The organism is Salmonella sp. SAL4457 (assembly GCF_046548235.1).
Classification (GTDB): domain Bacteria; phylum Pseudomonadota; class Gammaproteobacteria; order Enterobacterales; family Enterobacteriaceae; genus Salmonella; species Salmonella enterica.
In genome coordinates this window covers 690,093-805,435 of record NZ_JBGDZO010000001.1, presented here as the reverse complement: position 1 = coordinate 805,435, position 115,343 = coordinate 690,093, and the positions used below count along the sequence as shown (strand labels likewise).

Here is a 115,343-nt window from a genome sequence, read left to right as displayed (position 1 = left end):
AGCAGCATAGCGACTGGGGCTATTATGAGGTTAATCTTATTGGCGGCGAACAACAGATTGCCGATCTAAAGCAGCAGGATAACCTCTATACCGTGGCGGAGATGTCGGCGGAAGCCTGGACGGCGCGTGTGGTGGGCGTCGTCAAAGCGGCGTTGCATGTCCAGGTTGATGGTCTGGAACGTGTGCTGGCGGCGATGTGCGAACCGCAAATAGCGATTGTGTCTCTGACCATTACCGAGAAAGGGTATTGTCATTCGCCAGCCACGGGCCAACTTCTGCTGGAACATCCCATGATTGCCGCCGACCTGCAAAATCCGCATCAACCGCTAACGGCACCGGGTATTATTGTCGAAGCGTTAGCGCGTCGTAAAGCCGCAGACTTACCGGCATTTACCGTGATGTCCTGCGATAACATGCCGGAAAATGGGCATGTGACGCGTCAGGTTGTGACGGCTTACGCCCGGGAGGTGGATGCGGAACTGGCGATATGGATCGAGCAAAACGTGACATTTCCGTCAACGATGGTTGATCGGATTGTCCCTGCGGTCACGCCGGAGACGCTGGATAAAATCGAACAACTGACCGGCGTGCGCGATCCGGCGGGCGTCGCCTGCGAACCGTTTCGTCAGTGGGTGATAGAAGATACGTTTGTGGCGGGTCGTCCGCTGTGGGAAAACGCGGGCGCGACGTTGGTCGCCGACGTGGTTCCGTTTGAAGAGATGAAACTGCGAATGCTTAACGGCAGTCATTCATTCATGGCTTATCTGGGGTATCTTGCCGGCTATCAGCATATTAATGACTGCATGGCTGACGACAACTATCGTCTGACCGCGCAGGCGTTAATGTTACGCGAGCAGGCGCCCACGCTGAAAGTCCAGGGGGTAGATTTACAGCGTTATGCCGATCAGTTGATTGCGCGTTACCGTAATCCGGCGCTGCGTCATCGTACCTGGCAGATTGCGATGGATGGCAGCCAGAAACTTCCGCAGCGTATGCTGGACTCCGTTCGCTGGCATCTTGCTAATCATAGCGATTTTGATTTGCTGGCGCTGGGCGTAGCGGGGTGGATGCGTTACGTTGGTGGCGTGGATGAACAGGGCAAGGCGATCGACATTAGCGATCCGCTATTGCCGGTTATTCAGCGCGCCGTGGCAAACAGTGAAGAAGGCGCCAGTCGTGTTAAGGCGCTGCTGGGAATGGCAGAAATTTTCGGCAACGATTTGCCGCAGGCGGCGCGGTTTACGCAAAAAGTGCAAGAAGCCTATGACAGTTTACTGACATATGGCGCGAAAGCGAGCGTGGCGAAATATGCCGAGCGGTTGAAGTAGCGCAACAGAGACCCGGTAGCATTATGCTACCGGGAAGGCCGGAGCGGTTATTAGCGGCCAGTGGTATCAGTTCATGCCAAGACGAATCAGTTCGACCGGCGCGAATTTACCTTCACAACCTTCGACAATCACCGTTTTGCCGCGGCGAATTTGACCTGCATCCAGACCTTCGCTCTCAATGGCTTTGATAATCCCGGTATGACCTGTGCCGCTTATCATGACCCGGCTACCGGTAGTGATTGCGTTACGGTTACGATCGTATGTCATCATGGTGTTTTCTCCTTTCAAACTTACTGCCAAAGCCCGCAGGTTTCCCCGCATGACGGGCGACATATAAATACGCTTATCGTTGCGAATTTTTTTTGTTTTTGATCAAGCTCACGGCTTTTTAGGCGGGAATGTGCAGGGTGAGAAAGCGAAGAAGGCGTCTCACCCCGACGTTAAAGGGAGTTACTCTTCGCTAAACCAGCCGCTGTTTTCCTGACGGATAAGCTGAACGGATTCGCTAATTTCTTGCAAATGCTGGGTCATTGCGCTCTCAACCGCATTGCCGTCACGATTTTCCAGCGCGGAGAAAATATCATGGTGCTGGCGCAACAACATCTCCGGCGGAGAAACATGATCCAGACTCATATAGCGAACCCGGTCGATTGTCGCTTTGATATTTTCAATGGTATCCCACGCTAACTGGCAATCGGCGATCTGCGCCAGCTTTTGGTGGAAATCGTCATCAAGCTGGAAAAAATCATCAATCTGTTTGCGCTCGATAGCAATATGTTGCAGGTGCAGGTTTTGCGCCAGTTGATAGCACTGGTTGTCGGTGATCATCGCCGCCGCACGGCGGACCACCGCGCATTCGATCGCCTGCCGAACAAAGCAGCCATTCTGTACCTGAGAAAGCGAAATCTTATTCACATAACTACCGCGCTGAGGGCGGATCTGAATCAACCCATTTTCCGCCAGCTTTATAAAAGCCTCGCGCACCGGTTGACGCGAAACGTTAAAACGGGTTGAGACCTCTTTTTCTGATAGCGGCGTGCCAGGCGGGATAAGACAATGCACGATATCACGCCGAAGAATACGGTAAATTTGCTGGTTGACAGGCTGTGTAGGGTTAAGCTGCGTTTCGACGGTCATTCATTCTTACTTTTTAGGCGGTTGACCCGGATACTCTACCACTTTTCCGTGGCGGTCTATACCGATCATGTTTCTGGTTGCAGATACGTTTGCCAGGGATTACCCGGCCCGCAGACCGGGTATAACCCCTTAGCTACGGTGGACGCTGAGCCCTGCGAAGGATTGGGCAACAGGCATCATTTCAACGGTATTAATATTCACATGCGCGGGGAGTGTGGCCACCCACCATACCGCTTCGGTAATGTCTTCTGGCGTGAGCGCGGTGGTATTTTCGTAGGTTTTACCCGCTTTCTCATCGTCGCCTTTGAAACGGACGCTGGAAAACTCGGTACCGCCAACCAGACCCGGTTCAATGTCGGTCACGCGAACCGCCGTGCCGTGTAAATCCGTGCGCAAATTCAGGCTAAACTGGCGCACAAAGGCTTTCGTCGCGCCATAGACGTTGCCACCAGCATAAGGCCAACTGCCGGCGGTTGAACCGATGTTAATGATATGACCGCGATTACGTTCGACCATTCCTGGCAGCACGGCGCGGGTCATATAAATTAAGCCTTTATTATTAGTATCGATCATAGTTTCCCAGTCTTCTACGCTGGCTTTATGCGCCGGTTCAAGACCCAGCGCCAGACCGGCGTTATTGACCAGCACATCAATATCGCGCCACTGCGCAGGCAGAGAGGCCATCATCTCTTCGATGGCCGCGCGGTTGCGCACGTCCAGTTGGGCGGTCAATACGTTCTCGCCAAGCTCATCTTTTAACGCTTGCAGGCGTTCATGACGACGTCCCGTGGCAATGACTTTATGTCCATTCTCAACAAAACGGCGTGCAATGCACTCGCCAAACCCTGCGGTTGCTCCAGTTACTAAAACGATCATCACACAGTTCCTCAACGCTTTTTGTGTTGTATTACCATAGCACGCGGCGTTTATGAAAGGGTAATCCTGGTTAACACGGTTGCGGTCAGCATAGGGGGAAGCTTACTCTTATGATCAACCTATTTTCAGGAGTGAAAAATGTCGACGAATCCTTTGTTAGACCAGAGTATGTTGCCCTATCAGGCACCGCGTTTTGATCGGATCAAAGATTGCCATTATCGTCCTGCTTTTGATGAGGGCGTGCGGCAAAAACGCGTGGAAATCGAGGCCATCGTCAATCATCCGGCGGCCCCTGATTTTACGAATACGCTTCTGGCGCTGGAGCAAAGCGGGGCGCTTCTGTCACGCGTCACCAGCGTTTTTTTCGCGATGACGGCCGCGCACACTAACGATGAACTCCAGCGGTTGGATGAGGCCTTTTCTGCCGAGCTGGCGGCGCTCTCCAACGATATTTATCTGAATAGCGCGTTATTCGCTCGCGTGGATGCCGTCTGGCAACAGCGTCACTCACTGGGGCTGGATGATGAGTCGCTACGGTTGGTCGATGTTATCCATCAGCGTTTTGTGTTGGCAGGCGCGCAGCTTGCCGAAGAGGATAAAGCGCGACTGAAGGTATTGAATACTGAATCCGCGACCTTAATGAGTCAGTTTAATCAGCGTCTGCTGGCGGCAAGTAAAGCGGGCGGGCTGGCGGTAGATGACGCGCATTGCCTGGCAGGATTAAGCCCGGAAGAAATGACCGTCGCTGCTGAAGCGGCGCGTGAAAAAGGCCTGGAGGAGCGCTGGTTCATTCCGCTCCTTAATACGACGCAACAGCCTGTGCTTGCTACGCTGCGCGATCGCCAGACCCGCGAAAATTTATTCGCAGCGTCATGGACTCGGGCGGAAAAAGGAGATGCCCACGATACCCGCGCTATCGTTCAGCGTCTGGTAGAGATTCGTCGCTGTCAGGCAAAACTGCTGGGTTTCCCCAATTATGCCGCATGGAAAATGGCCGATCAGATGGCGAAAACGCCGCAAGCCGCACTGAGCTTTATGCGTGGCATTGTGCCGCCAGCGCGTCAGCGTGTACTCAATGAACAGGCGGAAATTCAGAACGTCATTGATGGTGAGCAGGGCGGCTACACCGTTCAGGCCTGGGACTGGATGTTCTATGCCGAACAGGTACGGCGGGAAAAATATGCGTTAGATGAAGCGCAACTGAAGCCCTATTTTGCCTTAAATACGGTGTTGCAAGAGGGGGTTTTCTGGACCGCCAACCAGCTATTCGGCATCACCTTCGTCGAGCGTTTTGACATTCCGGTGTATCACCCTGATGTTCGGGTGTGGGAGATTTTCGATTCCGATGGTGTCGGCATGGCGTTATTTTATGGCGACTTCTTCGCGCGGGACTCGAAAAGCGGCGGCGCTTGGATGGGGAATTTTGTCGAGCAATCCACACTCAATGAAACCCGGCCCGTTATATACAATGTATGTAACTATCAGAAACCGGTTGATGGGCAGCCTGCATTACTGCTTTGGGACGACGTTATTACGCTCTTCCATGAGTTTGGTCATACGTTACATGGTTTGTTTGCCGTCCAGCGCTATGCCACGCTTTCAGGTACCAATACGCCCCGCGACTTTGTCGAGTTTCCCTCCCAGATTAATGAGCATTGGGCGAGCCATCCACGCGTGTTCGAACGCTACGCGCGTCATGTCGACAGCGGTGAAAAAATGCCTGCTGATTTACAGGAAAGAATGCGCAAGGCGAGTTTATTTAATAAAGGTTACGATATGACTGAATTGCTCGGCGCCGCATTGCTGGATATGCGCTGGCACATGCTGGAGAAGAGCGTAGCAGAGCAGTCTGTCGCTGAGTTCGAGCAGCAGGCGCTGGCCGCCGAGCATCTTGATTTACCGGCGGTGCCGCCCCGCTATCGCAGCAGTTATTTTGCCCATATCTTCGGCGGCGGCTACGCAGCGGGATACTACGCCTACCTGTGGACGCAAATGTTAGCGGATGACGGTTATCAATGGTTTGTAGAGCAGGGCGGCCTGACGCGTGAAAACGGGCAGCGTTTTCGTGATGCTATCCTTTCCCGGGGGAATAGTACTGATTTAGAAACGCTTTATTCAGCCTGGCGTGGACATGAACCGCATATTGACCCCATGTTGCAATATCGTGGGCTCGATCGCTAAGCTGATACGGTTGTTCGGCACTGTCGAACAACCGCCTGAAAATGAATCCTGCATTTCTGATGACAGCCAGTTAAATTTATGGGGTTAAATTGTCTGAATATAACGAGGGCGTGCATTCGGATTTTTCTACTTATTTTTCCGTGGTGGCTTGATTGCCAAAGATTTATTACCGCTTCGCTGTTGATGTTTTCAAAAAATATATTTTCCGCCATGTGGTGGTATTATGTAAATAATGCAGAAATGAATTTGACACTGCGCACAGGGCGACTAGATTTAGAACTGTATCACATGATATGAGAAGACATATCATATTTAAAACGCAACATCATCATGAGGATTATATTATGGCAGAACATCGCGGCGGTTCCGGTAATTTTGCAGAAGATAAAGAGAAAGCCTCAGAAGCAGGTCGTAAAGGCGGCCAGCATAGCGGTGGGAACTTTAAAAACGACCCACAGCGTGCATCTGAAGCGGGTAAAAAAGGTGGCCAGAATAGCCACAGTGGCGGACGGAAATCCGGCAATTAATTTTACTCCTGATATTTCGTAAATATATTCTGAAATATTGCGCATACGATGCGGGCCATAGGCTCGCATTTTTTTAGAGTTGTTCTGACCGGTCAGATGAAATTATTGTTTATGCTTTCTTCGTTAACAGAAAAAGCAATTCAGCGAGGGCGAAGCGTACGCATTTTTCCAATACTTCCTGACAATCTCCGTTGAAATGTTGTCGGCTTGTAAAAGTTGTATTGTTAATATTCCAGGCAAACCAAACTGTGCCCGCCGGCGTGCCATCTTCGCCGCCTTCCGGACCGCCATAGCCGCTGATCGCTATGCTGATATTGACCTCAGCCTGATCCTTAGCGCCCTGTGCCATTTCAGTAACGACCGCTTCGCTGACGGCGGTATGTTCGGCAAGGCTGTGGCGTTGTACGCGTAAGATTTTTGCTTTGGCTTCATCAGTAAAGGTGACATAACCCACACCGTAAAATGAGGGCGTATCTTCTGCTGCGCACAATGCTGAAGCCAGTTTCCCGCCAGTGCAGGATTCTGCAGTGGTCAGACGGAGTTTCTGGTTAACCAGTAAATCACCAAGTTTTTTTGTCAGGCTATCGACGGATTCGGCTTCATCAAGGGTGACAATATCGTGCTGTTCTAATCTCATCGTTTATTTTTCCGTTACAGAGACAAATGAAATCTGTTCGTTCTTCTCAAGTATGGCATATTTATTTTATGACATTGTCAGTGAATGATTATTTTATCCAGTTACCAACAAACCCGCTGTTGCATAACTTGCTTACTTTCTTACGGCGATGACTGTCATTGATTATGCGTAAGGCCATTATCCTCAAAAAATAAAGCCGATTATTCTGAATTGCTATCAAGACGTTGATGCATATGACTTCAGCTATGTGGCAAGTTAACTATTACGCCGTTACGCTTTCGCGCTCACCGGCGCTGATATCGGTTGCATATTAATCCGGATGGGTTGATTTTATTGCTTAATATTCTGCGGGTAAATTCATGTTTGTAAAAACTAAAAATAGCGGCCAGACTTAATACGTCAAATAGACGTTATTAAGGAGAGAGCATGAAACTACAGGTGGCTGCATTTCTAAGTTTTCTGATAATGCCTTACGCGCTAGCGGATGATCAAGGGGGATTAAAAAAAGACGTGGCACCGCCGCCGCCTCATGCTATTGAGGATGGTTATCGCGGTACGGATGATGCAGAAAAAATGACCATCGAACAGGCAAAAACCCTGCATGATGGCGCGACCGTTTCGCTGCGCGGCAACCTTATTGATCATAAAGGTGACGATCGCTATGTATTTCGTGATAAATCCGGCGAGATTAACGTGATAATTCCTTCCGCCGTATTTGATGGGCGGGAAGTTCAGCCGGATCAAATGATCAACATTAACGGTAGTCTGGACAAGAAAGCGAAGGAACCGCTTGTTCGCGTGAACCGACTGCAAAAATAACGCGCGTTAACCGGCAATATCCAAGTCAGCCATACGGGGCATGCGGCTGGCCTGATACTATGGGTCTTGTAAAAGCGCCCTGGGGACAAAAGGTCCCATAATGTCTTATTCAGGTCTGGTTGCGTATCGTTTAAGCTTCATTGATATTGACGGTGCTACAGTCGTTAGAGATCCGTTATCCTCGCAAGAATTTGCCCGATAGCGTATAAGCAAAACACAAATCTATCCATGCAAGCATTTACCGCTGGTGAACCGGCGGTTTTTTTTGCCTGCCATCCAGACAAAAGCGGCCCCTTGCGCAACGATGCAGCAAGGGGCCAGCTCTGCGAGGGATTATCTCCGTTCATTAATCATCCCATTTGTGACTGAACCAGGCGGCCAGAAATCCGGAAAATAAAATAATTCCTAATACAACGATAAAAAGGTTAATACTGCCTAACATCTCGTTTCTCCTTATTTTAGCGTGCATCCTCTTTTTTAAAAAACCTCGTACAGACTATAGTACTAATTTATACTTAAGCAAAGTCTGAATTGCGTATTTATTTTACTGGAAGGGTAAAGCATTAGAATATTTTCGTCAGCGCCCAGGAATATTCCTGAATTACCGCAGTGACAGCAGATAATTAGCCTGCAATATATAGGGTTAACCCGGTGCGCCAGAAACAGCGCACATGACTGGCTGCAGATAATTAACAGGTGATAGCCTGTTGCGTAGGGGTAATCCGCATTCCTTTTAACATCAGTGCCCAGGCGAACACAATGGCGATTATCAGGACAACGAAAAGCGACCAGGCGGGAAGCGTCGTCAGGATGACGCCGCTGGCCAGCGGGTTTACCGCCGCACCCAGCCAGCCCAGCGATTGCGCTGAAAAATAGCTGGCTTTCATCCCGGCAGGCGCAATGTTGTCAATTAACATATATTCGCCGGGGGCATAAATAATTTCGCCAATCGTGAATACTGCCGCCGAAAGCCCCCAAAAAAACAGATTGTCGCCTGAAAAAATAAATCCGATGAGCCCGGCGATAAAAAAGACGGTGCCGGTCGTCATCATTGGTCGAATATTGACGGCGGTAAGTCGGCGGCCCACGGCGTATTGCAAACTGACCACAATAACCGCATTAACCGGCAGGACGACGGCTACCACTTTTTCCGCGAAGCCGCTATCGGCAACGACCATAACGTACTGTGAAATACAGGACGCAAAGGCGCCCCCCACAAAGGATGCCAGAAATGCCGAAAGCGTAAACCACAATAATGCTTTGTCGCGCAGCAGAACGGAGGGAGACCAGATAGCGGCATTTTTCCCCTCGCTGGCGGCAACCGATCGTGTCACCCATACCTGAATAAAGACCAGCGGGAATGCGGAACAGATGGCGGCAAGCCAGAAGGGTAAATTGATGCTTTGCATCACCAGCAGCGTGCCGAGCGGCGGGCCAACCGTCCAGCCGATGTTGAGTACAGTATAGTTGAGCGAAAAAATCCGTGTTTTTGTTGTCGCGGTGAGGTTATCGGCGAACCAGGCCTTCAGTACGGTAGAAAAAACCGAATAGGCGCAGTTAATAAGCGCAAAAAGCAGGACAACCAGTACGACATTATGCACCATTGGGATGGCGATAAATCCGCAGGCGAAGGCGATAATTGCGAGTAACATGTAGCGCTTTTTATCAAACTTGTCCGCCAGAATTCCAAAGCCAAGACTAAAGACGACGCCGATTGTTAACGCGCTGGTCAGCGCGTAGCCAATCAGATCCACGCCTAAGCCGTACTGACGGTTAAGATAGATGGTCATAAAGGGGAGCGTGGCGCCGCGTCCAATTGTCAATAACAGCGATGAGGCGAGTAGAGCCAACGTCGAACGTCTCAATCCTGGATTCATTTTTCCTGCCTGAAATGGAGGTTACGTATCGGGACGTTTTAATCTACCGTGCCCGCAAAAGCATGATGTCTATACGCTATAGCGTAGTCTTAACATACCATAACGCAGGATTTTGCCCATCGTGTGTTGTTCAATGCCATGCTCACGGTAAAAAGAAAAGTCCTGTTATGGCGCACTGATTTCCGATAACTTACCTTTTTACAAAATTTTAATAATGACAGGGGCCGATGATGTCGCGTAAAGACGGTTTTTTGGCGTTACTGGTGGTTGTCGTATGGGGGCTCAATTTTGTTGTCATCAAAGTAGGCCTGCACCATATGCCGCCATTATTGCTGGCAGGATTACGATTTTTACTGGTAGCGTTTCCGGCAATTTTCTTTGTCGCCCGGCCTCAAGTCCCGCTTACGCTGTTGCTGGGCTATGGCCTGACGATAAGCTTTGGGCAGTTCGCCTTTCTCTTTTGCGCGATAAAGTTTGGTATGCCCGCAGGACTGGCGTCGTTGGTATTACAGGCGCAGGCCTTTTTTACCATGGCATTGGGGGCGTTTGTTTTTAGCGAGCGGTTACAACGTAAGCAGTTGGCGGGGATTGCCCTGGCGATTATAGGTGTACTGGTATTGATTGAAGCCAGTCTCAACGGACAGCATATAGCGATGTCGGGATTTATGCTGACTCTGGCGGCGGCATTTAGCTGGGCCTGCGGCAATATCTTTAATAAAAAAATTATGCAACATAGCCCGCGCCCGGCGGTGATGTCGCTGGTGGTCTGGAGCGCGCTGATCCCGATCCTGCCGTTCCTGCTGTCATCGCTGCTACTGGAGGGGGCGGATCACATTACGCAAAGCCTTATTACCATTGATATGACGACGATATTGTCGCTGCTGTATCTGGCTTTTGTCGCCACTATACTTGGCTACGGCATCTGGGGCGCGTTACTGGGACGTTATGAGACCTGGCGCGTAGCGCCGTTATCATTGCTGGTGCCGGTAGTCGGGCTGGCGAGCGCCGCGGTGTTACTCGGGGAAACGTTGACCGGGATGCAACTTGCGGGCGCAGTACTGATTATGGCTGGACTCTATATCAATGTGTTTGGATTTCGTGTGCGCCGTACTGCGCGTGTCAGGGGATGAGGCATTATGTTACTAAGAAGACAAACGCTAATTTCAGACCATGCCGCGGGGTAATAGCGGCGGACTTGTCATAGCCAGACGGTACTAAAAAAATGCCCCGCAAAACGGGGCAAAGAGGTTAAAGGTGTTGGTCGTTATAATAGGGCACGCCTAATTCATCTGACTTATCGCTGTTCACGCTCACGGGGTGAAGGTCATTTGGCGGATCGCCTACACAGGGCAGCAGCATCACATCGCGGCTATTTTGCGCCACAGGTAACAAAGTTTGTTCTGCAATGCCATATCCGGAGGCGATAAGTAACAGACCCGGCAGGGCGGGAAACAGCATTTTCATAGTGCTCTTCGCGTGGCGCATAAACAAACTAGTAGTTGCCATGGTTCAGCGGCAGCATATACCGTGATTCGCCATGCATATTGGTGATCCGGTATTTGTGTGGCGGCACATCAAAATAGTTTTTGAACGTCCGGGTCAATGTTTGCTGTGACTCAAAGCCATAGCGTTCCGCCAGATAGAGAATGGGCTCGTTGCTCTCTTTTAATTTTTGCGCGATTTCCGTCATTTTACGGCTGCGGATGTATTGGCCTAATGAATGACCGGTCTCTTTTTTAAACATCCGTTGCAGGTGCCATTTGGAATATCCTGAACGCTCAGACACTTTTTCCAGTGAGAGCGGCGACTCCAGGTTATCCTCGATCCAGTCCAAAATGCTATGAATAGTAATAGCGTCAGTGTTGCGTCTGGACATCGTCATACCTCTTTTTTGTCTACGGCAGAATTTTCTTGAGCAAATACTCAAGCGTTGCCACTTCGTCCGCCGTTAAGTTTTTTGTTAATTCCTGATGCAGGTCTTGCCCTGGTCGTTGATGACATTGCTCACAAATTGCCGCGCCGTCCGGCGTTAGCTTCACCAGTACGCCGCGTTTGTCATTAGGATTCGGCAGTCTTTCGATCCAGCCTTTGCACAGCAGGCGGTCGAGCATTCGCGTCAATGCGCCGAGATCGACAGACAGCACTTTTTTAAGTTCAACCGGGGTAATACATCCCGCGCAGCGTATCGAGCAAAGCACTTTAAACTGTGTTGCGGTGATATCCAGCGGGGATAAATAGTTATTTAACAGGCGATCTTTTTTTTGATTTACCATGTAGATCAAGCGACCCAGCGGAATGATTTCATTGAACAGATCACTGGTGCTTTTCAAAATGGTTGCCCCGGCAAGTAATTAATTTCGTCAGATACTATTGCCCAGGCAAGTATAAGTCAACTAAATGAATTGGCCGATGCCACGATTTGCTAAAAGGCGTCCGGGGTATTGTGCTGTGATAACTTGTAACTAATTGATAATTACAGGTTATAGGTTGTAGAGGATATTAACTTGCACACTGGCGAAATGGCGCGCCTGGGCAATTTCACTTTATACTTCCGGTTCATGAAACGCTGATGGGTAAGAGATAGTATTATGATGGATTTGTTTAAAGCGATTGGATTGGGGCTGGTCGTACTGCTCCCGTTAGCCAATCCGCTAACCACCGTGGCGCTTTTTCTTGGCCTTGCGGGCAATATGAATAGTGCGGAACGCAACCGGCAGTCCTATATGGCTTCGGTTTATGTCTTCGCTATTATGATGGTGGCGTACTACGCCGGGCAGTTAGTCATGAACACCTTCGGTATTTCGATTCCAGGGCTACGGATCGCCGGGGGGTTAATCGTGGCGTTTATCGGCTTCAGAATGCTTTTTCCGCAGCAGAAGGCGCATGAGTCGCCGGAAGCGAAAAGCAAATCGGAGGAGCTGGCAGACGAACCGACGGCCAATATTGCGTTTGTTCCACTGGCTATGCCAAGCACCGCAGGACCGGGGACCATCGCAATGATCATCAGTTCCGCTTCCACGGTGCGTCATGGCGGCGAGTTTCCCGACTGGGTCATTATGGTCGCGCCGCCGATTATTTTTCTTGCCGTGGCGGTGATCCTGTGGGGATGCTTACGCAGTTCTGGCGCTATTATGCGGCTGGTGGGTAAAGGGGGGATTGAAGCGATCTCCCGCTTAATGGGATTCCTGCTGGTGTGTATGGGCGTGCAATTTATTATCAACGGCGTGTTGGAAATTATTAAAACGTACCACTAAGGCGCATTGTCGTCTGCCGAAAACCTGTTCCCGGCAGACGAATGTCTTAATGCGGTTGTTCTTCCAGCGTCACTGGCCATTTGCGGAATATGAGCACAGCCCATACCAGCGCGGCACAGGCGGGTATGGCGCCAATATAGCCGATGGCCGACATTGACCAGTGCAAACTCACCTGATTGCCTACCAGCGCGCCAGCGCCAATACCAATATTAAAGATGCCTGAAAATAGCGCCATTGCGACATCGGTCGCGTCCGGGGCCAGCGCCAGTACTTTCACCTGCATACCGAGCCCTATCACCATAATCGCGATGCCCCAGAAAATGCTCAGTATGGCCAGATGCGCTTCGCTATCCGCCGCAGGCAGCAGCAGAAGCAGACAGACAACCAGCAGGGCAATAGCGATACTGACGAGCGACGAGGCATGGCGATTACCCAGTTTACCAAACACGAGGCTGCCGATGATCCCGGCGCCGCCGAGGATCAGTAACAGGACGGTAGCAAAATTCGCACTGAGCCCGGCGACATTCTGAACGAACGGTTCAATATAGCTATAAGCTGTGTAATGCGCAGTCACCACAACGACGGTTAGTACATAGAGGCTCATTAGCGCCGGGCGCCGGAATAGCAAAGGTAAACTTTTTAGTGAGCCGGAATGCTCGCTCGGCAATTTCGGTAGAAGCTTAATCAGACATAGCAGCGTAATTAATGCGCCCATGCCGATGGCAAAAAAGGTGGTGCGCCAGCCAAAATACTGACCAACAACGCGACCTATCGGCAGCCCAAGCACCATGGCCAACGCGGTGCCGGTCGCTATCAGACTTAATGCCTGCGCGCGTTTCCCGGCAGGGGCCAGGCGGATCGCCAGAGAGGCGGTTATCGACCAGAAAATAGCGTGGGCGAAAGCGATGCCAATACGGCTAATGACCAGTACGGTAAAGTTCCATGCCAGGAAGGAGAGCACATGGCTGGCAATAAACAAAACAAACAGACAAATGAGTAGCTTACGGCGCTCCATTTGACTGGTAAGAAGCATAAAAGGCAGCGACATGACGGCAACTACCCAGGCGTAAATGGTTAGCATGATGCCGACCTGCGCGGTTTGCATATGAAAGCTTTCAGCAATGTCTGACAGCAAACCAACCGGCACAAATTCTGTGGTATTGAAAATAAAAGCGGCAATAGCAAGCGTAACTACCCGTAGCCACGCGACCTTGCGGGAAACTGGATTGATTGTCATAAAAATATTTCGGGTTAGTTGCGAGAAGGTGAGGCCGCGATCTTAAAACGTTTACTGGCGAAAAGACAATCATTTTGTGACCTGCTTCTCATTTACTTCGCAGGCCGTTTCGTCTTCAGTCGACGCTCGCCAGTTGGGCGTTAAGTAACTCGATAAAGGCCTCAAGCTGACGCGTCATCGCCCCGCGCCGCCACATTAGCCATGTGTTAAGCCAGCGCCACTTCTCCGCCAACGGCCAGGCTTCCACCTGATGATGTCCTGGCATACTGTTGAGCATACTTGCTGGCATCAGCGCAATACCTGCGCCGGCAATTACGCACGCCAACATTCCATGATATGACTCCATTTCGTGAATCGTACCGGGGGTCGCGCCATCGGCATGAAACCAGCTTTCGAAATGCCGTCGGTAAGAACAGTTGGCGCGAAAAGCATAGATGTTACAACCATTCACCTCGCTGGCCCGCGAAATGACGGAATGGCCGTGTGGCGCGACGATCATCATCTCTTCCTGGTAAACCGGTATACCTTGCAGCCCCGGATGCATTAGCGGGCCATCAATAAAGGCGGCGTTCAGCTTTCCTTCGAGCACGCCATCTAGCATGGCGCCGGAAGGACCGGTCGTTAACGCGAACTGAATTTTAGGGTAACGCTGGTTATAACCCGCCAGCAGCGCGGGGATACGTACGGCGGCAGTACTTTCTAACGCGCCGAGTGAAAACAGTCCTTGCGGTTCCTCTCCGGCAACCACCATGCGGGCTTCATCGACCAGCGCCAGGATCTGCTGGCTGTAACGTAAAAAGTTATGCCCGGCTGGTGACAGCCTGAGTCGCTGGTTTTCGCGAATAAACAGAGAGACGCCCAGGTCGGCTTCAAGCTGGCGGATACGCGTGGTCAGATTGGACGGAACGCGGTGCACTTTTGCCGCCGCCTGCGTAATGCTGCCCGTCAGAGCGACAGCGTTAAACATTTCCAGTTGCGTCAGGTCCATGGTTTTCTCAGTTCGTGAATAGTCTGGTTAATATTATTCATTTTTCAGAAAGGGTAAAGGGCGTCATGATGGTACAACTCCCCTGATAACGAGAGAAAGAACATGACCATGATGACTGCAACACAGGCGTTATCCGTGAATCCTGCGACCGGCCAGACGCTGGCGGCAATGCCCTGGGCTAACGCGCAAGAGATTGAACATGCGCTGAGTCTGGCGGCGAGCGGTTTCAAAAAGTGGAAAATGACATCAGTAGCGCAACGGGCGCAAACATTACGCGATATTGGTCAGGCGCTTCGCGCTCATGCAGAAGAGATGGCGCAATGTATTACGCGTGAAATGGGTAAACCCATAAAGCAGGCGCGTGCGGAAGTGACGAAATCCGCCGCGTTATGCGACTGGTATGCGGAACATGGCCCGGCAATGCTGAATCCTGAGCCTACGCTGGTAGAAAATCAGCAGGCGGTGATTGAATACCGTCCGCTGGGCGTCATTCTGGCGATAATGCCGTGGAATTTTCCTTTATGGCAGGTGTTACGCGGGGCAGTGCCGATACTGTTGGCGGGGAATAGCTACTTGTTAAAACATGCGCCCAATGTCACGGGTTGCGCGCAGATGATAGCCCGAATCTTGACGGAAGCCGGTACTCCCGCTGGCGTCTATGGATGGGTGAACGCCAATAATGAGGGCGTGAGTCAGATGATTAACGATCCGCGAATCGCGGCGGTGACGGTGACCGGTAGCGTGCGCGCCGGCGCGGCGATTGGCGCTCAGGCTGGGGCGGCGCTGAAAAAGTGCGTACTGGAACTGGGTGGCTCGGATCCGTTTATTGTACTCAATGATGCCGATCTCGAGCTGGCGGTAAAAGCCGCGGTTGCCGGACGCTATCAAAACACCGGACAAGTCTGCGCCGCCGCCAAACGTTTTATTGTCGAAGAGGGCATTGCGCAGGCGTTTACCGATCGCTTTGTGGCGGCTGCCGCAGCATTAAAGATAGGTGATCCTCTGGTTGAAGAGAATGACCTGGGGCCGATGGCGCGCTTTGATTTGCGTGATGAACTCCATCAACAGGTGCAGGCTTCCGTCGCCGAAGGCGCACGGCTACTGTTGGGCGGAGAGAAAATCGCCGGGGAGGGCAACTATTATGCCGCGACCGTTCTGGCGGATGTCACACCTGACATGACTGCATTTCGTCAGGAGCTTTTTGGGCCTGTTGCCGCCATTACCGTTGCAAAAGATGCGGCGCACGCCCTCGTGCTGGCGAATGACAGTGAGTTTGGCCTGTCGGCGACGATCTTTACCGCCGACGATACGCTGGCCGCGGAGATGGCGGCGCGTCTTGAGTGCGGTGGGGTATTCATTAATGGTTACAGCGCCAGCGATGCGCGTGTGGCATTCGGCGGGGTGAAGAAAAGCGGCTTCGGTCGCGAGCTTTCGCACTTTGGTTTACACGAATTTTGTAATGTGCAGACCGTCTGGAAGAACCGCGTCTAATCGCCCTGACGTCGCGTGGCACCCTCTGCTATACTCGCAGGCCTTTTCAGACCTGCGAGCAAGGAGCATGTTGTGGCCAGGGCCATGGATAATGCAATTTTAGAGACGATTTTACAGCGCGTTCGCCCCCTCATTGGCCAGGGCAAAGTCGCTGAATATATTCCGGCATTAGCGTCCGTCGAGGGTTCAAAGCTGGGGATAGCGATTTGTACCGTGGACGGGCAGCATTATCAGGCGGGCGATGCGTACGAACGCTTCTCTATTCAGTCCATTTCGAAAGTGCTTAGTTTGGTGGTGGCGATGCGTCATTATCCGGAAGAGGAGATCTGGCAGCGTGTCGGAAAAGATCCTTCCGGCTCGCCGTTCAATTCGTTGGTTCAGTTAGAGATGGAACAAGGCATCCCGCGTAATCCATTTATTAATGCGGGCGCGCTGGTGGTATGCGACATGTTGCAAGGGCGGCTTAGCGCGCCGCGTCAGCGAATGCTGGAAGTTGTGCGCGCGCTTTGCGGCGTATCGGATATTACGTATGACGCTACGGTCGCGCGTTCTGAATTTGAGCATTCCGCCCGTAACGCCGCTATTGCCTGGCTGATGAAATCATTCGGTAATTTTCATCATGATGTGCCTACCGTGTTGCAAAATTACTTTCACTACTGTGCGTTGAAAATGAGCTGCATGGAACTGGCGAGGACGTTTGTCTTTCTGGCGAATCAGGGCGAGGCGTTTCATCTCGACGAGCCGGTAGTTACCCCCATGCAGGCCCGACAGATTAATGCGCTAATGGCGACCAGCGGGATGTATCAGAATGCCGGCGAGTTTGCCTGGCGGGTGGGATTGCCCGCTAAATCCGGCGTGGGCGGCGGTATTGTCGCCATAGTGCCGCATGAAATGGCGATTGCCGTCTGGAGTCCGGAGCTGGATCCTGCGGGAAACTCTCTGGCAGGTATCGCCGCGCTTGAGCAATTAACACAAACGTTAGGACGTTCGGTATACTGATGAATGCGCTTGAACCGCTCTTTGCCCGCCTGGCGCGATCGACATTTCGTTCGCGTTTTCGTCTCGGGATAAAAGAAAGACAATATTGCTGGGATAAAGGCGCGGAGGTGATTGATAAACACGCCGCCGATTTTATCGCCCAGCGACTGGCGCCAGCTCACCCGGCGAATGATGGTAAGCAAACGCCGATGCGGGGCCATCCGGTATTTATCGCGCAACATGCGACGGCAACCTGCTGTCGCGGGTGCCTGGCGAAGTGGCACCAGATACCTCAGGGAGAACCGCTGAGTAAAGCGCAGCAACAGTATATTGTCAGCGTTATCCATTACTGGCTGGTCATACAAATGAATCAGCGGTAGAGCAGCGCGTCGTTGCTGACGCTTTCCCTGATAAATTACCCTCATACCACTGATAGCAGCCGTTGACCGTCATATATCTCATGCGCTGAAGCGCATATTTAGTTACAACATACAGTTAGTTGTTTTTTTTTTCAACGCCTGTCAGCACTGTGCAAAAAAATGTTCTACAGGGCAGGGAACCCGTGTATCACCAGAAGCTTGCAACCTTGATCTGGATCACGTTTAATGACAGTGCTTTTTTACCTGCTGAAGATAATCATGATCGTTAGACCACAACAGCACTGGATTCGCCTGATATTTGTCTGGCATGGTTCCGTGTTATCTAAAATCTTTTCACGACTGCTCCTTAACTTTCTTCTTTCTATCGCCGTTATTATCATGCTGCCCTGGTACACAATGCTGGGTATTAAGTTTACCCTTGCGCCGTTTAGCATACTGGGCGTCGCTATCGCCATTTTTCTGGGGTTTCGCAATAATGCCTGTTATGCGCGTTACGTCGAAGCCCGACATTTGTGGGGGCAGTTGATGATCGCTTCACGCTCAATACTGCGTGAGGTGAAAACAACCTTACCTGATGAACGCGGTATCGAGGATTTTGTTCGATTACAAATCGCTTTTGCCCACTGTTTGCGTATGACATTGCGTCGACAGCCTCAGACGCAAGTTTTGGGCAACTATCTTGACCAGAGCGCGTTACAGAAAGTTGTCGCTTCCCATTCGCCCGCTAATCGTATCTTATTGCTGATGGGAGAGTGGCTGGCGATTCGCCGCCGCAGCGGAAAGCTTTCCGATATTTTATTTCATAGCCTCAACAACCGCTTAAATGATATGTCGTCAGTATTGGCCGGCTGTGAGCGCATCGCCAACACGCCGGTGCCTTTTGCCTATACGTTAATTTTGCATCGTACGGTTTATCTTTTCTGCATTATGTTGCCATTTGCACTGGTGGTTGATCTGCACTATATGACGCCGTTTATTTCGGTGCTGATTTCTTATACGTTTATCGCGCTGGATGCGTTAGCAGAAGAGTTGGAAGATCCGTTCGGTACTGAAAATAATGATTTACCGCTGGATGCGATATGCAATGCGATAGAAATCGATTTACTGCAAATGAATGATGAAAGGGATATTCCGGCAAAACGGATACCGGATAAACGCTATCAACTGACCTGAGCTCGACTTAACTGGCGCAGAATGTTCATCTGCGCCATAACCTGAATAGCAAAGTTTAATAGCCTTCTCCAACGCCGGTTTTGGCTGGACCGGAGTAGTGGACATGAACGATTCGCCATCCTGTGTTTGGTATCTTCGCCCACACCTGGCTTTCGCGGCCTGTCGTGTGTTGAGTCTGCCCATTATCACGGCGTACCGCGGTAAAATGCCAGTCGAACTCTGCAACGGCGGCATTGCCATACACATGAATAGCCGGGGGAGCGTCCAGTTTTAACGTGCGTTTGCTGAAGGTTTTACCCATAGTGGTGCCATAAAAATTTTCAGCGATCTGCGACCATCCGCGTTCGTGACCGCGTGGATGAATAAAACTGGTTTCCGGTGAAACATAAAAGAGCTGCTTGCCTAACGTTGGGTCTGCCTTATCTATTGAATAAAGGTAACGGTTAATGCCTTCTGTAATTTCTTGTTTAACGGTCGACGTAGCTTCATTTTGTGCGGCGGTTGGCGTTGCCGCTGATGCCGATGACGCCATCAGAGTTAACGTTATCGCGGCGGCCGAAAACAATAGTGACGTTTTTTGCATAATAGTTATACCCATATGGTCTGTTTTTGAGACGCTTTATCTTTCCTGTTACGTTCACCTTTATACTAAAGGAGCATGACTCACGAACAATAAAAAACATCCTTCTATAAAATTACCCCGAAAAGGGAGTAGTGCAATTAAGAATATCGTATTTGTTTGTAACGGCATGACTCAAAATATCAACATTTAGAGTTTCAGTATTGTTGTTGTCCATTGACTTACTTTTATGTTTATTACCACTGGTAAATAGTTAATCTTATGAATAGTGATACACAAATGACCGTTTGCGCTATGTGATAATTAACCATAGTAAAAATACACGAAGCGAAGAAGTGCTATTTCAGTAGTACTGATATTTTCATAACGCTAATTTAAAAATAAATGTAAACGTAACAAATTATACACAAAAATAAGAAGGGCTGTGGCCTCAACTGACTTGATTATGATTCCGTCTTAACGAATGCCAGCCGAGTGTTAAGTGCCATTCTCGCCCTGGCATCCCCGACCGTAAGCCAGTTCTCTACTGGTAACCCCCTTGTTATTACAGCAGAAAACAGGGTATATCATTGATGTAGTCATGCTTAACTTGCATTTTAACATCACTAATACATAGCAAGCTAATATTACACTTTGAAACTTAACGCACGGTAATTGTTAGTGATATTGTCCTGGACAGTTCCGCGAGCAGGTTTTGCGGAAAGTCCAAAAATAAGACAAATAAGGCATATAAAATGAAAAAAGTAGTGGTGTTATCTGCGGTAGCCGCAGCCGTGATGATGGCTGGAGCCGCCAACGCAGCAGAAATCTATAACAAGGATGGCAATAAACTGGATTTGTATGGCAAGGTCGACGGCCTGCATTATTTTTCCAGTAATCATAGTACGGATGGCGATCAATCTTATATCCGTATGGGTATTAAAGGCGAGACTCAAATTACCGATCAACTAACCGGTTTTGGACAGTGGGAGTATCAGGTCAACGCCAATCGTCCTGAAGATGGTGACTCCAGCGGTTCCCCGCAAAGCTGGACGCGTCTCGGTTTTGCTGGTTTGGCATTTGCCGATATGGGGTCTGTTGACTATGGTCGTAACTATGGCGTGTTATACGACATTGGTTCATGGACTGACGTACTGCCTGAATTTGGTAATGATTCGTATGAAGCTTCCGATAATTTTATGACCGGGCGCGCGAATGGCGTTCTGACTTATCGCAATAATGATTTCTTTGGTCTGGTTGATGGTCTGAATATTGCGTTGCAGTATCAGGGTAAAAATGACGGCCTGTCGAAAGAAGGCGATCCTTTAAGTAATAATGCCAGAAAAAGTATCGCGTACCAGAATGGCGATGGTTTCGGGGCATCAGCGACATATGATTTGGGCATGGGGGTGAGCCTGGGGGCAGCCTATACCAGTTCCAAACGCACGCTTGATCAGATGACGCAAGATAAATACGACAATGGCGACCGCGCTGAAGCCTGGACTGGCGGCGTGAAGTATGATGCCAATAATATTTACCTGGCGGCAAACTATACCCGTACTTATGATATGACCTATATGGGCGATACATTGGGCGGCTTTGCACATAAAACCGATAACTGGGAAATGGTAGGGCAATATCAATTTGATAATGGCTTACGCCCGTCACTGGCATTCCTGCAATCCAGAGCCAATGATGTTGATGGACTGGGTTCGTTCGACCTTGTGAAATATATTGATGTGGGTTCCTATTACTACTTCAATAAAAATATGTCCGCGTATGTTGACTACAAAATCAATCTGCTAAAAGATGGCAACCCATCGAATCCTAATACAGACAACACCGTGGCGCTCGGCTTAGTCTACGAGTTTTGATAAAACTTGCTGATTAAGACAGTTTAGGGATACCCTCCTTTTCCCAAAACTGTGTCACTGCTTAACCTTTATTATTGTCAGTTTATTCTTTTATTATTTCAGGACGCTTCTGGCGTCCTTTTTTATTGCCTATTCGTTGACTATTCGACTTCGATCTCGCGAATGCGCATTCTGCTACTGTCATCTATCTGCACTTTGCCTGAATGACAAAAGGGACAACAGAGTGTGGATGTTTGAGAGGTGAAGGGTTGATTACAGGACAGACACCAACCTTGCGCCGGTGCGATAGTAATGTGGAAACGCGCATTGTCAGCAAGGGTATGACGAGCGGCGACGTCCAGGCCAAAATGCAGCGCCGGCACCTCAACACAGGCCATAACGCCAATCTCCAGCCAGACTTGCTTTACCTTGCTGAACTGGTGATTTACTGCCTGTTCCTCCAGCAATTCGATAATATTTTGCGCCAGGGCTAATTCATGCATGGGCCAGCTCCTTCATTCAACAATATTTACGGCGACACAAGGATCAATTACCTGTAACTGTTGCGACCACAATGAGAGTGGAATAGTGGCCAGTTCGCGAGCAATGACGCCGTCAGGTTGGGCGTGACGTGTGGTAGGCGAGATAATACGGTAATCAAGAATATTGCCTGACGTCGTCAGTCTGGCCTGATGAACTAACCATCCTCGCGCGGTTTCCACTACCGCTATTTTCCATTCGCCATCATCAAAACGATTCCAGCGCAGGGTGGGAAGGGCGCTCAAACTTCGGGCGAGCGTAATGCAGCGGGCCAGCAGACGTAGCGCAGTCGTTTTACCGCTAAGACAACAGGCTGACAGCAGCGGATATTCGATAGCCAGAGGCGAGACATCCAGGGGACCATGGGTTATTAACGTATGGTCCGGGGACGATGCCATCGGTAGTGTAGGTGTAATGATATTCTGTACTGCCGCCAGCCAGCGGGCGGTTTCAGAACGCTCTTGCAAAAACCAGGCTTCCCAGCCCTTTACGCCAGCGGCAAGCCAGGTCTGAGGATCATCGTCAAAAAAGATTGTGCTTGCCAGCGGGGATAACTCTCCGCGACGTAACAACGCCCATTCTTCAGCGGTTGCCTGTCGGTGGCTAAACAGGGGGAGCCAGTCTGTCAACGCGCGACGGAGCGTTTCTCGCGCCAGCTCTTGTTGTGCGGCCTGCATATCTGGCTTCTTTTCAGGAAACAACAGTAAAGCCGCCGCCGCGCTGTGCGCCTGAGCGCACAACGTAAACAAACGTGAAATAAGCGTTTTTGCGTATACCGGCGTTGCGCCCTGTAACAAACGACCGATCGGCGCCTCCTGCCAGATAATCCGTAGCGGGTGAGAATAGACGGTCAATCTTTGCACGAACTATTACCTTCATCGATCACCATAAACCCGGACTTACTGGTTTCGCAAACCGGACAGCACCAGTAATCAGGTAACTGGCTGAAGGGCACGCCGGGTGGAATTTGCCATACATCATCGCCCAGCGCAGGGTCGTAAACCCACCAACATACTTTGCACTCCATGCGCACCACTGGCTCATTTTCTGTAACCGGGTATTCTTTCAACCATTCCAACGTATTTTTTAGCCCCGCGTAGGCATCTTCGATATCATCGATGCCTGCAACGGCGATATCAGGAATGTCCGCTATCTCAATCATATCTTGCAGTAATGTGTTCATATCATTGAAATAATTGACCCGCCATACGCCGGGAAAATGCGTGCTTACAATCCGGCATTTACCATATCCGCGTGAAAAAATAGCGCTACAACCTTCGCCTAAAAAATGATCCAGATACTCGCGATCGGCATCGTTTACTGGCAACAGCGTTAAGTTAATGATATGCGGCTCTTTTACCGGCTGTTTTACGCGCTCGGCTATTTCATGCGCGATAAAGGCACCATTCATCAATCCCGCCGGTTGTGGCGGCAATTCTGGCGTAATCGGCGGCTGCGGATGCGTCTGCCAGATGCTCTCTGGGATCGGGCCAATGATAATTTCATCGGCAACCCGTTGCTGGTCAGCGTTATATTCACGCACACGCCAGACGCCCGTAAAAACCGTCTCCTGAATACGCTGTTCTTTTCCATCGGATAATAGTACCCGGGCGGAGATTTCACCTTCGCCGAGCAGTTGATCCAACAAACCGCTATTCTGTTGCTCAGTGGCATTCAGCTTATAGCTCAGGGGAAAGGGGAGCGTTGCCACCGGGTTATCCATATCGCGAATAAGCGTAGTCAGGACGTGTCTGGCAACACGAAGCTCAGCGGGCAGCGCCTGTTCCGGTAAAACCGGCGTCAGTGGGAGATTAATGCCGGCGGGGATGGGAAGAAAGTTAAAGTCTTCCTCTTCTGGCTGCGAGCCTGGTCCGGCAATATTAACGACTGGAATAGTTCTGGAATGATTCACGTGTGTTACCTTTCATTCTATTGCGTGATAACGGGAATATCCTGACGATAGCCCGGTGTGGTCAGCAATGCGGCCACCCGCTGAGAGTATTCTTGCCAGCTATATAATCCCGCCAGACTGCCGACAAAACGGTGCTGGCGAAAGAAAAGCAGCGCCGGATATTTCAGAATGCGATACTCCCGGGCGATCAGTTCACTCTGTTCGCTATCCGCAAATGCCGCGGTATAAGACGTCGCCGGAAATTGCTTGAGTATCTCCGGGATAATGACCCAACTGTCGGCGACCTCCGGATGTTTGTTGGGGTCGCTTTGCAGCAAAACCAGCACAGTCGGATGCGCATTAATCAACGACGGGAGCGTTTGCGCATCGGTAACCAGAAAGCCTTTATCCGCCAGTGGACAAACAGGATTTTGGGGTGAGATAGTCATTTTTTTAAATGCTCCGGTAATTCAGGCGTGCGAGACAATAAATCGGCAAAACCGGTCAGCGGATCGCTTTGCGTGAGCATGGCCTGTTCCAGTGAGTCCAGCGCCGCCAGTACCTCAGCGGCTTCCGCTTCGTCCATTTCTCGTCGTGCTGCGCCGCCAAATGTCAGCAGCCATGCGCCTGCTAAGGGGGGAGCCACAAGCCGAATATCAACGTCGATAAGCTCGCCGTGTCGGTCGCGGCATTTGGCGAACCACTGACCGGGTGAAATAACCTGCACAGGAACGCCAATACACATTATGATTTCTCTCTCTGTAGCACCCGAATATCGCCGACCCGGCAAGCGCTTTGCGCATCTGGGCGTTCATCTTCGTAGCGTTCCATACACAGGCTGTAATGATTGAGTCTTTCAGTGGGCAAGGCCGCTGAAGAGGCGGTGATACCCCATTGCGCCAGCACTTCCTGCGCGAGATAGACCGCAGGCATCAGTTGCGCCTTTACCTGCGGCGTAAGACTCCCGCCATAGTCATCCAGACATTCCGGCTGCACGCCAATCAGCACAATCTCCGATAACTGGCCACCGGTTAATTGCAGCAATGCCAGCACTTCAGAAAAACTGGTCTGATGTAAACTGAGTTTTTTCGCCGTCAGATAGGCGGGAACCTGTTCATCACGAAACATCGCCAGCGAACCTGGCGCCATACCAAAATCGATAGCATCCATGATTAACAGTTTTTCTGTCTGTTGCAGCCAGGGCAGCAGCGCCAGCCCCTGCGTACCGCCATCAACAACGTCAACTTTCTCGTTATCGGCATACTGTTCAAACAGCTTTTCCGCCGCTCTGACGCCAAACCCTTCATCTGCCCAAAGCAGGTTGCCAAGCCCTAAGATTGTTACTTCTGCCATTGTTATCACCTGAACCAGCGCCAGCCGCTTATCATGACGGAAATCACGCTTTGTCGGCTCATAATGTCTTCACGGATAGCGGTATAAACATGCGCAATGACGAAGGCGATAATGAACCACATGCCCAGCCGGTGCCAGAAATGCAGCGCGAGGCTATCGTTGCCAGTCAGGCGAATCATCCAGCCAAACAATTGATACGCCCAACTGTCTGTTCCAAGCCCTTCGCCATAGAGCGCAAAGCCGCTACACACCATCAGTACGGACATCCAGAAATAGAACATTACCGCCAGTCCCGCTACCGGATTATGTCCATAGTAACGATGGGCCTCTTTTTCGAGGAAAAAATACCAGCGGATTTCGCTGATAACGCCTTTACGCCAGGCGCGGCGCCAGAACGGAACCAGAAACATCTCCCTGGCGTACTCATTGCCGACACATGCCCAGTAAATACGAAACAGCAGCGCGACAGTAAAAATATATGCCGTGGTAAAATGGATCAGTCGTATCCAGCCCATCCAAAACATAAAGGTCGCTTCACCTTGAATCGATGGCAGGGGGCGGCCAATGAAATATCCTGTAACAGCCAGGACGACAATGGATAACGCCGTGATCCAGTGCCATAAACGGACCGGCGCTTCATAGATATAGTACCCCTGGCTGGTTATTTCTTTGAGATGCATTGAGACCTCCGAATCGTCGTCATCGTACCTGAACCCTGACCTGCTCCCCTCCATGATTATCAATAACATGGGTGGAGCAGGCCAGGCAGGGATCGAAGCTGTGCAGAGTACGTAAAATCTCCAATGGTTGATCGGGAACGGCGAGTTTAGTCCCCATTAACGCCGCTTCGTACGCGCCAATTTGACCTTTATCGTCACGTGGCCCGGCATTCCAGGTTGTCGGTACCACACACTGATAGCTGTCGATTTTCTGATTTTCAATTTTTATCCAGTGCCCCAGCGCGCCGCGCGGCGCCTCGCTGAAACCAACGCCTTTTGCCGATGTAGGCCAGGTATCGGGTTCCCAGAGCGTGACGTTTGCCGTCGCCGTATCGCCGGACTTGAGGTTACGCATCAGACGATCGAAGAAATATTGCAGCGTATTGCCTGCCCATACGGATTCCAGCGCACGCGCGGCAGTACGTCCTAATGTAGAAAAGAGCGCTTCTTTAGGCAGCTTTAATACACTAAGCAGTTGATCCACAGGTTCTTTAAATTCCGGTTTATTTTGATGATATCCAATCAGATAACGCGCCAGCGGACCTACCTCCATCGCATGTCCCTTCCAGCGCGGCGATTTAATCCATGAATATTTAGCGGACTCATCCACCTGTTCGATAAAGGTTTTTGTGCCTTTATAGTGTTCGCCCATGACCAGTTGCGGTTCGGTCAGACCATCCCACGGATGCAGGCCTTTATCGTTATTGCCGTTACCATAGGTATACCAGGAGTGAGTGACAAACTCCTGAATTTCATCGGGGGCGGTTAAATCGACAGGATGAATTTCGTCGAAACGACCGTTAATGATAGCCCCACGCGGAAGCAGAAGATTACTGGCGGAATAATCGTTAGGGTTATCCGGAAACTCGCCATAAGCCAGCAGGTTCATGCTCGATAACCCGCCGCCGATTTTTGCCCAGTCTTTGTAATAACTGGCAATCAGCAAGACGTCCGGAAGATAAACCTGTTCGCAGAACTGGCGAGCTTTTTGGATGATGGAACTGACAAAGTTCAGGCGTTCCATATTCACTGCGCCGACCGCGCCCGTTTCGTCAAGGTTGATGGCGCAAGGAACGCCGCCCACCAGCCAGTTAGGATGCGGGTTTTTACCACCGAAAACGGTGTGAATTTTTACGATCTCTTTTTGAAAATCGAGCGCTTCAAGATAGTGGGCGACCGCCAGCAAATTGGCTTCCGGCGGAAGTTTCATCGCCGGATGTCCCCAGTAGCCATTACGGAAAGGGCCAAGTTGACCGGACTCGATAAACCGCTTCAGTCGATTTTGCAAATCGCGGAAATATCCCGGCGAGGATAGCGGCCATGCGGAAAGGCTTTGCGCGATGGCGGAGGTCTGATGCGGGTCGGCTTTCAGGGCGGCAACTACATCGACCCAGTCCAGCGCGTGCAGATGATAAAAATGCACCAGGTGATCGTGAACGTGTAGCGTAGCCTGCATCATATTACGGATACAGTTTGCGTTGTCCGGAATCGCGATTCCCAGCGCATTTTCTACGGCACGGATTGAGGTCAGAGCGTGTGTACCGGTGCAGACGCCGCAAATGCGTTCAACAAATGCCCAGGCGTCTCGCGGATCGCGACCTTTCAGGATAACCTCCAGGCCGCGCCACATGGTGCCGGTCGACACGGCGTTAGTAATGACATTATTACTGTCGATATTCACTTCGCAGCGCATATGCCCTTCGATGCGAGTAACCGGATCGACCACAATTCGCCGTCCGCTATTGTCCAGCGTAAAACCCTGAGTCTGATAAGGATATGCCATAATTATTTTTTCTCTTCCGGAGCGTTTTCTGATGACGTGTTGTTTTTATTGCGGGCATGTTTTATGGCGCTCACCGTGGCGTGAGCGATGGCGGCAGCGCCCGCGACGCCAGCAACGCCCAGTCCGATTTTATCGGCGGTAGCCTCAATGCCGGTTTGCGGAATGCCCGTTGCCCGGCTGTAAAAAGAACCGTAATCCCAGAATCCATCTTCCGAACATCCGAGGCATCCATGACCCGACTGGATAGGAAAAGACACGCCATCATTCCAGCGAACGGTTGAACAGGCGTTATAGGTGGTCGGGCCTTTACAGCCCATCTTGTACAGGCAATACCCTTTTCTGGCGCCTTCGTCATCCCACGCTTCCACAAACTGACCGGCATCGAAATGCGCGCGTCGGTAGCATTTGTCATGAATTCGCTGGCCATAAAACATTTTTGGTCGTCCAAGACGATCAAGGGGAGGGATGCGATCAAATGCCAGCATATAGGTGATAACGGCGGACATCACTTCAGGTATAGGCGGGCAGCCTGGCACTTTAATAATGGGTTTATCGGTAATTAATTTGTGAACCGGCGTGGCTTTAGTTGGGTTGGGACGGGCTGCCTGCACGCAGCCCCATGATGCGCAGGACCCCCAGGCGATAATCGCTTTAGCATCCGCGCTGACGCGTTTTAACTTCTCCAGGAACGGCTCGCCAGCCAGTATGCAAAACATCCCATCTTCATTCAGCGGCGCGTTACCTTCCACAGCAACGATATAATTTCCTTTGTACTCACGCATCACATCCGCCAACGCCTGCTCAGCTTGTTGCCCTGCGGCGGCCATAATGGTGTCGTCATAATCCAGGGAAATGAGCGACAAAATGGCATCTTTTGCCAACGGGTGCGCAGAGCGAATGAAAGATTCGGTACAGCAGGTACATTCAAGACCATGCAGCCATATCACTGGCGTACGCGGTTTATTCTCCAGGGCATAAGCTATTTGAGGAATCATCGAACTGCTCAGGCCTAAAGACGTTGCGGTAAGGCTGCAAAACTTGAGGAAGCTACGCCTTGTCACGCCGTGTCTACGCATAACTTGATAAAATGTATCTTGTGTTTGCATAACGTTTATCCCAAACCACTATAGTTAGTGTGGGCATCATATGTTGCATTTCTTGTCTTTCTCAACGTGTTTTAGTAGCAATTATGTTTCTAATTCGTAACAACTGATTACATGTGTGCTACTCACATTACTCAAAAACATAAATTAATTTAATGTTATTGGTGATGTTGAGTAAATATAGCGTTGTGATGGCATCTCTTAATGTTGATAAGAAACCGTGTTTTTTATTTATAACATGATGGGATTTTTTTAAATGGTCACACGGATAACGCGTTTTCATGTTAGCTCGCTCTGTTTAACTCTCCTTTAAACCCGTCAGTTAAATTTATTAGCTTGTAAAATAAGATCACAATTAATTACGTGCCGCATAACCATTGATAGGTTTAATTTAATATATTCGTCCAATCCATTTTACAAACAAGGAGAGCATGATGAACAAAAGTAAAACAATGTTATTTATCGCTCCGGCGCTGTTTTCATACGCCCTGGCTGCACAGGCCTGCACAACCCTTGCTATTCAGGATAAACAAGGCGATATTTTTCATGGGCGTACGCTGGAGTATATGCAGGATTTACCCTCGTGGTTAACGTATTACCCGGCGGGAACACAGTTTGATAAAAAAACGCCGGATGGCAGCCAGGGGATAAGCTATCAGGCGAAGTATCCGATACTGGCCATTACTTCCACCATTACTGATGGCGATAGCAGAGACATACTTGAAGGCATGAATAGCGCGGGATTGTCATTTAGTGAAAACATGATCATGAATGCGCAGTTGCCGCCATTGCCTGCGAGTGAATATAAACAGGCAATTCCTGTCACCTCGTTGGGAGAATGGGCGCTGGCCCGTTTTGCTAATGTCGGCGAGGTAAAACAGGCAATAAAAGAGGGCAAATTCTGGTCACCGGAACTGCATCGGTTTGGCGATCTGAAATCGCCATTTCATTACGCGTTTTACGACAAGAAAGGAGGGAGCATTGTCGTTGAAGTGGAAAATGGCAAATTCCATGTCTATGACAATCCCACTCGCGTGATGACAAATGGTCCCGCATTCCCCTGGCATCTGACAAATCTGAATAATTATACGCAATTAACCAATGTGGACCGCTCTTCAGGCACATTGGGCGGGATAAAAGTGATGCAGCCTGATAGCGGGATTGCTATTGCAGACTTGCCATCGTCCGATACGTCGGTTTCCCGTTTTATACGCGGCGTTTATTACACCACATATGCGCCGCAAGCGACATCCGCCCACGACGCAATGAATACGCTTGCACATATTATGAGCCGTTTCGATCGTCCGAAAAATATTACGGTTGACTATATGGGGAGTGAAGGGGAAGGCAACGCCACCCGCAAACCGGTCTCAGAATATACGGTCTGGACAACGCTGTCTGACTTAACGCACGGTGAGATGATGGTGCGCGGCTACAATGATATCAACTATAAAACCTGGTCTCTTTCTCAGTTTAAGAACGCGACAGCGCCCGTGTTCGAGAAAATCAACGTCAAAGGATAAATCGCTCGTCTCGGTTTAGTTTCCCCGGTAGTCTCGGCGAAGGTAATGGAGACTACCGGCGGTTGCTTCTCTTTATCATGCACGGTAATTAATTATCACGATCACCAGCGCCAGGATGGTATGCTAAATCCATTCAAAATCCCCTGGATATGGATTGGAGGGCGCATGGTTATACCTGAGGTCAGGCAGGAGAGGCTCTATCAGAAGATAGCCAACCTCATCATTAAGCTGATCAATGATAATATTTTTCCCCCGGGAACTTTTTTACCGCCAGAACGCGAACTGGCAAAACAGCTTGGCGTGAGCCGCGCCTCCTTGCGAGAAGCCCTTATTGTACTGGAGATCTCCGGATGGATCGTGATTCAGTCCGGTAATGGGGTTATCGTTTCAGATAAAAAACACCTTGCCAGCGACTATACCATCGAAGAAATTCTCTCTACTCGCGAGCTGGTCGATAGCCATTGTGCGCGCTTAGCCGCACAAAACGATAACGTTGACGTCATCAATCAAATAGAGGCGATTTATCATCGTATGGATCAAGCCATTAACGATAATAACGTCCACGGCTTTTACTCGCTGGATAAAGAGTTTCACCTTGCGATCTCTGAGGCCAGCCGTAACCGGGTGTTGTTCGATATGTCCCGTATGTTATGGGAACAACGGATTAATATCCCTTATGCTGGGCTCGACGAGCAGTCTGGAGACAGAAATGTTTTACTTAATCTCAACAAACAACATAAAGCGATAGTGGATGCGATGCGACAGTCTGATGCTGACAGCGCCTATGAGGGATCGCTGGAACATTTACGCTATGTGAGAAAGATTGTCGGCGGCTAATTTTGTCGATGAATAACACCGCATGGCGGTCATGCCATGCGGTGGAGCTTGCCGTAAATCAATGGAAAACAGCATTAATCTTTAAGTAGCGCTCCGGATAGCGATCAAGTTCTTTAACTGCATCAGGGATCTCATCAAGATTGACGACCTTACTGACGACATCTTGCGGATTAATCTCCAGCGTAGACAGCATACGTAATGCCTCATCAAATTCACCGGCACTGGTGCGGGAACCGCGTAAATCCAGTTCTTTATAGGTGATCAGGTTCGTCGGCAGCGACGTTTCCTGTTTTGGCCATCCGGTAAACGAAATACGACCAGCAAACGATGCTAAATCAAGCGTATTTCGAATAGCGCTATTTGCGCCGGAAGCTTCTATCACGACCTGCGCCATGGTGCCGTGGGTGATATTTTTAATAGCGTCGATAACCTGATCGTCAGCGGCGTTCAGCACATAAGGAACGCCAAGCTTTTGCGCATAGCGTAGCCTTTCTTCCACAATATCGATCAGAATAGGCGTTGCCTTGTAATGACGCGCGCTTAATGCCGCCATAAGACCAATGGCCCCCGCGCCGATGATGGCAACATATTCCCCGGCCTTAACGTTTGCCCGATGCAGCGCGTGCAGAGCGATGGTCAGCGGTTCTGCCAGCGGCGCCATTTCAGAAGGCACATTATCTGGTATTTTATGAATTAAATGTGCGGGATGAGTAACCACCTCCTGCATTGCGCCATCGACATGCACGCCAATGACGTTTAAATTTTCACAACAATTAGTTCTGCCGACAGAGCAAGGGTAGCAGTGACCACAATAAATATAGGGGTCAACAATTACGCGGTCACCTTCTTTAATATTGTCCGGCATTCCGGCGCCTTCCTGAAGAACAATTCCGGTCACTTCATGCCCAATAATTCTTGGGTAAGTAACCAGTGGGTTCGTTCCACGAAAAGCCCCGATATCCGATCCGCAAATGCCTGCAGCATCAACCTTAATTAATACTTCATTTTCTTTCTTATGGGGATAATCCACCCAGCGGGTTTCAACTTCACCAGGCTTATTAATGAACACAGCTTTGACTTTCATTGGCTTTGAATCCTTTACTTTTTACAAACACGAAGACCAACAGGCTTGAAACGATAGCGATAGCACCAGCCAGATAGAACGCATAGTCATATTTACCGCTAAATTGAACGATAAAACCGGTGACAAGCGGACCGATAATGCCGGATATATTAGCCAGGCCATGCATGGCTCCGCCGACGCTCCCTACCTTATCTTTATGAACAACATCCTGAATAACCGCCCAATAAATTGGGCCCGTTAAATAGAGCAGGAAGAGTGAAACTGACATGAGCGTAATTGCGCTACCAATAGTGCTAACAGTACCGGAAACGGCAACACATACCGCTGCGCCTGCCAGACATACGCCCAGAATAAGTCGACGTGAGAGCAGAGCATTACCGGTAATCCGATAAATTACATCGGAACAGACGCCGCCGAGTACCATACCAATGGCGCCGATGACCCAGGGAATTACCGTGGCGATACTAATTTCTTTAATATCGAGATGTAACGAATGGTTCAGGTAACTTGGGAACCAGGTCAGGAAGAAAAAAAGAATATAGTTGTAGCTGAAAAAAGCCAGAGTTGTCGCCCATACCATTGGTTGTTTCATGTAATAGCCGAGTGAAGGCGTAGCCCGGCCATCATCAGATAAAATAACGTCCTCATGATTTTCAAAATCAATGCGTTCTTCCGGCGCCAGGCGTTTACTCATTGTTGGCTTATCGCTAACGATAAAGTACCACAGTAGTACCCAGACCAGGCCAAATAAGAAAATAATGCCAAATGCGGGGCGCCAGCCTAAGGATAACGCCAACAGGCCCACAATCGGCCCGGACACCGCGCCGCCGAGCGGGGAACCGGCGCTAAAAATTCCGATCGCCGTGGCAGACTCCTTTCGGGAAATCCAGTTATTGATGATTTTATTTCCGGCAGCGCTGACCGGCCCTTCAGCCATACCGAAAAGAACGCGCACGATAAGCATTGTCCACAATCCGGTGACTAAACCAGTTAAGCCACAAAATACAGACCATAGTAACGCTGCGATGAGAAAAACCGTTTTTGGCCCAACTTTATCGCTGGCCCAGCCACCAATAAAATTAAACAGGGCGTATCCGATAAAAAACGCGCTGAAGATCATCCCCATCTCCGCGGCGTTAAATCCTAACTCCTTTTCGATCAAGGGGGCAGTTATCGACAATGCTGAACGATCCATATAGTTGAGCATGTAAACTATAAATAGAAGAAAAACGATAAGCCATCCCATTGTTTTTCTTTTCATGATTAATCCTCTTATTGTGGTCTAGCGGCCTGACCACAATATTTTAAGGTTATTTTCAAATCACCTCTCTTGTGGTTAGAACGTGATCAATATAACAAAAATTTATCACAGGGGATTTTTATCCATCGCAAGTGTGATGGATTAAATTCTTTAAAATCAGTTGATTAATTGAAAATTCAATCGGAGCTATCGTTTTCCCCTAATCCACGCCCCGGTAAAGTTTGACATGCGGCTTTAACGGAAGGTGGCGCTGTCTGTGGGTATTTTTCATCGGGCGTAATATAAACCTGACTCGTGGCGACATAGCCATCATTAAAAGTTGCTTCGATATAGGTAGCTTCCCAACCTGTCTTCGGTTCATTTAGCGTAATACTGATCTTATTGTTGACGGGACTATCTATTGTAAGCGGCTGATAGCGGATACCACAGGCATAACGAAAATCACGCGCATTTGGATTGTTGGCTGTCCAGCGAACGACTTTTACCGGCGCTTCTGAGAAATAGACCGTAAGAAGGTGGTGGTGAATAAGGTCGATCAACTGTGGTAATGTTTTTTTACTTTGAAACCGGTTAATAAATGGAACGAGGCTTCCTTCAGCGAACTGGTTAATTGAGTAGTGGTTCATATTAGGCACTATACGTAATGATTTTACGCCAAGAAGTTTGCTATAATAAAAGCGAGTATTGTCTGGTACGAAGAAATCATCGCCACTTGCATTAATAATATATTTCGGTATTGCAAGGCGGGGTTGGTAAATAGTGTTGAGATATCTTAACGGATCTATTATTTGCCTTAGCTGGGTAAATGCGGGGGATTTTATTTTCTCATCTATGCCTTGCTGGTAGTAGGGGTAGAATGTAATGGGCCAATTTCCACCGTATGATTGATAAATATGCTCAAGTGAAGCATCAATATCAAGTAGATCAATGGCGAAGGGAACAATTGCTTCAACATCAGGATCGGCAATAGCTGACAACCAGGTGGTCCACCCACGCTTTGAAATACCTGTAATGATAAAGGAATTTATATTCCATTGCGTTAACTCCTTTTTTGCTAATCTCATCGCTTGCGATATGGCAGTGACCATAGGAATATTTAAAGGCATTAACTTACGTTGCTCCGGCGCTTCCATAAATAATGCCCAGCTTCGGGAAACGCTTTCGTCCTCTTTCAGTGGTTTTTTATCATCCTGAAAGGTTAAATATTGGTTAGGTATATCACTCACTGATATTACGATGGTATTCGTATCACGGGAGATGCTTGCCAGTGTTTCCTGGGGGAAATCACCGGGTTTACCAGTGATTTGTACGCCTTTATCATAATTAATTCCGTTGTTTACAACCACCAAAGCATGGTGCTCTTTTGCCGTTTCAGGGATATAAATATCAACGTTATGTCGCCATTGCGCAGGGGTTACCATGTCATCTGGCGACCAGTGTTGCGATAATAATTCATAGTGTCTGACTACCACCTGTGCTAATGGAGCTGTATTAATCAAGGTATATTTTAGCGGTGTGCCTGAAATCTGCTCCCGGTAGTCGGGGAGAACATGAGACAAATCACACTCCGGGCTGTTTCGACAAAAGAAGATGTTGTTATGAAGTAGTGTATAAACTTTTGTAGAAATGAAAAACAGTACGATAACAACGAGATATATTTTTTTCATGCTTTCCCCGCGCTTTACAAGGGCAAATGCCAGCCAGCATAATTTCCATAAATACCTCTTAAACATTCAATATAAGTACAATACTTTTGATAAATAACGGAAGAAGGGAACAATAATGTTTGTGACGTTGTCACATTATTCTGTTTCTGGTTTCACTATTAGCACTGAACTTTTTGAAAGGTAAATCATTGCCGTCACCAGACCAATAATGGCGACAGAGATAGCTATACCGATCCAGACGCCATACAGAGCATAACCCAGGACAAATCCGCCCAATACGGGGGATATAAAATCAGCGATTGCGATTAATGCCTGCGCCGTTCCGATGACGATACCTTGTCGGGCAGGCGATACATGGATGGACAAGGCGGCAAGATAAGTGGGTTTGGCTAGCGCATCAGCGATGCTAATACAAACGATAGCAAAAACAAGCACAGGTATGGTCGTGGCGATACCCGCAGTGAGAAATCCAGTACAAAGAAGGGCGAAGATGAGGATAATTAGCTTTCGCTCCGAAAAATATTGGCTCACCCAACCTAACAGAAATAGCTGAACGAAAATATTAATAACCCCGTCCGCCATTAACAGATAGCTTAACGCTTTTGGCCCAAAGGGAAGCCCATTCCAGATGAAGGTGTCAGAAAGAAAAACAGGTAATTGTGAAGAGTACATGCCATAGGCGAAGAAATGACAAAGCATTACGATGATTAAGACGCGAAGGACAGGCATCTTTAAAATAGCGCGGGCAGAGAACGCCGCTATTTTATCTGTGGTACGTGATGTTGTGGAAGGGTCTTTTAACCCCCAAATCGCGACCAGGGCAGACCCAAGGACAAGTATAAAGGCGGCGTAGATCGGCGCGCTCAGACTGATACGCGATAACCACCCGGAAACGCCTGCCCCGACAATACCGCCTAAACCAATGCAGCCTGTGAGGATACCGATTGCCTGACGCCGATTTCTGACGTGCGTACAATCGGCAATATAGGCTGCGGCGGCTGACAAATTTCCGGCGCTAATGCCAAAAAGCGTGCGGGCGAGCAGGATAAACAGGATACATTGCGCGTTGGCGAGTAATAGTAAACTTATCGCCGCAATAGCCAGCGTGACAATCAGTATTCGCTTGCGGCCAACGCGATCGGAAAGGTGGCCAATCAGGGGCGCCGCACAAAATTGGCTAAAAGCTTCAGTGGCGATGATGATTCCAATGATAAGCGGCGAACCGCCCATCTCGCGGATATAAAAAGGCAGTACCGACATTACAGCCGCGGTACTGGCGGCATAAAGGCCGACAAGCAGGAAAACAGGCAAAATACGCCGCTTGTTGAGCGGGGTGATAGTTTCGCTGTCGGTGTTCTCATAGACATTAGTATTCATCTTTAATCCCTATGGCAAAACCAGAGAGATAATTTTCAATATCGTTGCTCTGTTTGCCGTGAAAGAATGCGCCGACATAGCCATCGGGTCGGATCAGCACGCATTGACCCGGGGCCAGATGATAGGACTCCCGGAAGTGCCCCAGGGTATCGATGAGCTCGTCCTGCTCGCCAATGTGATGAATACGCAGTCCTCGCCGCGCATCGATGACCTTACCGTGGGTTTCGTAGGCCAACAGATTCCAGTCCGGACCTTGTAGTAACTGAAATAATCGTAATGATTGGCCGCCAGCGCCCAAAAGAGGAGCATCCGGAGCTCTTTCTCCCGCTTGTAACCCATGCTGACGTTCGGGCAACGTGTGGGCTAAGGGGGAGTTGGTATACTGGATGTCAAGTTGTTGAACGTCGCGTTCTCGTTTGATGCCACCCTGTTTTTGAGAGTCAAGTAATCGGGTAGAAAGGTGGAGCAGTGATTCGGCTACCGGGCGGCGTTCCTGTTCATAGCTATCGAGAAGCTCTTCTCCTGCGCCCCGCAGCGAGGCTGCCATTTTCCATCCCAGGTTATAGGCATCCTGGATGCTGGTATTTAACCCTTGCCCACCCGTCGGCGGATGCACATGAGCAGCATCACCGGCTAAAAATACCTTACCCACACGGTAATGTTCCGCTATGCGCGCATTCATCTGGTACTTCGATACCCAGGGAATCGAATGGATGCGAACATCCGTCCGCCCGATTCGCTCAGTAAGAAAAGCCGTGAGCACGTCGGCTGAGAAATTCTGCGAGTCGTCCGGGGCCAACAACGCCTGGATTTGAAAGAGCTGCGTGCCGGCGAGAGGGCAAATCGTTATCATCCGCGTCATATCGCCATCGTTAAAATGGTGCCATACATCCCGGTTTAGACCGGAAAGCGAAGCGTCAGCCACAAGCGCATGGATTCCCAACGTACGGCCGGGGAAGCTGACGCCTAATTTTTTTCTGACAAAGCTTCCGCCGCCATCCGCGCCTATCAAATAATGCGCGATGATGACCTCTTCTCCAGCCGGCCCGGCAACATACGCGGTGACCGTGCGTGAGGTTTGCGCAAAATGTCGTAATTCGCAGCCGAACTCCACCCGATGTCCCCATGCTTTTAATTGCTCCCGCATAATCGTTTCTGTCACGTTCTGTGGAACCATCAATGGCAGATGGTAGGGTTCGGCGTGGGTCGGTTTTGTATGATGCGCAATATCTGAATCTACATAGCTTCCGTCATGACGGTAGGTTCGTAATCGGGGATAGAGCCCGCCGGCGGCGACCACGTTATTGAGTATCCCAAGATCCTCGAAGATTTCTTGCGTTCGCGGCTGAATACCTTTACCGCGGGAACCGGTAAAAGGCGTCGTTCTTTTCTCAATCAGGCGAAATGAGACCCCGTGACGCGCCAGTTCGATGGCTAAAGTAAGCCCGGTAACGCCAGCGCCGCAGATCAGTACATCTGTAGTGGTGTATGTTGTCATCGTCTCTCCATTATGTGTATTATGCACATAAGAGGAGACATGCTATGTCAGAAAATAAAAATGTGCAAGATACACATATTTCCGAGCAAATGAAGGCTCTTCACGGTGCGTTGATTCGCGTGGTGAGCGCGCTCAACCGGCCTCGTAATGATGAGAAATTAATTGCAGAGGCGGGCATTCAACTCGATCGCGCGCTATTTTCGATCCTTATTAGTATCGAACGTTTAGGGCCGATTGGCGTTGTTGAGTTAGCCGAACGTGCCGGTCGTGATTATACGACGGTAAGCCGACAGGTCGCTAAACTGGAGAAGCTGGGGTTGATAATACGGCAGCATAATGCCATCGATCGTCGTATACGCGAGGCCGTTATCTCCCGTACAGGAAAGGCGATGACGGAGCGTATAGACGCTGCGCGAGAGCAAATGGGCAAAGTTGTTTTTAAAGACTGGCCTCAGGATGAACTTGATGTCTTTGTTCGGTTAATGCAAAAGTTTGCCGATGCAATGGATAGCGATGCTTCAATACCGGAATAAGCAAAAGAAAAGGGCGGTCAAATCCGATCGTCCAGGTTAATATCGGTATCTGACATTGATTAAATAGCCAGCAAAGTAAATATAACAACAACATTTATCGAGTTAATTTTCACCCTTTGAAAGGCCAACGTATACTGCAGAATACGGCTATATAACAATCGCCGTATCAATGGTTTTTCAAAGGGTAAATATATGCTTACCGAAAAATATGATTTTCGCATTACCGATCAGATGACTATCCCCCTCAGACCTCATTGGATAGCCAATGATTCATACAGGGAAAAGTGTAAAATGCTTGTCCTCAACCGGAGTAAAGGGGAAATTCATAAGGTAGACTTTAGTAAAGTAACAGATTATATCAAAGAAGGTGATGTAATCTGTTTTAACGACAGTACTATAATAAACCATATGTTTATCTGTAAAACAAGACGGAATAGGTTAATTAAAATTGTTTTAGAGGGATTTTTACCAAATAATAGAGTAATTATTTCCGGACTTTTAAAAGAAAGGCTTAACGCGAATGATGTTTTCTATTTGGTTGATAACCCTGAAATTTCCATTAAGATAGAGCAAAGGTTTAGCGAGGATAGCCAGTACCGGGCCGTTGTAGAAAATCATGAGGCCTTAATTTGCTATTTAGCCAGTCATGGTGAGCGTCTTGATGAGTATGTGGACTCCAGCTTGTTTTATAAATATCCAGATGCTTACCGTTCCGTTTTTTCTAAAAAGTATGGCTCTTTGGAAATACCTTCTGCCGGCATTCATTTTACCTGGGATCTTATCCAAAGAATCAAAGATAAAGGTGGGTTAATATCCTTCATCACTTTACATGTTGCATCAACAGAAATGTTGTCCAACAGAAAAATACAAACAAAATGTGTAGAGGAAGTGACTATCAACGAAGAATACTACGAGGTTCCGCAAGCAACAGCGGATATCATTAATACTGCGAAGCAAAATGGCGGACGTATTTTTGCCGTAGGAACTACCGTTACACGATGCCTGGAGTCCGCGTATTCGAGGGAGCACAATTGCCTCAAAGCAAGTTCTGGTTGGACTGCGCTTTATATACATCCAGGTTATCAACTGAAAGTGGTTGACTGCCTGCTAACGAACTTACATCAGCCAAAAACGACGCATATGGTGTTAACCGGTCAGTTTGCTGGGGTTGATCTACTCATGAAGGCCTATGCCTCAGAAGATATCCAGTCATGTCAGTTCGATATGTTTGGTGATTGCATGTTAATCATACAGGATGAAGGGCAGGGATGAATAAAATAAAACCGGTACATATAATGCTACCGGTTTTACCGAGAATAAGCATCAGGGGATTCGGGCAATAACCTTTATTTCGAAATCAAAGCTGGCCAGCCAGGTAACGCCAACAGCGGTCCTGTTAGGATAAGGGGGATGGGCAAATATCTCCTGTTTCACCGCCATCACGTCGTTAAGTTGTTGCTCTGGATCGGTATGGAAGGTGGTGACATCCACTATGTCATCGAATGTGCATCCTGCTGCAGTCAGTGTTGCTTTCAGGTTTTCAAAAGCAAGCCTCACTTGTTTTTGAAAATCAGGCTCCGGCGTTCCGTCTGTGTGACTGCCTACCTGGCCTGAAACAAACAGTAAATCACCAGAACGGATGGCTGCGGAATACCCATGTTCCTCATACAGAGAATGGCGGTCAGCAGGAAAAACCGCGATACGTTGCGTCATAATGTTATCCTCAGATAGCGTAAACACTTCGGGCGGGAATAAAATGAATGTCACATACACAACGTAGGCCATAGTTTCATATACGTGGCATATGTCAAGGTGCCGTCACATAAAAGAACTGAGCCTGTTTGTCGTATCGTTTGACGGGAAAGAGAGCATTTTCTGAGTGATTAGCTTCTGTGTCGTGTCATTTTGTAGACGGCATCATTTTCACGCTTTCCAACACCAATGACAGTTACCGTGATAATTTCATCTTCGACGCTGTACACCAGTCTGTATCCTGCACCACGCAGCTTAATTTTGTACTGATCCTTTCTTCCATGTAATTGAGAAGCCGGAACCCGAGGGTTTTCAAGCCGTTCCCGTAACTTTTTTTTAAACTGTTCCTGTATAGTATGTCCCAGCTTTTTCCACTCTTTTAGTGCAGATTCGTTAAATGCCAGCTTATAAGTCATCAATGTTGACCTCAATGACGCGTTCATTCGCACGCTCATCGATAATACGACCGAGTTCTTCATCCTCAAGAATATCCATAAGATGAGCATAAAGTGCCGGAGGCACACAGTAGAAAGCCGGTTCATTACGGTTAAGAATGGCAACTGGAGCGCCATCTCCGGCATTGAAAGTTCCCATTGGGTCACGTTTCAGTTCTGTAATGCTTGCTGCAGTAGTCGTTAAAATTTGAAATGCCATAATTTACCTCCTGGTTGATGACTAAATATAGCACCTTTAATAGTACTAATAAAAGCATCCTTCACGAAGGGGATTCAGCTCCAGCCCGGTCAGTGATGCGGGCAGCTGACGGTTTTTTCAAGGCTAAGTTCAGATGTCCAGAACCTAACTTATGACCACTGAAACCGGCGTCAATAACTCGCCAACCCTTATCAAGCGTGATGTAACAACCGAAGTCAGCCTTGCAGATGGTGATATTATTTTACTTGGTGGCCTTGCTGAACAGTCGGATGGATTATGGACTTTTGCCAAAACATTTTATTGTCATCAGATGATGAACTAGTCCGCACCGGATTGATTACGCTATGTGATAAGCATCTTGAGTGGACTGATTTTCATAATAGCGATAAGCGTTGTTGCTTGACTGGCTATGAAATTCAGCGTCAGGATCTATTACTCTGGCCATTTGAATATCAGGCGGTAAAAAACTGGCGAGCACGTCAAGGGTTAAGTACACCAATGATTGAACATCCATTGATGAATAGCCCGATGACGACAGCGAATTGTCCTGACTTTTCGCAGTGGCAGCGTCCAGAGTGGTTCAATCCGTTAGTTGATTTTTTGGCGCAGCGCAGGCCTGAGCTGGCATTTTTACGACATCTCTTTATTTAAGTGAGCGATTATTGTCCAGTTTTCTCTGGGCCTGGCGCGCAACTCCAAGCACATGACCCAGTCTTTTATTATCAACAATTGCGACGGGGTCCACCTCCGACAGTGGAATAGGGGAGCAGAACGCCATTCAGCCGCAGTTCCTTATGCCCGTCAGGATAATGCCAGACTTCGATATATTTACCGATGGCCCGTCGACTGTGCTCGCTGTCCTCAATCTGTGGATTCAGATTTCACAAACAGCAGGTGCATCAGGCGACTGGTGGCATCGTCAACATAGACCAAAGCAGTACAGGGCCGACCCCGGTTTTCAAACCAGTGGTGGTCGCAGCCATCAATTTGTATCAGCTCGCCAGTACAAGGCCGCCTGTAACGAGGCTGATGAATTTTCGGCGCGCGTTGTCTGCAAGGGATCCAGATTCCGGCTTTTATCATGAGGCGTCGGATAGTTTCCTTGCCAAGAACCAGACCGTGAACTTCCTCCAGATTTTCCAGTGCCAGCGTGGGGCCAAAATCACGGTAGTGCTCCCGGATTATACAGAGTGCCTGATCTATCAGTGAAGTTGGCAACAGACGGTTACCAACGCGGCCACGACTATGGTTGTTCATGCCAAGTGGTCCGAGTTGGCGATAACGTTTCAGCAGCCGGCTGCAATGGCGTGGCGTAATGCTGAGCATCTCAGCAGCCTGACCGGGACGTAAATTGCGGTCGATGACATCCTGCAGGATTTTGAGGCGGTTGGTTTTTTTCACGGTGAACATCCCGGCGTCATGTATAGCCATAGAAAACGCCTCATCAGGAAAATGCGAGTCGTTGTCTAGACATACAGATCTGAGAACTATAGCCTGGACATTCCTATAAATGAGCCACAAATAGACATTAGCATTGAGCCTCTACAATGTTGGTGCGCATAATGTATATTATGTTAAATTAACCAGAACATTTAAAAGACATGTTAAAGCGGCTGGATTCGTGTATGTCAAAAAACTTCTGGCCCATAAGTTTGATCCCTTCCCTTCCCTGCCGTGACGCTGCGCGAATTCTGTTGATTTGCACCCGCTTATCCTGCACACGATTTCACGCAGCACACGCCACGCAGGCATAAAAAAACCGGCCACTGTGACCGGTTCGTCGCGCAGGTTTTTGGCTCAGTGGGTTTTACCCTGGTCCGCTGCTTTTTCTGACTGATGTTCTGCAGCTCTGACAACGGCTATAAACGCTTTGATACCCGGATCCACATCCGGCGACAACATGCGCATTGTTGATTTGGCATTCCTGCCGAACCTCGTCAAAAATCGCAGGATAAGCGAACGTGACTTTAATCAGCGTGCGCAGCATCCCTTTGGCGACTTCCATTTCACCCGCCAGAATTAATTCGTGTATCTCCTGGATAATCTGAACCCGCGGCCCGATGTCCTTTTCGATGTCATACGCGGCCATGTTTTTTACTCCTATAATCAGCACGATATTTTTCGACGGCACCCAGGTCGTTATGATACTGACAATACACTGGAAAATCTGACGGTCGAAGCAGCTACCGGGGAAAAACAGTAGACCAGTTTGCACAGCGTTTGCGTGAACTGGTGGATAGTTCGGGGAATCAGCGGAAGACTCCCTATTCTCAACCATTTCCTCACAGGCTTTTCTGAACAATGTGATTGTTTGAGTAACTTTACGACAATTTCTACAAAAACTGACTTCCGCTACCAGACGGTATACACAGTATGACTATTTCTTTTTATATGCCCCATACAAAAGCGATACGGGTGTTTTTTCTAACATCTGGATTTCATTTTTATGTGCTTTATGTTCACTAAAAATATCTGCCAGACTTTTACCTCCAAAGGCCAGGCCAATTCCCGTTGCTGCTGCTGAAAGTAATGTCAGTTGCGGCATGGCAAGAGAAGCTATACCTAACGTGGCTGTTCCTGCAAAAATTACTCCGGATGAGATCTTTTTTTTCTTTGAATTCTTAATGGCTGATTCATGCGACTTTCCATACTCTTCGACCACATTGATTAAATGTTTTGAAAAATTATCTGCCGCATCTTGCATTTGATCTGGTGTTTTTCCTTGCAAGTCATGCCTTGAGATTCTTAGTTCATGCCTTAAGGATTCCAGTTGACCTCTTTCTCTAATCTTTTTTAATTCCAGATCGGAAAGCGCAGTAAGGAATTTTACTTCCGCGGCTGAAAGGCCCATTGTAATCGCTTGCTCTTCAGAAGAAAGAGGATTTAATTTACCATAATCCTTGACCAACTGCTCCGTAGTCCATTCATGTAAAAACATATGGTTACTATAAATAACCGGATCAATGCCTAATAGTGTTGCCGATAATTGAGTTGATCGTTGTGCATAAATTGCACCTTCAACCTTACCCAGTAAGGTTGCTATAGCTGACGGCAGATCGTAATCCAGAAGATCTACCTCTCTTGTTGTAAAACTCTTTAAATCTGTATCGTAAACCCAGACTTCTTTTTCGATGTTATTGAAATTATTAAGCAATGTTTTTAATAATTCTTTATTTGTTAGGATCTTCTGGAATGTTTCTTCATTTCTCCCAAAGTGCTCAAGAAACGCTAAATAAGTAGCGTAATCCATTTTTCTATCTTTAAAAAAGAGCTGGCTTAGAAAAGCGGCAGATTGTTCATGATTGCGTTCTTTATCAAAATCCAGTAATTCAGGAACGATTAGAAAAATTGGATAATCATCATCAATAGTCATAAACGGGATGGCGCGAAATAGATTAGAAACATGTTCAAGTAATACCAACCTGCGCATGCGGACATAACTATTATCTGGTGGCAATGACAAAAATGAATGCAGAGAGCTAAGAGAAGGAAAATGTAATGGATCAACCATTATGATGCTATCAAAATAAATCCCCAGAGATCTAAGGTGATTAGATATGTTATAACCAAAGCGTTGAATTGGAAGTAATAATCGATAACTTTTAGACGCCCGCACTTCTGTTATAAGCGCCGCGGCGTGAGTATCCCAAAATTTATTTAGCAACACGATTAGGTTTGTAAGTTGATTATCTAACTCGGGAGAGCTAATTAGCTCTTTCAGGATGAATCTACGTAATTCTTTTAGTTCTAAATTTCTGAATGCATATTTATATTTTTCAGAAAAAGCGTTTTCCATCAATAAAACATATTCATTCTGTATGCTTTTTGTAATACTACTCATCATCTATCTCCGAACCACCACGCAACGATTTCCCAGTGTAGTGGTTCTTATCATGTGTATATTGTTAGTCATGTTATCGTAGAAAATTCAGTGGTCAATAACTCATTGAGGTAGCTACTAAAATTTGCAGTTACCAGGATTTAGGATGATTTTAAAAATGTTTATAAATTCAGGCTGCGCCGCAGTGATTGCACTGATTTCTACGTAACATGATAATCAATGGCTTTGATACCCTTTAAACGAACAAATATGAGCTTAACATGGCGACAATAAAGGATGTTGCATCTTTGGCCGGTGTATCAACCGCGACTGTATCACGCGTCATTAACCAGACCGCGTGGGTTGAACCCGTCACGCGCGAACGTGTAGAGAAAGCCATGCGCGATCTCAATTATCGCCGGAATGCCGCCGCTATCGCGCTGGCGAAACGTAGCGGCGATATGCTCGGATTGTTAACCGGCAATCTGGCAGATCCTTTTTTTGCCCGCCTTGCTCGCGGCGTAGAAGATGTTTCTCGTAAGCAGCAGTATCGCTTGATGGTATGTAGCGGCGGCCACGACGAAGAAATGGAAAAAGCGGGACTGGATTTTCTGGTTAATCAAGGTTGTGAGGCTATTGTTGTACACGCCAGCCGATTACCGGATAAAGAGCTGCTGCGCTACGCAGCCCACTTTCCAGCGCTGGTTGTTGTGAATCGTTATATCGCCGGTATGGCCAACCGGTGTATCTGGCTGGAAAATCGCAGCGCCGCCAGGGAAGCGACCCGATATCTCCTGGCGAACGGGCATCGGCGCATTGCCTGTGTGACATCTGACTTGCCAATTATCGATCGTCAGGAACGCCTTGATGGTTACCGTGAAGCGCTGGAAGAATATGGTATTTCTCCAGACCCTCGCTGGGTGATTAGCGTTCCGTTTAACGAAGAAGGCGGCGAGCGGGCCGCGCATCAACTTATTAATAGCGGGCTTCCCCTTACGGCAGCGGTCACGTTTAACGATGTGATGGCCGCTGGCATTATGCGTATTCTTCATCAACGCGGCGTTCAGCTTCCGCAACAGCTCTCTATTGTCGGCTTTGATGATGTGGTGCTGGCCCGGTATCTTTATCCGGCGTTAACAACAATGCATTATCCGGTCGAACAAATGGCGCGTTGTGCCGCGCAACTGGCGATACAGTTATACCAGGGCATTACGCCGCCGCCCAGCAGCAATCATTTCAATGCTGAACTGGTGATCCGCGATTCTGTCGCGCCCTATTTTTCACGATGAATGCGTCGTCAACAGTAAAAACTGTGATGACTATCAAATTAACCCTTCTCATGTAATCGGTTACATGGACGAAAGTAATGGATCACAGTAGTGAGAAGCGTATCCCCCTACCCTTGAGCTACCTTACTGACCGGAGCTCCATTATGAGTGCATCACAAAACAAGAAGAAAACGCTGTCATTGGGTTTAGCGCTAATCCCAGTCATCTCCATGTTGTTATTGTTGATTATCGGTTACGGCATCATGGGGCTACGTATCGAACCGCTCCTTCTGTGCTCTGCGGCGGTAGCGGCAGGCATTGCATGGTGGCAAGGATACTGTTGGGAAGACATCATCAACTCAGTGGTGGATAAGCTGGCTAAAGCAATGCCGGTTATCATGATCCTCATCTGCGTGGGTGGTTTGATTGGCACCTGGATGTTTAGTGGCACCATTCCCTACATGGTGTACTGGGGGCTAAAACTCATAAGCCCGGAATATATTTTGATTGCAGCCTTCTTTTTAACCAGCGTGGTCTCCGTCTGTACCGGTACATCGTGGGGATCCGCCGGGACGGTTGGCGTTGCGTTAATGGGGGTTGCCGCCGGGCTGGACGTGTCTCTTGCAGCAGCAGCTGGCGCCGTCGTTTCTGGCGCTTATTTCGGCGACAAAATCTCACCGTTGTCCGACTCGACTAACTTTGCCGCGATTGTCGCAGACACTACTCTGTTTGAGCATATTCAGCATTTACTTTGGACGACCCTGCCAAGTTTCCTGCTTGCCGCCGTGGTTTATCTTATCGCCGGACACAGTAATATGCTGGGCGAGGTGGCCACGCCGCAGCGCGTTACGGACATCATCCACTCGCTGGAGTCGCTATACCACTTTAATATTGTTCTTATTTTGCCGCCGGTGATCGTACTGTGGGGCGCAATTCGCAAAAAGCCTGTCATCCCATTAATGTTAAGCGCCTGCGTACTTGCCTTGTTCCTTGGCGTCATCATGCAGGGACTGAGCATCAAACAGGGACTGGACGCTTTCATTGATGGATTTGATATCGCCATGTTCCCACAAGGCGCAGAAGGTGTCGTGGCCGATGTTCCACGCCTGCTAAACCGGGGCGGAATGTTCTCGATGATGGGAACGATACTGTTAGTTTTCTGCGCTTTTTCATTTGCCGGAGCGCTAACGTTAACCGGCGCGTTAACGATCATCATTAACCGACTGCTGACCATTATTCATAGCGTTGGTCAACTCATTGCCGCCACTATCGGCACCACAATTTTGGTCACAGGAGCGACCAGCGACGGTAAACTGGCATTGTTAGTTCCCGCCGAACTGTTTAAAGATGCCTATCGTCGTATGGGGCTGGATACTAAAAACCTTTCACGGACGATAGAAGATGCCGGTACCGTTATCGAACCTCTCCTGCCGTGGACCTCGGCTGGCGTCTACATGGCGACCACGCTGGGCGTTAGCACGCTTGATCTTCTGCCCTGGGCTATCCAGTGCTATGCGGCGATCTTCTTCGCATTAATTTATGGTTTTAGCGGAGTTGGTATTGCCAGAACTGCCTCCGCTTCAGAAAAGTCGCCGCAAACGTCAGTGACGAAATAATAAGGAAACAAGATGGATTTTAACCAGATTATCAATCGCAACAATACTGGTTCGGTAAAGTGGGATTTTATTGAGCGTCACTTTGGCGACGGCGCTGGGAAACTGCTGCCGATGTGGGTTTCTGATTTCGATTTTGCCTGCCCGCCTGAGGTTCAGGCGGCATTGCATCAGCGAATCGAGCACGGCGTATTTGGCTATAGCGATCGTGATGAAGCCTATTTTAACGCCCTGCTTCACTGGTTTTCGTCACGCCACCAGCTCACGTTAAAACAGGAATGGGTATGCAGCGTGGAAGGCGTCGTACCAGGGTTGGCACTCTTGGTGCAAATGTTGACGCATCCAGGCGACGGCGTAGTGGTTCAGGGGCCATACTATGGCTCCTTCGCCAAAATAATCACGCTTAATGGTAGAAAACTGCTGGAGAATCCCCTTAGCGAGTCGCCGGATGAAGGCTACCAGATGGATTTTTGTCAACTGGAAAGGCTGTTTCGCCATGAGCGCCCTCCGCTGATGATTTTGTGTAATCCACATAATCCAACCGGGCGTTGCTGGTCGGCCAACGAGCTGGAGCAACTGCTTTTATTATGTGAAGCTTATGATGTCACTCTCATCTCGGATGAAATATGGGCCGATCTATTGCTGCCCGGCGAAACCTTTACCTCGGTACTGCATTTAGGGGAGCGCTGGCATAAACGGGTCATCTCCGCCACTGCGGCCAGCAAAACGTTTGGCTTATCGTCGTTGCGAATTTCTAATTTTCTCATTCCCGATCCTACGCTTCGCCAGCGATTCCTGTCTCGTCTGGACGCTCATGGGCTGGACGTCTTTAACGCCCTCTCCGTTCAGGCGGCGACTACCGCATGGAATGAAAGCAGACAGTGGCTGGATTCGCTACTGGATTACCTGGCGGAAAACCGCCGCTGGTTTGTTGAACAGGCGACAGAGCACCTTCCCTGGGCAAGAATTGTCCCGGCGCAGGGAACCTATTTATTATGGATGGATTGTAAAAAACTGGGACTGGATGACGAACAGCTAAAATGGGTAATGGCGGATGTCGCGGGTATTGCTCCTTCAATGGGCAGCGGCTTTGGCCCGGCGGGCAGCGGATTTATCCGTTTAAATCTGGGATGTCCACGTACCTACCTTGAAATGGCAATAGACGGCCTGAAGCGAATATCGGTGAAGACAATCAAAGGAATACCAACAGGCGGATGAATTTTTCGGGCGGTAAACTGACAACGGTGTTATTTCTGCGGCATGATATCGCCTGAGCGCCAGTAAAAAACCGGCCATCAAGGCCGGTTGGGTCCGGAGCGCGGTTTTACTATCAGGGGCGTCTGAATAATACGATGCTGCGCCCGGCCAGATCGAAATCCATTTCTTCGGTAATCCGCATTCCCTGCTGCGCGTTATCGGCAGTCGTCAGTTCAAGTACCCAGCCGCCTTCTCCCCACATCGGAATACGGAACGGTACGCTGCCTTCAAACGGATTGAAAAGCAGTAAGGCGTCATGCCAGATCTCCGCTTCTGGCTGAAGATCGGGTCGACTAATGCATACGCCTATCGTCGATCCCTCATCCCATTGTTCGGATTGCTGCGCCCCTCCGCCGGCGTTAAACCAGCGGATCTCCAGACCGTCACGCCAGCTCTCCCGGCGCAGCAACGGTTGCGTGGCGCGCAGTTGAATCAGATGACGGGTAAACTCCCGTAGCGCATTGGCGGTTTCCGGCAAATTATCCCAGTGGACCCACGATATTTCACTGTCCTGACAGTAGCCGTTATTATTGCCCATCTGACTGCGGCCAAACTCATCGCCCGCTAATAACATCGGCGTGCCGTGCGAGAAAAGCAAGGTGGTCAGGAAATTGCGTTTCTGTTGCTCGCGTATCGCATTGATGCCTTCGTCGTCGGTTGGCCCTTCTGCGCCATAATTACAGGAGCGGTTATCATTATGCCCATCATTATTATCTTCGCCATTGGCTTCATTATGCTTGTCGTTATAAGACACCAGATCGTTCAGCGTGAAGCCGTCATGGGCAGTAATAAAGTTAACGCTTGACCAGGGGCGACGGCCGCGCAAATCATAGAGATCGCCGGAACCCAGCAGGCGTGCGGCGAAATCATTTGTGACGTTGTCACCTTTCCAGTATTCGCGCACCGTATCGCGGTATTTATCATTCCATTCGCCCCACCCTGGTGGAAAGCCGCCAACCTGATAGCCGCCCGGTCCGATATCCCAGGGTTCGCCAATCAGTTTCAGTTTTGCCAGCACCGGGTCTTGCGTTACCGCATCAAAAAAACCGCCTCTCTGATCAAAGCCTTCCGGCTCACGACCAAGAATGGTGCCCAAATCAAAACGAAAGCCATCGACATGCATTGACTCCGCCCAATAGCGAAGGGAATCCATCACCATTTGCAGTACCCGTGGATGAGAGGTATTGACGGTATTACCTGTCCCTGTATCGTTAATGTAATAGCGATGCTGATCGGGCATGGTGCGATAGTAAGAGAAGTTATCGATACCTTTAAATGACAGCGTGGGACCAAGTTCATTCCCTTCTGCCGTATGGTTATAGACCACATCCAGTATCACTTCGACGCCGGCATCATGGAAAGCGCGCACCATATCGCGGAATCCCTGAATACCTTTTGGACCATAGTAGCGCGTCGCCGGCGCAAAAAAGCCCAGCGAGTTGTATCCCCAGAAATTTTTCAGTCCTTTATCGAGCAGATGCTGATCGTCCGGGAACCAGTGAACGGGTAAAAGCTCGACGGAGGTAATCCCCAGGCTTTTAATGTAATCCACGCTGGCTTTATGCCCCATGCCTTCAAACGTACCGCGTAGAGGCTCAGGGATCGCGGAATTAAGCTGGGTAAAGCCTTTTACATGCGTTTCATAAATAATGGCGTTCGACCACGGTATGGAAGGCCGTTGTCTATCCTCCCAGTTAGCCTCATCCGGATCAATCACCCGGCATTTAGGCGTAAATGGCGCGCTATCCTGGTCATCAAAGGTCAAATCTTTATCGTCATGAAGTAATTGATACGCGAAATGCGCATCGTTCCACTGAATATCGCCCACCAGCTCACGGGCATAAGGGTCAATAAGCAGCTTGTTGGGGTTAAAACGATGACCATTTTCCGGGTCATAAGGACCGTAAACGCGGTACCCATACAGCGCGCCGGGCTGCAACTTCGGGACATAGCCGTGCCATATTTCGTCGGTATATTCCGGTAACTCCAGACGAGCGATTTCATGCTCCCCGCTCGGATCGTAAAGGCAAAGCTCGACGCGTTCCGCATGGGCGGAAAAAATAGCGAAATTCACGCCTTCGCCGTCATAATTCGCGCCAAGCGTATGGCTGTATCCTGATCTGATTTCAAAAGCCCTGTTTGTTGTCATTCTCTTTCTCCACCCACGGTAAACGTTGTCCTGTCACGGCACATCAACACATAAACTCAGTCGCTCATTAAAACCAGTACGCCGCCCTGGTGTGAGGCCAACGACAGGCGTTCACCAGGCATTAACCTCTCCTGGGTAAGCACATTGCGATAACGATGCTGATTAAGCTGTCCGGGTATAATAATGTCGGTTCCTGACCAGAAACCGCTATGCGATTGTGACAATAAGCCGTCAAATTCGGCGAACACCAGTCGGGGCGCAACAACAATCAGCGCATCATCATGATTGACTCTGGCGTAAGCGATGACCTTGTCGGCACGCTGACCAACAGCCCGCAGCGGTATATAGTCGCCAAAACGGAAGAGCTCATGATTCTGCTGACGCAAACGCAGTAATGCAGCGGTGACATACTGATTCACCTGCCCGTTCAGCCAACTCTCTTCGCGCGAGAAAACTCCCGGCGTCAGTTGGTCTAACTGCTGCGCCAGCGTGGCGAAATCCGGTTCGCGGCGGTTGTCGGGATCGACAAGACTAAAATTTAACGCCTCGCTCCCCTGATAGATATCAGGTACCCCCGGCGCGGTTAACTTGATAACGGTCTGCGTCAGGCTGTTAACCAGCCCTGCGCGGATGAAGGGTTGCAAGGAACGATAAAAATCCTGCAAAAATGTCTGATTATCCGGCGCCAGTAAATGACGGGCGTAATCAAGCATTGCCGTTTCGTAAGCCTCATTACTGTCCACCCAATCGGTACGTAGCTTCGCTTCGCGTAGCGCTTTCTCCACAAAGGCTTCAAAGCGTATTTTCAGCGCGTTTAAACCTGTTTCGTCCTGTGGTTGTAGCATCGGGGGCCAGACGCCGGTCAGCGCCTGATATAACATCCACGTATCCGCCGATTTTGGCGCAGTGCCATCATTCAAAAATTTGACATGGATCTGGTTCATCTGCCGCCAGCGGGCAAGGCATTCGCTCCACTGTTCCGGCGCTTCGGTAAGCGTATACAGGCGTGCTCGCGCATCCTCGCCTCGCTTGGTATCGTGGGTCGACGTACCGGATAACGCATCAGGCTGTCGCGCCTGTCGGGTTTTCATCTCATGGTGAAAGCGTTCGATGGAGAAGTGATGCGTGACGGGCTCGGCGCCGACTTCATTTAACGCCAGTCCCATGTTTTGACGAAAGAAAAGCGTATCCTCTACCGATTTCGCCATCAGCGGACCGGTGAGTTGCTGGAACCGAACGCGAAACTGTGTCGCCTCCTCCTGGCTGGAGGCGGGAACATCGCCGGTAAGAAGACGGCTCAGAAATGTAAGCGCTTCTGGCTGCGGAGGGTTTTCAAGCGTCTTTACCCGTTCCACAATACGGTGTAACAGGCAAATATCGGTCGGCGGTAGCCCTTCTGCCGTGCCGTAAGTGCGATATACGGGAAAGGCAATTAATAACTCGCGTAACGCCTGCCGAACGACGCTCTCTTCCTGTGCGATCTGTAGCTCGCTGGCAATCGACAGCGCAAGCGCGAGCAGCCGGGTAAATTCCCCCTCGAAATTGCGATCGACCATCAGCAATTTAGCCGCCCGTAATTCCGCCCGCATATCCACTGGCGCGCCTTTAACGGTCTCGTAAGCCTGGCGCAGATTGTCTATCTGCTCATCGTCAACCAGCACCTCCGCCAGAGAGGCGATAAATTCATAGCCTGTGGTGCCGGAAACCGGCCAGTCATCAGGAAGTTGCTCGCCTTTAGCGAGAATTTTTTCCACGGTGATATAGCACGCCGGCCCCACTTCCTGACGTAAACGCGCAAGATAGGCTTTCGGATCGGCAAGGCCGTCGATATGATCGATACGTAAACCGTCAACCGCCCCTGTTCTGACCAGCTCCAGAATCAGCCGATGTGTATCGTCGAAGACGGTTTTATCTTCCACCCGCATTCCTACCAGCCCTGTGACCTCAAAGAAACGCCGATATGAAAGCGAGCGAGCGGCATCGCGCCAGGACATTAACTTCCACGGCTGGCGCTCATGCAAATCAGCAATAGCGGCTTTATCGGTAAGCGCCAGTATTTCGGACTCGCGACCCTGCCACGTCGCCGGCGCAAGCGGATAATAGTTATCATAATAGGCGAACGTGGGTTTACCCGTAGCGGGATCGGGCTTGATCGCAATTTCTCCGTTTTCCAGCACGACGTCAAACGTGTCGCCTAAAAAAGGCAGCGTCAGTCGGCGCGACCAGTCAATATCGAAATGGCGCGCGTAACGGCTCTCCTTGCCATATTCAAGCACGTCGCGCCACCAGGCGTTTTCCAGCGAGCTGGCCATGTGATTAGGCACAATATCGATGATCAATCCCAGACCTTGTGCTTTAAGTTCAACCACCAGTCTTTCAAATCCTTCGCGCCCGCCAATAGAAGGCTCAATCTCATTCGCATCGGTGACATCATAACCATGCGTTGACGCTTTGGTGGCGGTAAAGATGGGTGAGGCATAAAGATGGCTGATACCCAGATTTTTAAGGTAAGGCACCAGCGCCGCAGCGCGATCGAAGGTCATGCCATTGCGAAACTGAAAACGATACGTTGCAGTTGGGATCATGATGCAGACTCTCCCTGGGCTAAGCGGACAATAAGAGAATGTTGGGAAAGCGACCCGGTGGATTCATTCGGCCAGGCGAAGAGAGTCTTACCCGGTAAATCGGGCAGCAATACCGTCGTGGCGCTAATATTCAGCGCCAGTGACAGTGTTCCTCCCGGAAAACGCCAGCTAACGGCAATAAACCCGGGCGCGGTTTGCAATACCGTTCTTGAGCTCTCACGGGCAGCGGACAACAGCGGCACGATATGCTTCTGGCGCAAAAGCAGTAGTTCGCGGGTAAATGCCAGCCACGCTTTACCCTCTTCACTGTGCTGTTGCTTCCAGTTAAGTTTTGAGCGTTGAAAGGTCTCTGGCGCATTCGGGTCCGGAACATTTTCCCCTGCATGATCGGCAAACTCTTTTGCGCGACCTTCACGAACGGCGCGGGCTAAATCCCCATGGAAATCGGTAAAAAAAAGAAAAGGACGGCTTTCGCCATACTCTTCGCCCATAAAAAGCAGCGGAATATGCGGTGAAAGCAGCAACGTGGCGAGCAATACTTTTGTTCGTTCAGCGCCCGCCAGGGTTATCAGTCTGTCGCCCTGGGCGCGGTTACCGACCTGATCGTGATTCTGAATAAAATCCACAAAGGCGACCGGAGGTTGTCCGGTACTTTTTACGCCGCGAGGTTCGCCGGTTTGGGGGGAAATTTCTCCCTGATAAGCGAATCCTTCGGCCAGCGCTCTCGCGAGGTGTTTTTCCGGGGTATCAGCAAAATCGTTGTAGTAGGCCTGGGTCTCTCCGGTCGCAAAAACGTGGACGGCATTATGAAAATCGTCATTCCATTCGGCGGTAAACAGCGGCGCATTGCCATCCTGATCTCGGGGATGCAGAGAAATAATATTGCGGCTATCTTCGGTAGTCAGATGAATGGGCCTGTCGGTAATGTCTTCCCGAATACGTTGTGCGATTTCAACCAGCACATGCCTGGCGCTACTGTCCTCAATCTGATCGATAGCGTCAAAGCGTAAGCCGTCGAGATGGTATTCTGTCAGCCAGTATAACGGTGCCTCGATGATATAGCGCCGCACGGCGTCGACATCATAGGCGATACCATTTCCCCACGGCGTCATGCGCTCTTTGTGGAAAAACGCCGGCGCCAATAGCGGTAAATAATTTCCCTCCGGGCCGAAATGGTTCAGCACAATATCCAGGACGACGGAAAGACCATACCCGTGCGCGGCGTCAATAAACGCTTTGAAATCATCCGGCGTCCCATAGGCTGAATGCGGCGCGTAAAGCAGTACGCCGTCATAGCCCCAGCCGCGCTCGCCGCCAAATTGCGCAACGGGCATCACTTCAATAACGGTAACGCCGAGTTCAGCGAGATAAGGCAGCTTCGCTATTGCGGCGCGGAAGGTGCCTTCCGGAGTGAACGTGCCTGTATGCATCTCGTACACCACGGCCTGCTCCCAACGGCTACCTTTCCACCCGGTGTTGCGCCACGCGTAGCTGCCTGGATCAACCACATATGACGGACCGTTGACGTCAGTTTTTTGGGCGCGGGAAGCCGGATCGGGGACCACCATGCCATCGTTGAGTACAAAGTTATACTCCGTACCTGGCGTCACCCCGGAGACGTCCAGCGTAAACCAGCCGTCACCGCTCACCTGCATTTCCTGGTCTTTACCCGCAAGCCTGAGCATAACCTTTTGCTGACCGGTGGCCCAAAGACGAAAGCGGACGACATCAGCGGCGATATATTCAGCCCCCCAGCTTTTGCAAAAAATTTTTGAACTCATTTGTCGCTCCGTTTAACCCATAACCTCTACAGCATCCGAAAAACAAGCATAGACTATGGGGCTAATTTTTACGTGACACTGTCACTTAACAGGCATTCTTTTTCGTATCTGCGTGTAAAACCGTGGAATTACTGTCGGGATTGCTCAGATGTACCGAAGTGCGCGGTATCGCCTCGCCCGTGTTCGCCAGAGCCCTGAACACGCTGTAGCTGGATAACCTCCCCCCGCTCCCAGGCGTTAGCCCCCTTGATAACGGGATGTTCAGGCAGATCCTGCCGCTCGCGTTTAATGGCCTGGGTATCAATTCCCAGACGGCGATCCCGATCGGCCAGCAGCGTGGGGTCAAGCTGCCCGTCGCCAGTAAAGCCCATCATCAGCGCAGGGATACCCATTGGCAGGGTTTTATCCCGGTCGGTATGCCAGGTGTGCCAGGTCTTGCCATAAGTATTAACAATCTTACTCATCAACGCTTTATCAGCGACCAGCGGTAAGCCAGGCGCCACCAGGCTACCGGATTTCACCTCGTACTGGTGGCTGTGCCACAGTTTTTTCTCCTCGGGAGGAAGCGTTTTAAATAAACGTTCGCTGATAATGTACTCCACCCCCATCAGGCGCGCGTTTTTCGTATTGCCGTCGTAAATCACCGCCTGCATGACATCTTCGTTCAGGACGGTAACGTAATGGTGCGCTTCCATCTGTCCGTTTTTATCACCGCTATAAAAATGGAACCCGTCAAGGTAGGTACTGATGGCATCGACAGGTGGTCTGGATTGAATAGCCGCTGCGCCTGTTTCCAGGGTACGTAATTTGGCAGATGTTTTTTCCCCGGGAATAGGCGTTTGCGGCGGCGTATTATTGGCGCCGCATCCGGCCAGAAAAGGAATGATAAAGAGTGCCAGCGGTAAAATTTTCATTAGGTCTCCATATAGTGAAAGGGCTCTAATGAAAATAGTGCAATACCACGTGATTGGTAGAAGAAATGGAAGATGTTATTTGTGACGGTGTCACAAATAGTAAAACCCGGCACACAGGCCGGGTTTTGATATCAGTTTACTCTTATTTTGAGAGTTCTTTCTTGATTTCGTCTTTTATTTTGCTTAATTCACTCTGCGGGTTTTTCTTACAAAGCTCAACGGCTAGCGGCACTGCTGTCGTCTCAGTTTCCTGGAAATCAACGTAGTCCCCGCCTTTAAAATCTTCATCTTCATTCAGCACCCAGAAAGCGACTGGCGCCATCGTCTGCGGATTGAGGTCAACAAACTCCTGGCAGCTCATACCTTTAGGCGTAACGTTTGTTTTAGTAGTATCTGTTGCCGCATTCACGCTAACACTGGTTACCAGCGCTGCCACGATAATACCTGCTGTAGCAAGGGAGAATTTATTCATTGTTGTTACTCCAGTAATTATATAAATAACCTCTACATCTGCGCGTTAACCCGTTAATGTAGAACACAGAAAATAATACCCCTCCTCTCTCAGGAATAAAGATCACCCTCCGTGATATGGCTATTATTGATATTTACGTTGACTGATTTTGATGTTTGATGAATAAAGCAACATGGCGAGCAGATTTTAAGGCGAAAAAGTAGACCACGACAATAGCCACAGACGTGGTCTACGGCGCGTTGAGGTGATAAAAATACGGCAGGGTCTCAGATAGACCGGGAGCGAGTCCTCCGCCTGAAGGTATATTCAACAGCCCGATAAACAAGAGTCGTTACCGGGCTGGCGAGGTTATCAGGCGTTAAGCTGATAGTCGAGGGTGATTTCCGCATTCAGAACCTGCGATACCGGGCACCCGGCTTTTGCTTTCTGGATGATTTGATCGAAAGTTGATGCATCAATACCTGCTACCGCGACTTTGCTTTGTAGCGCAATTTTGGTAATGGCGAAGCCCGCCTCCACCTTATCAAGCGATACGTCAGCGGTGGTGTCAATGGATGTCGGCGTAAATCCAGCCTCTCCCAGCATGAGTGATAGCGCCATGGAGAAACAGGCCGCATGTGCGGCGCCGATTAACTCTTCCGGGTTGGTTCCCTGCGCGCCTTCGAACCGGGTATTGAATCCATACGGTTGTTGATTAAGCACGCCGCTTTCTGTTGATACAGTACCTTTACCCCGTTTGATGTCGCCTTCCCAGTGTGCCTGACCTTTCTTATGGATTGTCATTTTTGCTCTCCTGTTGGCTCAAAAAATAAAGTATAGACTATGCTGATAATCTGCGTTGTCCATGCCGATGGATGTAGCATGTTGTCGATTACCCGCACTTCAGATATAGAAAATAGTTGTATGCTTTTTCAGTGATGGATATTAAACCAACAGGCCTCCCTTTCTTTAAAGAATATATCCCTCCTTTTATCCTTACTTTTTCTTCCGGAAGCGTATTCCATTATGTATATTTTCATTAATATTAAGATTTATCTTATCTCATTGTAATAAATGATAAAAATCGCAATATGTAGCCTTTTAAATGTATATTAATTGACCACTATTTGTATGAGGATATGTAATTGGCAAACATAATATATTTTCTTCTGGGGTAAACAATTAGAGTTCCGCCTTGCGTTAAAATAACTCCAGGACTAATCTTAACCACAGCCGCAAAAATATTTGCCATGCTGAATACGAATTAATTTTCTGCGAGCCGTACTAAATAAATACATGTTCACGGAGGCATTATATGTTTACTTATCACTCAGCAAATACCTCAGCAGCACAACCGGCCCTGGTCAACGCGATTGAACAAGGATTACGCGCGGAGTTAGGCGTTGTCACTGAAGATGATATTTTAATGGAGCTGACCAAATGGGTTGAGGCTTCCGACAATGACATCCTCAGTGACATCTACCAGCAGACCATCAACTATGTGGTAAGCGGGCAGCACCCGACTCTGTAAAACCTGCTATGCTGTATCGGCAACCTTAGGGGTTACGTTTCTTTCGCGTAAGCGAATTTGTCCTTAAAACTAGCAACAGGATTGAGGAGTTAACATGAAATCGAACCGTCAGGCTCGTCATATACTTGGACTGGATTACAGAATTTCCAACCAGCGTAAGGTTGTTACTGAAGGCGACACCAGCAGCGTGGTGAATAACCCAACCGGCAGAAAGCGCCGCGCCGACAGCCAAAAGTAATCGTACAGTCCTGAAATGACGTTAAACACCATTGCATCTGCAATGGTGTTTTTGTTTATAGGAATGACCTTAACGTCTCACAATGCTTTATACTCAGGGTCGGTTCCCTGGTGGAAGGCAATATATGATGATAAACGACGGTGCCAGGGACAGTTATTCGAAAAAGAGTGAGTAACATGGAAACTACAACCAAGAAAGCACGTTCCCTTTATATCCCTTACGCTGGCCCTGTATTGCTGGAATTCCCCCTGTTAAACAAAGGCAGCGCTTTTAGCGTAGAAGAGCGCCGCAACTTCAATTTGTCAGGACTGCTGCCGGAGGTCGTCGAGTCGATTGAAGAACAGGCCGAACGCGCCTGGCTCCAGTATCAGGGGTTTAAAACAGAAATCGATAAGCATATTTACCTGCGTAACATCCAGGATACCAACGAAACGCTCTTTTATCGACTGGTGCAAAACCATCTTGAAGAGATGATGCCGGTTATCTATACCCCGACCGTGGGCGCGGCCTGTGAGCGCTTCTCTGAGATTTATCGCCGGGCGCGCGGCGTATTTATCTCTTATCCGAACCGTCACAATATGGACGACATTTTGCAGAATGTGCCTAACCACAACATTAAAGTTATTGTGGTGACGGATGGCGAACGGATTCTGGGGCTTGGCGATCAGGGCATCGGCGGGATGGGGATCCCTATCGGTAAGCTGTCATTATACACAGCCTGCGGCGGCATTAGTCCGGCCTATACCCTTCCCGTTGTGCTGGATGTCGGCACCAACAATCAACAGTTACTCAACGATCCGCTTTACATGGGCTGGCGTCATCCGCGCATTACCGACGATGAGTATTATGCGTTTGTCGATGAGTTTATTCAGGCCGTTAAGCAGCGCTGGCCAGATATCCTGCTACAGTTTGAAGATTTCGCGCAGAAAAACGCAATGCCGCTGTTGACGCGCTATCGTGATGAGATTTGCTCCTTTAACGATGATATTCAGGGCACCGCAGCCGTGACCGTCGGTACGTTGATCGCCGCCAGCCGCGCTGCCGGCAGTCAGCTTAGCGAGCAGAAAATCGTTTTTCTCGGCGCGGGTTCCGCCGGATGTGGGATTGCTGAACAAATCATCGCGCAGACTCAGCGTGAAGGTTTAAGCGAAGATGCCGCTCGACAGAACGTTTTTATGGTCGATCGCTTCGGCCTGTTGACGGACCGGATGCCTAATTTATTGCCGTTCCAGGCAAAACTGGTGCAGAAATGCGACAATCTCCAGCACTGGGATACCGAAAATGACGTGTTGTCGCTGCTGGATGTGGTGCGTAACGTGAAGCCGGATATTCTGATCGGGGTTTCCGGCCAGACCGGGCTCTTTACTGAAGAGATCATCCGCGAGATGCATAAGCATTGCCCTCGCCCGATCGTCATGCCGCTCTCTAATCCCACCTCTCGCGTGGAGGCCACGCCACAGGACATTATCGCCTGGACGGAAGGCAACGCGCTGGTGGCAACCGGCAGTCCATTCTCGCCGGTCATCTGGAAAGATAAGATTTATCCGATCGCACAATGTAATAACGCCTATATTTTCCCCGGCATCGGTCTGGGGGTTATCGCTTCCGGCGCATCGCGCATTACTGATGAAATGCTGATGTCAGCCAGTGAGACGCTGGCGAAACATTCTCCGCTGGTCAATAACGGCGAAGGATTAGTGTTACCAGCGCTTAAAGACATCCAGGTCGTGTCGCGCGCTATCGCTTTTGCCGTAGGTAAAATGGCGCAGCAACAAGGCGTAGCGGTGAAAACCTCTGCGGAAGCGCTGCAACAGGCGATTGACGATAACTTCTGGAAACCGGAATACCGCGACTACCGTCGGACTTCCATTTAATACGTACCCGGCGGTGAATGCCGCCGGATATCACTTTCTTCTTTAGTTTTGGTGAGTCTGTCGACACACCTGAATTCCTTTCCCTGCTTATTTGTCAAGCTACTAATATTAGCCACCTTTATGTATTGAACGGGGATTTATCAGGATAATCCTGGCTAAACTATTACATTGTATTTCTGCCGCCTTGCATAACTCATCAGAAATATTAATCCTAAAGAGGTAATAGCGCCTTACCTGCTATTACTTACCTGCTATGCAGTTCACTATTAATAAAAGGAGAAGGTTATGAAAGCTGCTGTTGTCACACAAGATCATCAGGTTGATGTTACTGAGAAAACGCTGCGTCCCCTTCGCCACGGTGAAGCTTTGCTAAAAATGGAGTGCTGCGGCGTATGCCATACCGATCTACACGTGAAAAACGGCGATTTCGGTGACAAAACCGGCGTTATTCTGGGACACGAAGGCATTGGCGTCGTGGCGGAAGTCGGTCCTGGTGTCACCTCGCTGAAACCCGGCGATCGCGCGAGTGTCGCGTGGTTTTATGAAGGATGCGGACACTGTGAGTATTGCAATACGGGCAATGAAACCTTATGCCGCAACGTGAAAAATGCCGGTTACACGGTAGATGGCGGTATGGCCGAAGAGTGTATTGTCGTCGCGGATTATGCGGTGAAAGTACCGGAAGGTCTGGACTCTGCAGCGGCAAGTAGTATTACCTGCGCGGGCGTTACCACCTATAAAGCGGTGAAGATTTCTCATATTAAACCTGGCCAGTGGATTGCCATCTACGGTCTGGGCGGTCTGGGTAATCTGGCCTTGCAGTACGCGAAAAACGTTTTCAATGCGAAAGTGATCGCCATTGATGTCAATGATGGACAACTGAAACTGGCCGAGGAAATGGGCGCAGATCTGACCATTAATTCACGTACGGAAGATGCGGCTAAAATTGTGCAGGAAAAAACCGGTGGCGCGCACGCAGCGGTGGTTACCGCGGTCGCTAAGGCGGCGTTTAATTCCGCAGTAGATGCCGTTCGCGCCGGAGGCCGCGTGGTGGCAGTCGGGCTGCCGCCAGAAGCCATGAACCTTGATATCCCTCGCCTGGTGCTGGATGGCATTCAGGTTGTCGGTTCGTTGGTGGGGACACGCCAGGATCTGACCGAAGCCTTCCAGTTTGCGGCGGAAGGAAAAGTCGTGCCAAAAGTCGCTTTACGTCCGCTTGAAGATATCAACGTTATTTTTAAAGAGATGGAACAGGGACAAATTCGTGGCCGTATGGTCATCGATTTCCGCCGTTAAACGATTTGCTGTGGTCGTCTGAGTATACAGACAGCAGATGAAAACAAGGCGCTACGAGGATAGCGCCTTGTTTATCAGATCGCGAAAGAATTACTGAATACCTTTTTCGCTCTCTTTTTTTGCTTCTGCCTTCTCGATTTCACGATACCAGCGTGGATGATGTTTCTTCGCCCAGCGACGGCTGACCTTCCCTTCGATCATGCCTTTAATCGAGCCTTTCACCCAAAACGCCATATACATATGGATGAGGATCGCGTGCATTAAAATAATGCCCGCCGCCGCATGAATTAACAGGCTATAACGCACCACCTGCATGGGAAAATACTGCGCGAAATACGGACGCCAGATAATCACGCCAGTCACCAGCAGCACAAAAATCATGCTCATAATGGACCAGAACATCATCTTCTGTCCGGCATTGTATTTGCCGACATCCGCCACCTTATGCTCATTGCCTTTCAATACTTCGACAATATTTTTCAGCCACGGAATGTCTTTTTTATCCGGGATGTTGTGGTGGACGAAACGCACGAACATAAACATCAGCGCGATGAAGATGGCAATACCGAAGAACGGGTGCAAAATACGTCCCATCTGCGGCGTGCCGAAGGTTTGCGTCAGCCATTGTAGCGTCGGGAAGAAAAACGAAATCCCCGACAGCGCTACCAGGAAGAAGCAGATCACCACCGTCCAGTGACAGGCGCGGTCGACAAATTTCGTGCGCACAATCATTTTCGACTTACTCATGATGATCCTCCTCATCGTCGTCCGTTTCTTTATTCGGGCCAATACCGATGTAGTGGTAAATCAGACCGGCGAAAGTGGCGATAAAGCCCGCTGCGGCCAGCGGTTTTAGCGCCCCTTTCCACAGATTGATTGAGGTATCGATCTGCGGATCTTTCGGCAAGCCGTGGTACAACTCCGGCTGATTGGCATGGTGCAGCACATACATGACGTGCGTGCCGCCGACGCCCTGCGGGTTGTAGATACCGGCATGTTCAAAGCCGCGCGCTTTTAACTTCTCCACGCGTTGCTCACCCAGTTCCAGCATCTCTTTTTTGGTGCCGAAGTGAATCGCCCCGGTCGGACAAGTTTTGACGCAGGCCGGTTCCTGGCCCACGCTGACGCGATCGACGCAGAGCGTACATTTATAAACGCGGTTGTCCTCTTTGTTGAGGCGCGGAATATTAAACGGACACCCGGCGATACAGTAACCACAGCCGATACAGTGTTCAGATTGAAAATCAACAATCCCGTTCGCGTACTGGATGATAGCCCCGGCAGATGGACAGGCTTTAAGACAGCCTGGATCTTCACAGTGCATACAACCATCTTTACGAATCAGCCACTCCAGCTTGCCGTTCTGCTCGGTTTCGGTAAAGCGCATCACCGTCCAGGACTTGGCGCTGAGATCGGCAGGGTTATCGTACACCCCGACACAATGGCCAACGTTATCGCGAATATCGTTCCATTCAGAACAGGCTACCTGGCAGGCTTTACAGCCGACACAGGAGGAGACGTCGATCAGTTTCGCGACTTCGGCTTTGTAATCACGCGCCTGCGGAGGCGGCGTGATGGCGTTTGTTGCGGACCGTTTAATAATGTCCTGCGTTTCCATAGACATATGTTCGCCTCCCTTACGCCTTCTCGATGTTAACTAAAAACGCTTTGTATTCCGGCGTTTGCGAGTTGGCATCACCGACATTTGGCGTCAGAGTATTGGCGATATAGCCTTTGCGCGCGACACCCTCAAAGCCCCAGTGAATCGGGATCCCCACCGTTTCAACCTGCTGACCGTTGACATGCAGGGTGCGAAGACGACGAGTTACCACCGCGACCGCGCGAATAAACCCGCGTTTACTGCTCACCTTCACATAGTCGCCGTTAGCAATACCTTTCGCTGCCGCCAGCGTCTCACTGATCTCCACAAACTGTTCCGGCTGAGCGATAGCGTTAAGTAGCGCATGTTTGGTCCAGGTATGGAAATGCTCTGTGAGGCGGTAAGTCGTGCCCACGTACGGAAACTGCTCCTTCTTACCCATGCGCAGCGCATCTTCTTCATACAGACGCGCAGCCGGGTTCGAGACCACATTCGGGTGCAGCGGGTTAGTGCCCAGCGGCGTTTCCATCGGCTCGTAATGCTCAGGGAACGGTCCTTCCGCCATTTTATCAATAGCAAACAGACGTCCCAGCCCTTCCGGCTGCATGATAAATGGATTGGTCCCGCTCCCCGGCGCCGCGTTGTTAAAGTCCGGAATATCGTTCCCTGTCCACTTCGCGCCGTTCCACTGGATCAGCATCCGTTTTGGATCCCACGGTTTACCCTGCGGGTCCGCCGAAGCGCGGTTATACAATACGCGACGGTTTAGCGGCCACGCCCACGCCCAACCCAGTGTATTGCCAAGCCCTGACGGGTCGGCGTTATCACGTCTGGACATCTGGTTGCCCTGCTCCGTCCAGCTACCGGTATAAATCCAGCAGGAGGAGGATGTCGTACCGTCATCGCGCAGTAATGCAAAACTACTCAACAACTGGCCTTTCCTGGCAAGCAGTGTACCGTTGGCGTCATAGAGATCTTCCAGCGCATAGCCGTTGTTCTCTTTCGCCACTTCTTCCGAATGCGGTTCATCCGGCTGCTTGTAGTTCCAGCTCATCTTCAATAGTGGTTCGGCGCCTTTACCGCCTTCTGCGCGATACATTTCACGCAGACGATGGTAAATACCGGCCAGAATCTCGCCGTCGTTACGCGCTTCGCCCGGCGCGTCCTGACCTTTCCAGTGCCACTGTAACCAGCGACCGGAGTTAGCGATAGAGCCATCCTCTTCCGCAAAACAGGTAGACGGCAGACGGAAGACTTCGGTCTGAATCGTTGTCGGATCGACATCATTAGATTCGCCGTGGTTCTGCCAGAACGTTGACGTTTCAGTCACCAGCGGATCGATAACGACCAGATACTTCAGTTTGCTTAAGCTTTGCACCACTTTGTTTTTGTCCGGGAAGGACGCCACCGGGTTAAAGCCCTGACAGAAATAGCCGGTGACTTTCCCGCTATCCATCATGTTGAAATATTTGATCACGTCATAGGACTGATCCCATTTAGGCAGCCAGGCAAAGCCCCAGTCATTCTCTTTCTGCGCTGCATCGCCATAGAAAGATTTCATCAGGCTGACGAAGAACTTAGGATAATTACCCCAGTAGTTGACCTGATCGGCCAGCGTCGCTTTGGGGGTATTCGCTGCCAGATAAGTTTGCAGATCGGCCTGTTTTTCCGATGGCAGCGTCAGGTAGCCCGGCAGGCTGGTGGAGAGCAGTCCTAAATCCGTTAAACCCTGAATATTAGAGTGGCCGCGCAAGGCGTTCACACCGCCGCCAGCCATCCCCATATTGCCGAGCAGCAACTGGATCATCGCCATAGTACGGATGTTCTGCGCCCCGACGGTATGTTGCGTCCAGCCCAGCGCATACAGGAAGGTGGTAGTGCGATCCGGCGCGCTGGTAGAGGCCAACACCTCACACACCTTCAGGAAATCCGCTTTCGGCGTACCGCAGATGTTTTCCACGACGTCCGGCGTGTAGCGCGAAACGTGCTGCTTCAGCAGATTCCACACACAGCGTGGGTGCGTCAACGTTTCATCACGTTTGGCATAGCCGTTTTCATCGAACTGGTAGTTCCAGGAGGATTTATCGTACTGACGCTTTTGGGCGTCATAGCCGCTGAAAAGACCGTCATCAAAGGCAAAATCATCCCGCACCAGCAGGCTGGCGTTGGTGTAATGCTTAACGTATTCAGCGTTGATTTTGTTATTTTCGATCAGGTACAGCAAAACGCCGGACAGAAAGGTAATGTCTGTACCGGAACGTATTGGCGCATAGATATCCGCCACCGACGCCGTACGCGTAAAGCGTGGATCAACGACAATCAGCGTCGCATCGTTATTGTTTTTCGCTTCCATCGCCCAGCGGAAACCCACCGGATGCGCTTCTGCGGCATTGCCGCCCATCACCATCACGACGTTGGCGTTTTTAATATCCACCCAGTGGTTGGTCATCGCACCGCGACCAAATGTTGGAGCAAGACTTGCTACCGTTGGTCCGTGTCAGACGCGCGCCTGGTTATCTACCGCCAGCATACCGAGAGAACGCGCAAACTTCTGCGTCAGCATACCCGTTTCATTGCTGGCCGCCGAGGCGCACAGCATTCCGGTAGAGAGCCAGCGGTTAACCGTGACGCCCTGCTCATTCTTTTCAATAAAGTTGGCGTCGCGGTCGGCTTTCATTAATTTAGCAATACGAGTGAAAGCGTCATCCCAGCTAATGCGCTGCCACTTGTCGGAACCCGGCGCGCGGTATTCCGGATAGCGTAGGCGATCTTCACTGTGAACATAGTCCAGCAAACCGGCCCCTTTCGGGCACAGCGCGCCACGGCTTACCGGATGATCCGGGTCGCCTTCAATATGGTAAATCGCTTCTTTCGCGTTTTTTGCCCCATCTCCCAGGCTATACATTAATAGCCCGCAACCTACGGAACAGTATGTGCAGGAGTTACGGATCTCTTTTGCGCGCAACAGCTTATAGTTTCGCGCCTGAGCCAGGGCCATTTTAGGGGTAAAACCCAGTGCGGCCACCGTTGTTCCCGCCATACCGCCCGCGCAGATTTTAAAAAATTGTCTGCGGCTGACGTCCATTGCTTTCCTCTTTTTTCCACGGATGCACGCCTCCTTCGAACTGCAGCAAAACCTCAGCCCAGGATACGTGTATAACTTCGCGAGGAAACTAACAGCAAAATCGATAACTTTTTTGCGTCAAATCAATATTGAAACGGTTCCGCTATTAAATAGCCCTATTTTTAAACTGCAATAACTCCAGGGAGGTACTAAAAAATGACACTGCATGGCATCGCCCTCGGAAAAAGTGCTATAAGTGGCAGTTTATTTTGCGCGGTATTCAGGACAGTCACAAAGCATGACATCACAAAAAGCAACGCTAATAGGGCTTGTTGCCATCGTTCTGTGGAGCACGATGGTTGGGTTAATTCGCGGCGTCAGCGAAGGTCTCGGACCGGTAGGCGGCGCAGCCATGATCTATTCATTAAGCGGTCTGCTGCTGATTTTTACCGTCGGATTACCTGATATCCGCCGTTTCCCGGGGCGATACCTCATCGCAGGCAGCGTACTGTTTGTCAGTTATGAAATATGCCTGGCGCTTTCTCTCGGTTATGCCGCCACTCGCCATCAGGCTATCGAAGTCGGCATGGTTAACTATTTATGGCCCAGCCTGACCATTCTGTTTGCCATTCTTTTTAATGGGCAAAAAACTAACTGGCTTATTGTTCCTGGATTGCTTATTGCACTTACTGGCGTTTGCTGGGTTCTGGGGGGCGAGAATGGTCTTAATCCAGGAGAAATTATCAGCAATGTCGCCACCAGTCCGCTAAGTTATTTACTGGCATTTCTTGGGGCGTTTATATGGGCGACATACTGCACCGTCACAAATAAATATGCGCGTGGTTTTAACGGTATCACCGTCTTTGTGTTACTCACCGCCGTGGCGCTGTGGTTCCACTATTTTCTTACGCCGCAACCTGCCATGATATTTAGCCTACCGGTGATTGCTAAACTTTTTACCGCGGCATTAACGTTAGGGTTTGCCTACGCCGCATGGAATGTGGGCATACTTCATGGCAATGTGACTATCATGGCCGTAGGGTCTTATTTTACCCCCGTCATGTCCTCTGCTCTGGCAGCGCTGTTACTCAGCTCACCACTGTCATTCTCCTTCTGGCAAGGCGCAGTCATGGTTTGCGTAGGTTCACTACTTTGTTGGCTGGCAACGCGGCGGCGCTAATAGCGACGGGCGGGCCGATGTTGATATTAAATCGACCCGCTGTACCTTGACACTCTTCATAACACAACTACGCTTTTATCTATCGCCTGTGTGTATTTGACGATTTTTCATTTTCACGTGCTCCCCCTGCGCCATACTAGGATGCGCTGGTAAAAATGGATTTTATAAAATCGTTAAATATGTTAATGCAATGATATAATCATATTAACAAATATATAATTAACGTTAGCTCGCAACTGTATTAGTGCATATAATAATCAGTCGTTACTACCAAAAATAAAACCATAAACAGCCCAATAGTCCCCTCCGAAAATATATCTTATTAGACAGTCCCTATTTGAATTAATACTCTCAAATGTATTAAGGAGATCTCGATCACACAAATTAAAATAATTTGTAATCTTATGAAACTTATTATTGAACTTATGCCACTCCGTCATTTAAAAATAGTCTGCCATTGACAAACGCCTCGTTTAACAATGGTTGAGGAAACACGCTAAGAAAATTATAAGGATTATTAAAATGAAACTTAAGTTAGTGGCAGTGGCAGTGACTTCCCTGTTGGCAGCAGGCGTTGTAAATGCAGCCGAGGTATATAACAAAGACGGCAATAAACTGGATCTGTACGGTAAAGTTCACGCTCAGCATTATTTCTCTGATGATAACGGAAGTGATGGTGACAAAACTTACGCGCGTCTGGGCTTTAAAGGCGAAACGCAGATCAACGATCAGTTAACCGGTTTTGGCCAGTGGGAATATGAATTCAAAGGCAACCGTACTGAAAGCCAGGGCGCTGACAAAGACAAAACCCGTCTGGCGTTTGCTGGTCTGAAATTCGCTGACTACGGTTCTTTCGACTACGGTCGTAACTACGGCGTTGCTTACGACATCGGCGCATGGACCGACGTTCTGCCAGAGTTTGGTGGCGATACCTGGACTCAGACTGACGTCTTCATGACTGGCCGTACTACTGGTGTTGCCACCTACCGTAACACTGACTTCTTTGGCCTGGTTGAAGGTCTGAACTTTGCCGCGCAGTACCAGGGCAAAAATGACCGTGACGGCGCGTACGAGTCTAACGGCGACGGTTTCGGTCTGTCCGCAACGTATGAGTACGAAGGTTTTGGCGTAGGTGCGGCCTATGCGAAGTCTGACCGTACTAACAACCAGGTGAAAGCAGCGAGCAACCTGAATGCTGCGGGTAAAAACGCTGAAGTCTGGGCTGCTGGTCTGAAATATGATGCGAACAACATCTACCTGGCGACCACCTACTCCGAAACGCTGAACATGACCACCTTTGGTGAAGATGCAGCGGGTGATGCGTTTATCGCGAATAAAACCCAGAACTTTGAAGCAGTTGCTCAGTATCAGTTCGACTTCGGTCTGCGTCCGTCCATCGCTTACCTGAAATCCAAAGGTAAAAACCTGGGTACTTACGGTGACCAGGATCTGGTTGAGTACATCGATGTCGGTGCTACCTACTACTTCAACAAAAACATGTCCACCTTCGTTGATTACAAAATCAACCTGCTGGACGACAGCGACTTCACCAAAGCGGCTAAAGTGTCTACCGACAACATCGTTGCTGTTGGTCTGAACTACCAGTTCTAATTTTGTTGTAGTCTGAATACAAAGCCAGTCCTTTCAGGGCTGGCTTTTTCTCTTGATGTAGACTCGGTCATAAGGAGTATGCCGTGCAGACGTTCACTGGTCGTTGTCTTTGCGGACAGAGCCATTTTACCGTTGACGTCGAAATGCTGGATGTCTATGCCTGCCATTGTACGCTGTGTCAAAAATGGTCGGGTGGAATAGCCATGTATCTGGAAGCCTGCGGGCAACCACAGCTAGCCCCCCTTTCCCCGGAACCGCCATACTTTTCATCCTCTTCGCGCGGCGAACGCTACTTCTGTTCCGGCTGCGGGTGTCCGCTGTGGTTTCGGCTTACCGATACCGATCGCTATTTTATTCCCTGGACCTTACTGGAACTGAACGAAGTTGATCGCCGTCGGCTGATTCTGGCTGCGGAAATTTATACCGAAACCCAGCCTGCCTTCTGGCGACTGACGGGGCAATACGCACGCCTCAGCGGTAAAGAGGTTGAGGAAATGGACTCCCCCTGCCAGCTAGCGCATTAAGCGCTTATCTCACCAGGCGTTATGTTATCGGCGTTGGGCTTTTGCCAGGCTGAACCACATCCCTACCGCCAGCAAAAGAAGCATACTCCCGGCGCTGCTTAACGCCACGCTATGCGACCAGATAAAGGCATGTCTGGCGGCGTCCAGTATTGCCTGCCCCTGCGTGGGCGGTAGGCTATTCGCCAACTGCACGGCTTCTCCCATTGAAGATGACGCTCTGGCAATCTCTTGCGCCTCAAGCCCGGCAGGCAGACGGATAGACGCGGAGAAGCTACGGCTTAACAACAGACCGAAAATGGCAATGCCCAGTCCCGCGCCCAGTTCATAAGCCATCGTTTCTATCGCGCCGGCCGCCGCCGCTTTTTCTGCCGGCGCAGCGGCCATAATTGCCGACGTGGAAGCCAGCAATGCGCTGGCGGCGCTAAATCCCAGCAGCGCCATCAGCCCCCAGGCCTGCCATTGCTGGGTGCTGAAATCCGTCATCGCCAGGCCATAAAAACTCAGCGCGCTTAACGCCATGCCGCCCGTCGCGACCAGCCGTAGTCCCAGACGCGAGACCAGCACGCCCGCAATCGGCCCGCTGAATCCACTGGCGACCATCACCGGCAGCATAAATACCCCGGCCTCATAAGGCGATAGCCCGTGAACAAACTGTAGCTCTTGCGCCATCAGCAGCTCAAAGCCCACCAGAGTGATCATCGCGGTCATCGCCATCACGACGCCGCTCAGGATAATGCGATGGGTAAATAGTCGCATATCAATCATCGGACGCGATGTCGCAAGCTGTGTGCGGATAAAGAGTCCCAGGAGCAGCGCGCCGGTAAGCAGGGTAAACGAGATGACCCACAGCGACAAATGCCCTTTCAGCGCGGTTTTAGCGCTATAGACCAACAGCAAAATGGCAATAATCAGCATCACCGCATGGCCAAGATTGAGCGGTTGATCGCGACGGCCCGCCTGGCGAGGAACATAACGGGCGGTTAAGCCCATGACGACCAGCACAATCGGCACGTTGATCAGGAAAACCGATCCCCAGTAAAAATGCTCTAATAATATGCCGCCGATGAGCGGCCCAAACGCCGCTCCGCCCGAACCTACCGCTGCCCAGACGCCCAGCGCCATGTTGCGATGCTTCTCTTCACAAAAGGTGGCGCGTATCCCGGCCAGCGTCGCCGGTACAATCATCGCCGCGCCAATAGCCAGTAATACCCTGGTGGCGATAAGCCAACTGGCGGTATGCGAAAACGCCGCCGCCAATGATGCCAGGCCAAAGAGCGTCCCGCCCAGCATCAGCAGGCGTTTAAAACCGATACGATCGCCAAGCGCGCCCATCGGCAACACCATGCCAGCCATGACCAAAGAATAAATATCAATGATCCACAGCAGCTCGTTGCCGCTGGCCCCCAGTGTCATACTCAGTGTCGGCGCGGCGACATGCAAGACCGTGGCATCAATGGCGACAGGAATATAGACCAGCACAATAATGACTAACGTTAACCACTGACGAAACATAACTCTCCCTTCAAAAACTCAAATTTGGACGCTTGTCCAGCTTCAGGATCCTACGGTAAGTTGAACGAATGTCCAGCTTTTTGTTACACTGCGCGCATTGGCTAATGTGGGGAAAATATGAGTTACCTTAACCGGGATGAACGCCGCGAAGTGATCCTGCAAGCGGCGATGCGCGTGGCGCTGGCAGACGGGTTTGCCGCCATGACGGTGCGACGAATTGCATCAGAAGCCGATGTCGCCGCCGGCCAGGTGCATCACCACTTCAGCTCGGCGGGCGAGCTCAAAGCGCTGGCCTTTGTCCATTTGATCCGCACCCTGCTTGATGCCGGGCAAGTTCCGCCGCCCGCCACCTGGCGTGCACGGCTTCACGCTATGTTGGGTAGCGAAGACGGCGGCTTTGAGCCTTACATAAAATTGTGGCGAGAGGCGCAAATTCTGGCCGATCGGGATCCGCACATCAGAGATGCTTATCTCCTCACGATGCAGATGTGGCATGAGGAAACGGTCACAATTATCGAGCAGGGCAAACAGGCAGGAGAATTTACGTTTACTGCTAACGCCACGGATATCGCCTGGCGGCTTATCGCACTGGTGTGCGGGCTGGACGGTATGTATGTGCTGGGTATTCCGGAAATGGCCGATCCCGCGTTTAAATACCATCTGGATCGGATGATTACGCTTGAACTCTTTGCGTAAAGTTACAAATAATTTAATAAAAATCACTTTTAATTTACAAATAGTAACAATTAAGAAGCATCATATCTCCTCTTCGCGCCGCGCTGGCCTGGTTTTTTATCTATTCTTTCACTCAATATTCTAAAAAAACTTCAATAAGTTCTCAAAAGAGCGCGTGACGCTCTGTCTCTTTTTTGTGTTTTTTTCAAATGATATGCGCATGTGAGGGGGAAAATGACACGACAAAACGAGAATTATAACCGTTATCTCTTGAGTGACTGGCGACCCGAAAATCCAGCCTTCTGGGAGAATAAAGGGAAAGGCATCGCCAGAAGAAACTTATGGATTTCAGTAAGTTGTTTGCTCCTGGCATTTTGCGTCTGGATGTTGTTTAGCGCTGTTGCCGTCAACCTCAATAAAATTGGATTTAATTTTACCACCGACCAACTCTTTTTATTAACCGCATTACCTTCTCTTTCCGGCGCAATATTACGCGTTCCCTACTCCTTTATGGTACCACTGTTTGGTGGCCGTAAATGGACCGTATTAAGTACCGTAATATTGATTATTCCCTGCGCCTGGCTGGGATTCGCCGTGCAAAATCCTGCCACCCCTTTCGGGGTATTTATGCTCATCGCTCTGTTGTGCGGTTTTGCGGGGGCTAACTTCGCGTCCAGTATGGGCAACATCAGTTTTTTCTTTCCAAAAGCCAGACAAGGTAGCGCGTTGGGTATTAACGGCGGCCTGGGAAATCTTGGCGTCAGTGTGATGCAGTTGCTTGCGCCGCTGGTTATTTTTCTGCCGATATTTACTTTTTTAGGCGTCCAGGGCGTGCCGCAACCTGATGGCTCCCTGCTCGCCCTCACTAACGCCGCCTGGATCTGGGTGCCGTTACTGGCTGTCGCGACGCTTGCCGCCTGGTTTGGTATGAACGATATCGGCAGTTCAAAAGCGTCTGTCGCCTCGCAATTGCCGGTGCTAAAACGTCTGCACCTGTGGCTGCTTAGCCTGCTGTACCTGGCGACATTCGGGTCATTCATCGGCTTTTCCGCAGGTTTCGCCATGCTCGCCAAAACGCAATTTCCCGACGTAAACATTCTGCAACTGGCGTTCTTTGGCCCCTTTATCGGCGCGCTGGCGCGATCGGCAGGCGGCGTGATCTCCGATAAATTCGGCGGCGTTCGCGTAACGCTCATTAATTTTATCTTTATGGCGCTGTTTACCGCCCTGCTATTTCTCACGCTGCCAGGCTCCGGCGCAGGCAGCTTTAGCGCGTTCTATCTTGTTTTTATGGGCCTGTTTTTGACAGCGGGTCTCGGCAGCGGTTCTACCTTCCAGATGATTGCGGTGATCTTCCGTCAGATCACGCTCTACAACGTCAAACTGCGCGGCGGGAGCGATGAGCAGGCGCAGCGCGAAGCGGTGACGGATACCGCCGCCGCGCTCGGTTTTATCTCCGCTATTGGCGCTGTGGGCGGCTTCTTTATTCCAAAAGCGTTTGGCACCTCTTTGGCCTTGACCGGCTCGCCGGTGGGCGCCATGAAAATCTTTTTGCTGTTTTACATCGCTTGCGTCCTGCTGACCTGGCTGGTCTACGGGCGTCGTAAGCCTAAACAACAATAACAACATACGCACCTGTAGGACGGCCATCCGGTAATGGTTTAACGCCAAATCGACAGGATGGCGGAAAATTTATCGAAGCAGGAGAAATGTCATGAGTAAACTGTTGGATCGCTTTCGTTACTTTAAACAAAAAGGCGATACCTTTGCCGACGGCCATGGTCAGGTGATGCATACCAACCGCGACTGGGAAGACAGTTATCGCCAGCGCTGGCAGTTTGATAAGATCGTGCGCTCAACCCACGGCGTCAACTGCACGGGCTCCTGTAGTTGGAAAATTTATGTCAAAAATGGTCTGGTGACGTGGGAAACCCAGCAAACCGACTACCCGCGCACGCGTCCCGATTTACCGAACCATGAACCGCGCGGCTGCCCGCGCGGCGCCAGCTACTCCTGGTATCTCTATAGCGCCAATCGTTTGAAATACCCTCTGGTGCGTAAGCGGCTGATAGAACTGTGGCGCGAGGCCCTTTCCCGGCACAGCGATCCGGTACTGGCATGGGAATCTATAATGAACGACCCGCAAAAATGCCAAAGTTACAAACAGGTGCGCGGACATGGCGGCTTTATTCGTTCGAACTGGAAAGAGCTGAATCAGCTCATTGCCGCTGCTAACGTCTGGACAATCAAAACCTATGGTCCGGATCGTGTGGCGGGGTTTTCACCTATTCCGGCAATGTCGATGGTTTCTTACGCCGCCGGAACACGTTATCTGTCATTGCTTGGCGGTACTTGTCTGAGCTTCTATGACTGGTATTGCGATCTTCCACCCGCGTCGCCAATGACCTGGGGCGAGCAGACTGATGTGCCGGAGTCTGCCGACTGGTATAACTCAGCCTACATTATTGCCTGGGGCTCTAACGTGCCGCAGACGCGTACCCCGGACGCCCACTTCTTTACTGAAGTGCGCTACAAAGGCACTAAGACGATCGCCATCACCCCGGACTATTCCGAAGTCGCTAAACTGTGCGATCAGTGGCTGGCGCCAAAGCAAGGTACCGACAGCGCGCTGGCGATGGCTATGGGTCACGTTATTTTAAAAGAGTTTCATCTCGATAATCCCAGCGACTATTTTCTTAACTATTGCCGCCGTTATACCGACATGCCAATGCTGGTCCTGTTGGATGAGCGCGCAGACGGCAGTTATGTGCCGGGGCGTATGATGCGCGCATCGGATCTGGTGGATGGACTGGGAGAAGCCAATAATCCGGAATGGAAAACCGTCGCGCTCAACAGTACGGGCGAACTGGTCGCGCCCAACGGTTCTATCGGTTTTCGCTGGGGCGAAAAGGGAAAATGGAACCTTGAACCGGTGGCGGCGGGCGTCGAAACTGAACTGTCGCTCTCTTTACTCGGTCAGCATGATGACGTGGCGGGTGTCGCTTTCCCCTATTTTGGCGGTAACGAAAACCCACATTTTCGCAGCGTGCGGCAGGAACCGGTGCTGGTACGTCAGTTACCGGTGAAACGCCTGGCTCTGGCGGACGGTAGCGAGCGGATGGCCGTCAGCGTTTACGATCTGGTGCTGGCGAATTATGGGCTGGATCGTGGTCTGGATGACGGCCATAGCGCCAATAATTATAACGACGTAAAAGCCTACACGCCGGCCTGGGGCGAACAGATTACCGGCGTGCCGCGTCGACATATCGAAACTATTGCGCGTGAATTTGCCGAGACCGCCCATAAAACTCACGGTCGCTCAATGATCATCCTCGGCGCGGGAGTGAATCACTGGTATCACATGGATATGAATTACCGTGGGATGATTAACATGCTGGTGTTCTGCGGCTGTGTTGGACAAACCGGCGGCGGCTGGGCGCACTATGTCGGCCAGGAGAAGCTGCGGCCGCAAACCGGCTGGCTGCCGCTGGCCTTCGCGCTGGACTGGAATCGCCCACCGCGTCAGATGAACAGTACCTCGTTTTTCTACAACCATGCCAGCCAGTGGCGCTATGAAAAACTGACTGCGCAAGAGTTGCTGTCGCCGCTGGCCGATCCGGCTAAATTTTCCGGACACCTGATCGATTTCAACGTGCGCGCGGAACGTATGGGCTGGCTACCTTCGGCGCCGCAGCTTAATCTTAACCCGCTCAGCGTGAAAGCGAGCGCCGATAAAGCCGGGCTGTCTGCGGCGGATTATACCGTGCAGGCGTTGAAATCAGGCGCTATCCGTTTTGCCTGCGAACAGCCTGACAGTGGTCATAATCACCCGCGAAATTTATTTGTCTGGCGCTCTAACCTGCTCGGCTCCTCCGGGAAAGGTCATGAGTACATGCTCAAATATCTGCTGGGCACCGACAGCGGTATCCAGGGCGAAGCGCTGGGTTCCAGCGAAGGAATTAAGCCTGAAGAGGTGGAATGGCAGTCCGCCGCGATTGAGGGCAAGCTCGATCTGTTGGTCACGCTTGATTTCCGTATGTCCAGTACCTGTCTGTTTTCCGATATCGTTTTGCCGACCGCCACCTGGTATGAAAAAGACGATATGAATACCTCGGATATGCATCCGTTTATCCACCCCCTTTCCGCTGCGGTCGATCCTGCCTGGGAATCCAAAAGCGACTGGGAGATCTACAAAGGTATCGCCAGCGTCTTTTCTGAAGTGTGTGTCGGACACCTCGGACAGGAAACCGATGTGGTGCTACACCCGCTCCAGCATGATTCCCCGGCGGAACTGGCGCAGCCATTTGATATTCTCGACTGGCGTAAAGGCGAGTGCGAACTTATTCCGGGCAAAACCGCCCCCAATATCGTCGTGGTTGAACGCGATTATCCGGCCACCTATGAACGTTTTACCTCGCTGGGTCCCCTGCTGGATAAATTAGGCAACGGCGGTAAGGGGATTGCCTGGAATACGCAAGATGAAGTCGATTTCCTCGGTAAGCTCAATTACACCAAACACGATGGCCCGGCGAAAGGACGTCCGCGAATAGACACCGCGCTGGATGCTTCGGAAGTGATTCTTGCCTTAGCGCCGGAAACTAACGGTCAGGTGGCGGTGAAAGCCTGGCAGGCGTTGGGCGAGATGACCGGGCGCGAGCACACCCATCTGGCCATCAATAAAGAAGATGAGAAAATTCGCTTTCGTGATATCCAGGCGCAACCGCGCAAAATTATCTCCAGCCCGACCTGGTCAGGACTGGAAAGCGAGCATGTCTCTTATAACGCCGGATATACCAACGTACATGAACTGATCCCGTGGCGCACGTTGTCGGGGCGGCAACAACTCTATCAGGATCATGCGTGGATGCGCGCTTTTGGCGAAAGCCTGGTGGCATATCGCCCGCCGATTGATACCCGCAGCGTCAGCGAAATGCGAGAAATTCCGCCCAACGGTTTCCCGGAAAAAGCGCTTAACTTCCTGACGCCGCACCAGAAATGGGGAATTCACTCCACCTACAGCGAAAACCTGCTGATGCTGACCTTGTCGCGCGGCGGGCCGATTGTCTGGATCAGCGAAGCCGATGCCCGTGAACTGGGTATTGAAGATAACGACTGGATTGAAGCCTTCAACGCTAATGGCGCCCTTACCGCTCGTGCGGTGGTCAGCCAGCGCGTCCCGCCGGGTATGACCATGATGTACCACGCCCAGGAGCGGATTATGAACATTCCGGGTTCGGAAGTCACCGGGATGCGCGGCGGGATCCATAACTCCGTGACCCGGGTCTGTCCAAAACCGACGCATATGATCGGCGGCTATGCGCAACTGGCTTACGGCTTCAACTATTACGGAACCGTGGGTTCGAATCGCGATGAATTCATCATGATCAGGAAGATGAAAAACATTAACTGGCTGGATGATGAGGGCCGGGATCAGGTACAGGAGGCGAAAAAATGAAAATACGCTCACAGGTTGGGATGGTACTGAATCTCGATAAATGTATTGGCTGTCACACCTGCTCCGTCACCTGTAAAAACGTCTGGACCGGACGTGAAGGGATGGAATACGCATGGTTCAATAACGTCGAAACAAAACCGGGTATCGGCTATCCCAAAAACTGGGAAGACCAACAGGAGTGGCAAGGCGGTTGGGTTCGTGATGTTAATGGCAAGATAAGGCCCCGTCTGGGCGGCAAAATGGGGGTAATTAGCAAAATTTTCGCCAACCCGGTGATTCCGCAAATCGATGATTACTATGAACCCTTTACCTTCGATTATCAGCATTTACATACTGCGCCGGAGAGTAAGCATCAGCCCACTGCCCGTCCTCGTTCACTGATTGACGGAAAACGGATGGACAAGGTGATCTGGGGGCCAAACTGGGAAGAGCTGCTCGGCGGCGAGTTTGAAAAACGCGCCCGCGACCGCAACTTCGACAACATACAAAAAGAGATGTACGGTCAGTTCGAAAACACCTTCATGATGTACCTGCCGCGCCTGTGCGAACACTGCCTGAACCCCAGTTGTGTAGCCACCTGCCCAAGTGGCGCTATTTATAAGCGTGAAGAAGACGGCATCGTGCTAATCGACCAGGATAAATGCCGGGGCTGGCGTTTGTGTATCAGCGGCTGCCCGTACAAAAAAATCTACTTTAACTGGAAGAGCGGCAAGTCTGAGAAGTGCATATTTTGCTATCCGCGTATTGAATCCGGCCAGCCGACCGTTTGTTCGGAAACCTGCGTCGGGCGCATCCGTTATCTTGGCGTTCTGCTCTACGACGCCGACAGGATTGAAGACGCGGCCAGTACCGAACACGAGACAGATTTGTATGAACGTCAGTGCGATGTGTTTCTCGATCCGCACGATCCGGCGGTCATCGAAGAGGCGCTTAAACAGGGCATCCCGCAAAACGTCATCGACGCCGCCCAACGGTCGCCGGTGTACAAAATGGCGATGGACTGGAAGCTGGCGCTTCCGCTGCACCCGGAATACCGTACCCTGCCGATGGTCTGGTACGTACCGCCGCTATCGCCCATCCAGTCATACGCTGACGCGGGCGGGTTGCCGCACAATGGCAATATTCTGCCGGCGGTGGAAACGCTGCGTATTCCAGTCCAGTACCTGGCCAATATGCTCAGCGCGGGCGACACCGGCCCGGTCATTCGGGCGCTAAAGCGGATGATGGCGATGCGACACTACATGCGCTCGCAGACGGTTGAAGGCGTGACGGATACCCGCGCCATTGAGGAAGTCGGTCTGAGCATACAACAGGTTGAAGAGATGTATCGCTACCTGGCGATTGCCAATTATGAAGATCGTTTTGTCATTCCCACCAGCCACCGGGAAATGGCGCGCGATGCCTTTCCGGAGCGCAACGGCTGCGGCTTTACTTTTGGCGACGGTTGTCACGGGTCGGATACCAAATTCAACCTGTTCAACAGTAGCCGTATTGATGCCATCAATATCACCGAAGTGCGTGATAAAGCGGAGGGGGAATAATGCAAATCCTCAAAGCGATTGGCCTGTTGATGGAGTATCCGGACGACGAGTTGTGGGAATGTCGGGATGAAGCGCTTGTCCTTATCCAACACGATGCGCCAATGCTGGTCGACTTCACTCGCGAGCTACTTTATGCGCCGTTACTGGATAAACAAGCAGAATGGTGCGAAGTGTTTGACCGCGGGCGCGCCACTTCATTGCTGTTATTCGAGCATGTTCATGCGGAGTCCCGCGATCGCGGCCAGGCGATGGTCGATTTGTTAAGCCAGTATGAAACCGTGGGCCTGCAGCTCAACTGCCGCGAACTGCCGGATCACCTGCCGCTCTATCTGGAGTACTTAAGCGTGTTGCCGGAAGCGGAAGCGCGCGAGGGATTACAGAATATTGCCCCTATTCTGGCGCTGCTGGGCGGTCGTCTGAAACAGCGAGGAGCGCCGTGGTATCAACTGTTTGACGCCCTGCTGACGCTGGCGGGCAGTACGTTTACAAGTGACAGTGTCACCAAGCAGATTGTTCAGGAATCGCGGGATGATACCCGTCAGGCACTGGACGCCGTCTGGGAAGAAGAGCAGGTGAAGTTTATCGAAGATAACGCCACGACCTGTGACAGTTCACCGTTACACCATTATCAACGACGCTTTAGCCAGGACGCGGCGCCGCAGTACGTCGACGTCAGCGCGGGAGGCCCGAAATGATACAGTACCTGAACGTCTTTTTTTACGATATCTACCCCTATATTTGCGCCACGGTCTTCTTCCTCGGCAGTTGGCTGCGCTATGACTACGGACAATATACCTGGCGCGCGTCGTCCAGCCAGATGCTGGATAAGCGTGGGATGGTGATATGGTCGAATCTGTTCCATATTGGCATTCTGGGGATCTTTTTTGGCCATCTGTTTGGGATGCTGACACCACACTGGATGTATGCCTGGTTCCTGCCGATTGCGGTAAAACAGCAGATGGCGATGATCCTCGGCGGCGTGTGCGGCGTATTAACGTTGATCGGCGGCGCGGGATTACTGTGGCGTCGTCTGACCAATCAGCGTGTGCGGGCGACATCCACTACACCTGATATTATCATCATGAGCATTTTGCTGATTCAGTGCCTGCTTGGCCTGAGCACCATTCCGTTTTCGGCGCAATATCCGGATGGCAGCGAAATGATGAAGTTGGTGGGCTGGGCGCAAAGTATTGTCACCTTCCGCGGCGGGTCTTCGGAAATGCTGAGCGGTGTGGCGTTTGTTTTCCGCGTTCATCTGGTGCTGGGAATGACTATTTTCCTGCTCTTCCCGTTCACCCGCCTGGTTCATGTCTGGAGCGCGCCGTTTGAGTATTTCACCCGTCGCTACCAGATTGTTCGTACCCGCCGCTAATTCTCTTTGCCCGGGGGTACGCTTACCGGGCAAAGAAAAACGCCTGGGCGTCGTCATTCGGCAACGCACAGGCTATGATGATTCTTCAGTCAAAGGAGAACATCAATGAAACCGCAGATTTACCATGTTGACGCCTTCACCAGCGAACCCTTTCGCGGCAACTCTGCTGGCGTTGTCTTACATGCGGATACGCTAAGCGACGCGCAGATGCAGCTGATTGCCCGTGAACTTCGTCACTCGGAAACCGCCTTTTTGCTAAAAAGCGAAGAGAGTGATGTGCGCATACGCTACTTTACACCGACAGTAGAAGTCCCTATCTGTGGTCATGCCACCGTGGCCGCGCATTATGTTCGGGCAACGGTACTGGGGTTGGGAAACACCACCGTCTGGCAAACCTCGTTAGCGGGCCGTCATCGCGTTGAAATTCATGCCGAACACAACGACTATCGCATCACGCTGGAACAAGGTCAGCCCTCTTTTGAACCACCGTTAGTCGGAGAGATTCGGGCTGCCATCATCACCGCACTGAACCTGACTGAAGATGATATCGTACCGGGAGCGCCAATTCAGGTGGCTTCAACAGGACATGCAAAAGTGATGATCCTGCTCAAACCAGACGTTGATATTGATGCCCTTTCTCCTAATCTGGCAGCCCTGACGGCAATCAGCCAGCAAATTGGCTGTAACGGCTTTTTTCCTTTCCAGATTCGTCCGGGAAAAAACGAAACCGATGGGCGAATGTTTTCCCCGGCGATAGGAATTGTGGAAGATCCGGTAACGGGAAACGCCAATGGCCCGATGGGGGCATGGCTCGTCCAACATGGCCTGATGGCGCATGACGGTAAAACGCTGCAGATTCAAGGCCATCAGGGGCGCGCTTTAGGCAAAGAGGGTACTGTTGATGTTACCGTCACCATTCGCGATAACCAGCCGGAAAACGTCACCATCTCCGGCCAGGCGGTCATTCTGTTTCATGCCGAATGGGCCATTACTTTTTAATCTTTGTCAGGCCCGCAAACCCTCGCGGCAAAAAATTATTTTCCCGCCTCCAGATGGGTATCAAATGCAGCCATTACCGCGGCCAGCTCCGCCTCGGTAAAACCGTGCTTTACATCATTTACGCCGAGACCAAACTGCTGCTGAAGTAACTGATACAACGACGGTACATCCGGTACATTGACCTGGTCAACGGCATGTCCCTGGTGGTAACGTGTGAAGTGGAAATTCGTTAATGTCAGCTTGCCGCCATCAGGCAAATGGCGGCACATCAACAAATGATGACGAAAATGGGATTGCGGCCAGTGAGCCGACCAGAAATTGCCCATCACATGATCGCTCTGCTGCTGCACCCCCAGATCAAAACAATACATCGACTGCCAGTGCTCATGGTGGCGGAATTGTAAAATCCATGTGCTCCCCTCCTGCATCAGGCGGTATTCGCCATGCGGCGTTTGCTGAGCAATTTCAGCCTGCAGACGAAGCGGCGCGGTTAGCGTTTGGCCGCCAAACCCCACGTCCGCGATCCACTGCTCATCCTCAACATCAACCAGCAGCAAACGGTGCGTGCGTGGCGGTAAACTGGCGGGATGAGACAGAATGACCCGCCCCAATAAGCTTCGGACGTTAAAACCGATGTCGCGTAACGCGCGTTCAAACAGGCCATTCAGTTCAAAACAGTATCCACCGCGTCGGGCATAAAGCAGTTTCTCCTCTAATGCCGTCTCATCGAGCTGTATTTCACGAGGCAGTAGCACATCCAGATTTTCAAAAGGAATCGCGCAGTTGTGCGCTAAGTGAAGCGTTCTGAGCGCTTCAACCGTAGGAACCCCCAACGGCTGACAATGTAATCGCGTAAAATAAGCATGTAAAAAAGAGGTCATCTGAGGCTTCCATTAACATTAATGCTTGCGTTCGGCACACAGGCTGAGGCGGATATCGCTGCGCAACAGGATACCCTATCCGTGGAATAGCGTTGGATACTTTTGAAAAAAATAAGACAGGCCGGCTACAGCCGCCGGAGGTACGTGGGATTTTGGCGTACAAACGGAAATCGGGTTCTGAGAATCTCTTTGCGACACGCCGCCAAAATAGCGGCGTGTTAAAATTTTTAACGCCAGCTCAGCGAGTCTGATTTCTAACAAAACTGGCTAAACATAAGCGCTTTTTAATACTTGTCTAAATAGTTATGGTAACGATCTTTTATGTCGGCCGCCCGTTGCGCTTCCGCCTCGCCCATGCTGTTGGCCCGAGCGATATAATGTTCTAAACTCGGAATGGCACCTAATGCCTGAGGTAAGGCATTATATTCTGCTATTCGCTCTCTGACGGTTTTATATTTTTCATCAATATCATAATTATAGTACGCTGGCGCCTCAAAAAATCCCTCTTCCAGTCTCATACAGATATCTTCAAAGGACCCCTTAACCTCAACGGTATGTTCGCCATCCGATATCCTGACGATTGGCTCACGTCCAGCCATCAGCGAGAGTTGTTCGAATGTTAACATCCGACCATCAGAAAGCTCGACATCTATAATAAATTGTTCATCACGTACAGCATCTGCAAGGTGATTATGGATATTCCCTGCATTGGCACAGAACTCATCAACTTTAGGCGTAACATTGCAATAATGTTCAATTACTCGCGTAAATCCGTAGGCCAGTCCTGCGGTAAGCACATACAAGATGCCTTTCATGATTTTTGTTGATAATTTATTTTCATAATCTCCTGCAGCAACATGAGGTAGCTTATTTCCTGATAAAGCTCTGGCATAGGTAGAAACTGATGTATATGGCATATCCTGCTCCTTCAAATTTTGCTCAATAGCTTTATATGTCCTACTCCTCTCTCATTATGACGATATGTCAATCAACAAAATTGCTCAAAGGCATACATTTTCAGGAGAAAATGAGAATAACAGGCGCAACGGCCTGATCTTATGCTGCTTCAATATCGTCAGGTGGTTTATCGTTCGAGGTCATATCTATGACCATAAATCCCTGCAGGGATTAACCCTGATTAATTATTGCGCAACGCAATCACTGCGGATTTGTGCTGAAAGCTTATCTGGCTGAATCGTGACCACACCGCACCACATCTAACCGCACAAATAAACACGACATCCTCATTTTCTTCTTTCCGTATGTTTTGCGTCATTTAACAATTGCAGGTAGGATGCTCCGCCGGCGGTTTTATCCCTGTCACAGAATCAGGGAAAAGCGGCATTCGCCATTGCAGGCAATCGATTGGTGAGCGCCCGTCGCGGCATAAGGAATTTTTCTGTCAGGACAGGCTATAACAGGTAACGTAATGAAAACACAGACTACGCACGCCGCAGAACAACATGCGGCGAAACGACGCTGGCTGAACGCCCATGAAGAGGGGTATCACAAAGCGATGGGGAATCGTCAGGTTCAGATGATTGCTATCGGCGGCGCGATTGGCACCGGTTTATTTTTAGGTGCAGGCGCCCGATTGCAAATGGCCGGACCGGCACTGGCGCTGGTCTATCTGATATGCGGCATTTTTTCTTTTTTCATTTTACGCGCGCTGGGCGAACTGGTATTGCATCGCCCTTCCAGCGGGAGCTTCGTCTCCTACGCCCGTGAATTTTTGGGTGAAAAAGCGGCCTACGTCGCAGGCTGGATGTACTTTATTAACTGGGCGATGACCGGGATCGTCGATATCACCGCAGTGGCGTTATACATGCACTACTGGGGCGCATTTGGCGACGTTCCGCAATGGGTGTTTGCGCTCGGCGCGTTAACCATTGTCGGTACTATGAACATGATCGGCGTAAAATGGTTTGCCGAAATGGAGTTCTGGTTCGCGCTGATAAAAGTACTCGCCATTGTTATCTTCCTGGTGGTAGGCACGATTTTTCTCGGTACCGGTCAACCGCTTGAGGGTAATGCCACCGGTTTTCACCTGATTACAGATAATGGCGGCTTTTTCCCGCACGGCCTGTTGCCCGCGCTGGTACTGATTCAGGGCGTGGTGTTCGCTTTTGCGTCGATTGAACTGGTCGGTACCGCCGCTGGGGAGTGCAAAGATCCACAGACGATGGTGCCAAAAGCCATCAATAGCGTGATCTGGCGTATTGGTCTTTTCTATGTAGGATCGGTCGTATTGCTGGTTTTGCTGCTGCCGTGGAACGCCTATCAGGCGGGGCAAAGTCCGTTTGTCACCTTCTTTTCTAAACTTGGCGTGCCTTATATCGGCAGTATTATGAATATCGTGGTATTAACCGCCGCGCTTTCCAGCCTGAACTCCGGGCTTTACTGTACGGGGAGAATTTTACGTTCAATGTCGATGGGGGGTTCCGCGCCGAAATTCATGGCGAAAATGAGCCGTCAGCATGTGCCCTATGCGGGTATTCTGGCGACTCTGGTGGTTTACGTGGTCGGCGTGTTCCTGAATTACCTGGTCCCCTCCCGCGTGTTTGAGATCGTTCTTAATTTTGCCTCGCTCGGCATTATCGCATCGTGGGCGTTTATCATGGTGTGCCAGATGCGTTTACGCCAGGCGATAAAAGAAGGCAAAGCCGCAGACGTCAGTTTTAAACTGCCCGGCGCGCCTTTTACCTCCTGGCTAACGCTGCTGTTTTTATTAAGCGTGCTGGTTCTCATGGCGTTTGACTACCCGAATGGAACTTACACTATCGCCTCGTTGCCGCTGATCGCCATTCTGCTGGTTGCCGGCTGGTTTGGCGTGCGACGTCGCGTGGCGGAGATCCATCGCACTGCGCCAGTAACGGCGGATTCGACAGAGAATGTCGTATTGAAAGAAGAAGCAGCGACATAACATTCCCCTTCCCCGGCAGCCCCAGGCCTGCCGGGTTTAATGCGCGTTGCCGCCAACACCGCATCGCGCCCAATGCTTAGTCAGCCTTAATCAACTGCGCCACATCATTACTGTTAATTTCCCGCTGGTTGCCTTCCTGATCGGTATAACTGGTCATCCCCGTCTCTTTATCTAACTGCGGCTTACCCTGAGTTACGATCGTTTGCCCATTCTTCGTCGTCATCACATAGTTGGTTGTACAACCCGCAAGCATAAAAAACATCATGCCCAAACCTGAGCATATAAATAACTTTTTCATATTTTCCTCGTGAATATAATGAGTTAACTACAGCAAAAAGGCAGTGTAATTCTCACAGAATCATCAGGCTATCGGCGGGGTGTAACGAGGCGTATCGGTGCGTTTAAAGAGATGACTGGAGGGGTTTCCCCCTCCATACCCTATTTACAGAGCAATGCGAATAACATCATCCGGCTGCGTCGCTTCCTGTTCACGTGTCGATTTCTGCTTCACGCTGACGTAGAGCGTTTTACCGTCTGCCGATAGCGCCAGGCTATTCGGGTACGTCGGCGTATCGAACGTTTTAACAACGTTATAGGTCTTCGCATCGATCACGCTGACCTGACCTGCCTGACGATGTGTCACATACGCCTCGTTACGTGTCGGGTTAAACAGGACGGCCAAAGAAGCAGGCGCCGCGATTTTGGCAAGAATATTGCCATTACGGGTATCGACAACCAGAACCTCAGTCGCCTTCGAGTCGGTGATAAACGCGCGATGACCTGCGGTATCGAGACTCAGGTTAATAAAGAAGTGTTCTTTACCGTCATCCAGCAACTTCTTACGACTGAGAATTTTATTGCTGGCGGTATCGATAGTGATAAATTCGCCATCCGCATTGGTGGTGTACAGGCGTTGCGCTTTACTGTCGAGCGCCAGACCCGTACTCATTTTGCCGGTATTTTCGATCGTCGTTTTCAGTTTGATGGTTTCGCCATCCACTACCCAAATAGCACTCTCTTTACCAACACCGCTAATGTAGATCGTGTTGGTCGCCGCATCGGCAACCAGCTCACGGGGCTGTAACGGACGAACCTCTTCAGTACGTTTGCGCGCATCAAGTACCAGACGACCTTTTACATCACCCGTTTTGGCATCAATCGCGGTAACTGCGCTGTTAATGGTATTGCCAAACCACAGCGTTTGGGTCGCGGCATTGATGGTGGCGCCGAACGGCTTGAGATCGTTATGAATCGCTTGCGTGATTTCCAGCGTCACCGGGTCGAGACGATAAACTACGCCGCCTTTATCCAGTTTACGGCTTTGCGATGTAGCCAGCCAGAGCGCGTTTTCTTGCTGACTCCAGGCCATCTCATAAGCGCCTTTGCCTACCGCTTTACGCAGCATGTCTTCCGCCGCCAGCGTGCTAAATGAGGATGCGACGAGGAGCGAACCTAACAATAAAGAACCACGCAGGCGCGGCGAAAAAAGATGACGTAAGTGCATGACGACTCCCTTTGATAAAAACGTGTATAGCTGCTTCACACTACTTCGCTGCGCGGGATCTTCGTTCCGCACTTATTATAAGTTGAGAATAATAATCATTATTTATCAGAAAGTGGAGCTTTTCCTCGCCTGCGAATGTCATGGCTCTTAAATACCGCACATTTTCTTAACTTAATGTGCGATTAAAATTTCAAAACTTTACATATTGACTACCCTTAATGTCACGTTTTCCGTTGATACGCTTACATTTATCCGGCATTTTCATGAAAATTATTTCCGTTAGACAGCGACTTTATCCCGCCCTCTTATTGCCTCTGACCTTCTCCCCGGTCCTTCAGGCCGCCAGCGCGCCCAATGAACAAACCATGATAGTCACCGCAACGCCGCAAACCGTATCCGAGCTGGATACACCTGCCGCCGTTAGCGTCATTGAGGGAGAAGACATGCGTCTGGCGACGCCTCGCGTTAATTTATCTGAGTCTTTAACCAGCGTCCCGGGATTGCAGGTGCAGAACCGGCAGAACTACGCGCAGGATCTGCAAATCTCTATCCGTGGATTTGGCTCGCGTTCCGCCTTTGGCGTGCGCGGCATTCGTCTGTATGTTGATGGCATTCCCGCCACCATGCCGGATGGACAAGGCCAGATTTCGAATATTGATATTAACAGCATACAAGACGTTGAAGTGTTACGCGGCCCCTTCTCAGCGCTATACGGCAATGCTTCCGGCGGCGTAATAAATGTCACCACCGAAACCGGGAGACAACCGCCCACCCTTGAGGCCAGCAGCTACTACGGCAGTTATGGAAGCTGGCGCTATGGGCTAAAAGCCACGGGCGCGATGGGTGACGGCACACAGCCTGGCGACGTGGATTACACGGTATCAACTACCCGTTTCACCACCCACGGCTACCGCGATCACAGCGGCGCGCGAAAAAATCTGGCTAATGCCAAACTGGGCGTGCGCCTTGACGATGTCAGTAAACTTTCGCTGATTTTTAATAGTGTGGACATTAAGGCGGACGATCCCGGCGGACTTACCGAATCTGAATGGAAAGCCGATCCGCAACAGGCGCCGCGCGCTGAACAGTACAATACGCGTAAAACCATCAAACAAACTCAGGCAGGATTGCGTTATGAACGTCAGCTCAGCGCGCAGGATGATATCAGCGTGATGGCCTACGCCGGAGAGCGGGAAACCACGCAATACCAGTCTATTCCCCTGGTAGCACAGCTAAAACCGGCCCAGGCTGGCGGCGTAATTACACTGCAACGCCACTATCAGGGCATTGATTCCCGCTGGACTCACCGGGGAGAATTAGGTGTGCCGGTCACCTTCACTGGCGGAGTAAACTATGAAAACATGAGCGAAAACCGCAAGGGTTACAATAACTTCCGTCTCAACAACGGCACCCCTGAGTTTGGGCATAAAGGCGATTTACGGCGGGATGAGCGTAACCTGATGTGGAATGTCGATCCTTATCTGCAAACCCAGTGGCAGCTTACGCAAAAACTCTCGCTGGATGCTGGCGTGCGCTACAGTTCCGTGTGGTTCGATTCTAACGATCACTATATCGCGCCCGGCAATGGCGATGATAGCGGCGACGCCAGCTATCACCACTGGCTACCCGCCGGATCGCTAAAATATGCGTTAACTGACGCCTGGAATCTCTATCTTGCTGCCGGTCGCGGATTTGAAACTCCCACAATCAATGAGCTTTCTTATCGCGCTGACGGCCAAAGCGGGTTCAACTTTGACCTCAAACCGTCGACCAATGATACGGTGGAAGTCGGCAGTAAAACGCGGATTGGAAATGGCTTGTTGACCGCCGCGTTATTTCAAACCGATACCGATGATGAAATTGTCGTCGCCAGCAGTATGGGAGGACGCACTACCTACAAAAACGCGGGCAAAACACGCCGCCAGGGCGCAGAGCTCGCGTTGGACCAGCGCTTCGCCGGCGACTGGCGGGTGAAAGCATCATGGACCTGGCTGGATGCGACCTATCGCAGTAACGTTTGTCAGGGGCAAAACTGTGATGGAAACCGAATGCCCGGCATCGCCCGTAATATGGGATTCGCCTCATTAGGTTTTATCCCGGATGAGGGGTGGTACGCCGGAACAGACGTTCGGTATATGGGCGATATCATGGCCAATGATGAAAATACCGCCAAAGCGCCTTCGTATACCGTTGTTGGACTAAATACAGGGTATAAATTTAATTACAGTCAGCTTACCGTCGATATTTTTGGGCGGGTAGATAATCTATTTGATAAAGAATATATCGGTTCGGTGATCGTTAATGAATCTAATGGCCGATATTATGAGCCAGCGCCAGGACGTAACTATGGCGTGGGGATTAATCTGGCATGGCAATTTGAATAAATATCCGGCAAATATCCGGCAATAGCGGGGAATCCCCGCTATTGATAAGTCATAGTTTCATAAAGGTTACATGAAGTACTGATTTTTAATCGTCGCTACGTTTTGTTGCAAAACGTTCTGTAGGCAGTGGCGACTGGCTTCTTTATCACCAGTCACTAACGCATTAAGCAATTTTCTGTACAGATTAACGCCGTTTTGATAATCATCAAGTTTAAAATTATCATATAAAAAATGCAGGCTTGGCCCCAGGCGTACCCATAATTGCTCGATCATGGCATACAGGGTTGGCATATCCGCGTAGTGGTAGATCTCAAAGCGGAATGCGCGGTTGGCCAAAAGAATTTTCTCCATAACGCCACTTTCCAGCGCCTGTTGAAATTCATCTAATAGCGCATTCAGCGTCTGCTCATGATCCGGGGTAATCTTACCCGCAGCGGCGACCACCGCCATCTCCTCCAGGGCAGTACGAATCGTATTAATTTCCAGCAAACTTTCCAGCGAGATCTCCGGCACCATAAACGCCTGTGCTGGCGCCACCGCCAAAGCACTGGAAGAGACCAGCCTTAACAGGGCCTCACGCACTGGCGTAATACTGACGCCTAACTCTTGAGCGATATTTTTAGTGATAAGCCTTGCGCCTGGTTTTAATGCGCCAATAGACAATTGATGCTTTAACCGATTTTCAACCTGTGTGGTCAGGCTTATATGTTGTGTTTTTTCCGTACCCGGCATTTTCCTTCCTTCACCTCTTGGCAGAACAACATCGCAATCGAGTCCCGAAGAAGTTTCGGAACTTAATTGTAAAAAAGATAATCCAGGCCTGAACGGCCAAATAAATAAAAGTGATAATTTACTTGCGTGATATTCTCATCTTTTACAACAATACAGGTTTCTTTATGGCAACCGTTTTATCTCCGTCATTCCTTCATGTATCGAGATTTTTGACCGGTTCAGGCCGCTGAGGGAGATAAGCTGCCCCACCGCGATCTGAATGATGAATATAAGTAAAGCCGCAATTTTAAAATTTGCACATTTTTATGGCGACATAATGCCGCCATTTTTTCTTTACGCATCGTCCGCTAAACGTATCACGACTTTGCCAAAGTTCTTCCCCGCCAGCAGCCCCATAAACGCTTCTGGCGCATTTTCCAGCCCATCAGTAATCTGCTCCCGGTAATGTATTTTCCCTTCTTTGATCCAACGCCCCATTTCTTGCTGAAACTCATGTATCCGGTGACCATAGTCCTGGTTGATGATAAAACCTTGCAGACGAATACGCTTTTTAAGTAATGTCGCCATCAGCAGAGGCAGTCTGTCTGGACCGTCCGGCAACGCTGTCGCATTGTAGCCGCTGACCAGACCGCAGAGCGGAATCCGCGCCGACGTATTCAGTAGCGGTAAGACGGCGTCAAAGACTTTACCGCCGACATTCTCATAATAGATATCGATACCCTGCGGGCAGGCCTGCGCAAGCTGTTGTGGGAAATTATCAGCGTGATGATCAAGGCACAGATCAAATCCCAAAACGTCTGTCGCATGACGGCATTTTTCCGCGCCGCCAGCAATACCCACGACCCGGCAGCCCTTCAGCTTGCCAATTTGCCCAACCGTTGCGCCTACGGGGCCGGTGGCGGCGGCGACAACCAGCGTTTCGCCCTCTTTCGGTTGGCCGATATCCAGTAACCCCATATAGGCGGTAAACCCCGGCATTCCTAAAATACCCAGCGACCAGGAAGGATGTTGCGGATTATCACCCAGCTTTACCAACCCTTCGCCATCTGAAATGTCATAATCCTGCCAGCCATTGTAACTCAACACCCATTCGTCTGGTCGGTAATCAGGATGGTTTGACGCGACAACGCGACTGACCGTACCGCCAACCATAACGCAGCCAGGTTCAACAGGCGGCGCATAAGAGGGTTCATCGCTCATACGGCCACGCATATAAGGGTCGAGTGATAAAAAAACGGTACGCAATAGCACCTGCCCTTCACCGGGCGTCGCGACGTCATCTTCTTCGAGGCGGAAGTTATCCATCTGCGGCGCGCCGTGGGGACGCGAGGCCAAAACCCAACGACGATTTCGGTTGGTCTGTTGCTTCATTCTATTCTCCTCATGCCTGGCATAATCCATCAATAATAGTCGAACATTAGCTTTCTGAGGGAGTTAAACACTCTCAGATATCAGGCTGTGCGCTTTTATGAACGACTTTCTTTCCCCTCTCGCTAAATATGAATTCTTGCGCTAATTCGTTGATTTATGCCGCCTTCAATAGTATTTCTAACACTATCGTAAACATTCCCTGGGGTTCCCTATGACGATTCGCTTTGCCGATAAAGCAGACTGCGCCGCGATTACCGAAATCTATAACCATGCGGTATTACATACTGCGGCCATCTGGAACGATCGGACGGTCGATACGGATAATCGCCTTGCCTGGTATGAGGCCCGTCAATTACTGGGCTATCCGGTGCTGGTAAGCGAAGAAAATGGCGTGGTGACTGGCTATGCATCATTTGGCGACTGGCGCAGTTTCGACGGTTTTCGCTATACCGTCGAGCACTCGGTTTATGTTCATCCGGCGCACCAGGGGAAAGGACTGGGGCGAAAACTGCTCAGCAGACTGATCGATGAAGCCCGACGCTGCGGCAAGCATGTGATGGTGGCCGGTATTGAGTCACAGAATGCCGCCTCGATACGCCTGCATCATTCGCTGGGATTTACCGTCACCGCGCAAATGCCGCAGGTCGGCGTAAAATTTGGCCGTTGGTTAGATCTTACGTTTATGCAGCTCCAGCTTGATGAACACGCCGCGCCGGACGCCTGCTGATGAACCAGTCGCTGACGCTTATCTTTTTGATCGCCGCCGGCGTCGGGCTGGTGGTACAAAACAGTATTATGGTGCGTATTACGCAGACATCATCGACGATTCTGATCGCTATGCTGTTGAACTCGCTGGTAGGGATCGTTTTATTTGTGACGATATTGTGGTTTAAGCAAGGCGCTACGGGCTTCGGCGAGCTGGTCGCCAGCGTTCGCTGGTGGACTTTGATCCCCGGTCTGCTGGGGTCATTTTTTGTATTTGCCAGCATTAGCGGGTATCAGAACGTTGGCGCCGCGACGACTATCGCGGTACTGGTCGCCAGCCAGTTAATCGGCGGACTGGCGCTGGATATCGCGCGTAGCCACGGCGTCACGTTACGCGCAATGGTCGGGCCGGCGTTTGGCGCGCTGTTGCTGGTCATTGGCGCATGGCTGATTGCGAAGCGCCAGTTTTAATGGGTTACAGGATCGTGCCGCCTTTGGTGAGCTGCTCGCGGCGCGCGTCCCGATCTTCTTGATATTGCCTGCCGTGATGCGCGATAGCCGTGCGTAAACGCTGCTGCTGCACATAACGATCTTCGCGACGTAATTCAGCGTCATCGCTCAAGGCAATCAGCAATTCATTCATATGGGCAATTACGCTCTCCGCGATGGCGGCATCCACGCGGGCGCTCACTTCCTCCAGGTGCGACATAAGCTCTCCTACTCTTTATTCTGTAATAGCATGATTCGCCTATTATACGCGTTATTGTCGCCCGATGCGGTCATTCGCCGCCGCCACTCTGATTTAACTTACGTCAAGTGAAAATACGGGGCTTAATAGACCGAGAATTCGCGCCTTTTTGCCTTTCTTCCACCGTTTGCTTGCGTATAGACCCCGTAAAGTAGACGCGTGAAGAAGTCTAAGGGATAACAACGTGGCAAAATCTCTCTTGCGCAGCGGCAATCTGGATGATTATCAGGCCGTGGGCGGCGGCGGTCAGGCCGTATTTGAATCAGCATTGCAAATTCGCGAAACGCTTCGTCTGCGTAAACAGCAGGCGATGGTTGACTGTCTGGCGATTCCGCAACTTAACGATAATGGCGATCGGGTTGACTGGTATTCGCCGATTGAAGGTCAGGCGATAGCGTGGAAAGCGGCTGACGAAGAGACACGTTCTCGGGCTTTACGTTATTTAGCCAGCACTTTTGAAAGCGCGGCTGCACTCAGTCGCAAAAGTCTGCAATCCGGTAAAACAGCGCTCCAGCTATTTGGGTCGCTACTTGAGAAAGCGACGCAATTTCCCGGCGAAAATCATGTTTTCCTGGTTAACGGCAAACCGGTTATCACCTTCTGGGGATTCGTTAATCTCAACGAAAATACACGCGATGATGTGCTGGACTGCCTGCGGGTAACCGAGGCAATCCCCGACATCCCTCTGGTCGAGCCGGAGCCCGAAGAAAAGCCGCTGGTAGAGGCGGCGTTTAGTCAGGCGGATGAACCTTTGTTAACGTCTGTCATTGAGCCGCCGAAAATGCCGGAGGAACCTGTTGCGCCGCCCGTTATCGTTAGCGAGCCGAAGTCGGCCACTCCCATCCCGGTCGCTGAGGCGAAAAGAGCTCGCCGTCTACCGCTGTGGAGCTTACCTGTCGCTGCCGTGGTTATCGCCGCCGTCGCCACGCCTTTTTTCTGGCCATCTTCATCCGTTGACGGGGCCTCTCCTGTTCGCGCCGCGCCTGTCGCTACCGCGAAAACTGACGTTACCCCCTTGCCTGAACTCACCGCGCATTTGCCGCTGCATCGCGCTGAGGTGACGCCCGCCCCCAAAGCGGCGCCGTTGCCGGAAGCGCCTGTTATCATTGCCGCTATCCCCAAAGACGCGCTGGTGATGGACAATACGCAGATGAAGCTTGGAACCACGCGCTTTTTAAACGGTAGCTGGCGCGTCAGTGTGGATGTCAAAGATCCGATTACCGGCAAGCCGCCCTCTCTGCGTTATCAGATCCAAAATAACAAAGGCATCGCGCGCGTAGTACATGGCGATAACGTGGTTTGTCGGGCGGAAATTTTCTCTGGTCTGCATCAAACGGGCGAGCTGATGATTAAAAGTCGCGGCAATGCGCGCTGCACCGACGGTTCACGTTATCCGATGCCGGAAATTACCTGTAAAGCAGGCGTCAATGACGTCGCAACCTGTACCGCCCGTTATGGCGACCACGCGGCAATTCCGTTGACGTTTAAAAAGATAGGTGCCTGATTTTATGTTGGTCAATCTGTGTGATTACAAACAGAGCGTCACGCTCATTGCAAACAGCGGCGTCCAGTTTCTTGATTTTGGCTTAACGCCGCAAGAGTCGGCCCACTACGGACGTTTTGTGCGCAAAACGGCAAACGGCCCGCTACTGCGCCTCGATTTTGATCTGACCAGCGGGCGCTACACGTTGCCAGGACGTGCTGGCGGCCAACCCGAAGTCGTGAAACCGGAAAGCACTCAGACGCTGCACTATTCTCTGGATGTACTCGACGGGATCTGGCTTCCCCTGCCGTTCCTGCGTTTTAATCCGCCGCGTACCTTTATTGACGGGCCGGATAACTGGGCGCGCATTCAGGTACGTAAACTCAGCGAGCCAGATAGCGCCGGAAACACACACCGCATCACCCTCGCCTTCGACAGTCAGCTGGCAAAAAATATGCCTGCGGCGTTGGCGCCTTGCGAAAACGATCTGCTCAATGGCACACGTTTTGCGCTCGCCTGGCGCGATGAAGAAGTTGCCGATTTTCTTGACCAGACATGGATTGACGGCTGGCTGCGCGAGTCGTTTCTTCAGTATGCCTCACAGGTGGAAAACCGTTCGGAACAGGCCATTCAGCAAGCGCTGCGTAGTTTTGAGTATCAGGCGCACTGGTTGAATTTACTGACGCTGTTAGGCGAACAGCTTACGGTGCCGGAAGTGAAGTTTGTGACACATACGTTAAGCACGCCCGCAATCCCGGTCGATCTGATTCTGGATGTCGGCAATACGCATACCTGCGGCGTCTTGATCGAGGATCATGGCGATGCAAATGACGGGTTACGCCAGACGGCAGAGCTTCAGGTGCGTTCTTTAAGCGAGCCGCAGTATCTGAACGATCCTTTATTTACCAGCCGGGTGGAATTCTCGGAAGCACGCTTTGGCAAGCAACACTTTTCTGTCGAAAGCGGACGAGACGACGCCTTTGTCTGGCCTTCCATTGTGCGTGTGGGCGACGAGGCTCGCGCCCTTGCTATGCAGCGTGTGGGCACCGAAGGCAGCAGCGGCATCTCCAGCCCGCGTCGCTACCTGTGGGATGAAACCCCCGCCTTGCAGGACTGGCGTTTTAGCCAGATCCACGGTAAAACGCAGCGCGAACCGCTTGCCACCGCGTTTCCGCTGATGAATCTGATGAACGATGACGGACAGCCGTTATTCCGCCTGCCGCATGAAGAAAGGCTACCGGTTTTTTCGCCGCAATACAGCCGTAGCACCTTGATGACGCATATGTTGTGCGAAATTCTGGCTCAGGCGCTGGGGCAAATTAACAGCGTCGCCACCCGGCTGCGGCTCGGCTTTCCCGCCTCGCCGCGCCAGCTACGCACCCTGATTTTAACGCTGCCTTCCGCCATGCCGAAACAGGAGCGAGAAATTTTCCGCCAGCGAATGTTTGAAGCACTGGCGCTGGTCTGGAAAGCCATGGGCTGGCATCCGCAGGATGAGGATTTCACCACGCCTAAGCAGCGTGAAAAAAGCGTGGTGCCGGTACCAGAAATACAGATGGAATGGGACGAAGCAAGTTGCGGCCAACTGGTATGGCTTTATAACGAAGCCATTTCGCATTACGCCGGGCGTACCGAATCCTTTTTTAATGCGCTCGCCAGACCGGATCGCCAACCTGAACCCGGCGTCGTCCCCGGGCGCGCGTTGCGCGTGGCATCGATTGATATCGGCGGCGGCACGACGGATATGGCGATCGTTCACTATCAGTTAGATGACGGCGTGGGGGCCAATGTAAAAATTACGCCTCATCTCCTGTTTCGCGAAGGTTTTAAAGTCGCCGGGGACGATCTGCTATTGGATATCATTCAGCGCTGTGTACTCCCTTCCCTGCAAACGGCGTTGCAACGGGCAGGCGTTACGGATGCCGCCGCCCTGCTGGCGACCTTATTTGGCGATTCGGGACGAATTGATACTCAGGCCATTTTGCGCCAGCAAACGGCGCTGCAATTATTTATGCCGCTGGGCCATGCGGTACTTTCCGCCTGGGAGCAAAGCGACATTAACGATCCGTTTGCCGGTTTACATGCGACATTTGGCGATCTGCTGATCCGCCGCCCAACAAGCAACGTGATGAACTATATCCAGCAGGCGATCGATCATGCCTTACCGTCTGGTTCGCCGACATTTGATATATTCAATGTGCCGTTGCAAATCCAGTTTAGCCAGCTTCAGGAGGCTCTGCTGGCCGGTCAGTTTACGCTGACAACGCCGCTTCATGCGGTTTGCGAAGCGATCTCCCACTATCACTGCGATATCTTGCTGGTGACGGGGAGACCGACCTGTTTACCCGGCGTACAGGCGCTCATCCGGCACTTACAACCGGTGCCGGTTAATCGCATTGTGTGGATGGATAAGTATCAGGTACATGAATGGTATCCCTTCAGTCAGCAAGGGCGTATCGGCAATCCAAAATCCACTGCTGCGGTGGGCGCGATGTTATGCAGCCTGGCGCTGGACTTACGTCTACCGCGTTTCAATTTTAAAGCGGCTGATATCGGCGCGTATTCGACTGTGCGTTATCTCGGCGTACTGGATAATACCGTTAATACCCTTCGCGATGAAAATATCTGGTATCACGAGATCGATTTGGATAAACCCGGCGCAACGCTGGACGCACGCCTGCATTTTCCGCTACGCGGCAACGTGACGTTGGGCTTCCGTCAACTGGCGAACAGTCGCTGGCCTGCAACCCCACTCTATTGCCTGAGCATTAATTCCGCCGAACTGGCGAAAACCATCGCTGGCGACGGCGTACTGAATGTCCGACTGAAATTACGCGGCAGTAGCAAAGATAGCGCCCCGGAATCGTTCACACTAAGTGATGCCTGGCTCCAGGACGGGACGCCGGTCGCCGCCGATGCGCTGACATTAAAATTGAATACGCTGGCTGACCGTCGCCACAGCGGCAGCCACTACTGGATAGATAGTGGGAGTGTATACCTGAAATGACAAAACCGTTAAACACCACCCAGGCTGTTATCGAGTGGGTTAACAACACGCGCCGTTACGCAACGCGACTGGATGACGAAGCCGACGCTCTGCTGGCGCAACTTACGCTTGCCGCGGCGGATGAGTCAGCGCTCAACGCCGCCTGCGCATCACATGGCTGCGTTGGTCTGTACGGGTATGCGCAATCCGCAAAAGCGCATCTGTTAACGACGCTATGCGGTAACGAGAATGGCAAGCTGGAAATTATCACGCCGGACCGTGACTATGATTATTTCAGCCACATCAATCCGGGTCATGCGCCAGCGAATATGGCTATTCGCTTTACGCGCGACATTTTTTCAAACGAGAGCGGCTGGCCGTTGCGCCTGCGCTTGATCAGTGAAGCCGAACTGGTGCAGATCTTTATTGCCTGGACCAGCTCGTCCCCCGTTTGTCGCCAGGTCGAAAAATCCATTATCACATCACGCCTGGAGAAATGGCAATCGCTTCGCCAACCGCAGCCCGTCCCCGGCGTTACCGCTGAAGAGGTAGCGACCATCGCGAGTTTCTGGCGCTCTTGCCTGCCGTCCGCCAGACAACATATTGATGATGCGACATGGCAACACTTTGCCTCGCTCTTGCCTGCGCTGGATCTCACGACACGGGCGCACGCCTGGGCATTACTGTGGGGAGAGCAACCGGAGATCACCCAGCAATGGCTGGCGCTGGCGCATATGTTGCAACAAACCGGCCATGCCGGGGAACTGGCGGCGCCGCTCAGCCTGCTGGTCGATCATTTTGGCTTACCGGCGGAAAACTTCCTGACGCAAATGGCGCTAACCGCCAGCGATACGCAAAGCGATGTGGTGGTGCATCCGGTTAAGGAAGGCCGACTGCTCAATGCGGTCAGCCTTTCGCTTGATTCTCTGGCGCTGCTTACCCGCGAACTGGTGCTAACCGTTGAAAACAGCGTACTGGATAACGTTGATTTACTGGATATTCCGGTCGCGCCAGACAGTCATCCTCATCCGTTATGGCGGGCCAAATTAGGCTGGATGCTGGCCCATTACCGTCAGCAGGTACAGCCCGATGTTCTGGTGATTTGCAATGCTCTGGCATCTCGCTCGCAAACGTCCACCGCCGCCCGTCACTTACTGGAGTGGGTTAACGCCACGCAGCCGCAGCATGAATCAGCGTTACCCGGCGTCGTCTGGGCTATTACTCCACAGGATGCCCGTTTTGCCACCCAGCAAAATCTGGATGAAGCCGTCCAGCAGTTGATGGGTAAACCTGGCGTGCATTGGGGAACGTTGCAGGCGCTGGATAAACACAGTATGCAGCGTTTGGTGGAGTGGTTATCGCAGGCGACATCGGCACCGCAGCGACAGGCGCGCTTACAGGCGTTACGCGCACAACTGCGAGGCCGCGTGCGCGATCTGTTACCGATGTTTGATGACGCGCGGCTACCGGTTGAAACCGTGATCCGGCGTCTTCAGGCCCAGGCCGCCAGACATGGCGACCTGCTGGCCGGGCTGTTACCGCCAGTACAGAATTTCGAAGCGTTGCTGCGCACCCGACAGTCGCGAGAAGAACAGGTCAGCGGTTTATTTAATGACGCGATCGATCTCTTTGCCGACGAACCAACGCGCGCTTCAGCGTCAGAAGGTCACGAAACAGGCTACCAGGCGCACAAAATGTGGATCAATCATCTGCGCCAGTGGGCCCACTGCCGGGATAATGCGCAGCGTCTGGGACTGGAACCGCAGATGCTCAACGCCGTGGCGGAGATTTTAATTACCGCCAGCTATCGCCTCGGTTTACCTCAGCAGTTACAGAAAACCATGCAGCGCGAGGAGGTGAGCGGCGCGCAGCTTCATGCCATCATTGGTAACTTCATCGCCTGGCTCGGCTACGCCAATATCGAGGAGGCCCAACGCCCGGCCAGCCGCGTTCAGAAAGGCGCAGCCATTTTCGCCGCAACGCCGCGTTCGACAATGTTACGTCTAACAAAGCTTGACGAACAGCCCGTTCACGCCGCCAGCCGCTATGTCTATGACTGGCTTGTTGCGCTGTATACCCTGGCCAATGAGAACGCAGGTTATCGACATCCGCAGGACGTTACCGACGTAGACAGAGAGCAATTAATTGCCCTGATAGCCTGACCTGGCGGAAAAACCATGCCCGGTAACCTGTATCGGGCTTGAGGTCAGAAAAGCGAAAACAGCAATGCGACGGGGAAACTTATCGGCCATGTCGCGCCAACCAAAAAGGCGCTCAGGAAACGAATTCGTTTTTTGTCATGAGTCAAAAACCAGGTGATCAAGAATGATATCACCGCCATGACGGCGTAAAAAATTAATATCTTTTGAAAGAGGGTCATATCAGGCATCCGCGCCAACCAGAGGAAAAAACGCGCGCAATATGCTCTTTTTATTTGACGCACATCAAGGTTTATCAGCCTTGACAGCAAAACGTTCTCAATGCACGGCTCCGCTCACAGAATATCCTGTTTACGTATTATTGCGGATCTCGCCAACCCGTACTATACCCATAGGGGTTATGATGAAAGGTGGCGAAAATGAATGTTTCCAGTAAAACCGTCGTGCTGATTAATGTCTTTGCTGCTGCAGGACTTTTGGGTCTGATCTCGTTGAGATTCGGCTGGTTTGCTTGAGGTGTTCAACCTTTGAGTACTTGCTGCGCATGTTGGCGGGGAGGTCCCCCTCTCCGCCGACACCCGCCTATTTTTTCATGATTTTTCTGAACAGTAAATGATCCTTAATGCTTAACCATGATGTGACGGACAAGGGTGTAGTCTTCCAGACCATACAATGACATATCTTTGCCGTATCCGGACTGTTTTTGCCCTCCATGCGGCATCTCGCTAACCAACATGAAATGGGTATTAATCCAGGTACAGCCATACTGCAATCTGGCGCTAAGCCGGTGCGCCCGCCCAACGTCCTGAGTCCAGACGGAGGATGCCAGACCATAGCGAGAATCGTTGGCCCACCTCAGAACCTGATCTTCATCATCAAAGACGGTTATACTGACCACCGGGCCGAAGACCTCGCGTTGCACGATGGCATCTTCCTGTTTTGCGTCTGCCAGCAACGTCGGAGCGAAATAGTAACCTTTACCTTCCGTTTGACTTCCACCAGTAATCACACGGATATGGCTGAGGGCCTTCGCCTCCTCTACAGCCGCTGTGACGCGCTTCAGGTGCGCCAGCGAACTTAACGGCCCCAGCTCTGTCGACTCATCCTCCGGCGCGCCCATTTTTAGGCTGCTCACCGCGTTCCCTAGCTTTTCGACCAGCGCATCATAGATACCGCGCTGCGCGTATATACGGCACGCCGCAGTACAATCCTGTCCGGCATTATAGAAACCAAAAGTCCGGACGCCCTGCGCCACCGCATCCAGATCGGCGTCATCAAAAACAATCACCGGGGCTTTACCACCGAGTTCCATATGCGTACGTTTTATCGCTGGCGCAGTATGGCGCAGAATATGCTCCCCGGTCGCGATAGAACCGGTTAAAGAGACCATGCGTACTTTTTCATGGCCGGTCAATACATCGCCAACAGTCTGCCCTCGTCCGAACAGGACATTGAGCACCCCCGGCGGAAAGATATCCTTCGCCAGCGCGGCAAGTTTAAGCGCCGTCAGCGGCGTGATTTCAGAAGGCTTAATCACCACGCAGTTACCTGCCGCCAGCGCTGGCGCCAGCTTCCAGGCCGCCATCATGAGCGGATAATTCCACGGCGCGATAGAGGCAACTACACCAATCGGATCCCGGCGGATCATCGACGTATGTCCTTCCAGATATTCGCCCGCCGCCAGCCCACTCAAACAACGGGCCGCGCCGGCAAAAAAGCGAAAAACATCCACGATTGCCGGAATTTCATCATTAATTACGCAGTGCAAAGGCTTACCGCAGTTTTGCGATTCAAGCCGGGCGAACTCAAGGGCGTTTTGCTCGATGCTGTCCGCCAGTTTTAACAGACATTCCGCCCGTGCTTTGGGTGTGGTCTGCCCCCATTCGGCAAACGCGCTATCGGCGGCCAGCACTGCGGCGTCAACCTGCGCGGGCGACGCTTCCGCAATCTCAAGTATGACCTCGCCTGTCGCCGGGTTATAAACAGACTGCCTTTCTCCCTCGCCGTCCACCAGCACGCCATTAATCAGTAATTGATATTGCATAGCATTTTCCCATATCGTCATTAATCGATTTCCGGCGAACGGGCCGCCGCTTTCCTAAAAATAGACGGCGCGCCAGATGCTCACTCGGCACACTCGGGAAATTTAGTCAGGTTGTGAGCTGACACGCATTCCACCTCACACAAGGCTTTTAGCGCGCAGCATCTCGCGAATCAGGCTGCCAAGCTGTTTTACGGCCTGTTCTTCCCGTTCTCCCCAATGCCATGCGGTGTTAAAACGAAAGAAACGCGTCCAGGCGCCGGACGTTGAAAACATTTTCCCCGGCGCGATACTGATAAGGTGTTCAAGCGCTTTGGCGCTAAGTTCACCGGCATCAAGCTGCTCAGGTAGCTCCAGCCAAAGAAAATAACCGCTATCGTTATGGTGAATTTTTACTTCCGCCGGGAGATGGCGCAAAAGGGTTTGCCAGGCTTGCTGTTTACGTTCGGCAAGCTGCCTTCGCAATCGTCGCAGATGCGCGTCATATCGACGTGTCGAGAGATAATCCACTAACGCCAATTGCATGGGGGAACTGGTGGATAATGTGCTCATTAACTGCAAACGCTGAATTTGTCTGGCATGGCTTCCTCCCGCAACCCAGCCAATGCGAAAACCGGGAACCAGACATTTGGAAAAAGACGAACAATGCAACACGGTATCGTCGCGATCCCATGCTTTGGCAGGCAGAGGTTTCTCGCGGCCAAAGTAGAGTTCGCTATAAACATCGTCTTCAATTAGCGTCACGTTATGGTGCGTGAGTAACGCAACCAGCCGCGCTTTTTTCTCAGCACTCAGCGTGAACCCTAACGGATTCTGGCTGTTGGTCATTAACCAGCACGCTTTCACCGGATATTCCTGTAACGCCTGTTCCAGCGCCATAAGATCGATACCTTCTTTAACATCGGTAGGTATCGACAACGCTTTCAGGCGCAATCGCTCCAGGGCCTGTAGCGCACCGTAGAAACAGGGGTTCTCCACCACCACCCAGTCTCCCGGCGCCGTCACCGCCTGTAAACTAAGATTCAACGCTTCCAGCGCGCCGGCGGTAATGACAATCTCGTCAGGAGAAACGGTAATCCCCTGCTGCGCGTAACGGCGTGCTATCGCATAGCGCAATTCTGCATTACCTGGCGGCAAGTTTTCGATGACGCTCATTGCCGTCGCGGTTTTACTGACCTGCGCCAGAGAGCGGTTCAATTGCGGCAAGGGAAACAGACGCGGATCGGGAAACGCTGAAGCAAAAGGCACCACTGAGGTATCACGGCTGGCCTGCAGCATCTCAAAAATATAGGTATTGATATCTACGGCTTCATCCCGAATAACGTGCGCTGCCGTCGCGACTGACCGACAAACCGGATGCGGCGCGACATAATAACCGGATTGCGGACGAGCGATAATCCGTCCCTGACTTTCCAGCAACTGGTACGCATGACCGACAGTCATAAAACTCATGCCGCTACTGGCGACCTGCTCCCTCAGCGAGGGTAATCGATCGCCGGGTTGCCAAACGCCAGAGGCGATTTGTTCTCTAATTTGATCCGCCAGACGTTGATATTTTTTCATTATTCGTTCTCATTGAGCGCTGCTTGCAGGTGGCAACCGCAGTGTATATCAGTTGTTAAAATTAACAATGATTTGCTAACTGTTATGGTGCTTTCCAACAGGCGTAATGATTAGATTTCGCAACAAAACGCCGTTTCAGGGTCTCTGCTTAACGGGAAAGTCAAACCAGGTGTTCGGGTATGGTTCATGAGTAAGGGAGAAGTGCCACCATTCGGTATCCAGTGGCGTAAAACCCGCATCACGCATCAATGTTTGTAATAACAACCTATTTGCGCGTTGCTGAGCAGTAAGCATGACATTATCGGGATGGGATAACGGACTAAAACAGTCAAAGCCGGTACCAAAATCCAGACTATTATCTGGCGAGCGTTGCGCCGCGGACGCAGTACAATTCACCAGTGGTCGTCCGGGATCGTATATTGGTATTTTACTGTCAAGTGGAACAATCGTTAGATCAAGCGTACTTCCCCGACTGTGGCCGGATCTGGCGGCAAGATAACCTTCCTCAAACAGACGATTTTTCTCTACCTGCGGATAAAATTCGTTTTTCATTTGGTTTTGAGAAGGATCTTTGGCCCACGCGATAAAGTCGTTCACTGCGCTTTGCGGACGGTAGCAATCATATATTTTTAAGGTAAGTCCAAAGGGGCGTAAACGATCGGCGACCTGCTTCACTGCGTTTGCGGCTGGTCGTGTTAACAGGCAAACAGGCGCGTTATAGCCTTTAATGGGGCGACCAATAAAGTTATGGGAACTGAAGTATCGCATGTCTACCTGTACGTCGGGGGCGACCGTAGTAATATCGACAAAGTCTTTTGGCTGGTGGAGATCAATATGGTTTTCAGCTGACATTGCCTGAACGGACAACAGGCTGAACAGGAGGAAAGAAGATACGCATTTTACCATATGTTACACCTCGCGAGAGTCACAGGGGTGATTATGTATTTGAGCAGGTAAAGATTAGCGGACACCGCTTAAACAGATGGTTAAAATAAACATCATTCCCCCTGTAATCTGTGCCTTATCACAAACGGAGAGTTTATATTTTGCTTATACGACCACTGCGCCTCCTGTTCTATACCCAAAATAATTCGAGTTGCGTAAAGGCGGCAAGGGAGTGAGTCTCAGGAGCACAGATAACGATGTGTTTTCACAAAGGCGAGTCTACCTGACCAGAAAGGTTATTTGATAATCAGTAGTACAGTTGTTGTCGCCTTCCATAACTAAATAACATTGTTTCGCCAAAGATAAGACCACTATATAGTCAGGAAGGCAATTAGTGAAGAACGCATTAATTGTCGGCGATAATGCTTCTGAACTTACGATTCACCGCAGTTGTGCAAACACATAGAATCCCCCTCGAACCGAGATAATTCGGTCTGCTGGCCATAGTCATTATTCAGTAAGACCTCAGGTTGCAGCGGCGGATCACGGGCGTGAAGAAAAATCCTGTGCCCCAAATTTTTTGGACAAGCGCTGAACCTGCCGTATACTTTTACTTAACGTACACTCCGCCATAAAAATAAACCCTGCGATGATACCGTAATGCCATAGGCATAACTTAAGGATATGCCATAAATCAAGCGAAGCATGATTTAACTTCTCGGTGATTACGATAGTCTGTACAAATATTATGGGGTGAAATAATAAGACGCCTAACAAAAATATCCCTGCCACAATCATGGCGAGTAACTGAAAAAAAGCCCATCCGATAACGAAACGGTAAAGTAACAGCAATAATAGCCGCCCACATTTTTTTAGCCATTCTGACTGCAAAATGCCCCAGGATGCTGTCTTTTCGTGAATTTCACCATCTGATTTCTTCATTTTGAGCCTCCTCGCAGGTTTTTATAATTTTATCGCCTAACTGGAAATAAATCCGTCAGCTAATCGTTACAACAAATATAATTAAGACAAAAACTAAAGAGTAAGGTATTTATATCATAAGCACTATCAGTAGTGGCCTCCTGCCCAACCGCTAAATATCTTATTGTTGTTAGCCTAATAATACTTTCAGTTTAACTTTTTATAAGACAATTTCTACACGGTTGAGCAACAATTTACGTTCTCTAAAAATAATATAGCGTGTAATTAATCATTACTCATGGTACATGATGATGTGATAATTAAGAAAACTGTTTTACTTTCATTCGTTTTACCTGACATACTTCATGGCCAGGAGGCGTGGGCATGACTAAAGCCACGGGTCGATATTAACAATAATGTTGACGGTTCAGGACAAAGCAAAAATCAGGTGTTTCACCGATAGGCAAACCGCTGCAACATGGGATAATATTTTGAACGCCACCTATTCCAGTAATGAAGTATTATATAATCACTTGTGGTATAAATTATGCCAATTACTATCGGGAGAGGGTTTTTAAAGAGTGAGATGTTTTCTCAAAGCGCCATCTCTCAACGCTCCTTCTTTACGTTACTATGGGAAAAGATTAAAGATTTTTTCTGTAGCACGCGAAGATCCGCTGCCGATAAATATATAAAGGAATTATGTGATGTTACCTCTCCGCCTGACGCGCAACGTTTATTTGATTTATTTTGTGCGTTATATGAATTATCATCACCGTCATGCAGAGGAAATTTTCATTTTCAGCACTATAAAGATGCTGAGTGTCAATATACAAATCTCTGTATTAAAGATGGCGAAGATATTCCGTTATGCATTGTGATACGTCAGGATCACTACTATTATGAGATAATGAATAGAACAGTGCTCTGTGTTGATACTCAGCCTGCCCACCTGAAAAGATATTCTGATATTAATATAAAAACTAGCACTTATGTTTGTGAAGAGCTATGTTGCTTGTTCCCTGAGCGGTTACCACTCTCGCTATCCGGCGGTATAACATTTTCCGTTGACCTAAAAAATATAAAAGAGACGCTTATCACCATGGCCGAAAAGGGTAATTTATGTGACTGGAAGGAACAGGAAAGAAAAGCCGCCATCTCCTCCAGGATTAATCTGGGCATCGACCAGGCAGGTGTAACACCTATTGACGACGCTATCAAAAACGAAATAGCCGCAAAGGTTATTGAGAACACTAACTTAAATAATGCAACATTTCATGCAAATCATACACAAAGCTCAGTTACTCAACTAGTTTATTCATGTTTGTTTAAGAATGAGATATTAATGAATATGCTGGAAGAAAGTTCCTCTCATGGCCTGCTATGTTTAAACGACCTTGCTGAATATGTAGCGATACAAGTTCATAACAGCCTTTTTTCTGAAGATTTATCTTCACTCGTTGAAACAACAAAAAATGAGGCTTATCACCAGCGTTGACCACACCATAAATATTATGGTTTACAATCCCCTGGCGATACCAAGACCAGCTAATACAATACCTTTAAAAATATACTTCCAGGGAATAATGAATTTCGTATGGAGCGAATTGGCTCGTTTTTTTATAATTGATATCCTGAGTATAAGTATATTTTCTCATACAACTTATCGCACTTATTGACAAACCGTTTTCGCTAATTTGAAGTGTTGAATAATAACTCAAAAAAATTATTGGCATTATAGCCTCACGACGTAACTGGAAGGTGGCATGATGCTTACAAAAACGTTATCAGTAGTTTTACTGACCTGTGCGCTGTTTTCAGGCCAGTTACTGGCGAAACAGCAAGACCACGCGTTCGTATGGTTTGCGACGGGAGGGCACCAGCTTAGACACGAAGCCGACAGTGATGAATTACGGGCGGCAGCGGAAGAATCAGCGGAAGGCTTGCGCGAGCACCACAACTGGCAGAAATCGCGCAAACCAGAGAGCTATTTTCGTTAATTAAACGCCCCTGCGCTTCGGCAGCGTTTTCATCAGCGCTTCAGGGCTCACTGAAGCGACAACGCTGCCGGGCTGGGGCATTTTTAAGAGGTGGTTTTTAATTTTGCCAATGACATGCATTTCGCAAGGGCGGCAGTCGAATTTTAGCGTCAGTACCTCATCGCCATGCACCAACTGCATCGGCGTGGCTTTCCAGCTCTTAATATTTCCTTTCGCCTGCTTTGGACAAAGGTTGAATGCAAAACGCAGGCAGTGTTTGGTGATCATGACCGGTACCTCGCCCTTCTCCTGATGCGCCTCATAGGCCGCATCAATCAATTGTACGCCGTAACGGTGATAAAATTCCCGCGCTTTGTGGTTGTAGACATTAGCGAGAAAGCTGAGATGCGTTTGCGGGTAGACCGGCGCAGGCTGCGCCACGGGTTTCCGACGACCTCGTTGATAATGGGCCAGCCGCGCCGCGTCAAGCATATCAATCGCCTCCCGACGGAACTGATTGAGCAGGCTATTTGGCACGAACAACGCCGCCGGTAATGTCACCTGCATATCACGCGCGTAGTAAGGCGTCTGTCCCAGCTTCGCCAGTCCGGCTTTTAGGTTATTCAACGCTTTTTCAGAGTGATTGGCTTCCTCAAATACCCCATCAAGCGTATGCGTGATGCAGACACCGTCTTCACTGGTCAGCGTCAGAATAAGCTGTTCCTGCCAGCCGCCCAGCATGATATCAACCGCCACACGGCGCTCACTGGAGGTTTTTGTCAGCGCTTGCTGCCAGTTATGATCCAGATTACGATTCAACGGATGATGCGGACGGACTTTATGCAGGTCGGCAGGCATATCATTTGGCCAAACGCGGTAGCGGTTATGACCGGTTTTCTCCACCGTATTGGCGCGAAAACCCACCACTTCACGCTTAATCAACACGTTCAGGCCATCGCCATTCGCCAACGGCTCCGTAGCTTCTACGTCGAGATAATCCTTCGCCACATTCAGCACCTCGCCTACCGGCAAGCCAATAAATTTTGGTGAATCAAATGCGCCAATATCGCCTTTCCGCGCGTTAACAAAATAGTCGGTGCTGCCGCGATGGAAGGTTTTCTCCGTGGAGGGAACAAAAAAGTGTTCGGTCCGACCAACCGACGCACGCGCCAGATCGCCACGTTGCTCGATAATCGCGTCCAGCATCTGACGATAATGCGCGGTGATGTTTTTGACATAGCTCATGTCTTTGTAGCGCCCTTCAATCTTGAAGGAACGTACGCCTGCATCGATCAACGCGCCGAGGTTAGCCGTTTGATCGTTATCTTTCATCGATAGCAAATGTTTTTCGTAAGAGACCACCCGCCCCTGATCGTCTTTTAACGTATACGGTAAGCGACAGGCTTGCGAACAGTCACCCCGATTGGCGCTGCGCCCGGTTTGCGCATGAGAGATATAACACTGCCCAGAATAAGCGACACACAGCGCGCCATGAATGAAGAACTCAATCGTGGCGTCAGTAGCCTGATGAATAGCCGCTATCTGACTCAAATTAAGCTCGCGCGCCAGTACAATCTGTGAAAAACCGACATCGGCAAGAAACTTCGCTTTTTCCACGCTGCGAATATCACACTGTGTACTGGCGTGAAGCTCAATCGGCGGGATATCCAGTTCCAGAATGCCCATATCCTGCACAATCAGCGCATCCACCCCGGTGTTGTACAAATCGGTGATTAACCGCTGCGCGGGCTCCAGCTCATCATCATGCAGAATAGTATTCAGCGTGACAAAAATCCTAGCGCCGTAACGGTGAGCAAACGGAACCAGATCGGCGATATCGCGCAGACTGTTACTGGCGTTATGACGTGCGCCAAAACCGGGTCCGCCGATGTAGACGGCATCTGCGCCATGCAAAATCGCTTCGCGAGCAATTGCGGCGTCACGGGCCGGACTTAACAATTCGAGATAGTGAGGTTGCTGGCGCATACAGTCGTTCTTATCCAATAGAAGCGAAATGGCGGCTATTGTAGTCAGAAGCGCAAACTAACGAAATAGTTTTCCCGCTTAATCACGTGGGTAATGGATCAGCGAGTGAAAATGAACCGTCTGGTCACTGCTGTTGCGATAGGTATGCGCCGTATCGCCGGCAAAACGCAAACCTTTACCGGCGTCTATGGTTTGCCATACCCCACCAGTACACATGTCCAGCCGACCCTGAATCACCACCACATGTTCGATAACGCCGGCTTTATGCGGCGTTGATTCGCTGACCGTGCCAGGCGCCAGCAATAGAGAAAAATAGTCAAAACAGAGTTCAGGGTCCCACGGAAACAGCGGTGTGATTACCATCGCTTGCTGCTGGGGATCGAAGGTTGGCGGAAATTCGGCCTGCGGCGGCGAAATAAACATTGAGAATGGAACGTTCAGGCCCGTCGCAATTTTCCACAGCGTTGCGACTGTCGGGCTGGATTCATTACGCTCTATCTGCCCCAACATGGCTTTTGAGACGCCGGAGATCTCCGCCAGACGCGATAAACTCCAGCCTCGCTGATGGCGTAACGTTCTTAACGTGGTCGCCAGATAGTGTGTCAGGTTATCCATTTTCCCCCCCTGTAAGACCATAGCGTATCACTTGTACGCTATAACGCACAATGCTACATTGACTGACCGTTATAACGCACAAGAGGCGATCATGCGTCTGTTATCACTGCCGTTACCTACTGTATTATCTGGTCTGGTCGCCGTTCTGGTCGGCTATGCAAGTTCCGCCGCCATTATCTGGCAGGCGGCGCTTGCCGCTGGCGCAACACCCGCAGAGATCGCCGGCTGGATGACCGCCCTCGGTATAGCCATGGGCATAAGCACACTAACGTTAACCTTGTGGTATCGTGCGCCGGTTTTAACCGCCTGGTCAACGCCTGGCGCCGCTCTGTTGGTAACAGGGCTTCAGGGATTATCGTTGCCAGACGCCGTGGGCATATTCATTGTCGCCAATGCCCTGATTGTGCTGTGCGGCGTCACGGGATTGTTTGCGCGTTTGATGCGGATAATCCCCCATTCTCTTGCCGCCGCAATGCTGGCGGGAATACTGCTAAGCTTCGGCCTGCAGGCGTTCGGGACGCTCAACGGAGAGTTTGTCATGTGCGGCGGTATGCTATTGGCGTGGCTACTCTTTAAAGTATTCGCGCCCCGCTATGCCGTTATTGCTGCCATGGTAATGGGAATAACGGTGGCGCTCATCCAGGGTAAGGTGGCGATGAGCGGTATTCATTTCGCGCCGGTGTGGCCCACCTTCGTTCCCCCCCACTTTTCATTCGCTCAAAGCCTGAGCGTCGCGGTACCGCTCTTCCTGGTGACGATGGCATCGCAAAACGCCCCCGGCGTCGCCACAATGAAGGCGTCTGGCTATCAGCTTCCTGTCTCTCCGTTAATGATTTTTACCGGGTTGCTGGCGCTGCTGCTTTCGCCATTTGGCGTTTATTCTATCTGCATTGCCGCCATTACAGCCGCCATTTGTCAAAGCCCGGACGCACACCCCGATCCAACGCGTCGCTGGTTAGCGGCCGCCGCCGCAGGCGTTTTTTATTTACTTGCCGGGTGGTTTGGCGGTTCGATAACCGCGCTGATGGTCGCCCTGCCGGTTAGCTGGGTGCAAATGCTGGCTGGTCTGGCATTGTTAAGTACGATTAGCGGTAGCCTGTATCAGGCGCTTACTCACGAAAGTGAGCGTGACGCGGCAGTTATCGCATTTCTCGTCACCGCCAGCGGGCTAACGCTGATGGGCATCGGATCGGCATTCTGGGGGTTGATCGCTGGCGGAATAGGCTACGCAGTATTAACGAGAACGCGCCGCCCATCGTTGTCTGGCTGATGGTGGCCGCTAATCTGCCGGGGTTTGCGCCATCTTGCGATGGCGCCGCAGAATTATTTTTTATTAACGTCAAACATAGAGGTATCCGTCGCCATATCATCCACGACCTGTTTCAACGTCTCAAACGCCATTGGCGTACTGGAATTGCTCAGGTCTTTACCTTCACCCTGGCGTACTACCTTGACGACCGGCTTGTTGGTCGCGGCATCTATCAGCTCACCTTCAAAATAGAGGTGGGTATCCATGGTCCGGTGGCCCGTCGCCATTTGCGTGCCCGCCACAATCAGCGCTACAGGGATCACCTCATAGAATTGCAGCCCTTCTTTGCTGGTATCCACGCCCGTAATCGCCCCGCGGAAAATCAAACTGCGCGGCCCTGGCGTCGTGACCAGCGGTTTGCGCTGTTCAATTGCTGATTTTACTTTAGTGTTCGTATAAGCCAGCAGTTTATCAAGAACTTGCTGCCCGACCTGGGTCGTTGGTTTGGGGACGGGATAGTATGTTATCGGATTGTAAACAATACTGTCATAGTTAGAGTCATTGAAATGTGGATCTACCCAGCGCAACACCGGTTTCCCCGTGGCGGAGGTAGTTTCCTGCAGGTCCGAATAATTTTTTAAGAATCCAGAATACTTATCCGGCTGTGTGACTTTGGACGCACAGCCGGATAACGCCAGCAAGCCAGTAAGCACTGCAACTTTAAATAAAGTATGAGTACGCATGAAACGATCCCTTTAGTCTTCGCAATGATGCAAAGGAAATAATAGCAAAACGAAATCATTCTGGATGCACTAAAAATGGTAACGACAGCACAATTTGAAAGCAGCGCCCGACAAAAAAATGCCGAACGCAGCGAGACTTACAGAACTTGCATCGCTCAGGCCGTTTTTCTCGCCAGCATCGTAGCAAAGCGCAGTTTGATACGGTTGCCGTTTTCGTCCGTGCGGTGAAGCTCGCCGACATCTTCGTTGTATTTCAGCATGTCCCATCCTTCGTAATAGCGGCGTAATTCGCCTTCTTTAAAAGCGAACGGGAATCCCACCGTACAGGGAAAGTCCGGCGTATCCATTGCCGCAACAATCAAATTATACCCGCCGGGTTTTGTGCAGCGTTGCATATTGGCAATTAAACCGGGAATGGTTTGCGCCTCAAGAAACATCATAACCACCGTCGAGAGAATAAAATCGTACTCGCCGTCAAAGGTCAATGTATTCAGATCGACAATGTCGGTTTGCAGATTATCCAGCCCTTCTGCCGCTTTAATACGCTCAAGGTTAGCCATACTGGCCGGATTTTTATCCCACGCGGTAACGTCATAACCGTTCGCGGCCAGATACAGACTATTACGGCCATTGCCACATCCCAAATCCAGCGTTCGGCCCGGCGCGACAACCTTTGCCGCCGCCAGCACATCCGAATGCGTGCGGGTTAATCCGTATTTCTCAGTAAAGTAATTTTCGTCACGAACGGTCATTTTTTTCCTCCGTTTTCAACAGTGCAGCGCGCTCAGTGCGAATAAGCAACGTCCCCTGCACCAGCAATAGAAATGTACGAACCAGCAATAAAGCGATAATAGCGTTAGTGAAAATAAACAGCGGGACGGCCAGAATATGAAAAAGCCCTGATTCACTACCGTGACCAAGATGTAATCCCGTGGTCGCCAGCGCGGAAACGCCGAACGAAAAACTCCAGAAGGAAGCGTTAAACGGTTGTGATAAATACCAGGGCATTAATCGCAGCATAAATAAAAGCTGTAACAGACCGTAGCCGAATAGCATTTTCGCCAGCGTGTCGCCCTCCCCGCCATTGACGCTCAGCCAGGCGCTACAGGCGACCAGCGCGGGCGCCAGTTGGATACCCAGCGACGTACGCAGCACCGCCGGTAATTCGCCGCAGCTACGCAGTCGCTGCAAAATAACCGGCTCCAGACTTAACCACGAAAAGACGCCTGCGCCTAAAAACACCAGTCCTGCATCATTGTAACCGAGCGCTCCACAGGCCATAGCGCTGATAAAATTATTCGCTACCGTGGGCAGATAAAGTCCTGGGGTTGTCGCTTCTTCCGGATGCGCTCCGCGCCAAAGTCCCGCCGTCTGCCAGGCGGCATACGCCAGTTGTATGACGACTCCCACGCTGAATAGCGCAACGGCCAACGGGCGATACCAGGGAACGAAACCGATCGCGACCAGCATCGTGGTGGCGGGAAACAGGCTGACAAAACTGCTCATTACCGGATGTCGCACTTCAGCCATCACGCTATGGGGAAAGCGCACCAGACGGCTAAGGAACGCCAGGGTCAAGAGTGCCCAAATAATCATCGCCAGGATCACCATGATGTCGCCGGGCCAGTGGCTTATTGCCCATATCTGGCTGGCATAACGCCAGGCGAATCCCATACCGATAGTGCCAAGGACGATGCCAAAATAGCCCGCAGGCAGATTGAGCACGCGATCGCTCTGCTTGTGATTACGCATTTTGTTTAATTTATAAAGTATATTTGAAATGCATTTTATGGAATTTCTGGTTGTTTCGCCAGTACCTTTGCTACGGTTATCTTAATCGTTCACACGGAATTTCCCTATGATCAAATATCGACTGAGTGAAGAACCTCGTGCTTTTACTTATCAGGTAGACGGTGAGAAGAAAAGCGTCTTATTACGACAAGTTATTGCCGTAACGGATTTTAACGATGTTAAAGCCGGAACCTCCGGCGGCTGGGTTGATGCCGATAATGTGCTGTCACAACAGGGGGATTGCTGGATTTATGATGAAAACGCGATGGCCTTTGCGGGCACGGAAATTACGGGTAACGCGCGTATCACGCAGCCGTGCACGCTCTACAATAACGTGCGAATAGGCGATAACGTCTGGATTGATCGCGCTGATATCAGCGATGGCGCACGGATAAGTGACAACGTCACCATTCAGTCCTCTTCCGTGCGCGGAGAGTGTGCGATTTATGGCGATGCCCGCGTGTTAAACCAGTCAGAAATTCTCGCCGTTCAGGGACTAACGCATGAACATGCGCAGATTTTACAAATTTACGATCGCGCCACCGTGAACCATTCGCGGATTGTCCATCAGGTACAGCTTTATGGCGACGCCACTATCACACACGCTTTTATTGAGCACCGGGCGGAGGTCTTTGATTTCGCGCTCATTGAAGGCAACAAAGACAATAATGTCTGGATCTGTGACTGCGCCAAAGTCTATGGCCATGCGCGGGTTATCGCCGGCACACAGGAAGATGCGATCCCTACCCTTCGCTACAGCTCGCAGGTAGCGGAACATGCGTTAATCGAAGGCAACTGTGTGTTAAAACATCATGTGCTGGTAGGCGGACATGCTGAGGTACGCGGAGGCCCGATTTTACTGGACGACCGCGTGCTGATTGAAGGCCAGGCCTGTATACAGGGCGAAATTCTGATTGAGCACCAGGTCGAGATTAGCGGACGGGCGACGGTGATAGCCTTTGACGGCAATACTATTCACCTGCGCGGCCCAAAAGTGATCAATGGCGAGGATCGTATTACGCGTACCCCCTTAGTCGGTTCCCTTTAATCCGCATCAATAATGCGGGCATACATATTAACGTCGTGATAGTCGCCGTTAAGATACTCCGCCTGCTTCATACAGCCTTCCAGCGTAAAATGGTTGCGCCGTGCGACTGCGTTACTGGCCTGATTATCAACGCGGCATTTAATGACGAAGCGCCGAATATCGCCGCGCCGGGCATAATGTGTCATCAGCGCCTGTAATGATTGCGACATTATCCCTTGTCCCTGGAGGGACTCATCCAGCCAGTAACCGATATAGGCGGCTTTGTTTATCGGTTCGATGGCATTAAATGAGAGTACGCCTGCCATCTCATTCTGGCAGAAAATCAGGTACATTTTGGCGTAACCACGCTGGTGCAACAGTATATTACCCTGCACATGCTTACGCGTTTCCTCCTGCGACGTGACATATTGCGGCCAGTCGAGCGACTGTTGTAGCCACGCTTTGTTTTTGAGTACCAGTTGGTGCAGCGCCGGAACATGACTTTCATCTGCCGCTCGCAGTTCCAGCGTCGTGCTAACAGGAATAATTTCCACCATCGCGTTGCCCTTCTTCGTTGTTGGTCGTGATCACATAAATAGCCTGGTTTACCGATAACCCGCAGGTGATATGAGCGTTTTTATTGTATCGCCATCACATTATTTTTTATTGGCCATATTTAGCGTATTTCCGCGTGACACATTTCACACTTATCCAACCATTCTCCACCTATAAAACGCTCAACGACTGATTGTTTTATCACCACGGAGACGCCAATGACCTTTTCTGTGCAGGAAACGCTTTTTTCTTTACTGCGGCTAAACGGGATTTCAGGACATGAAAGCAGTATTGCAAACGTTATGCAGCACGCGTTTGAACAGCAGGCCAAAGACGTCTGGCGGGATCGCTTAGGCAATGTCGTCGCCCGTTATGGCAGCGACAAATCCGACGCGCTTCGCCTGATGATTTTTGCGCATATGGATGAAGTCGGTTTTATGGTACGCAAGATCGAACCCTCCGGCTTTTTACGTTTTGAACGCGTGGGCGGCCCGGCGCAAATTACTATGCCCGGTTCGATCGTGACGCTTGCCGGACGTTCAGGCGATATCATGGGCTGTATCGGTATTAAAGCATATCACTTCGCGAAGGGTGACGAGCGCACCCAGCCTCCCGCGCTCGATAAACTCTGGATTGATATCGGCGCAAAAGATAAAGCGGATGCCGAACGAATGGGTATTCAGGTGGGGACGCCAGTAACCCTTTACAACCCGCCGCACTGTCTGGGCAACGACCTGGTATGCAGTAAGGCGCTGGATGACAGACTGGGGTGTACGGCGCTACTGGGCGTCGCCGAGGCCCTCGCCTCCACACCGCTCGATATCGCGGTGTTCTTGGTCGCGTCGGTACAGGAAGAGTTCAATATTCGCGGGATTGTTCCCGTTTTACGACGCGTGCGCCCCGACCTGGCGATTGGTATTGATATCACCCCA

General features: G+C 50.6%; 105 protein-coding genes and 3 pseudogenes (2 of these 108 cut by a window edge). 47 read left to right on the top strand and 61 right to left on the bottom strand.

Annotation, left to right across the window (positions count from 1 at the left end):
- Window positions 1-1,328 carry the 3' portion of a mannitol dehydrogenase family protein gene (locus tag ACLJNW_RS04150; RefSeq protein WP_001181253.1) on the top strand. 139 nt of this gene lie to the left of the window's left edge, so 1,328 of the gene's 1,467 nt are visible here — the last part of the coding sequence; its start codon lies beyond the left edge, outside the window; it ends in the stop codon at window positions 1,326-1,328.
- Window positions 1,329-1,394: 66 nt separating this feature from the next.
- Here the strand turns inward: ACLJNW_RS04150 and ydfZ are convergent, their stop codons facing one another.
- From ydfZ to ydfG, 3 genes are all read right to left on the bottom strand, one after another.
- On the bottom strand, window positions 1,395-1,598 hold the full coding sequence (gene ydfZ, locus ACLJNW_RS04145) for a putative selenium delivery protein YdfZ (RefSeq protein WP_000989267.1): 204 nt from the start codon (window positions 1,596-1,598) through the stop codon (window positions 1,395-1,397).
- 180 nt (window positions 1,599-1,778) lie between these two features.
- Complete coding sequence (locus tag ACLJNW_RS04140) at window positions 1,779-2,465, bottom strand: GntR family transcriptional regulator (RefSeq protein ID WP_000215563.1); 687 nt, start codon at window positions 2,463-2,465, stop codon at window positions 1,779-1,781.
- Window positions 2,466-2,594: 129 nt separating this feature from the next.
- Entirely contained in the window at window positions 2,595-3,341 is a 747-nt protein-coding gene (gene ydfG / locus ACLJNW_RS04135; RefSeq protein WP_024154588.1) for a bifunctional NADP-dependent 3-hydroxy acid dehydrogenase/3-hydroxypropionate dehydrogenase YdfG, read from the bottom strand.
- Between the two features lie 138 nt (window positions 3,342-3,479).
- Here ydfG and dcp point away from each other — a divergent pair, with 138 nt between their 5' ends.
- Both dcp and ACLJNW_RS04125 read left to right on the top strand, forming a co-directional pair.
- The gene (dcp, locus tag ACLJNW_RS04130) at window positions 3,480-5,522 is read left to right on the top strand and encodes a peptidyl-dipeptidase Dcp (protein WP_000106273.1); all 2,043 of its coding nucleotides are present in this window, start codon (window positions 3,480-3,482) and stop codon (window positions 5,520-5,522) included.
- Between the two features lie 344 nt (window positions 5,523-5,866).
- Window positions 5,867-6,049, top strand: coding sequence for a general stress protein (locus ACLJNW_RS04125; protein ID WP_000807642.1), 183 nt, complete (start codon window positions 5,867-5,869; stop codon window positions 6,047-6,049).
- A gap of 109 nt (window positions 6,050-6,158) precedes the next feature.
- Here ACLJNW_RS04125 and ACLJNW_RS04120 read toward each other — a convergent pair whose 3' ends face one another.
- Window positions 6,159-6,686, bottom strand: coding sequence for a 2-oxo-tetronate isomerase (locus tag ACLJNW_RS04120; protein WP_001235357.1), 528 nt, complete (start codon window positions 6,684-6,686; stop codon window positions 6,159-6,161).
- Window positions 6,687-7,112: 426 nt separating this feature from the next.
- Here ACLJNW_RS04120 and ACLJNW_RS04115 point away from each other — a divergent pair, with 426 nt between their 5' ends.
- Window positions 7,113-7,505 (top strand): YdeI family stress tolerance OB fold protein, encoded by a 393-nt coding sequence (locus tag ACLJNW_RS04115; protein WP_000776348.1) that lies wholly within the window; start codon window positions 7,113-7,115, stop codon window positions 7,503-7,505.
- A 346-nt stretch (window positions 7,506-7,851) separates the two neighbouring features.
- Here the strand turns inward: ACLJNW_RS04115 and mgtS are convergent, their stop codons facing one another.
- Window positions 7,852-7,947: a protein MgtS gene (mgtS, locus tag ACLJNW_RS04110; protein WP_000901531.1), complete on the bottom strand. Its 96-nt coding sequence runs from the start codon at window positions 7,945-7,947 to the stop codon at window positions 7,852-7,854.
- Window positions 7,948-8,194: 247 nt separating this feature from the next.
- Complete coding sequence (gene ydeE, locus ACLJNW_RS04105; RefSeq protein ID WP_001068056.1) at window positions 8,195-9,382, bottom strand: efflux MFS transporter YdeE; 1,188 nt, start codon at window positions 9,380-9,382, stop codon at window positions 8,195-8,197.
- 227 nt (window positions 9,383-9,609) lie between these two features.
- Between ydeE and eamA the strand changes: the two genes are divergently transcribed.
- Window positions 9,610-10,512, top strand: coding sequence for an O-acetylserine/cysteine exporter (eamA, locus tag ACLJNW_RS04100; protein WP_000987757.1), 903 nt, complete (start codon window positions 9,610-9,612; stop codon window positions 10,510-10,512).
- Window positions 10,513-10,630: 118 nt separating this feature from the next.
- On the opposite strand, the gene marB is transcribed toward eamA, so the two are convergent.
- The 3 genes from marB to marR are packed head-to-tail and all read right to left on the bottom strand — an operon-like array spanning window position 10,631 to window position 11,712.
- Window positions 10,631-10,846, bottom strand: a complete 216-nt coding sequence (marB, locus tag ACLJNW_RS04095) for a multiple antibiotic resistance protein MarB (protein ID WP_000783049.1) — start codon at window positions 10,844-10,846, stop codon at window positions 10,631-10,633.
- Window positions 10,847-10,874: 28 nt separating this feature from the next.
- Complete coding sequence (gene marA / locus ACLJNW_RS04090; RefSeq protein ID WP_000091194.1) at window positions 10,875-11,258, bottom strand: MDR efflux pump AcrAB transcriptional activator MarA; 384 nt, start codon at window positions 11,256-11,258, stop codon at window positions 10,875-10,877.
- A 19-nt stretch (window positions 11,259-11,277) separates the two neighbouring features.
- Window positions 11,278-11,712 carry a multiple antibiotic resistance transcriptional regulator MarR gene (gene marR, locus ACLJNW_RS04085; RefSeq protein WP_000843434.1) on the bottom strand — a complete coding sequence of 145 codons (435 nt, stop codon included), beginning with the start codon at window positions 11,710-11,712 and terminating at the stop codon, window positions 11,278-11,280.
- A 258-nt stretch (window positions 11,713-11,970) separates the two neighbouring features.
- On the opposite strand from marR, the gene ACLJNW_RS04080 reads away from it, so the two are divergent.
- Window positions 11,971-12,636 (top strand): MarC family NAAT transporter, encoded by a 666-nt coding sequence (locus ACLJNW_RS04080; protein WP_000968968.1) that lies wholly within the window; start codon window positions 11,971-11,973, stop codon window positions 12,634-12,636.
- 46 nt (window positions 12,637-12,682) lie between these two features.
- On the opposite strand, the gene ACLJNW_RS04075 is transcribed toward ACLJNW_RS04080, so the two are convergent.
- Complete coding sequence (locus ACLJNW_RS04075) at window positions 12,683-13,873, bottom strand: sugar transporter (protein WP_000154617.1); 1,191 nt, start codon at window positions 13,871-13,873, stop codon at window positions 12,683-12,685.
- A 115-nt stretch (window positions 13,874-13,988) separates the two neighbouring features.
- Window positions 13,989-14,861: a putrescine utilization regulator PtrR gene (gene ptrR, locus ACLJNW_RS04070; protein ID WP_023209367.1), complete on the bottom strand. Its 873-nt coding sequence runs from the start codon at window positions 14,859-14,861 to the stop codon at window positions 13,989-13,991.
- 102 nt (window positions 14,862-14,963) lie between these two features.
- On the opposite strand from ptrR, the gene sad reads away from it, so the two are divergent.
- The 4 genes from sad (at window position 14,964) to ACLJNW_RS04050 (ending at window position 18,883) form a co-directional block, all read left to right on the top strand.
- Window positions 14,964-16,352, top strand: a complete 1,389-nt coding sequence (gene sad / locus ACLJNW_RS04065; protein WP_000178409.1) for a succinate-semialdehyde dehydrogenase — start codon at window positions 14,964-14,966, stop codon at window positions 16,350-16,352.
- Window positions 16,353-16,424: 72 nt separating this feature from the next.
- Window positions 16,425-17,351: a glutaminase B gene (gene glsB, locus ACLJNW_RS04060; RefSeq protein ID WP_024154589.1), complete on the top strand. Its 927-nt coding sequence runs from the start codon at window positions 16,425-16,427 to the stop codon at window positions 17,349-17,351.
- The gene (locus tag ACLJNW_RS04055) at window positions 17,351-17,710 is read left to right on the top strand and encodes a DUF4186 domain-containing protein (protein WP_000992451.1); all 360 of its coding nucleotides are present in this window, start codon (window positions 17,351-17,353) and stop codon (window positions 17,708-17,710) included. Before glsB ends, ACLJNW_RS04055 begins: the two co-directional genes overlap by 1 nt.
- Window positions 17,711-17,968: 258 nt before the next feature.
- Window positions 17,969-18,883, top strand: a complete 915-nt coding sequence (locus ACLJNW_RS04050; RefSeq protein WP_023204287.1) for a bestrophin family protein — start codon at window positions 17,969-17,971, stop codon at window positions 18,881-18,883.
- A gap of 55 nt (window positions 18,884-18,938) precedes the next feature.
- Here ACLJNW_RS04050 and ACLJNW_RS04045 read toward each other — a convergent pair whose 3' ends face one another.
- On the bottom strand, window positions 18,939-19,481 hold the full coding sequence (locus ACLJNW_RS04045) for a YybH family protein (RefSeq protein ID WP_000513122.1): 543 nt from the start codon (window positions 19,479-19,481) through the stop codon (window positions 18,939-18,941).
- Between the two features lie 716 nt (window positions 19,482-20,197).
- On the opposite strand from ACLJNW_RS04045, the gene ompC reads away from it, so the two are divergent.
- On the top strand, window positions 20,198-21,316 hold the full coding sequence (gene ompC / locus ACLJNW_RS04040; protein WP_000758335.1) for a porin OmpC: 1,119 nt from the start codon (window positions 20,198-20,200) through the stop codon (window positions 21,314-21,316).
- A gap of 140 nt (window positions 21,317-21,456) precedes the next feature.
- On the opposite strand, the gene hypA is transcribed toward ompC, so the two are convergent.
- The 9 genes from hypA to ACLJNW_RS03995 are packed head-to-tail and all read right to left on the bottom strand — an operon-like array spanning window position 21,457 to window position 28,687.
- Complete coding sequence (gene hypA, locus ACLJNW_RS04035) at window positions 21,457-21,798, bottom strand: hydrogenase maturation nickel metallochaperone HypA (RefSeq protein WP_000544772.1); 342 nt, start codon at window positions 21,796-21,798, stop codon at window positions 21,457-21,459.
- 12 nt (window positions 21,799-21,810) lie between these two features.
- On the bottom strand, window positions 21,811-22,698 hold the full coding sequence (locus ACLJNW_RS04030) for an ATP/GTP-binding protein (protein WP_001189401.1): 888 nt from the start codon (window positions 22,696-22,698) through the stop codon (window positions 21,811-21,813).
- Complete coding sequence (locus tag ACLJNW_RS04025) at window positions 22,686-23,747, bottom strand: hydrogenase expression/formation C-terminal domain-containing protein (protein ID WP_023204286.1); 1,062 nt, start codon at window positions 23,745-23,747, stop codon at window positions 22,686-22,688. The genes ACLJNW_RS04030 and ACLJNW_RS04025 overlap by 13 nt, the downstream gene beginning before the upstream one ends.
- 17 nt (window positions 23,748-23,764) lie before the next feature.
- On the bottom strand, window positions 23,765-24,175 hold the full coding sequence (locus ACLJNW_RS04020; protein ID WP_000155985.1) for a hydrogenase: 411 nt from the start codon (window positions 24,173-24,175) through the stop codon (window positions 23,765-23,767).
- A complete protein-coding gene (gene hypC, locus ACLJNW_RS04015; protein WP_000334904.1) occupies window positions 24,172-24,471 on the bottom strand; it encodes a HypC/HybG/HupF family hydrogenase formation chaperone in 300 nt (99 codons plus the stop codon). Before hypC ends, ACLJNW_RS04020 begins: the two co-directional genes overlap by 4 nt.
- Window positions 24,471-25,079, bottom strand: coding sequence for a HyaD/HybD family hydrogenase maturation endopeptidase (gene hybD, locus ACLJNW_RS04010; protein ID WP_000852664.1), 609 nt, complete (start codon window positions 25,077-25,079; stop codon window positions 24,471-24,473). Before hybD ends, hypC begins: the two co-directional genes overlap by 1 nt.
- 5 nt (window positions 25,080-25,084) lie before the next feature.
- Complete coding sequence (cybH, locus tag ACLJNW_RS04005) at window positions 25,085-25,828, bottom strand: Ni/Fe-hydrogenase, b-type cytochrome subunit (RefSeq protein WP_023204395.1); 744 nt, start codon at window positions 25,826-25,828, stop codon at window positions 25,085-25,087.
- Window positions 25,779-27,581: a nickel-dependent hydrogenase large subunit gene (locus ACLJNW_RS04000; RefSeq protein WP_023204396.1), complete on the bottom strand. Its 1,803-nt coding sequence runs from the start codon at window positions 27,579-27,581 to the stop codon at window positions 25,779-25,781. The genes cybH and ACLJNW_RS04000 overlap by 50 nt, the downstream gene beginning before the upstream one ends.
- Before the next feature lie 2 nt (window positions 27,582-27,583).
- Window positions 27,584-28,687 carry a hydrogenase small subunit gene (locus ACLJNW_RS03995; RefSeq protein ID WP_001194448.1) on the bottom strand — a complete coding sequence of 368 codons (1,104 nt, stop codon included), beginning with the start codon at window positions 28,685-28,687 and terminating at the stop codon, window positions 27,584-27,586.
- A 428-nt stretch (window positions 28,688-29,115) separates the two neighbouring features.
- Here ACLJNW_RS03995 and ACLJNW_RS03990 point away from each other — a divergent pair, with 428 nt between their 5' ends.
- A complete protein-coding gene (locus ACLJNW_RS03990; RefSeq protein ID WP_024154590.1) occupies window positions 29,116-30,207 on the top strand; it encodes a choloylglycine hydrolase family protein in 1,092 nt (363 codons plus the stop codon).
- Between the two features lie 45 nt (window positions 30,208-30,252).
- A complete protein-coding gene (locus tag ACLJNW_RS03985) occupies window positions 30,253-31,044 on the top strand; it encodes a FadR/GntR family transcriptional regulator (protein ID WP_001518759.1) in 792 nt (263 codons plus the stop codon).
- Between the two features lie 58 nt (window positions 31,045-31,102).
- On the opposite strand, the gene ACLJNW_RS03980 is transcribed toward ACLJNW_RS03985, so the two are convergent.
- The 5 genes from ACLJNW_RS03980 to ACLJNW_RS03960 all read right to left on the bottom strand — a co-directional run bounded on the left by ACLJNW_RS03980 (window position 31,103) and on the right by ACLJNW_RS03960 (window position 37,931).
- Window positions 31,103-32,128, bottom strand: a complete 1,026-nt coding sequence (locus ACLJNW_RS03980) for a zinc-binding alcohol dehydrogenase family protein (protein WP_000864924.1) — start codon at window positions 32,126-32,128, stop codon at window positions 31,103-31,105.
- Window positions 32,103-33,389: an MFS transporter gene (locus ACLJNW_RS03975; protein WP_000824240.1), complete on the bottom strand. Its 1,287-nt coding sequence runs from the start codon at window positions 33,387-33,389 to the stop codon at window positions 32,103-32,105. The genes ACLJNW_RS03980 and ACLJNW_RS03975 overlap by 26 nt, the downstream gene beginning before the upstream one ends.
- A gap of 176 nt (window positions 33,390-33,565) precedes the next feature.
- On the bottom strand, window positions 33,566-35,122 hold the full coding sequence (locus ACLJNW_RS03970) for a PhoPQ-activated pathogenicity-related family protein (RefSeq protein ID WP_072209481.1): 1,557 nt from the start codon (window positions 35,120-35,122) through the stop codon (window positions 33,566-33,568).
- 69 nt (window positions 35,123-35,191) lie between these two features.
- Window positions 35,192-36,433: an MFS transporter gene (locus ACLJNW_RS03965; protein ID WP_023204397.1), complete on the bottom strand. Its 1,242-nt coding sequence runs from the start codon at window positions 36,431-36,433 to the stop codon at window positions 35,192-35,194.
- A complete protein-coding gene (locus ACLJNW_RS03960; protein ID WP_024154592.1) occupies window positions 36,423-37,931 on the bottom strand; it encodes an FAD-dependent oxidoreductase in 1,509 nt (502 codons plus the stop codon). Before ACLJNW_RS03960 ends, ACLJNW_RS03965 begins: the two co-directional genes overlap by 11 nt.
- A 44-nt stretch (window positions 37,932-37,975) precedes the next feature.
- Here ACLJNW_RS03960 and ACLJNW_RS03955 point away from each other — a divergent pair, with 44 nt between their 5' ends.
- Both ACLJNW_RS03955 and ACLJNW_RS03950 read left to right on the top strand, forming a co-directional pair.
- Window positions 37,976-38,464 (top strand): MarR family winged helix-turn-helix transcriptional regulator, encoded by a 489-nt coding sequence (locus ACLJNW_RS03955; protein ID WP_023194239.1) that lies wholly within the window; start codon window positions 37,976-37,978, stop codon window positions 38,462-38,464.
- Window positions 38,465-38,656: 192 nt separating this feature from the next.
- Complete coding sequence (locus tag ACLJNW_RS03950) at window positions 38,657-39,736, top strand: S-adenosylmethionine:tRNA ribosyltransferase-isomerase (protein WP_023194238.1); 1,080 nt, start codon at window positions 38,657-38,659, stop codon at window positions 39,734-39,736.
- A 51-nt stretch (window positions 39,737-39,787) separates the two neighbouring features.
- Here the strand turns inward: ACLJNW_RS03950 and ACLJNW_RS03945 are convergent, their stop codons facing one another.
- From ACLJNW_RS03945 to ACLJNW_RS03935, 3 genes are all read right to left on the bottom strand, one after another.
- On the bottom strand, window positions 39,788-40,177 hold the full coding sequence (locus tag ACLJNW_RS03945) for a RidA family protein (RefSeq protein ID WP_024154593.1): 390 nt from the start codon (window positions 40,175-40,177) through the stop codon (window positions 39,788-39,790).
- Between the two features lie 170 nt (window positions 40,178-40,347).
- On the bottom strand, window positions 40,348-40,632 hold the full coding sequence (locus tag ACLJNW_RS03940; RefSeq protein WP_000221343.1) for a type II toxin-antitoxin system RelE family toxin: 285 nt from the start codon (window positions 40,630-40,632) through the stop codon (window positions 40,348-40,350).
- Window positions 40,622-40,870 (bottom strand): type II toxin-antitoxin system Phd/YefM family antitoxin, encoded by a 249-nt coding sequence (locus ACLJNW_RS03935; protein ID WP_000885424.1) that lies wholly within the window; start codon window positions 40,868-40,870, stop codon window positions 40,622-40,624. Before ACLJNW_RS03935 ends, ACLJNW_RS03940 begins: the two co-directional genes overlap by 11 nt.
- A 151-nt stretch (window positions 40,871-41,021) precedes the next feature.
- Between ACLJNW_RS03935 and ACLJNW_RS03930 the strand changes: the two genes are divergently transcribed.
- Together ACLJNW_RS03930 and ACLJNW_RS03925 are read left to right on the top strand one after the other, a co-directional pair.
- Window positions 41,022-41,192, top strand: a complete 171-nt coding sequence (locus ACLJNW_RS03930) for a putative phage secreted protein (RefSeq protein WP_023204399.1) — start codon at window positions 41,022-41,024, stop codon at window positions 41,190-41,192.
- Window positions 41,147-41,521, top strand: a pseudogene (locus ACLJNW_RS03925) (hypothetical protein); the annotation flags it as partial. The gene ACLJNW_RS03930 and the pseudogene ACLJNW_RS03925, both read left to right, overlap by 46 nt.
- A gap of 1 nt (window position 41,522) precedes the next feature.
- On the opposite strand, the pseudogene ACLJNW_RS03920 reads toward ACLJNW_RS03925, so the two are convergent.
- The 3 genes and pseudogenes from ACLJNW_RS03920 to ACLJNW_RS03910 form a co-directional block, all read right to left on the bottom strand.
- A pseudogene (locus ACLJNW_RS03920) lies at window positions 41,523-42,301 on the bottom strand (helix-turn-helix domain-containing protein); the annotation flags it as partial.
- 376 nt (window positions 42,302-42,677) lie between these two features.
- Window positions 42,678-42,959 (bottom strand): hypothetical protein, encoded by a 282-nt coding sequence (locus ACLJNW_RS03915; RefSeq protein ID WP_001580000.1) that lies wholly within the window; start codon window positions 42,957-42,959, stop codon window positions 42,678-42,680.
- A 288-nt stretch (window positions 42,960-43,247) separates the two neighbouring features.
- Entirely contained in the window at window positions 43,248-44,714 is a 1,467-nt protein-coding gene (locus tag ACLJNW_RS03910) for a coiled-coil protein (protein WP_024154595.1), read from the bottom strand.
- Window positions 44,715-44,971: 257 nt separating this feature from the next.
- Here ACLJNW_RS03910 and ACLJNW_RS03905 point away from each other — a divergent pair, with 257 nt between their 5' ends.
- The 3 genes from ACLJNW_RS03905 to ACLJNW_RS03895 all read left to right on the top strand — a co-directional run bounded on the left by ACLJNW_RS03905 (window position 44,972) and on the right by ACLJNW_RS03895 (window position 48,789).
- Entirely contained in the window at window positions 44,972-45,979 is a 1,008-nt protein-coding gene (locus ACLJNW_RS03905; RefSeq protein WP_000201074.1) for a LacI family DNA-binding transcriptional regulator, read from the top strand.
- A 143-nt stretch (window positions 45,980-46,122) separates the two neighbouring features.
- Entirely contained in the window at window positions 46,123-47,574 is a 1,452-nt protein-coding gene (gene nhaC, locus ACLJNW_RS03900; protein WP_017441347.1) for a Na+/H+ antiporter NhaC, read from the top strand.
- A 12-nt stretch (window positions 47,575-47,586) separates the two neighbouring features.
- Window positions 47,587-48,789: a MalY/PatB family protein gene (locus ACLJNW_RS03895; protein WP_000347149.1), complete on the top strand. Its 1,203-nt coding sequence runs from the start codon at window positions 47,587-47,589 to the stop codon at window positions 48,787-48,789.
- Window positions 48,790-48,901: 112 nt separating this feature from the next.
- On the opposite strand, the gene glgX is transcribed toward ACLJNW_RS03895, so the two are convergent.
- The 6 genes from glgX to ACLJNW_RS03865 all read right to left on the bottom strand — a co-directional run bounded on the left by glgX (window position 48,902) and on the right by ACLJNW_RS03865 (window position 57,512).
- The gene (gene glgX / locus ACLJNW_RS03890) at window positions 48,902-50,977 is read right to left on the bottom strand and encodes a glycogen debranching protein GlgX (RefSeq protein WP_023204403.1); all 2,076 of its coding nucleotides are present in this window, start codon (window positions 50,975-50,977) and stop codon (window positions 48,902-48,904) included.
- 56 nt (window positions 50,978-51,033) lie between these two features.
- Window positions 51,034-53,562: a malto-oligosyltrehalose synthase gene (gene treY, locus ACLJNW_RS03885; protein ID WP_024154596.1), complete on the bottom strand. Its 2,529-nt coding sequence runs from the start codon at window positions 53,560-53,562 to the stop codon at window positions 51,034-51,036.
- Complete coding sequence (gene treZ, locus ACLJNW_RS03880; RefSeq protein ID WP_024154597.1) at window positions 53,559-55,343, bottom strand: malto-oligosyltrehalose trehalohydrolase; 1,785 nt, start codon at window positions 55,341-55,343, stop codon at window positions 53,559-53,561. Before treZ ends, treY begins: the two co-directional genes overlap by 4 nt.
- A 128-nt stretch (window positions 55,344-55,471) precedes the next feature.
- Window positions 55,472-56,257: an OBAP family protein gene (locus ACLJNW_RS03875; RefSeq protein WP_023204406.1), complete on the bottom strand. Its 786-nt coding sequence runs from the start codon at window positions 56,255-56,257 to the stop codon at window positions 55,472-55,474.
- 142 nt (window positions 56,258-56,399) lie between these two features.
- Window positions 56,400-56,729, bottom strand: a complete 330-nt coding sequence (gene hdeB, locus ACLJNW_RS03870; protein WP_001032161.1) for an acid-activated periplasmic chaperone HdeB — start codon at window positions 56,727-56,729, stop codon at window positions 56,400-56,402.
- A 351-nt stretch (window positions 56,730-57,080) separates the two neighbouring features.
- Window positions 57,081-57,512, bottom strand: coding sequence for an OsmC family protein (locus tag ACLJNW_RS03865; RefSeq protein WP_023204407.1), 432 nt, complete (start codon window positions 57,510-57,512; stop codon window positions 57,081-57,083).
- A gap of 511 nt (window positions 57,513-58,023) precedes the next feature.
- On the opposite strand from ACLJNW_RS03865, the gene bdm reads away from it, so the two are divergent.
- The 4 genes from bdm to adhP all read left to right on the top strand — a co-directional run bounded on the left by bdm (window position 58,024) and on the right by adhP (window position 61,647).
- Window positions 58,024-58,239, top strand: coding sequence for a biofilm-dependent modulation protein (gene bdm / locus ACLJNW_RS03860; RefSeq protein WP_000495700.1), 216 nt, complete (start codon window positions 58,024-58,026; stop codon window positions 58,237-58,239).
- A 94-nt stretch (window positions 58,240-58,333) separates the two neighbouring features.
- A complete protein-coding gene (gene sra / locus ACLJNW_RS03855) occupies window positions 58,334-58,477 on the top strand; it encodes a stationary-phase-induced ribosome-associated protein (protein ID WP_000841559.1) in 144 nt (47 codons plus the stop codon).
- A gap of 176 nt (window positions 58,478-58,653) precedes the next feature.
- The gene (locus ACLJNW_RS03850) at window positions 58,654-60,351 is read left to right on the top strand and encodes an NAD-dependent malic enzyme (protein ID WP_000450509.1); all 1,698 of its coding nucleotides are present in this window, start codon (window positions 58,654-58,656) and stop codon (window positions 60,349-60,351) included.
- A gap of 285 nt (window positions 60,352-60,636) precedes the next feature.
- Window positions 60,637-61,647 (top strand): alcohol dehydrogenase AdhP, encoded by a 1,011-nt coding sequence (adhP, locus tag ACLJNW_RS03845; protein ID WP_000642447.1) that lies wholly within the window; start codon window positions 60,637-60,639, stop codon window positions 61,645-61,647.
- Between the two features lie 90 nt (window positions 61,648-61,737).
- Here the strand turns inward: adhP and fdnI are convergent, their stop codons facing one another.
- The 3 genes from fdnI to fdnG are packed head-to-tail and all read right to left on the bottom strand — an operon-like array spanning window position 61,738 to window position 66,332.
- Window positions 61,738-62,394: a formate dehydrogenase-N subunit gamma gene (gene fdnI, locus ACLJNW_RS03840; RefSeq protein ID WP_000045658.1), complete on the bottom strand. Its 657-nt coding sequence runs from the start codon at window positions 62,392-62,394 to the stop codon at window positions 61,738-61,740.
- Window positions 62,387-63,271: a formate dehydrogenase subunit beta gene (fdxH, locus tag ACLJNW_RS03835; protein WP_000061599.1), complete on the bottom strand. Its 885-nt coding sequence runs from the start codon at window positions 63,269-63,271 to the stop codon at window positions 62,387-62,389. The genes fdnI and fdxH overlap by 8 nt, the downstream gene beginning before the upstream one ends.
- Window positions 63,272-63,284: 13 nt before the next feature.
- Window positions 63,285-66,332 (bottom strand): formate dehydrogenase-N subunit alpha, encoded by a 3,048-nt coding sequence (fdnG, locus tag ACLJNW_RS03830; protein WP_001574320.1) that lies wholly within the window; start codon window positions 66,330-66,332, stop codon window positions 63,285-63,287.
- A gap of 277 nt (window positions 66,333-66,609) precedes the next feature.
- Here fdnG and yddG point away from each other — a divergent pair, with 277 nt between their 5' ends.
- The 3 genes from yddG (at window position 66,610) to ACLJNW_RS03815 (ending at window position 69,626) form a co-directional block, all read left to right on the top strand.
- Window positions 66,610-67,491 carry an aromatic amino acid efflux DMT transporter YddG gene (gene yddG, locus ACLJNW_RS03825; protein WP_000203795.1) on the top strand — a complete coding sequence of 294 codons (882 nt, stop codon included), beginning with the start codon at window positions 66,610-66,612 and terminating at the stop codon, window positions 67,489-67,491.
- A gap of 522 nt (window positions 67,492-68,013) precedes the next feature.
- Window positions 68,014-69,102 (top strand): porin OmpD, encoded by a 1,089-nt coding sequence (gene ompD, locus ACLJNW_RS03820; RefSeq protein WP_000769035.1) that lies wholly within the window; start codon window positions 68,014-68,016, stop codon window positions 69,100-69,102.
- 143 nt (window positions 69,103-69,245) lie between these two features.
- The gene (locus ACLJNW_RS03815) at window positions 69,246-69,626 is read left to right on the top strand and encodes a GFA family protein (protein ID WP_014343841.1); all 381 of its coding nucleotides are present in this window, start codon (window positions 69,246-69,248) and stop codon (window positions 69,624-69,626) included.
- Window positions 69,627-69,650: 24 nt separating this feature from the next.
- On the opposite strand, the gene smvA is transcribed toward ACLJNW_RS03815, so the two are convergent.
- Window positions 69,651-71,138: a methyl viologen efflux MFS transporter SmvA gene (smvA, locus tag ACLJNW_RS03810; protein ID WP_000489731.1), complete on the bottom strand. Its 1,488-nt coding sequence runs from the start codon at window positions 71,136-71,138 to the stop codon at window positions 69,651-69,653.
- A 117-nt stretch (window positions 71,139-71,255) separates the two neighbouring features.
- Between smvA and ACLJNW_RS03805 the strand changes: the two genes are divergently transcribed.
- The 7 genes from ACLJNW_RS03805 to ACLJNW_RS03775 all read left to right on the top strand — a co-directional run bounded on the left by ACLJNW_RS03805 (window position 71,256) and on the right by ACLJNW_RS03775 (window position 81,180).
- On the top strand, window positions 71,256-71,834 hold the full coding sequence (locus tag ACLJNW_RS03805; RefSeq protein WP_000121038.1) for a TetR family transcriptional regulator: 579 nt from the start codon (window positions 71,256-71,258) through the stop codon (window positions 71,832-71,834).
- A gap of 213 nt (window positions 71,835-72,047) precedes the next feature.
- Complete coding sequence (locus ACLJNW_RS03800) at window positions 72,048-73,436, top strand: NarK family nitrate/nitrite MFS transporter (protein ID WP_024154598.1); 1,389 nt, start codon at window positions 72,048-72,050, stop codon at window positions 73,434-73,436.
- A 91-nt stretch (window positions 73,437-73,527) separates the two neighbouring features.
- Window positions 73,528-77,268 carry a nitrate reductase subunit alpha gene (locus ACLJNW_RS03795; RefSeq protein ID WP_024154599.1) on the top strand — a complete coding sequence of 1,247 codons (3,741 nt, stop codon included), beginning with the start codon at window positions 73,528-73,530 and terminating at the stop codon, window positions 77,266-77,268.
- The gene (gene narH / locus ACLJNW_RS03790; protein ID WP_024154600.1) at window positions 77,265-78,809 is read left to right on the top strand and encodes a nitrate reductase subunit beta; all 1,545 of its coding nucleotides are present in this window, start codon (window positions 77,265-77,267) and stop codon (window positions 78,807-78,809) included. The genes ACLJNW_RS03795 and narH overlap by 4 nt, the downstream gene beginning before the upstream one ends.
- Window positions 78,809-79,504 carry a nitrate reductase molybdenum cofactor assembly chaperone gene (narW, locus tag ACLJNW_RS03785; protein WP_024154601.1) on the top strand — a complete coding sequence of 232 codons (696 nt, stop codon included), beginning with the start codon at window positions 78,809-78,811 and terminating at the stop codon, window positions 79,502-79,504. The genes narH and narW overlap by 1 nt, the downstream gene beginning before the upstream one ends.
- A complete protein-coding gene (narI, locus tag ACLJNW_RS03780; protein ID WP_000617106.1) occupies window positions 79,501-80,181 on the top strand; it encodes a respiratory nitrate reductase subunit gamma in 681 nt (226 codons plus the stop codon). The genes narW and narI overlap by 4 nt, the downstream gene beginning before the upstream one ends.
- 105 nt (window positions 80,182-80,286) lie before the next feature.
- Complete coding sequence (locus tag ACLJNW_RS03775) at window positions 80,287-81,180, top strand: PhzF family isomerase (protein ID WP_000804299.1); 894 nt, start codon at window positions 80,287-80,289, stop codon at window positions 81,178-81,180.
- 35 nt (window positions 81,181-81,215) lie between these two features.
- On the opposite strand, the gene nhoA is transcribed toward ACLJNW_RS03775, so the two are convergent.
- Both nhoA and steA read right to left on the bottom strand, forming a co-directional pair.
- The gene (nhoA, locus tag ACLJNW_RS03770) at window positions 81,216-82,061 is read right to left on the bottom strand and encodes an N-hydroxyarylamine O-acetyltransferase (RefSeq protein ID WP_023203971.1); all 846 of its coding nucleotides are present in this window, start codon (window positions 82,059-82,061) and stop codon (window positions 81,216-81,218) included.
- Between the two features lie 284 nt (window positions 82,062-82,345).
- On the bottom strand, window positions 82,346-82,978 hold the full coding sequence (steA, locus tag ACLJNW_RS03765; RefSeq protein WP_001147141.1) for a type III secretion system effector SteA: 633 nt from the start codon (window positions 82,976-82,978) through the stop codon (window positions 82,346-82,348).
- A gap of 512 nt (window positions 82,979-83,490) precedes the next feature.
- Between steA and ansP the strand changes: the two genes are divergently transcribed.
- On the top strand, window positions 83,491-84,984 hold the full coding sequence (ansP, locus tag ACLJNW_RS03760; RefSeq protein ID WP_000857110.1) for an L-asparagine permease: 1,494 nt from the start codon (window positions 83,491-83,493) through the stop codon (window positions 84,982-84,984).
- 76 nt (window positions 84,985-85,060) lie between these two features.
- Here ansP and ACLJNW_RS03755 read toward each other — a convergent pair whose 3' ends face one another.
- A complete protein-coding gene (locus ACLJNW_RS03755) occupies window positions 85,061-85,282 on the bottom strand; it encodes a YgdI/YgdR family lipoprotein (RefSeq protein WP_000732362.1) in 222 nt (73 codons plus the stop codon).
- Between the two features lie 144 nt (window positions 85,283-85,426).
- Window positions 85,427-86,488 carry a YncE family protein gene (locus ACLJNW_RS03750; protein ID WP_000550636.1) on the bottom strand — a complete coding sequence of 354 codons (1,062 nt, stop codon included), beginning with the start codon at window positions 86,486-86,488 and terminating at the stop codon, window positions 85,427-85,429.
- A 263-nt stretch (window positions 86,489-86,751) separates the two neighbouring features.
- Between ACLJNW_RS03750 and pqqU the strand changes: the two genes are divergently transcribed.
- On the top strand, window positions 86,752-88,872 hold the full coding sequence (gene pqqU / locus ACLJNW_RS03745; protein ID WP_000692037.1) for a TonB-dependent receptor PqqU: 2,121 nt from the start codon (window positions 86,752-86,754) through the stop codon (window positions 88,870-88,872).
- A gap of 66 nt (window positions 88,873-88,938) precedes the next feature.
- Here the strand turns inward: pqqU and mcbR are convergent, their stop codons facing one another.
- Both mcbR and ACLJNW_RS03735 read right to left on the bottom strand, forming a co-directional pair.
- Entirely contained in the window at window positions 88,939-89,604 is a 666-nt protein-coding gene (mcbR, locus tag ACLJNW_RS03740; RefSeq protein ID WP_023203898.1) for a colanic acid/biofilm transcriptional regulator McbR, read from the bottom strand.
- A 333-nt stretch (window positions 89,605-89,937) separates the two neighbouring features.
- A complete protein-coding gene (locus ACLJNW_RS03735; protein WP_001517827.1) occupies window positions 89,938-90,975 on the bottom strand; it encodes an NADP-dependent oxidoreductase in 1,038 nt (345 codons plus the stop codon).
- A gap of 211 nt (window positions 90,976-91,186) precedes the next feature.
- Between ACLJNW_RS03735 and mddA the strand changes: the two genes are divergently transcribed.
- Both mddA and ACLJNW_RS03725 read left to right on the top strand, forming a co-directional pair.
- The gene (gene mddA / locus ACLJNW_RS03730) at window positions 91,187-91,702 is read left to right on the top strand and encodes an L-methionine sulfoximine/L-methionine sulfone acetyltransferase (RefSeq protein ID WP_000155373.1); all 516 of its coding nucleotides are present in this window, start codon (window positions 91,187-91,189) and stop codon (window positions 91,700-91,702) included.
- A complete protein-coding gene (locus ACLJNW_RS03725; protein ID WP_001076571.1) occupies window positions 91,702-92,151 on the top strand; it encodes a DMT family transporter in 450 nt (149 codons plus the stop codon). Before mddA ends, ACLJNW_RS03725 begins: the two co-directional genes overlap by 1 nt.
- A gap of 4 nt (window positions 92,152-92,155) precedes the next feature.
- On the opposite strand, the gene ACLJNW_RS03720 is transcribed toward ACLJNW_RS03725, so the two are convergent.
- Complete coding sequence (locus ACLJNW_RS03720) at window positions 92,156-92,389, bottom strand: YdcY family protein (RefSeq protein WP_000018720.1); 234 nt, start codon at window positions 92,387-92,389, stop codon at window positions 92,156-92,158.
- A gap of 223 nt (window positions 92,390-92,612) precedes the next feature.
- Between ACLJNW_RS03720 and srfA the strand changes: the two genes are divergently transcribed.
- From srfA to srfC, 3 genes are read left to right on the top strand one after another with little or no spacing between them, the layout of a single operon-like run.
- Entirely contained in the window at window positions 92,613-93,932 is a 1,320-nt protein-coding gene (srfA, locus tag ACLJNW_RS03715) for a virulence-associated effector SrfA (RefSeq protein ID WP_001129953.1), read from the top strand.
- Between the two features lie 4 nt (window positions 93,933-93,936).
- On the top strand, window positions 93,937-96,918 hold the full coding sequence (locus ACLJNW_RS03710) for a virulence factor SrfB (protein WP_024154602.1): 2,982 nt from the start codon (window positions 93,937-93,939) through the stop codon (window positions 96,916-96,918).
- Window positions 96,915-99,059 (top strand): virulence-associated effector SrfC, encoded by a 2,145-nt coding sequence (gene srfC / locus ACLJNW_RS03705; RefSeq protein ID WP_024154603.1) that lies wholly within the window; start codon window positions 96,915-96,917, stop codon window positions 99,057-99,059. Before ACLJNW_RS03710 ends, srfC begins: the two co-directional genes overlap by 4 nt.
- A 44-nt stretch (window positions 99,060-99,103) precedes the next feature.
- On the opposite strand, the gene ACLJNW_RS03700 is transcribed toward srfC, so the two are convergent.
- Window positions 99,104-99,277 carry a GhoT/OrtT family toxin gene (locus ACLJNW_RS03700; RefSeq protein ID WP_001522647.1) on the bottom strand — a complete coding sequence of 58 codons (174 nt, stop codon included), beginning with the start codon at window positions 99,275-99,277 and terminating at the stop codon, window positions 99,104-99,106.
- 198 nt (window positions 99,278-99,475) lie between these two features.
- On the opposite strand from ACLJNW_RS03700, the gene yncL reads away from it, so the two are divergent.
- A complete protein-coding gene (gene yncL / locus ACLJNW_RS03695; protein WP_001103198.1) occupies window positions 99,476-99,571 on the top strand; it encodes a stress response membrane protein YncL in 96 nt (31 codons plus the stop codon).
- 104 nt (window positions 99,572-99,675) lie between these two features.
- Here yncL and patD read toward each other — a convergent pair whose 3' ends face one another.
- The 5 genes and pseudogenes from patD to ACLJNW_RS03670 form a co-directional block, all read right to left on the bottom strand.
- Entirely contained in the window at window positions 99,676-101,121 is a 1,446-nt protein-coding gene (gene patD, locus ACLJNW_RS03690) for an aminobutyraldehyde dehydrogenase (RefSeq protein ID WP_000158093.1), read from the bottom strand.
- A gap of 114 nt (window positions 101,122-101,235) precedes the next feature.
- Window positions 101,236-102,660: a GntR family transcriptional regulator YdcR gene (gene ycdR, locus ACLJNW_RS03685; protein WP_024154605.1), complete on the bottom strand. Its 1,425-nt coding sequence runs from the start codon at window positions 102,658-102,660 to the stop codon at window positions 101,236-101,238.
- A 135-nt stretch (window positions 102,661-102,795) separates the two neighbouring features.
- Entirely contained in the window at window positions 102,796-103,566 is a 771-nt protein-coding gene (locus ACLJNW_RS03680) for a M15 family metallopeptidase (protein WP_000237717.1), read from the bottom strand.
- Window positions 103,567-103,824: 258 nt separating this feature from the next.
- Window positions 103,825-104,056, bottom strand: a pseudogene (locus ACLJNW_RS03675) (hypothetical protein).
- A 32-nt stretch (window positions 104,057-104,088) separates the two neighbouring features.
- On the bottom strand, window positions 104,089-104,487 hold the full coding sequence (locus tag ACLJNW_RS03670) for a hypothetical protein (protein WP_001649405.1): 399 nt from the start codon (window positions 104,485-104,487) through the stop codon (window positions 104,089-104,091).
- A gap of 526 nt (window positions 104,488-105,013) precedes the next feature.
- Between ACLJNW_RS03670 and sifB the strand changes: the two genes are divergently transcribed.
- A complete protein-coding gene (sifB, locus tag ACLJNW_RS03665) occupies window positions 105,014-105,964 on the top strand; it encodes an SPI-2 type III secretion system effector SifB (protein WP_024154606.1) in 951 nt (316 codons plus the stop codon).
- 271 nt (window positions 105,965-106,235) lie between these two features.
- A complete protein-coding gene (locus ACLJNW_RS03660) occupies window positions 106,236-106,466 on the top strand; it encodes a DUF2554 family protein (protein WP_000956438.1) in 231 nt (76 codons plus the stop codon).
- On the opposite strand, the gene ACLJNW_RS03655 is transcribed toward ACLJNW_RS03660, so the two are convergent.
- On the bottom strand, window positions 106,467-108,431 hold the full coding sequence (locus ACLJNW_RS03655; RefSeq protein WP_001249751.1) for a peptidase U32 family protein: 1,965 nt from the start codon (window positions 108,429-108,431) through the stop codon (window positions 106,467-106,469).
- Window positions 108,432-108,509: 78 nt separating this feature from the next.
- Window positions 108,510-109,046, bottom strand: coding sequence for a helix-turn-helix domain-containing protein (locus tag ACLJNW_RS03650; RefSeq protein WP_000369552.1), 537 nt, complete (start codon window positions 109,044-109,046; stop codon window positions 108,510-108,512).
- Window positions 109,047-109,137: 91 nt separating this feature from the next.
- Between ACLJNW_RS03650 and ACLJNW_RS03645 the strand changes: the two genes are divergently transcribed.
- Window positions 109,138-110,316 carry a benzoate/H(+) symporter BenE family transporter gene (locus ACLJNW_RS03645; protein WP_024154607.1) on the top strand — a complete coding sequence of 393 codons (1,179 nt, stop codon included), beginning with the start codon at window positions 109,138-109,140 and terminating at the stop codon, window positions 110,314-110,316.
- A gap of 53 nt (window positions 110,317-110,369) precedes the next feature.
- Here ACLJNW_RS03645 and ACLJNW_RS03640 read toward each other — a convergent pair whose 3' ends face one another.
- From ACLJNW_RS03640 to tehA, 3 genes are all read right to left on the bottom strand, one after another.
- Window positions 110,370-111,038, bottom strand: a complete 669-nt coding sequence (locus tag ACLJNW_RS03640; protein WP_001259025.1) for a DUF3313 domain-containing protein — start codon at window positions 111,036-111,038, stop codon at window positions 110,370-110,372.
- A 155-nt stretch (window positions 111,039-111,193) separates the two neighbouring features.
- A complete protein-coding gene (gene tehB / locus ACLJNW_RS03635) occupies window positions 111,194-111,790 on the bottom strand; it encodes a tellurite resistance methyltransferase TehB (RefSeq protein ID WP_000218276.1) in 597 nt (198 codons plus the stop codon).
- On the bottom strand, window positions 111,777-112,790 hold the full coding sequence (gene tehA / locus ACLJNW_RS03630) for a dicarboxylate transporter/tellurite-resistance protein TehA (RefSeq protein WP_001243996.1): 1,014 nt from the start codon (window positions 112,788-112,790) through the stop codon (window positions 111,777-111,779). The genes tehB and tehA overlap by 14 nt, the downstream gene beginning before the upstream one ends.
- A gap of 106 nt (window positions 112,791-112,896) precedes the next feature.
- Between tehA and ydcK the strand changes: the two genes are divergently transcribed.
- A complete protein-coding gene (ydcK, locus tag ACLJNW_RS03625) occupies window positions 112,897-113,877 on the top strand; it encodes a YdcK family protein (protein ID WP_023204581.1) in 981 nt (326 codons plus the stop codon).
- Here ydcK and rimL read toward each other — a convergent pair.
- On the bottom strand, window positions 113,874-114,413 hold the full coding sequence (rimL, locus tag ACLJNW_RS03620; protein ID WP_000229305.1) for a 50S ribosomal protein L7/L12-serine acetyltransferase: 540 nt from the start codon (window positions 114,411-114,413) through the stop codon (window positions 113,874-113,876). The two genes, ydcK and rimL, sit on opposite strands and share 4 nt — an antisense overlap.
- A gap of 216 nt (window positions 114,414-114,629) precedes the next feature.
- Here rimL and ACLJNW_RS03615 point away from each other — a divergent pair, with 216 nt between their 5' ends.
- Window positions 114,630-115,343, top strand: partial view of a M42 family metallopeptidase gene (locus tag ACLJNW_RS03615; RefSeq protein ID WP_000144625.1) — the 5' portion only. Its footprint extends 405 nt past the window's final position; 714 of the gene's 1,119 nt are visible here — the first part of the coding sequence; the start codon lies at window positions 114,630-114,632; its stop codon lies off the right edge, out of view.

Bases quoted from the DNA above. Each gene is read 5' to 3' on its own strand.
- ydfZ (WP_000989267.1), bottom strand. From the start codon at position 1,598: ATGATGACATACGATCGTAACCGTAACGCAATCACTACCGGTAGCCGG.
- ACLJNW_RS04140 (WP_000215563.1), bottom strand. From the start codon at position 2,465: ATGACCGTCGAAACGCAGCTTAACCCTACACAGCCTGTCAACCAGCAA.
- ydfG (WP_024154588.1), bottom strand. From the start codon at position 3,341: ATGATCGTTTTAGTAACTGGAGCAACCGCAGGGTTTGGCGAGTGCATT.
- dcp (WP_000106273.1), top strand. From the start codon at position 3,480: ATGTCGACGAATCCTTTGTTAGACCAGAGTATGTTGCCCTATCAGGCA.
- ACLJNW_RS04125 (WP_000807642.1), top strand. From the start codon at position 5,867: ATGGCAGAACATCGCGGCGGTTCCGGTAATTTTGCAGAAGATAAAGAG.
- ACLJNW_RS04120 (WP_001235357.1), bottom strand. From the start codon at position 6,686: ATGAGATTAGAACAGCACGATATTGTCACCCTTGATGAAGCCGAATCC.
- ACLJNW_RS04115 (WP_000776348.1), top strand. From the start codon at position 7,113: ATGAAACTACAGGTGGCTGCATTTCTAAGTTTTCTGATAATGCCTTAC.
- mgtS (WP_000901531.1), bottom strand. From the start codon at position 7,947: ATGTTAGGCAGTATTAACCTTTTTATCGTTGTATTAGGAATTATTTTA.
- ydeE (WP_001068056.1), bottom strand. From the start codon at position 9,382: ATGAATCCAGGATTGAGACGTTCGACGTTGGCTCTACTCGCCTCATCG.
- eamA (WP_000987757.1), top strand. From the start codon at position 9,610: ATGATGTCGCGTAAAGACGGTTTTTTGGCGTTACTGGTGGTTGTCGTA.
- marB (WP_000783049.1), bottom strand. From the start codon at position 10,846: ATGAAAATGCTGTTTCCCGCCCTGCCGGGTCTGTTACTTATCGCCTCC.
- marA (WP_000091194.1), bottom strand. From the start codon at position 11,258: ATGTCCAGACGCAACACTGACGCTATTACTATTCATAGCATTTTGGAC.
- ACLJNW_RS04080 (WP_000968968.1), top strand. From the start codon at position 11,971: ATGATGGATTTGTTTAAAGCGATTGGATTGGGGCTGGTCGTACTGCTC.
- ACLJNW_RS04075 (WP_000154617.1), bottom strand. From the start codon at position 13,873: ATGACAATCAATCCAGTTTCCCGCAAGGTCGCGTGGCTACGGGTAGTT.
- ptrR (WP_023209367.1), bottom strand. From the start codon at position 14,861: ATGGACCTGACGCAACTGGAAATGTTTAACGCTGTCGCTCTGACGGGC.
- sad (WP_000178409.1), top strand. From the start codon at position 14,964: ATGACCATGATGACTGCAACACAGGCGTTATCCGTGAATCCTGCGACC.
- ACLJNW_RS04055 (WP_000992451.1), top strand. From the start codon at position 17,351: ATGAATGCGCTTGAACCGCTCTTTGCCCGCCTGGCGCGATCGACATTT.
- ACLJNW_RS04050 (WP_023204287.1), top strand. From the start codon at position 17,969: ATGATCGTTAGACCACAACAGCACTGGATTCGCCTGATATTTGTCTGG.
- ACLJNW_RS04045 (WP_000513122.1), bottom strand. From the start codon at position 19,481: ATGGGTATAACTATTATGCAAAAAACGTCACTATTGTTTTCGGCCGCC.
- ompC (WP_000758335.1), top strand. From the start codon at position 20,198: ATGAAAAAAGTAGTGGTGTTATCTGCGGTAGCCGCAGCCGTGATGATG.
- hypA (WP_000544772.1), bottom strand. From the start codon at position 21,798: ATGCATGAATTAGCCCTGGCGCAAAATATTATCGAATTGCTGGAGGAA.
- ACLJNW_RS04020 (WP_000155985.1), bottom strand. From the start codon at position 24,175: ATGACTATCTCACCCCAAAATCCTGTTTGTCCACTGGCGGATAAAGGC.
- hypC (WP_000334904.1), bottom strand. From the start codon at position 24,471: ATGTGTATTGGCGTTCCTGTGCAGGTTATTTCACCCGGTCAGTGGTTC.
- hybD (WP_000852664.1), bottom strand. From the start codon at position 25,079: ATGGCAGAAGTAACAATCTTAGGGCTTGGCAACCTGCTTTGGGCAGAT.
- cybH (WP_023204395.1), bottom strand. From the start codon at position 25,828: ATGTTATTGATAATCATGGAGGGGAGCAGGTCAGGGTTCAGGTACGAT.
- ACLJNW_RS04000 (WP_023204396.1), bottom strand. From the start codon at position 27,581: ATGGCATATCCTTATCAGACTCAGGGTTTTACGCTGGACAATAGCGGA.
- ACLJNW_RS03995 (WP_001194448.1), bottom strand. From the start codon at position 28,687: ATGCAAACACAAGATACATTTTATCAAGTTATGCGTAGACACGGCGTG.
- ACLJNW_RS03990 (WP_024154590.1), top strand. From the start codon at position 29,116: ATGATGAACAAAAGTAAAACAATGTTATTTATCGCTCCGGCGCTGTTT.
- ACLJNW_RS03985 (WP_001518759.1), top strand. From the start codon at position 30,253: ATGGAGACTACCGGCGGTTGCTTCTCTTTATCATGCACGGTAATTAAT.
- ACLJNW_RS03980 (WP_000864924.1), bottom strand. From the start codon at position 32,128: ATGAAAGTCAAAGCTGTGTTCATTAATAAGCCTGGTGAAGTTGAAACC.
- ACLJNW_RS03975 (WP_000824240.1), bottom strand. From the start codon at position 33,389: ATGAAAAGAAAAACAATGGGATGGCTTATCGTTTTTCTTCTATTTATA.
- ACLJNW_RS03970 (WP_072209481.1), bottom strand. From the start codon at position 35,122: ATGTTTAAGAGGTATTTATGGAAATTATGCTGGCTGGCATTTGCCCTT.
- ACLJNW_RS03965 (WP_023204397.1), bottom strand. From the start codon at position 36,433: ATGAATACTAATGTCTATGAGAACACCGACAGCGAAACTATCACCCCG.
- ACLJNW_RS03960 (WP_024154592.1), bottom strand. From the start codon at position 37,931: ATGACAACATACACCACTACAGATGTACTGATCTGCGGCGCTGGCGTT.
- ACLJNW_RS03955 (WP_023194239.1), top strand. From the start codon at position 37,976: ATGTCAGAAAATAAAAATGTGCAAGATACACATATTTCCGAGCAAATG.
- ACLJNW_RS03950 (WP_023194238.1), top strand. From the start codon at position 38,657: ATGCTTACCGAAAAATATGATTTTCGCATTACCGATCAGATGACTATC.
- ACLJNW_RS03945 (WP_024154593.1), bottom strand. From the start codon at position 40,177: ATGACGCAACGTATCGCGGTTTTTCCTGCTGACCGCCATTCTCTGTAT.
- ACLJNW_RS03940 (WP_000221343.1), bottom strand. From the start codon at position 40,632: ATGACTTATAAGCTGGCATTTAACGAATCTGCACTAAAAGAGTGGAAA.
- ACLJNW_RS03935 (WP_000885424.1), bottom strand. From the start codon at position 40,870: ATGGCATTTCAAATTTTAACGACTACTGCAGCAAGCATTACAGAACTG.
- ACLJNW_RS03930 (WP_023204399.1), top strand. From the start codon at position 41,022: ATGACCACTGAAACCGGCGTCAATAACTCGCCAACCCTTATCAAGCGT.
- ACLJNW_RS03915 (WP_001580000.1), bottom strand. From the start codon at position 42,959: ATGGCCGCGTATGACATCGAAAAGGACATCGGGCCGCGGGTTCAGATT.
- ACLJNW_RS03910 (WP_024154595.1), bottom strand. From the start codon at position 44,714: ATGATGAGTAGTATTACAAAAAGCATACAGAATGAATATGTTTTATTG.
- ACLJNW_RS03905 (WP_000201074.1), top strand. From the start codon at position 44,972: ATGGCGACAATAAAGGATGTTGCATCTTTGGCCGGTGTATCAACCGCG.
- nhaC (WP_017441347.1), top strand. From the start codon at position 46,123: ATGAGTGCATCACAAAACAAGAAGAAAACGCTGTCATTGGGTTTAGCG.
- ACLJNW_RS03895 (WP_000347149.1), top strand. From the start codon at position 47,587: ATGGATTTTAACCAGATTATCAATCGCAACAATACTGGTTCGGTAAAG.
- glgX (WP_023204403.1), bottom strand. From the start codon at position 50,977: ATGACAACAAACAGGGCTTTTGAAATCAGATCAGGATACAGCCATACG.
- treY (WP_024154596.1), bottom strand. From the start codon at position 53,562: ATGATCCCAACTGCAACGTATCGTTTTCAGTTTCGCAATGGCATGACC.
- treZ (WP_024154597.1), bottom strand. From the start codon at position 55,343: ATGAGTTCAAAAATTTTTTGCAAAAGCTGGGGGGCTGAATATATCGCC.
- ACLJNW_RS03875 (WP_023204406.1), bottom strand. From the start codon at position 56,257: ATGAAAATTTTACCGCTGGCACTCTTTATCATTCCTTTTCTGGCCGGA.
- hdeB (WP_001032161.1), bottom strand. From the start codon at position 56,729: ATGAATAAATTCTCCCTTGCTACAGCAGGTATTATCGTGGCAGCGCTG.
- ACLJNW_RS03865 (WP_023204407.1), bottom strand. From the start codon at position 57,512: ATGACAATCCATAAGAAAGGTCAGGCACACTGGGAAGGCGACATCAAA.
- bdm (WP_000495700.1), top strand. From the start codon at position 58,024: ATGTTTACTTATCACTCAGCAAATACCTCAGCAGCACAACCGGCCCTG.
- sra (WP_000841559.1), top strand. From the start codon at position 58,334: ATGAAATCGAACCGTCAGGCTCGTCATATACTTGGACTGGATTACAGA.
- ACLJNW_RS03850 (WP_000450509.1), top strand. From the start codon at position 58,654: ATGGAAACTACAACCAAGAAAGCACGTTCCCTTTATATCCCTTACGCT.
- adhP (WP_000642447.1), top strand. From the start codon at position 60,637: ATGAAAGCTGCTGTTGTCACACAAGATCATCAGGTTGATGTTACTGAG.
- fdnI (WP_000045658.1), bottom strand. From the start codon at position 62,394: ATGAGTAAGTCGAAAATGATTGTGCGCACGAAATTTGTCGACCGCGCC.
- fdxH (WP_000061599.1), bottom strand. From the start codon at position 63,271: ATGTCTATGGAAACGCAGGACATTATTAAACGGTCCGCAACAAACGCC.
- yddG (WP_000203795.1), top strand. From the start codon at position 66,610: ATGACATCACAAAAAGCAACGCTAATAGGGCTTGTTGCCATCGTTCTG.
- ompD (WP_000769035.1), top strand. From the start codon at position 68,014: ATGAAACTTAAGTTAGTGGCAGTGGCAGTGACTTCCCTGTTGGCAGCA.
- ACLJNW_RS03815 (WP_014343841.1), top strand. From the start codon at position 69,246: ATGCTGGATGTCTATGCCTGCCATTGTACGCTGTGTCAAAAATGGTCG.
- smvA (WP_000489731.1), bottom strand. From the start codon at position 71,138: ATGTTTCGTCAGTGGTTAACGTTAGTCATTATTGTGCTGGTCTATATT.
- ACLJNW_RS03805 (WP_000121038.1), top strand. From the start codon at position 71,256: ATGAGTTACCTTAACCGGGATGAACGCCGCGAAGTGATCCTGCAAGCG.
- ACLJNW_RS03800 (WP_024154598.1), top strand. From the start codon at position 72,048: ATGACACGACAAAACGAGAATTATAACCGTTATCTCTTGAGTGACTGG.
- ACLJNW_RS03795 (WP_024154599.1), top strand. From the start codon at position 73,528: ATGAGTAAACTGTTGGATCGCTTTCGTTACTTTAAACAAAAAGGCGAT.
- narH (WP_024154600.1), top strand. From the start codon at position 77,265: ATGAAAATACGCTCACAGGTTGGGATGGTACTGAATCTCGATAAATGT.
- narW (WP_024154601.1), top strand. From the start codon at position 78,809: ATGCAAATCCTCAAAGCGATTGGCCTGTTGATGGAGTATCCGGACGAC.
- narI (WP_000617106.1), top strand. From the start codon at position 79,501: ATGATACAGTACCTGAACGTCTTTTTTTACGATATCTACCCCTATATT.
- ACLJNW_RS03775 (WP_000804299.1), top strand. From the start codon at position 80,287: ATGAAACCGCAGATTTACCATGTTGACGCCTTCACCAGCGAACCCTTT.
- nhoA (WP_023203971.1), bottom strand. From the start codon at position 82,061: ATGACCTCTTTTTTACATGCTTATTTTACGCGATTACATTGTCAGCCG.
- steA (WP_001147141.1), bottom strand. From the start codon at position 82,978: ATGCCATATACATCAGTTTCTACCTATGCCAGAGCTTTATCAGGAAAT.
- ansP (WP_000857110.1), top strand. From the start codon at position 83,491: ATGAAAACACAGACTACGCACGCCGCAGAACAACATGCGGCGAAACGA.
- ACLJNW_RS03755 (WP_000732362.1), bottom strand. From the start codon at position 85,282: ATGAAAAAGTTATTTATATGCTCAGGTTTGGGCATGATGTTTTTTATG.
- ACLJNW_RS03750 (WP_000550636.1), bottom strand. From the start codon at position 86,488: ATGCACTTACGTCATCTTTTTTCGCCGCGCCTGCGTGGTTCTTTATTG.
- pqqU (WP_000692037.1), top strand. From the start codon at position 86,752: ATGAAAATTATTTCCGTTAGACAGCGACTTTATCCCGCCCTCTTATTG.
- mcbR (WP_023203898.1), bottom strand. From the start codon at position 89,604: ATGCCGGGTACGGAAAAAACACAACATATAAGCCTGACCACACAGGTT.
- ACLJNW_RS03735 (WP_001517827.1), bottom strand. From the start codon at position 90,975: ATGAAGCAACAGACCAACCGAAATCGTCGTTGGGTTTTGGCCTCGCGT.
- mddA (WP_000155373.1), top strand. From the start codon at position 91,187: ATGACGATTCGCTTTGCCGATAAAGCAGACTGCGCCGCGATTACCGAA.
- ACLJNW_RS03725 (WP_001076571.1), top strand. From the start codon at position 91,702: ATGAACCAGTCGCTGACGCTTATCTTTTTGATCGCCGCCGGCGTCGGG.
- ACLJNW_RS03720 (WP_000018720.1), bottom strand. From the start codon at position 92,389: ATGTCGCACCTGGAGGAAGTGAGCGCCCGCGTGGATGCCGCCATCGCG.
- ACLJNW_RS03710 (WP_024154602.1), top strand. From the start codon at position 93,937: ATGTTGGTCAATCTGTGTGATTACAAACAGAGCGTCACGCTCATTGCA.
- srfC (WP_024154603.1), top strand. From the start codon at position 96,915: ATGACAAAACCGTTAAACACCACCCAGGCTGTTATCGAGTGGGTTAAC.
- ACLJNW_RS03700 (WP_001522647.1), bottom strand. From the start codon at position 99,277: ATGACCCTCTTTCAAAAGATATTAATTTTTTACGCCGTCATGGCGGTG.
- yncL (WP_001103198.1), top strand. From the start codon at position 99,476: ATGAATGTTTCCAGTAAAACCGTCGTGCTGATTAATGTCTTTGCTGCT.
- patD (WP_000158093.1), bottom strand. From the start codon at position 101,121: ATGACGATATGGGAAAATGCTATGCAATATCAATTACTGATTAATGGC.
- ycdR (WP_024154605.1), bottom strand. From the start codon at position 102,660: ATGAAAAAATATCAACGTCTGGCGGATCAAATTAGAGAACAAATCGCC.
- ACLJNW_RS03680 (WP_000237717.1), bottom strand. From the start codon at position 103,566: ATGGTAAAATGCGTATCTTCTTTCCTCCTGTTCAGCCTGTTGTCCGTT.
- ACLJNW_RS03670 (WP_001649405.1), bottom strand. From the start codon at position 104,487: ATGAAGAAATCAGATGGTGAAATTCACGAAAAGACAGCATCCTGGGGC.
- sifB (WP_024154606.1), top strand. From the start codon at position 105,014: ATGCCAATTACTATCGGGAGAGGGTTTTTAAAGAGTGAGATGTTTTCT.
- ACLJNW_RS03660 (WP_000956438.1), top strand. From the start codon at position 106,236: ATGCTTACAAAAACGTTATCAGTAGTTTTACTGACCTGTGCGCTGTTT.
- ACLJNW_RS03655 (WP_001249751.1), bottom strand. From the start codon at position 108,431: ATGCGCCAGCAACCTCACTATCTCGAATTGTTAAGTCCGGCCCGTGAC.
- ACLJNW_RS03650 (WP_000369552.1), bottom strand. From the start codon at position 109,046: ATGGATAACCTGACACACTATCTGGCGACCACGTTAAGAACGTTACGC.
- ACLJNW_RS03645 (WP_024154607.1), top strand. From the start codon at position 109,138: ATGCGTCTGTTATCACTGCCGTTACCTACTGTATTATCTGGTCTGGTC.
- ACLJNW_RS03640 (WP_001259025.1), bottom strand. From the start codon at position 111,038: ATGCGTACTCATACTTTATTTAAAGTTGCAGTGCTTACTGGCTTGCTG.
- tehB (WP_000218276.1), bottom strand. From the start codon at position 111,790: ATGACCGTTCGTGACGAAAATTACTTTACTGAGAAATACGGATTAACC.
- tehA (WP_001243996.1), bottom strand. From the start codon at position 112,790: ATGCGTAATCACAAGCAGAGCGATCGCGTGCTCAATCTGCCTGCGGGC.
- ydcK (WP_023204581.1), top strand. From the start codon at position 112,897: ATGATCAAATATCGACTGAGTGAAGAACCTCGTGCTTTTACTTATCAG.
- rimL (WP_000229305.1), bottom strand. From the start codon at position 114,413: ATGGTGGAAATTATTCCTGTTAGCACGACGCTGGAACTGCGAGCGGCA.